We start from the raw sequence: 115,343 nt of genomic DNA, 5'->3' as shown, positions 1-115,343 counted from the left end.
GCCGAGCTTGCGTTCAAGTTCCTCACCACCGCGCTGAACAAGAAGAATGCCTTGGCCTTTGACATCAACAACTCACAGATAGCGGTGCGCACCGACGTCGCATCGGAATCGAGCTACCTTGCTGCGAATCCTTTCGTGAAGGACGTGTCAGAGTTGGTGAAGGTGACGCACTACCGCCCGGCTACCGCAGATTACCCAAGGATCTCGACGGCGGTCCAGGTAGCCACCGAGTCTGTCATCACTGGAAAGCAAAGCCCCGAGGACGCCGCGGCGGAGTATGACGCCACGGTTCGCAAACTTGTTGGCGATGACAAGGTCCTGGAGAGATGACATCAGAGAAATGACAGCTGGGAAATGACGATTCGCCGCTACCTGCGGCTGCTGCCGGTTGTTCCGTCCGTTCTCCTGCTCCTGTTCTTCCTCCTGGCCCCGGTTGCCTGGTCCTTCTACGCGTCGTTCACGGATGCCGCACTCTCAGGCCGGGCAGCCCGGGATCCGCACTGGGTGGGGCTGGACAACTATGTCCGGATGTTCAGTGATGACGCGTTTCCGCTGGCTGCTTGGCTGACCGTAGTTTTCGTCGCGGCATCGGCTGTGCTCGGCCAGAACGTGCTCGGCCTGCTCATCGCGCTGCTCATGACGCACTCGCGAAAGGCAGTTTCTTCGTGGGTGGGAACGGCGGTTGTGGCGGCCTGGGTACTCCCGGAGATCGTGGCTGCGTTCGCCGCTTACGCCTACTTCAACCGGGACGGCACGCTGAACCAGATGCTGGCCTTCTTTGGCGGGCAGGGGCTGGACTGGCTGTACACGTTCCCACTGGTCGCGATCATCCTGGCGAACACTTGGCGCGGAACGGCGTTTTCCATGCTCGTGTACAGGGCTGCCCTCGCGGATGTGCCACACGATATCTCGGAGGCTGCCCTGATGGATGGGGCGCATGGCTGGCAGCGTCTGGCATTCATCACATTGCCCATGATCAGGAGCAGCATTGCCACTAACTTGATGCTGATCACCCTTCAGACGTTGGCCGTGTTCACCCTTATTTGGGTGATGACGGCTGGCGGTCCGGCCAATGCGAGCACTACCTTGCCGGTGTTGGCCTATCAGGAGGCCTTCAAATTTGGGGATATTGGCTACGGCACTGCGGTTGCTTCGGTACTGATTTTGTTGGGAGTGGTCTTCGGCGCAGTGTATGTGCGCCTGCTCAGGGACCAGAGGCCGTGACGTCCAGGCTGCGGCTTGCGGCAGATATCGCTTTGGCCGTGATCGGGTTCTGCTTCGTGGCGCCTCTGCTGTGGTTGCTGCTGGCCGCCGTCGATCCTCAGGCCGGCTATCAGACCGCGCTGCCGTCGGCGCCATCGATGGAGAATTTTGGCGCGGTGTTCACGCCGGAGCTGTTGTTCCAGCCCCTGGCCAACAGTTTCCTTCTTTCAGCGGGAACAGCGGCCGTCAACCTGGTGGCAGCTGTCCTTGCTGCGTATCCGTTGTCCCGCTACCAATCGAGGTTCAACAAGCCGTTCATGTACTCCGTGCTGTTCGGGACGTCGTTGCCGGTGACGGCCATTATGGTGCCCGTCTATGGGTTGTTCGTCCAGCTTCAGTTGCTCGATTCCATGGTGGCAACCATTTTCTTCATGGCAACAACCACCCTGCCGATGGCCATCTGGATGATGAAGAACTTCATGGACTCCGTTCCCTTGGAACTGGAGGAGGCGGCATGGATGGACGGTGCCTCAAGCATGGCGGCCTTGCGCGCGGTGGTGCTGCCTCTCATGAGGCATGGCTTGGGCGTGGTGTTCATCTTCGTCTTCATACAGGCATGGGGAAACTTCTTCGTTCCCTTCATCCTGTTGCTCTCCACGGCCAAGCAACCAGCCGCGGTGTCCATCTTCAGCTTCTTTGGCCAGCATGGTGCCATAGCTTACGGACAGCTCGCGGCGTTTTCCATCCTGTACTCAGTGCCGGTGCTGTTGCTGTACGTGCTGGTATCCCGGAGCGTAGGCAGCTCCTTCGCGTTATCCGGCTCGGTGAAGGGTTAGTCGATGTCCTCGACTATTTCGCCGTAGGGTATCGACTCGTCCAGATGAGCCTGGTGTCCGGTGGGCCCCGTGTTGTAGGTAATCCGGACCCCGTGCCTCTGGTCTGCCGCGGACTGCAGCAGAACTGGACGAACGGCGTCGATGACGCGCTGGCTTTGGCCGTTGAGATACTGCTCGTAGCGGGCTGGTAGCTGATGCATGGCAAAAGAATAGACCTCAGAAGTCCACATGGGGAGGGCTCCCCATTGCCACGGTGTTCAGGGGAGGCTTGGATAGAGTCTCCGATGCAGGTCCTGGTGCGGTACGACGGGCTGCCTGCCTCAATGATTGACGCCAGCGAGGGGACCACGAGTGCTTCAGAACACAGCCGCAACGGGAATCGAGGCACGGGACACCGGAATCGAGGCACCGGAGCTGGCCCGTGCCCAGCAGCTCGTTGGCAGCATTATCTCCAGCTTCGAGATTAAGGTGGTTGGCCAGTCCAGGCTGCAGGAGACGCTGGTGATCGGCCTCCTGACCGGCGGACATGTCCTTTTGGAGAGCGTTCCGGGCCTGGCCAAGACCACGGCGGCCCAGGCACTCGCGGAATCGGTGAGTGCCGATTTTCGCCGAATCCAATGCACTCCGGACTTGTTGCCGAGCGATATCGCAGGCACCCAGATCTTTGACGCGGCCAAAGGCACCTTCATCACCCAACTCGGTCCTGTTCACGCCAACATAGTGTTGCTCGATGAAATCAACCGCTCCAGTGCCAAAACGCAGAGCGCCATGCTGGAAGCGATGCAGGAACGGCAGACGTCCATCGGCGGCGAGTCCTATCCTCTGCCTGAGCCTTTCCTTGTGCTGGCAACTCAAAACCCGATTGAGCAGGAAGGGACCTACCGCCTTCCGGAAGCACAGATGGATCGCTTCATGCTCAAGGACGTCCTGGACTATCCCAGTCCGGCGGAGGAAGCCGAGGTCATCCGGAGGATTGACGCCGGAGTGTTTCGGGCAGCGCAGAAGCCCCCGGCCGCCGCGTCACGTGATGACGTGGTCCAGGTCCAGGAACTCGTGAAGAGGATTTACCTTGATCCCGCCATCATCAGGTACATCGTTGGCTTGGCCTATGTGACGCGTCATGCCTCCCAGTACCTGGAACCCCGGTTGGCGGACCTCATCGAATTTGGCGCAAGCCCCCGGGCCAGTATTGCCTTCAGCCAGGCAGCCAGGGCGTTGGCACTGCTCAATGGGCGGGACCACGTCATCCCGGAGGACGTCAAGAAACTGGCCCACAGGATCCTGCGCCACAGAATAGTGCTGGGCTTCGACGCCGTGGTTGAAGGTGTTCCCGTGGAAACCATCATTGATGCAGTGCTCGCGTCCGTGCAAACGCCGTAGGGGGAGCCCCGTGCCGAGCCTCCTCAGACGCGTGAAGTCGAAGATGTTCATCTTCGCCCATCGTAGGACCCTCAGCCTGCTGGAAGGCGAATACGGTTCTGTCTTCAAGGGCCGCAGCCTCGACTTCGACGAATTGCGCTCGTACGTCCCCGGCGACGAAGTCAGGGACATTGATTGGAAAGCCACGGCCCGCCATGGATCGCCGCTGGTCAAACGCTATGTGGCCGTACGCCGTCATTCGGTGCTGCTGCTCGTGGACACAGGACGGAACATGGCAGCCCACGCTGCCTCCGGTGAATCCAAAAAGGACATTGCCATTGATGCTGCCGGCGTGCTGGGCTACCTCGCAAGCACGCACGGGGACGACGTCGGACTCCTGCACGGCTCGGCCGTCACCTCCCGCTACGTCCCGCCCCAGAGCGGTGAAGAGCACTTGGAGCGGCTGCTCCGGGAAATTGATGCGGGCATTTCCCTGGACGGACCGGCGAGCGCAATCACCGAGCAACTCCACTACGCGCTGAGGTTCTTGAAGGGCCGCCTGCTCATTGTGGTGCTCGCCGATGAGTTAATGCCCGACGCTCACACGCAAACGCTGCTCCGGCGCCTGCGGGCACGGCACGAAGTCCTTTGGCTGACCATCCTCGACGCCGAGTTGGCCAGGGAACCAGGGTACCCGGCGCCTACGCAGGAAGCCAGCATCGACGTCGGGAACGGGCACCGGATCCCGGCGCCCTTGGCGGGGAACAGTGAGGTTCGTGCCGCCTATACCCTCGCCATGCGCAAGCGCGGGGAGGAGCGCTGCACCATCTTCCGCCAGCTTGGGATTGCCGAGCAGGCGGTACACGCCACAGGCGATGTCCTGCCCGCGGTGTTCGCGCTCCTTGAGAAGCACCGCTCGGGCGCGAGGTCCGCAAAGGGCAGGTTGGTGCAGTCCGCGAGAGGCAACCCCCAGGGCGGCAACCGTGCAGAATGACGCCGGCTTCTACGCACCTCTTCAATACCACCAGTTGTGGCTGTGGCTGGGGCTGGTACTTCTGCTCCTCGTAGCATGCTGGTACGGATGGATCCTGCGGCCAGTCCGCAAAGCAACGCCACAGACACTGGCGGGCGCCCCCGTGGCGTCACGCGACCTGGAACCGCTGCGGGCCAGGTGCCTGTCAGCAATAGATACCCTCGAAAGAGAGGCCGACGCCGGCCGCATCCCCGCACGCGACGCCCACCAGCGACTCAGCCTCCTCGTGCGGGAATTCGCGGTTGCAGCCACAGGGCTTCCGGCCACCTCCATGACACTTGAGGAACTGCGCCTCAACGGGCTGGATCAGTTCGCCGTGGGCATCGCCGCGATCTATCCCAACGAATTCGCGCCCGTGGCCGCACATTCCGTACAGGACTCCGCAAATACTGCCCGCCAGGTGGTACAAGCGTGGAACTGACTTACTGGTGGATTCTTCCCCTCGCTGCCTTGGCACTGGTGATCGCCGCCAGAGAATTCATCCGCCGTCGACCGCAAATGGGCCGGCCCGTGGCGCACGGCGAGCGCCTCACCCATCTTCCCGAGTACCAACACGCACTACGGCGCTACAAGGCCACTTTGGTCCTGGCAGTTGCCGTGGGCGCGTTATTCCTCACGGCCACAGCAACAGCGGCGGCAAGACCCGCGCAGCGCACCACGGAGCGGCCCGAAATCCGGAACCGCGACATCGTCCTCTGCCTGGACGTTTCAGGATCCATGACCAGTACGGATGCTGCCATCGCCAACGTGTTCCAGCAACTTGCCCGGGAATTCGACGGCGAGCGCATCGGCATGGTGATCTTCGATAGCAGCAGTGTCCAACTGTTCCCGCTGACGGACGACTACGACTACGCCGCCGAACAGCTCACGGTAGCCCGGAAGGCCCTCGATAGCGGCGCAGGATCTTTCTTCGACGGGACATGGAATGGGGGAGGATCGTCCCTGATTGGCGATGGCCTGGCATCCTGCGTGCAAAGCTTCCCGGACGTTGAGTCCGGGTCCGGGTCCGGGAACGCCAAGCGCTCGCGGTCTGTTGTGCTGGCGACGGACAACTTCCTTTCCGGTGAACCCATCTTCACCTTGCAGCAGGCCGGCGAGTTGGCCCGGGGCAAGAACGTCAAGGTGTATGCGCTGAACCCAGGCGACTTCGACTACGGAGATCAAGCTGATCAGCCAGGCGCTCAACTCAGGGTGGTTGCCGAAGGAACTGGTGGCAGCTACTTCACCCTGGACAGTCCCGACGCAGTGCCCGGAATCGTCCACCGAGTGCAGGAAACCGAAGCCATCAGCTACCTGGCGGCTCCACAGATTGCCGTGGCCGACTCTCCGGCGCTACCGCTTGGGGTCGCGCTGCTCGCAGGCGTGGTAATGCTGATACTCGGATGGAGGTTGAGCCCGTGACCATTCTTCCGATCATCCCCTGGGGACTCCTTGCAGCCATAGGCATAGCAGTCATCGCCTTCACCGTGTGGGCGATCGTTCGCAGTCCCCAGACCAAAAGGAGGGTGCGGTTTACCGCCTTCCGGGGTGCCGCCGTCGTGCTTCTGGTCCTGGCCGCACTGCGTCCGGGATGGGCCGGCAGTGAGGCGAGGACCGCGGTGGCGGACCTTGACGTATTTTTCGTCGTCGATACCAGCACCAGCATGGCCGCAGAAGATTACAACGGCACGGGGACGCGCTTGTCAGGTGCCGCGAACGACGTGATGGCTATTGCCAAGGAACTGGCGGGAGCAAGGTTTTCCCTCATCACCTTCGACAATAAAGCGACCGTCCGCATGCCTTTGAGCCAGGACGCCACAGCGCTGCAGACAGCCATGACCACACTGCAGCCGCAAAACCCACGGTATGCCAACGGCAGCAGCGTTACCGGCGCGGGAACGTTGCTCAAGGACAGGCTCAAAGCTGCCAGGGAGCAGCATCCAGGGCGTCCAGCGTTGGTCTTCTACGCAGGCGACGGCGAGAACACAGCGGCCGCAGACCCAGCACCGATGCCGGTGGATGCGAACACCGTAAGTGGAGGAGCGGTGCTGGGTTACGGCACGGGGCAGGGTGGCCGGATGAAAGACCCTTCAGACACCGCAGGCGGGTACCTAAAGGACAAGAACGCCGGCAATAGCCAGGACGCCGTGTCCAGAATCGATGAAGGACAACTGAAAAACATCGCAGCTCAGCTCCATGCCCCGTACGTCCACCGAAGCGGGAACGAACCTACGGCTGACATGCTTGCCAAAGCCCAACCCGGCGCCCTTACGCCCACAGTGGACGATGGACCCGGCCGCGTGGAACTCTACTGGCTCTTGGCGCTCGCCGGATTCCTGCTGGCCGTTCATGAACCCCTCCGGCATTTCACGGCGCTACGGGAAGTGCGGGGTCAAAGTTGAGATCCGTCCAGCTGCGGTCTCTTGCCCTGTGGTCCATGCCGCCAGCCCTGCTGGCGCTCGCCGTGGCACTGAAACTCCTGAGTGTGGGCGCCTTGGGAGGGTATGCAGCACATACGTTTGGCACGGCCGATCCGGACGGTGCGGCCAGAGCCGCGTCCTGGCTGCAGGTGGCAAACTTGATCGAGCCGCACAAAGCCTACTTCGCATCCGGCGACGCCCACGTTCTGGCCGGCGACTTCACTGCGGCTCGGAAGGACTTCGAGGCGGCGTTGGATGCAGGCGCTGGCAAGGATGAATGCCAAGTGCGTGTCAACCTGGTGCTGAGCGTCGAGAAACTGGGGGATGCTGCCTTGGCTGCAGGCAATAGGCCAACGGCAGCTACGTTGTTTCGTGACGCGTTGGACGTCGTCCAGTCCTCGCCTGCTCAGTGTGGCGAAGAGGGTCCCGGAAATTCGGCGGGGGAAGGGCGGGCCCTGGATTCGGCTACCGACCGGCTTAAAGCCAAGATAGCTGCGGACTCCAAAGGAAGCGGCGAGGTGCAGGCCAAGGGTACGCTGCCCGATCAACAGCACGAGCAACTGCAAAAACTGGGGGAGACCGCGCAAGAGGCGCAACGGGAGCGGGCGGAAGGGCAGCAACGTGAGGAGTACCTGCGCGGCCCCGCGAATAACTCCGGCGTAGACAGGCCCTGGTGAGCCATTCGACGAACAAAGTTCGCAATTTCCTCGTCACGGATCGTAAAACTGCGTCTTAATTCGGTAGTCGAGTTGAACCGATCCTTGCCCACAACCTAGTGCCCCCATGTGGGCCTGACATTTGCACACGGAAAGCTTCATTTCAGGCGTACCAGTCGCGGCTGCGTCCTGCTGGAGTTCTTTCGTGTATCCCAAACTCAATTCATCGATCATGCAATCAATGGTTTCCTTGGATCCATTGGGTGTCGTTCGATGACGAACAGCCAAGGACGCAAATGTCGCCACCAAGCCTTGTTGACGTACATCCCAACCTCGCCGGAACGGCCCCCGTAGCACTTTCCTACGAACTGTTTCCCCCGCGTACTCCGGCCGCCGCAGAAACCCTGTGGACCACCATCCGTGAACTCGAAACCACCGAACCGGACTACGTCTCCGTGACGTACGGCGCAAGTGGGTCCAGCCGGGACACCGCAGTTGACCTCATCAACCGCCTCCTGCTCGAAACCACGCTTCGGCCCCTGGCCCACTTGACGTGTGTTGGCAACACGCCGGTTGAACTGGCGGAGATCATCGGTGAACTCCTGGACCACGGAGTCCGTGGCATCCTCGCACTGCGCGGGGACCTGCCCAAGGACGGAAGCCAACCCGCCAGTGGCTCACTCCGGTACGCCCAGGACCTTATTGAACTGATCCGCCGCGTGGAGCAGCGCCGTTCAGCACTTCTTTGCGCTGGCAAGATCGCTGTCGGAGTTGCCGCGTACCCCACAAAGCACCCTGAATCGCCAAGTGTGGGCCACGACGTCGAAGTCCTCCTTGCCAAGCAGCGTTTAGGCGCGGACTTCGCGATCACGCAAGTCTTCTTCCACGCAAACGAATACTCGGACCTCGTTGCACGTGCGCGTCGGGCCGGGGTCACCATCCCGATCATCCCCGGCGTCATGCCGCTGACCAGCCTCCGGCGCCTTAAGCGCCTCGGCGAGCTGGCCGGCGTCGACCCTTCCGTGGAACTCATGGCGCGCCTCGCTGCCGTGGACACTGAAGCAGAGCGCCGCAGGATCGGCGTGGCCGCTACGGTGGACCTCGCCAACGCGGCACTTGATGCCGGAGCACCCGGCATCCACTTGTACACCTTCAACGAGCACGCCCACGCGCTGGACGTGCTGGACAAATTGGCGCTTCCAAGGCCTGCCAGGCCTCTCAGCCGCGCCGTCCCCACGGCCCGTCGCCAGGAATTCGCCAGCTGAATCCGTCGCCGGACGCGTTCGGCACTGCGACACCATTTTCAAGAACATCACGTCATCAAGGAGCTTCTCCATGCCTGAAAACAACACCTCCGCCACTCCGTTCCCGGCAGCGTCCCTGCTCGGCTACCCGCGCATCGGCCGTCGCCGCGAGCTGAAGAAGGCCGTCGAAGCCTACTGGGCCGGCAAGATCGACGCCGCCGCCCTGGACGCCGCAGCCAAGGACATCCAGCTCACCATCGCCAAGCGCCTGCAGGAACTCGGCCTCACCGAAGCTGCCGCTGTACCGGGCACGTTCTCCTACTACGACCAGGTGCTGGACACCACTGCACACCTCGGCGCAATTCCGGCGCGCTTCGGCAAGCTCCTCAACGCCGAGGGCCAGCTGGACATCGACGGCTACTTCACCTTGGCACGCGGCAACAAGGAACAGCAGCCGCTGGAAATGACCAAGTGGTTCGACACCAACTACCACTACCTCGTTCCGGAAATCGGCCCGGAGACGGAGTTCACCCTCGCCTCCACCGCCAAGGTTGACGAGTTTGCCTTTGCTCTGGCCAACGGCATCGAGACCCGCCCTTACATCGTCGGCCCGGTCACCTACCTGCTGCTCTCCAAGGCATCGGACGACGCCCCCGCCGGTTTCGCACCGCTGTCCCGCCTTGAGGACATCCTTCCCGTCTACGTGCAGCTGCTTGAGAAGCTTGCAGCCGCCGGCGCCAGCTGGGTCCAGCTCGATGAGCCCGCGCTGGTTGTTGACCAGGACACCCCCGCCGCCGAAATCGAAGCAGCCGTTGCCCGTGCCTACGAAGTCCTCACCGCTGCCGCCAAGCGTCCGCAGATCCTCGTCTCCACCCCCTATGGTTCGCTCGATGGCCAGCTCGGGACGCTTGCCGCCACCAACATCGATGCCCTGCACATCGACGTCTTCAAGGGCGCAGTTCCGTCCGCAGCAGCCCTTGCCGGCCTCGGCAATAAGACCTTGGTTGCATGCGTTGTTGACGGCCACAACATCTGGCGCAACGACCTCGCCGTATCCGCCGCGAAGCTGGACGAGCTGAAGGCTGCTGTCGGCAAGCTCGCCGTCAGCACCTCCACGTCCACCCAGCACGTCCCGCACGACGTCGCCGAGGAGACGCTCCTTTCCGAACAGCTCCGCAGCTGGCTCGCTTTCTCCGACCAGAAGGCAGTGGAAGTCAAGACCCTCGCTTCCTACCTGGCAGACCCCGCGTCCGCGAAGGCTGCCATCGACGAAGCATCCGCCGTGATTGCTTCCCGTGCAACTGCTGAAGGTGTCCGCCGCGACGACCTACCTGAAGTGGTCCGTTGACTCCTTCCGCCTCGCGACCGCCGGCGCTGCCGACGCCACGCAGATCCACACGCACCTCTGCTACTCGGAGTTCGGCGTGATCATCGATGCCATCGACGGCCTCGACGCAGACGTCACCTCCATCGAAGCTGCACCCTCCCGCATGGAGGTCGTCCACGACCTCGAGTCCCACGGCTTTGGCCGCGGTGTTGGTCCGGGCGTCTACGACATCCACTCGCCGCGTGTTCCGGGTGAAGCTGAAGTCACCGAACTCCTGGCCGCCGCCGTCAAGCACGTTCCGTCCCGCCAGCTCTGGGTCAACCCGGACTGCGGCCTGAAGACCCGTGGCTACGCCGAGACCGAAGAGTCCCTGCGCAACCTCGTCAAGGCAACCCAGACAGTTCGCGCCACGCTGCCCGAAGCTGCCAAGTAAGTCAGCCTCCACAGACGACGGCGGCCGGTCACCGAAAGGTAACCGGCCGCCGTCGGGCGTTTAAGCTTCAGCCTTCACGATTCCCAAAGAATTTCGTCATCCACTACTCCGTCTTCGTCCGCCGCCACTACCAGCAGCTCATCGGTGAAGTGTGAGCCCAAGGTGAAGTCCAGGACGAAATAGCGCTCGGGCTGGCCGGGGTAGATGGCCACATGACCCAGCTTGAGGGCTTTGAGGAAGACATCGTTGGTGAGCTGGGACTTGTCCCGGACGCCGAATACCGATTCGAGCTGTTCTTCCTTGAGCTGGGAACTGTGGAAATGAAGGAACTGCTGGGGATTGGTGCCGTCCTGGTCCAGTTCGTCAGCGATCATCTCCCGGACCTGGTCAACCAGCTCCGGCAGGAAGCGCAAGCGGTAGTCCACCTTGTGCATGGCGGCCTCGTCGAAATGGTCATGCGCCGTGACGTTGAGGTCCAGCTCAAGCTGATTGCCGCCGAGTTCGTGTTTGGTCACGAAGCAATGTTCACGCCCGTGATTGAGCTCGATCTCCCCAAAATGTGTGCTCGCTACCTTGCCCATGTGATCAATCTAACCCCAACATCCGGCGGGTTCCAGCAATTGGGAAGAATTCACCTTCGACGCTGGGGACCCTTGACAGGCGCTTGTTTCAGGGGATGCAAACCGCTCTTTTCCGACGTGCCCCGGAGGGTGTCGGCAAGAAGTTGCGTGAAGAGTTGCACTTGCGCTGTGCGCTTTTCATTGATGAGCAGCGCGAACACGTTCCGCGCCAGCCGGATGTCAGGAACGTCAAGGACCACGACGCCGGGCGGCCGGTTGCGCAGCGCAAGCTCCGGTACCAGCGAGGCGCCCAGACCGGCTGCGGTCATCTCCAAACTCGCGTGGAAGTCGTCGCTGTAGGCCACGACCCGGGGGTGCAGGTTGCAGCTGGCGAACAGCCGCTCAATCACCAGGGCGTCGCTGGTGCCCGGGTGGTGCACGATCCACGGCATATCCGACAGATGCGCCGCCTCGATTTCGGCGTCCTCGCGGATCTTCCATGATGCCGGGAGCACCACGCGGAAGTCGTCATCGCCGATCCATTGGCGCTCCAGGGAATGCGGCCATGCCAATCCTGACTGGCCCACCTGGTACACCAAGGCGACGTCCAATTCTCCGCCACTGCGCAGCCCCTGGATGGTCTGTGCCGGCTCAGCGACTGATACACGCAGTTCTATGCCGAGTCCGTTCCATCGTTCATTCCGCAGGATGTCCGGCAGCACGTACGTGGCAAGGCTTGGGAAGATGCCTAGCCGCAACTCCTGGGCGGGTGCATCGTTTGTCCTTGACGCGGCGGCCATCAGCGCTTCGACGTCGGTAAGCACCTTTGACGCGTGCCGGGTCATGGTGATGGCGGCCTCGGTGGGAATCACGCTCCTCGCTGAACGCTGGAAGAGTTCGACGCCGGTGTCGCGTTCCAGCGCGGCCATCTGTTGGGAAACGGCGGACGCTGTGTAGCCGAGCTGCGCGGCTGCAGCGGCGAAGGAACCCAGCCGGGTGACCTCCAACAGGGTCCGAAGATGGAGAAGGTTGACCATCAGCTGTCCTTTTGCTCGTTTCTTCCTGCCAACACAGGGGAGTGGTCTCCCTTGAAGCATCAGGGAAACCGTACTCTGCCTTTGACCAACAGCAAATGTGGCTGTCGGGCTTGTGTTCGCCACGCCACATTTTCAAAGTGTCACGACACGCCGGAACCGGACGACACGCTGGAGATTAAATGTGGCTAAGTAGTCCACAGGGTGTGGATTTCATCTCTCACTTTGGCGGAATTACGGACATTTTGAGGCCCCTGCCCTGTGGACGAGCGGTGGATTGAATGACATACTTGTAATACATCATCTTGGGGTCCCGGCGAGGCGCTTGCACTACATGTAGTATCGGTTTACGGATTGAGCGGGAAACCAGCACAAGACTAAATAAGCGTGTTGGCTGCCACAGCAGCCTGCGGGCCGGTATCGGATTCAGTATTCAGTTCCGGTTGAGCCCGCCAGATACGAAGAGCGACAGACTTCAACTAAGGGGACAGGGATCATGACCGTTACGGTTTACACGAAGCCGGCCTGTGTTCAGTGCAACGCAACCTACCGGGCACTCGACAAGAAGGGCATTGCCTACCAGAGTGTCGACATCTCCCAGGACGCCGAGGCGCTGGAACGCCTCAAGGCGCTGGGTTACATGCAGGCTCCCGTCGTCGTGACCGAGCAGGACCATTGGTCTGGATTCCGCCCGGACAAGATCGAGGAACTGGCCCAGGCCGTTTCCTCCGTGGCCTAAGTTTTCTTTCGGACTTCGCCACCACAGCACGCAAGAATTCCTATGTAGTCGAGGTGACTCCCATGGCGCCGCTGGCAACGGCATCCGTGCGCAATGACACGGACACTGTGACCACCAGGAGTCACCTCATCTACTTTTCCTCGACATCCGAGAACACCAAGCGCTTTGTCCAGAAATTGGGCAGGGATGCAGCGCGCATCCCGCTCTATGCGCACGATGCCCCGCTTCAAGCACTTGAACCCTTCGTCCTTGTCCTGCCGACCTACGGTGGGACGAACGGCGAAGGTTCAGTGCCCAAGCAGGTCATCAGGTTTCTCAACAACCCACGGAACAGGGAACTGATCCGTGGCGTTATCGGTGCAGGAAACACCAACTTCGCGGACAACTATTGTGCAGCGGGAGACATCATCGCCGCCAAGTGCAAAGTGCCGCATCTCTATAGGTTTGAACTCATGGGGACGCCGGAAGACGTCGATCGGGTCAATCAAGGATTGGAAAAGTTTTGGACACTACTGTCGCAGAAACAGAAGTAACCGGGGGCGCTGTGGAAACGGCCAAGAAGCCGCTGCCGGAGGCCTATAAGGGCCTGGGCTATCACGAGCTCAACGCCATGCTGAACCTGTATGGCCCCAACGGCGAGATCCAGTTTGAAGCCGATCGTGAAGCCGCGCACCAGTACTTCCTGCAGCATGTGAACAACAACACCGTGTTCTTCCATGACCTGGAAGAGAAGCTCGACTACCTGGTGAAGAACCAGTACTACGAGCGCGAAACACTCGACCAGTACACGATGAACTTCATCCGCGAGCTCTTCAACCGTGCATACAAGAAGAAGTTCCGGTTCGAGACCTTCCTTGGCGCCTTCAAGTTCTACACGTCTTACACCTTGAAGACGTTTGACGGCAAGCGCTTCCTTGAGCGCTACGAAGACCGCGTCTGCATGGTTGCGCTGCACCTTGCCCGCGGTAACGAAGAACTGGCCAGCCGCCTCGTTGATGAAATCATCGATGGCCGCTTCCAGCCCGCAACCCCCACCTTCCTGAATGCTGGCAAGGCCCAGCGCGGTGAGCTGGTCTCCTGCTTCCTGCTCCGTATCGAAGACAACATGGAGTCGATTGCCCGCGCCATCAACTCCGCGCTCCAGCTCTCCAAGCGGGGTGGAGGCGTGGCCCTTTCGCTCACCAACATCCGCGAGCACGGCGCCCCGATCAAGCAGATAGAAAACCAGTCCTCCGGTGTCATCCCTGTGATGAAGCTCCTCGAAGACAGCTTCTCCTACGCCAACCAGCTTGGTGCCCGCCAAGGTGCAGGTGCCGTGTACTTGCACGCACACCACCCGGACATCTACCGCTTCCTGGACACCAAGCGCGAGAACGCCGACGAGAAGATCCGCATCAAGACGCTCTCCCTGGGTGTCGTGATCCCGGACATCACGTTCGAACTCGCCAAGAAGAACGAGGACATGTACCTCTTCTCCCCGTACGACGTCGAGCGCGTGTACGGAGTTCCCTTCTCTGACATTTCCGTCACGGAAAAGTACTACGAGATGGTTGACGATTCCCGGATCAAGAAGACCAAGATCAGCGCCCGGGAGTTCTTCCAGACCCTCGCGGAGATCCAGTTCGAGTCCGGCTACCCGTACATCATGTTCGAAGACACCGTGAACCGGGCCAACCCTATCGCCGGCAAGATCACCATGAGCAACCTCTGCTCGGAGATCCTGCAGGTTTCCTCGCCGTCCGTCTACGCCGAAGACCTGAGCTACGAGACCGTGGGTAAGGACATTTCCTGCAACCTCGGTTCGATGAACATCGCAAAGACCATGGATTCGCCGGACTTCGGCCTCTCGATCGAGACCTCCATCCGTGCCCTCAGCGCTGTGTCCGACATGTCCTACATCAACTCGGTGCCGTCGATTGCCCAGGGTAACGCCCAGAGCCACGCGATTGGCCTCGGCCAGATGAACCTCCACGGATACCTTGCCCGTGAGCACGTCCACTACGGTTCCGAAGAGGGCCTGGACTTCACCAACATCTACTTCTACACGGTGCTGTTCCACGCACTCCGCGCTTCGAACAAGCTGGCCATCGAGACCGGCCAGAAGTTCGGTGGCTTCGAGAAGTCGACGTACGCCAGCGGCGAGTTCTTCGACAAGTACACGGAGCAGGAATGGGTTCCGGAGACGGAACGTGTCCGCGAGCTCTTCGCCGGCCACCACATCCCCACGCAGGATGACTGGCGCGAGCTGAAGGCGTCCGTGATGGAGCACGGTATCTACAACCAGAACCTCCAGGCCGTTCCGCCCACCGGTTCCATCAGCTACATCAACAACTCGACGTCGTCGATCCACCCGGTGGCCGCCAAGATTGAAATCCGCAAGGAAGGCAAGATTGGCCGCGTCTACTACCCGGCTCCGTACCTGACCAACGACAACCTGGAGTACTACCAGGATGCGTACGAGATCGGCTACGAGAAGATCATCGACACCTACGCAGCTGCAACGCAGCACGTGGATCAGGGCCTGTCCCTGACGCTGTTCTTCAAGGACACCGCCACCACGCGTGATATCAACAAGGCGCAGATCTACGCATGGCGCAAGGGCATCAAGACCCTCTACTACATCCGTCTCCGCCAGCTCGCGCTGGAGGGCACGGAGGTGGAAGGCTGCGTTTCATGTGCGCTATGACGGTGGTGCTTTGAGTTGAAGGGAATTACGACGGCGACAGGCGGCTTGGTTTACGGCGTGCGGCTTCGGCGGGACGTTGAGTACCGCTACGTCGGCATAACGACCAAGACCGCCAGCCGTCGGTTCCATCAACATCTCAGAGTTGCCGCAGAAGGGCGTAAGACACCCTTCTATGACTGGGTGAGGAAACAGGATCCTGCAGATCTCATAGCCGACGAACTTGATTGGCTCGAAGGACTGGACCAGCTTGGCCAGGCTGAGATTGATTGGATTGCTTACCTAAGGAGCCAAGGGGATCGCCTCTTGAATCTCTCAGAGGGCGGGCTGGGTCCGATTGGCGTGGTGTGGACAGAAGAAATGCGGGAAGCCGCTCGACTTCGATCTACCGGGCGGAAGGGCCTGAGCCGATTCGGTGAGGAGAATCCCTTCTTTGGTAGCTCACACTCGCCGGAGCAGCGGGAAAAGTGGTCCGACGAACGAAGGGGCACGTTCGTCGGATCGGACAACCCAAACTTCGGGAAGTTCGGTCCGGACCACCCGGGGTTCGGTCACACCATGCCGCTTGAGTCGCGTATGGCACTTTCAGAAGCCTTCAGCGGCGCGGGCAATCCTAATTTCGGCAAGAAAGCCAGTGCCGAAACTCGTGCGAAAATGTCTGCTGTCAGGAAAGGCAGGCCAATGCCATCCAGCCGACGAAATGCGCACACCAGACATCACACGAACAAGGGCCTTGTGAACCCAACCTGCCAGCATTGCATCGACGATGCAGCGCAAGCGAAGCTCATGCGAGAAAGTGAAAACGACAATGACTGAGAAAGTGAAGCTCCTGACGCACGTCGAGGCCATCAACTGGAACAAGATCCAGGACGACAAGGACGTGGAAGTCTGGAACCGGCTGGTCAACAACTTCTGGCTGCCGGAGAAGGTGCCGCTGTCCAACGACGTCCAGTCGTGGCACACGTTGACGCCGGATGAGCAGCAGCTCACCATGCGCGTTTTTACTGGCCTCACCCTGCTGGACACCATCCAGGGCACGGTTGGTGCAGTTTCGTTGATCCCGGATGCGCTGACCCCGCACGAGGAGGCCGTGTACACAAACATCGCCTTCATGGAATCTGTCCACGCGAAGTCCTACTCGTCCATTTTCTCCACCCTGTGCTCCAGCAAGGAGATTGACGACGCTTTCCGCTGGTCCCTCGAAAACGAGAACCTGCAGAAGAAGGCTCAGATTGTCATGGACTACTACCAGGGCGACGACCCCCTGAAGCGCAAGGTGGCCTCCACGCTGCTGGAGAGCTTCCTGTTCTACTCGGGCTTCTACCTGCCCATGTACTGGTCCTCACGTGCCAAGCTCACGAACACGGCCGACCTCATCCGCCTCATCATTCGCGACGAGGCCGTGCACGGTTACTACATCGGCTACAAGTTCCAGAAGGGCCTGGAGAAGGTTTCCGAGGCCCGCAAGCAGGAAATCAAGGACTACACGTTCGAATTGCTCTTCGAGCTGTACGAAAACGAAGTCCAGTACACCCACGACCTCTACGACGGCGTCGGCCTGGCCGAGGACGTCAAGAAGTTCCTGCACTACAACGCCAACAAGGCCCTCATGAACCTCGGCTACGAGGCCATGTTCCCGGCTTCCGTCACCGACGTGAACCCGGCCATCCTGTCGGCACTCTCCCCGAACGCTGACGAGAACCACGACTTCTTCTCCGGCTCGGGCTCCTCCTACGTGATTGGGAAGGCTGTCAACACTGAGGATGAGGACTGGGAGTTCTAAGGGTTCTATTGCGGTACTGAGATCTGAGCTTAAATTCATCAAGTCCTGTCGTAGGGCGGACAAATGGGGGAATCTTGACAAGTAACGACGTAGTTCTTTTGGCCGACATGCTCGCTCGATCACGGGCGGAGACTACGGCGCTACTTAGCGAGTCAGAACATGAAACTTACTTCGCCGCCCAGCAATATCTTCGTCACTTTAACGCCACTCACGACGATTTGTTGTCGGGAATCGTAGACGGCACCCAAGACGGCGGCATTGATGCAATGTATGTTTTTGCCAATGGATTTTGCATCCGTGATGACACGCCTCTAAAAGGGCTTGGGCGGAATGCGCAGTTGGACTTGATTGTTCTTCAGGTGAAGAACACAAGAGGTTTCGGCGAAACTGCCATTGATAAGCTTGTGGTGAATCTTCCTCGCTTGCTTGATTTTGGTCGTGAAGAGTCCAAGCTTGCCAGGACTCTGAATCCCCGCGTAATAGAGATATCTCGTCGTTTTCTTAATGCTTATCGTGCTTTGGAGATGCCGACGCTCCGAATTATTACCTGTTATGTGGCCTTAAAAGCCGAACAGTTGCATCCGAACACGCTAGAAAAGTCGACTCTGATAGCCGATGTCTTGCGAGAATCTTTTGCATCTTGTAGCCCAACAATTGATTTCATTGATGCGGCTGCGTTGTCGGATATGGCTCGTGAGAAGCCGTCTATTACGCGATCAATAGCCTTGGCGGAGAATCCAATTTCGACCGACACCGCCGGTGGCTATATCGGAGTCGTTCGCCTTGATGAATATGAGAAGTTCATTACTGATGACAGCGGTAACCTTGATGCCTCACTTTTCGAAGCAAATGTCCGTGACTATGAGGGTGAGACTACAGTAAACCGCAGCATCCAAGCAACGCTGGAAAAGCAAGACGAAGATGTGGATTTCTGGTGGCTTAATAATGGTGTCACAATAGTCGCTAGCCGCGTCCAGCCTGCTAATAAGCTCCTTGAATTGGATTCTCCGCAAATTGTCAACGGGTTGCAGACTTCGCATGAAATCTATAAGCGGGGTCGAAATTCCATCGGTACAAATGAGAAACGTAGCGTGCTGGTCAAGGTCATCCAAGCTGCCGATGACAAGATTCGCGATAGAATTATTCGGGCGACGAATAGTCAAACAAGCCTAAGCCTCAGTTCTCTCCGGGCAACCGACAAGGTTCAGCGGCAGGTTGAGGAATATCTTCTCAAATACGGGTTGTACTATGAGCGACGGCGGCATTTACATAGGAACCGAGGTATTCGGGTTGATGATCTTGTTTCTATAGACCAAATGGGTCAGGCCCTCTTGGCAGGCCTTGTGCAAATGCCGCATTTAGCCAGGGGGCAGGTGAGTAAGGTATTCGAAGATGAGGTCTATGATCTTCTATTTGCTCCGACACACCCAATTGCTGCTTACTTGGTTGCAATCCGGTTGCAGAGGGATTGCGAGGCGTTTCTTCGAGCTGAACCATCTACGCGGGGGCAGGTTGAGGACTTCTGCTTCCATCTGACCATGTTGGCAACAATTGCCTCGACGAGGAAAAACCACCCTTCAGCTGCGGACATCGCCCAATTGGACGGGACGCCAAGTGAACGCGTTCTAGGGGACCTGCTGAAGATCGTCCGGGAAGAATTTGCCGAGGGTGCGCACCGAAAGCGGGAGGTCTTGTTCGACCGCGTTGCAAAAGACCCTGACGTAACAGACGCGCTGCTCGCTCGCGCCAAGAACTATTTGGCATCTAGCCCCCGGCAGTCGGTTGCCAGCTAAGCCAGGCACATAGGATCGCTTCGACCCCAAGTTCCTTGCCGCGTTCCTGAGAACAGGCATTGAGCCATCTCGACCATGTCCACGTCTTCATATCGGGGGAAGATATTCGCCATCGACGGGAGGTTCACCATGACTCAGCTGGGCAAGTTTGAAAGGTACTTGATCGAAGAGTTCTACGATGATTACCGGTCAGGAGACATGTCCCACGGGACGTTCACCAGGCGCGTGGCGTTCATCATGGGGAGCATGACCGCTGCTGCGGCGGCTATGACCTTGGTGGGCTGCACGGCGGACGAGGTGCCCAAGAATGGGGACCCAATGCCGACGCCCACGGCGTCAGCAAGTTCCGGAAACACCACCGCAGTGCCCAACGCCAAGAGTCCGCTGACAGTGCCGGAAGGGACGGCGGGCCTGGCAACAGCCACGGTGAAGTTCGATTCCGGAGGGACTGAAATCAGTGCGTACCTGGCCAGGCCCGAGAACGCTAAGCCGGGTCCGGCCGTCCTGATCTGTCACGAAAACCGCGGCCTTACGCCACACATTCAGGACGTCGCCCGGCGCTTCGCCAAGGAAGGCTACGCAGCTCTGGCGCTGGACCTCCTGAGCAGGGAGGGCGGCACGGCATCGATGGATCCGGACGCGGTCCCGGGCGCACTCACCAAGGCAGGTGCCCAGCGGCACGTGGGGGACTTCCAAGCAGCATTTGAGTATCTGAACGGCCAGAACTTCGTGGAAAAAGGCCGAATTGCCATGGTCGGCTTCTGTTTTGGCGGTGGCATCACCTGGCAGGCGGCCACGGAGATCCCTGGACTCAAGGCAACGTCAGCGTTTTACGGCCCGGCCCCCGACCTTGCGAAGGTCCAGACCATCAAACCCGCCGTTTTCGGTGTCTACGCTGAAAAAGACGCGCGGATCACCGGTTCCATGCCGCAGTTGAAGGAAGCCTTGGACGCGACGCGGGTCAAGCACCAACTCAAGGTGTACCCGGGCGTGGACCATGCATTCCACAACGACACAAGCGACCGTTACAACGAGGCTCAGGCTACGGCCGCCTGGAACGACACGTTGGCTTGGTTCAGGGACAACGTCTGAGGTCAATCCGGCAGGATGCGGGCCTTGCTGGCCAGCTCGGCCTCCAACGTCTCGATACTGGGCAGGCTGGCAACAAATTCGTCGGGCAAGGACTCGGCAAGGGAGGTCCTCCACTCCGCAATCCCCACCGGAGCGTTGAAGCCACGAAGGGCGTACTCGGCCACCACGCTGTTCTTCTCCTTGCACAGCAGCAGGCCGATGGTTGGTTTGTCGTCCGGGTGAGCCATGAGATCGTCAACGGCCGCCATGTACATGCCCAACTGGCCCAGGAACCCGGGCTCGAACTTCACTGCTTTTAGCTCAATGACCATGTAGCAGCGCAATTTCAAATGGTAGAAGAGCAGGTCCGCGAAGAACTCGTCGCCGGCGATCTCCAATCGCACCTGTTCACCAACAAACGCGAAGCCTTGACCCAGCTCCAACAGAAATTTCTCCACGTGTTGCACCAGTTGAAGCTCGAGTTCCCGCTCGCTCCGGCGGTCAGTCATGGCAAGGAAATCAAAGACATACGGATCCTTGGTGGCCTGCTGGGCGAGGTCTGAATCGGCAGGAATCATGGTGGTTTTGAAATTGGTGATCGCCTGCCCGGAACGCTCGTGCAAGCGGGTCTCGATCTGGTGCGTCAAGACGTTGCGCGACCATCCATGCTGGGCGGCTGCCGCTGCGTACCAGAGGCGGGTGGCGGCGTCGTCGAGCTTTTCCAACAGCGCGATCTGGTGGTACCACGGCAATGTTGCAAGCGGCGCTTGCAACATTGGAAAATCAGGCCAGGCCTGGGCAAAGCTCTTCATATACCGCAGGTTCCTGGGGGAGAAGCCCTTCGCTTCAGGGAAACGGCTCCGGATGTCGGCGGATAGACGAGTGACCACTTTGGCGCCCCAACCCTCTTGCGATTCGCGCTCGGCCAGTTGCCGGCCAATGCTCCAGTAGGAGTTGAGCAGCTCGCTGTTCGCTGCCGCAAGAGCGAGGGTGCGGCCTGTGCGGACCTGTTGCGCCACAGTGTTGAGCAGGGCGGGGTACCAGTCGGGCATCGATGTCGCAGCGGGGACTCCTGGGACGGACGCTGTGGCCTCGGTAGCGAGCTCTTGCGAAGGCATAATCTCTCCTGTCGATTGCTGTTGCCATCACGCTAGGTGAAGGCACTGACAGAATGGACGCGTGAGTGAAGCTGGTGAATTTGTGGACTTCACGCTGCAGCGTGAATCGTCGTGGGAGAAGGCCATGGAAGCCCGGCAGCGCCTGGGCGGCATGAAGGTCTACGGCGCATCGGTTGGCGCAGTGCGAGGAACAGTCCGGGATGCCCTCAAGCGGCACAAGAACCTTGACCATGACGACATCACAGCCCTGAGCTCGGAACTGTGGGGTGAAGCGGTCTTTGAACGGAGGCTAGCTGCAGTTGTGTTGCTGCAAACCAAGGTTGGGATCCTGATCAACACGGACCTTACCCGCATTGAGGGTTTCATCAGGCAGGCCGGCACGGAGGAACTGGCCGATCCTTTGGCGGTGGATGTGGTCAAGCCCCTGCTCGCCGGGCTTGAGGGACAGGCAAAGGAACGCGCTGAACGTGTTTTGGAACGCTGGTCGCGTGACACGGATCCGTGGCTACGCCGTGCCGCGCAACTCGCCACGGACAACTCGACCCCTTGATAAGGCCCAGCCACCGGCCTACCGTTTTCATCAACACATGCCAGGCGCCAATTCCGTGAATTGAGAGGCAGGTTGTTCGATGAAATCGCTGTGGTTGGACAGGGAATCCAGCTTCACGTCCGATGCAATCCCCGATGAAAAGCACTTTGACACGATTGTGGTGGGAGCAGGGCTCACCGGAATGGTGACGGCCCTGCTGTTATCCAGATCAGGTCAGCGTGTGGCAGTTTTGGAAGCACGGACCCTCGGCGCCGTTACCACCGGCAACACCACGGGGAAACTAAGCCTCCTGCAAGGAGGGGCACTCTCGGCGCTGCGTGGCCAGTACTCGCTGAAAGTGGTGCAAGCCTATGTGGAGGCGAATCGCACTGGTCAGGCTTGGCTGATGCGGTATATGGAAGAGCAGGGCATCCCGTTTCAGCGCCGGACGGCAGTCACGTTCGCAACTAGCGACGACGGCGGCCAGCGCCTGCGCAAGGAGGCTGCCGTTTCTCGGGACGCCGGCTTGGACGTGCATTTCAGCCGTGACCCCGGGCTGCCATTCCCGGTGGTTGAGGCACTGGAACTTGATGACCAGGCGCAGATCCATCCGATGGAAGTCCTGGAGACGCTCGCCAGGGATATCCGGGAGCACGGCGGAATAATTGTTGAGGATGTCCAGGTGCAGGATGTGGGTTCGGACCTGCCTGTGGCAGTATCCACCCGAAAGGGCGCCTTCACTGCGAATACGGTGGTCATAGCCACCGGCACGCCGATCCTGAACCGCGGGCTCTACTTCGCCAAACTGGAACCGAACCGCTCGTACGCTGCGGCTCTTCGGCTTCCAGACGCAACCCCGCCTCCAAGCGGAATGTACTTGAGCATTGATCCACCCACACGTTCCCAACGCACTCACCCAACGCCGGAGGGTGAGTTGTTGCTGGTAGGCGGATATGGGCATACCGGCGGCCGGGCAGTGTCCCCCAAGGCCCACTTGGATGACCTTCTCTCCTGGGCAAACCAACACTATCCGGGCGCGGAAGTCACCCATACGTGGTCTGCGCAGGACTACCGGCCAACCAACCTTATTCCCTTTTTTGGAAAGATGCCCAGGGGACACGGCCGGATCTTCTTCGGCACCGGCTACAACAAGTGGGGTATGAGCAACGGCGTTGCAGCTGCGTTATCGATTACTGCGGACATCCTGGGCGGCCAGTCTGATTGGGCCAGCGTCATACACCACCGGGTTACGTCGCCCCAGGGTGCTTTGGAAGCCGTTCGCCTCAATGCCGGCGTCGCCAAGCGTATGGTCGAAGACAAAGCCAAGGTCAGGAGCAATCCGGAGATCACGGACCAGACCCGTCCCCCGGAGGGGAGCGGCGTCGTCGGACTTTACAAGGGTGAGCCAGCCGCTGTGTCCACTGTTGATGGCAACGTCTGCATGGTGTCTGCCAGCTGCGCCCACTTGGGAGGCTTGCTGAGCTGGAACGACGCCGAGAAATCGTGGGATTGCCCTTTGCACGGCTCAAGGTTCGCTCCCGACGGCACGTACTTGGAAGGTCCTGCAACGCATAACCTGCAGAAGTCGCCACTCAAGAAGAAGGACAGTCAAGGAGCAGACTAAGCAAGCCGTTCGACGCGCCGCCGGGCCTGGTCCGCGGCGCGTCGTTGCTGTGTGGCGGCCCGGACGGCCAGCTTTTTCTGCGATTCAGCGGCTTCCGCGTCCCGGGTGATGCCGATCAGCTGAGCTTCGAGGGAAGCCAAACGCTTCTTGGCGTCGGCGATCTCCGCCTCGACGTCCGAGCGCCTGCCCGCGAATTCCTTGACAGCATCCCACGCCTTCGATGCAGCGTTTTCGGCCTCCCGGGCCTCCTGATCGGCTGCCTCAAACTCCTTGCGGGCCTCTTCCAAAGCGGCCTGGCGCTTGTGGGCCCTGCGTTCGGCCAGGGATGTTGCGGCCTCGGCAGGTGCTTTATCTTTCTGCTGCGGCTCTTGTTTCTTCTTGCTCTGCCGTGCTGGCCTGTCGTGCTGCGGTGCCGGCCTGGTTCCAGCGGGTGGCTTCAGTTCTGGCGGCTCTCCCGCCCCCAATATCTCATCGGGATTTGTTGCAGCGACGGCATCCGTCAGGTCCACGGACTCAAAGCCGCTCCCGCTTAGTCCGCGGACCAGCCGGCCTGTCGCCACCGCGGCTGAGGCGCCGGTGTCTGCCATTGCCGCGCGGAGAGTCTGCTCGACGTCGGCAACGCCGGCTGCGCTCAGCGGAGCTCCGAGCCGGGCCGCCAGGTCCTTGGCTGCGTGCACGGCCGAGGCCAGCTGGCCTTGCCGCTGCTGGCCAAGTCCACGGAAGGCCTCAGCGTCCCCCTCTTCTTGGGCAGTGCGCAGGGAAGCGCCAAAACGAACGACGCCGTCAATCACCTCGGGTTGGTGAACGGCCAGCATGTTGATGGCCCAGGCGCCGGCTGCGGGCTTGGGCAGGCTGCCGATTTCCTTCGCGAGTTCCTTGTGCCCTGCCTCCTTGGCTTTTCGCGCCAAGGCTGTCCGCTCGGACGTGAATTCACGCGGCAGCACGGCGTACAACTGTTGGGCGGCATCGCGGAGATCCATGGATTCATCCTAGGGGCGCTGTTGCCGACCTTGCCGCTTATCCTTGGGTACTGGTCCATCACACCCAAGGGCTTAGGGTAGCCTAAGTCACGTGGACCAGATCATGAGCTTGCCCTTTGGCGTCGCGCTTGCGGCGCTCTTCGCGATTGTCATGATCCGCGTCAATGTCACGTACTGGCTGGGCCGGGGAGCTGTTACCGGCTTCGCCCACACCCGCTTCGGCGATTCGCTCCAGCGGCCCAAAGCAGCTCAGGCCCAAGCCCTCATTCAGCGTTGGGGGCCGTACGCCGTCGTGCTCTCCTTCCTGACCGTCGGCCTGCAGACCGCGGTCAATCTGGCAGCCGGGGCAGCGCGGATGCCGTTGCGTCGTTACCTCCCCGCGGCAACCGTGGGCTCTGCTATCTGGGCGTTGCTGTATGCGACGATCGGCCTTGCCGCGCTTGAGGCGTGGCTGGCGGTAGCCGCGGCGTCGCCGGCTGGGGCCGGGCTGGCGGTGACGGTTGTGATCGCCGTGACGGTGTGGGTGACGGTGGCCCGGCGGCGTCGGGCGGCAGCCAAATCAGCGGATACAGTGGTCTGAGTTCTACTGCTGGATCGGCGAAAGGCTCGGGTTGACAACTTCACTACCGGAACTGGCGGAGGGCAACTTCTACTACGAATCGTTGGGTGAGGGTCGCTACCGCTCCACGATTCATGCCCAAGGTGCCTGGAATCCGCACGAACAACATATGGCTCCTGCCTCGGGCATCCTCGCTGATGCCCTGCTGAGGCATGAGCCCCGCGATGACGTCCGCATGGCGCGTATCAGCTACGAGATCCTAGGGCTGATCCCCGGAGGCGAGCTCCAGGTGACCACCTCAACTTTGAGGCCTGGACGGACCATCGAACTCATCCAGGCTGAGCTTTCCGCGGGTGGTCGCGTGGCCATCCGTGCCGCAGCGTGGCGCATGATCACCAGCGATACCAGCGCCGTGGCGGCGTCCGAAGACGAGGCCATGCCGGCCCCGGACGAATGCAAGCTGTGGGATGGTGCCAGTGTATGGCCCGGCGGCTACATCCGGTCCCTGGAAATGCGCATCGCCGAAGGCCACCGGCCGGGCTCGGGCAGGGTGTGGATCCGGACCATGCATCCTCTGACGGACAAGGAAGACAGCAGCGATCTTGCCCGCCTCATGGGCTTGGTCGACACCGCCAATGGCATCGCGGCACGGGTTCCGCCGGGGGAGAACAGCTACATCTTCCCCAATGTGGATCTGCAGATCCACATGTACCGTGCGCCGTCCGGAGAATGGCTCGGGCTGGATAACAAAGTTTCCTTCGGAGCCGACGGCATCGGCCTCACGTCCAGCGTGCTCCATGACATCAACGGACCGTTCGGCAGGGCCGAGCAGATCCTGACGCTGAGGAAGAGCTGATGAGCGAAGCACGGCTGGAACGCGACCGTGGCGCTTCCGCCCGCCATAACCTCACGGTCTATCGCCAGGAGGATTCCCTCGGTGCCGCAGGGGATCTTGATTTTGCGTTGGAGCTGCTGAAGCGGGCCCGTAGCGGGCAACTGGGCCCTACCCTTCGCTTGTACCGCCCGCAGCCAACAGTTGCGTTTGGCCAGCGCGATGCGAACCTCCCTGGCTTCAGCGCGGCCGAGGATGCTTGCCGGGAGCTCGGGTTCGAGCCCCTCGTGCGGAAAGCAGGCGGACGTGCGGCTGCGTATCACCAGGGCACGCTGGTGATCGACCACATAGAGCCGCACCCTGACGCTATTGTCCGTGCGAAAGCCCGCTTCGCGGAGTTCGGTGAGCTGTTGGCAGGTGCGCTCCGCAACGTCGGCGTCCATGCCGCCGTCGGGGAGATCCCGGGGGAGTATTGCCCCGGGGAGTTCAGCGTGCATGGGGAGGATGCGGAGTTTCCCGCCCATCGCATCAAGCTGATAGGGACTGCCCAGCGGGTTGTTTCCGGGGGGTGGCTGTTCAGCTCCGTGATTGTGGTGGAGAACTCCGGTCCTATCCGTGACGTCCTGACGGCGAGCTATGCGGCGTTGGGCCTCGAGTGGGATCCTGCCACCGCCGGTGCTGCAAATGACCTGCTGCCCCATCTGGACGTCAAGACTGTGGAGGACGCCGTGGTTGACGCTTACCGCGGCTACGCAGACGTGGTGGACGGCGACTTCCGGAGTCTCTTGGCGTAAGGGGGCCTTTGGTCCACCGTTGTTGAGCGTGCTGGGAGCCGGGTTTACGCTGAGGGGATCAGGAGCACAACCACACGAAACCTGGTGGAATGATGGGCCGGAAGAAGCACCCAGTTCAGGATACCGACGTAGACCTGAGCGTCAGCGAGCCCAAGCGGTCGGCCGCCGGTTTGCCCAGCCTCAGCGAAACCCTGCCCCATGCAATGGCCCACATGGGCCCTTCCCGCGCATGGAAGACGCTCACAGCCGTCAATCAAAAAGACGGTTTTGACTGCATGAGCTGTGCTTGGCCCGATCCGCCGGAACGCAAGGCTGCTGAATTCTGCGAAAACGGTGCCAAGGCCATCGGGTGGGAAGCCGAGCCCCTGAGGATCCCCACGGAGTTCTGGGCGGGGAACCCGCTGGCTTCGCTGGAATCCCGTTCCGAGTACTGGCTGGGGCAACAGGGCAGGTTGGTGGAGCCTGTATATAAGGCCGCAGGGGCGGACCACTATGCGCCCATCAGCTGGGAAGAGGCCTTCGGCATTATTGCGAACGAATTGAACACGCTTGATGATCCGAGTGAGGCCACGTTTTACACCAGTGGACGGACCAGCAACGAAGCAGCGTTCCTGTACCAACTTTTCGTCAGGGCTTTTGGGACCAACAACCTTCCCGATTGTTCCAACATGTGCCATGAGTCCACGGGCGTAGCAATGGGCGAAACCATCGGGGTGGGCAAATCGGCCATCACGTATACGGACTTCGCGAAATCGGATCTGATCATCATCATGGGGCAGAACCCGGGAACCTGCCATCCGCGGATGCTGACGGCGTTGGAGGAGGCCAAGCTCGCGGGTGCGTCCATTGTCGCTGTTAATCCGCTGCCTGAGGCCGGGCTTATTAACTTCCGGAACCCGCAGCGCGTTCGCGGCATCGTTGGTAAGGGAACCGACTTGGCGGACCAATTCCTGCAGATCCGGCTCGCCGGGGACATGGCACTGCTGCAGGCCCTTTCCAAGCGCGTCCTGGATGCCGAACGGGCGGCACCCGGTTCTGTCCTGGACCGCACATTCATTGATGAGCACTGCCAGGGGTTCGTTGGATTCGCCGCGCACCTGGCAACCTTGCAGGAGCGGGACGTTCTTGCCGCCACCGGCCTGCGCAGCACAGAAATCGATGAACTTGCTGACAGGTACATCCACGCGGACAAAGTCATCATCACGTGGGCCATGGGACTGACCCAGCACAAGAAGGCGGTTTCCACCATCAAGGAGATCATTAATCTCCTTCTGCTCCGCGGCAACATTGGAAAACCGGGGGCTGGACCCTCTCCAATCCGTGGACACAGCAATGTTCAGGGTGACCGCACCATGGGCATTTGGGAGAAAATGCCACCACGGTTCCTTGACGCCTTGCAGGATGAGTTTGGCTTTGACCCGCCACGAAAGGCCGGGGTTGATTCGGTGGACAGTATCCGTGGAATGCGGGACGGCAGGATCAAGGTGCTCATCGCGCTGGGCGGCAACCTGGTTCATGCGATTTCGGACACCTCGGTCGCCGAGCAGGCTGTTCGGAAGACCCGGCTCTCAGTTCAGATCTCCACCAAGCTGAACCGCTCACACGTGGTGGTTGGAGAGCAGGCATTGATCCTTCCTACTCTTGGCCGCACCGAAATCGACAGGCAGGACGGGATTGAGCAGTTTGTCACTGTAGAGGACACCGTATGTGCAGTGCACCGCTCCGCCGGGACGCTGGAGCCTATCGCTACGGATGTCCTCTCCGAGGTGGCGATCGTCAGCCGGCTGGCTGAGGCGGTTCTTGACCACAAAGTTCCGGTGGACTGGCCGGGCCTCAGGCGTAACTACGACACCATCCGTGACCACATCTCCCATGTGGTGCTTGGATTTGATGACTTCAATGCCCGCATCCGAGAGCGCGACGGCTTCGTCCTTCCGCACGGCCCCAGGGACTCGCGTACCTTCCCTACCCCCACAGGTAAAGCCGTGTTTTCGGTGAATGATCTGGAAACCATTGAAATACCGGCCGGACGACTGCTCCTTCAGACGGTGCGCTCCCATGACCAGTTCAACACGACCACTTACTCCATGAACGATCGTTACCGTGGCATCAAGAAGGGCCGCATGGTCTTGTTGGTGAATCCGGAGGACCTGGCTGGGTTGGGTTTCCAGGATGGTGCCTACGTGGATGTGCACAGCGAAGCCGACGACGGCGTCGACCGTGTGCTGCGGCAGTTGCGTTTAGTGGCGTACCCCAGTGCCAGGGGCTGCGCCACGGCCTATTACCCGGAGGCGAACGTGTTGGTCCCGTTGGATTCAACTGCGGAAGGCAGTAATACGCCGGTATCGAAGTCTGTGATTATCCGGCTGGAGCCGGCTGCCGCCCCGGTTTTCGAGGCGGCAGCGGGCCAGGGGCACAGGCCTTAGTGGCCGCGTGCGATCCACTCATCCAGATGTGGCAACTCTGCGCCGATCGTGGTGGAGTCTCCGTGACCTGTGAGAACTACCGTTTCCGGAGGCAGTGACAGGATCCGCGTACGGATGGAATCGATAATGGTGGGGAAATCGCTGTAGGAGCGTCCCGTAGCGCCGGGGCCGCCTTGGAAGAGTGTGTCTCCGCTGAAGAGTGTCCCCTCCGTAGGCAGGTAGAAGCACACCGAGCCGGGCGAGTGCCCCGGAGTGTGGATCGCTTTCAAGGTGGCGCCGGCAACCTTGAATTCCTCGCCGTCCACGATCGAGTCGTCAGGATCCACCTCGGGGAAGACCGCGCGCCACAGCATCCAGTCGTCCTGGTGCAGGTGGATGGGTGCCTTGACGAGTTCCCAGAATGCTCCGGCCGAGCTGATGTGGTCGTCATGGCCATGGGTCAGCAGGATGGCTTTTACTGTGCGCCCGTTCACTGCCTCCAGGACGGCTGCAGGGTTGTGGGCGGGGTCGATGACGATGCATTCGGTGTCGTCGCCAATGATCCAGACGTTGTTGTCAACGTCCCACGTCCCGCCGTCCAGGGAGAATGTCCCCGAGGTTACGACGCGATCGATAGTGATGGTGGATTCAGTCACAGCTCGACCACCGATCGCAGGACGGCTCCGTGGTGCATCTTGTCGAATGCCTCTTCAACTTGGTCGATGGTAATTCGTTCGGTGACGAAAGCATCGAGGTCCAGTTTGCCCTGCTTGTAGAGGTCCACGAGCATGGGGAAATCGCGTGAGGGCAGGCAGTCCCCGTACCAGGACGACTTGAGTGATCCACCGCGTCCGAAGACATCGAGGAGAGGCAGTTCAAGGGTCATTTCCGGTGTGGGAACGCCCACCAGGACGACCGTTCCTGCGAGGTCGCGGGCGTAGAAAGCCTGCTTGTAGGTTTCGGGACGTCCGACGGCGTCAATCACCACGTCTGCCCCGAAGCCGCCGGTGAGCGCACGGATTTCTTCCACGGGATCCCCGGCTGAGGAGTCGACGGTGTGTGTGGCACCCAGGTCCTTGGCGCGCTGAAGCTTCTTGGCGTCGATGTCGACGGCGATGATGGTGGTTGCGCCTGCGAGTGCGGCTCCGGCGATTGCTGCCACGCCGACGCCGCCGCAGCCAATGACGGCAACCGAATCGCCGCGTTTGACGCCGCCAGTGTTGAGGGCAGCGCCCAAGCCTGCCATGACGCCGCAGCCGAGCAGCCCTACGGCGGCGGCATCGGCGTCGGGGTCTACTTTGGTGCACTGCCCGGCGGCGACCAGGGTCTTTTCGATGAAGGCGCCGATTCCCAGTGCAGGCGAAAGCTCGGTGCCGTCTTCGAGTGTCATCTTTTGGGTGGCGTTATGCGTGTTGAAGCAGTACTGGGCCTGGCCGCGGTTGCAGGCGCGGCAGTTGCCGCAGACGGCACGCCAGTTGAGGACGACGCGGTCGCCCGGAGTGATGTCGGTGACGTCGGGGCCGACTGCGCTGACTACGCCGGTGGCTTCGTGGCCCAGCAGGAACGGGAAGTCGTCGCTGATGCCACCGAGCTTGTAGTGGAGGTCGGTGTGGCAAACACCGCTGGTAAGGATGTCGACGAGGGCTTCGCCGGGGCCGGGTTCGGGAACCAGGATTGTTTCGAGGGTGGCGGGTGCGCCTTTGGAACGCACGACGACACCTTTGACTGCATGGACCATTAATGTTCCCTTCGGACTCGCGGAGAGCGGGCCGGCTTAAGACAGCTGGGCCCGCTACGGATTCCCATTCTGTCTATCACAGGTGGCAGACAGTGCGGGGATTGTTCCGTGCGGACCCAGCGAGGCTTCAGGCGCAGCTTAGGCGGCGAGCCGGCTTTCAACTTCCGAAGCAGAAGGGTTGGTTGCTGCGGTTCCATCCGGGAAGAGGACGGTGGGGACGGTGCGGTTGCCTCCGTTGAGCTGCTCGACGAGTTCGGCCGTGCCATCCACTTCTTCGATGTTGATCTCGGTGTAGCCGATGCCTTTGGCGTCCAGCTGCTTCTTCAGGCGGTTGCAGTAGCCGCACCAGGTGGTCGAGAACATGGTGATGGTGCCGGAGTCGGGAGTGAAATCCACAGAGCTCTCCTCAGTTTGGGTCGTTTTCACGGGTGGTTCGTTGGTATCAACCGTAACCCGCAGCCCAATAATTCCCCTGAGGCCGGGAAGCGGGGTTACGTCACATTCCGGACTGGTGTGTCCTTGAACCACGCGGCAGACTGTTCCCATGTGTGGACGTTATGTAATGGCCCGTGCCGTGGGGGATCTGCTGGCCGACTTTGATGCCGAGCTTGAAAATGAGATCGCCCTCGAAAAATCGTGGAATGTGGCTCCAACGGATGCTGTTCCGATTGTGCTGGAAAGGCTCGTGGACGATGGATTGAAACGGCAGCTGCATGTTGCGCGCTGGGGGTTGGTTCCCTCATGGGCCAAAGATCCCAAAGGCGGCGCGCGCCTCATCAATGCCCGCAGTGAAACTCTCCTGGAGAAGCCGTCCTTCCGAAAGGCCGCCGTGGCCAGGCGATGCGCTGTTCCTGCCGATGGCTATTACGAGTGGAAGAAGGGCGAAGGCAAAAGCAAGCAGCCCTATTACGTGCATCCGGCAAACGGCGAAGGGCTGGTCTTCGCCGGCCTTTATGAGTGGTGGCGGGACCAGTCGATGTCCAATGACGACCCCGCCCGTTGGCTGCTGTCCATGTCCATCATCACGGCCGATACGCCCACGTCCGAATCGGCCCGTACACGGCGCAGCGCTTCCGTCTTTGACGAGCTGACCGCTTTGCATGACCGGGTTCCCCTGCCCATGAGCCGGGACACCATGGAAGCCTGGCTGGATCCACGGCAGGACGATGCGGCCGGTTTGGTGGACATGGTGCGCTCAAGGGCGCACGATGCCGCTGCTGACTGGACGCTCGACGCCGTCGGGGCAGCGGTCGGAAATGTCCGGAACAACTCACCGGAACTCATCGAACCGGTGGAGGGCCTTTTCTAGCTAGAGCGATTCCGTGACCGGCACGCCGGCCTGGAACTCGCGCCCGTCCGCCTCGCTGAAGGCTGTCATGACGTGGCCTTTACTCAGTCCATGTATGGCCGACATCGGGAAGTTTCCCGTGATCACGTTGCCGGAGTGTTCCACGCCCTTGATGTCGTAGTTTTCCTCGGCACTGAGTGAATGGTTGAAGGAGTAAAACGAGATCGCTTCTCCGTTCATGAACTCAATGCCCAGCCTGCGCTGGGAGGAATAGTCCTCGCTTGCGGCAACAAGGCCCACGACGTAGGCGCCGGAGCCCGGTATGTTGCCTTCGATTTCGAATCGAGCAACGAGGTTGTCATCGTCGGCGGAGATGCTGACCTGCTTCAGGAGTGCGTCATTGGTACTCATGCCACAATCCTGCTCTGTGGACCCGCCCGCGTCCACCCCTTTGCCCTCATCCCTCCAAGAGGCGGCGAACGTTGGCCGCAACGGTGGATCGGTCCATGTCCTGTCCGCGGCGGGCAGTCAGGAGGTGCATGGCCAACCCGTCACCGTAGTCCGATACCGCTTCAGCGCGGGCCCTTGCGTCAGTCATTCCCATGGAACCCAGCATCTGTTCAAGGGCTGAAAGCATTCTTTGGTGCCCGGCGGCCACAACGTCGGGCTGGTCCAAGGCAAAGGCGAATCGTGCCCTGGTCAGTTCAGCGTGGTTTTTTGCCAGCGCGAGCAGTGCCCCGGCGAGCTGTTCCGCCAGGACGGCTACCGACGTCGGGATTTCGGATCCGCCCTGCTGCTGCAGCAGGAGCGAATCGCGTTCTTCAACGCGGTCGACGGCGGCAGCTACCAAAGCGGCACGGTTGCGGAAGTAATTGGAAGTAGTTCCGACGGCGACGCCCGCTTCGGCGTCAACGGCCCGATGGGTGAGTCCCTTGAGGCCTTTGGCAGCCACCACGGCGAGGGCCGCGTCGGCAAGGCTGGTTCGTCTGTCCGGCATGGCGAAAGTCTAGCCTTTAACCTCCCAATTACTACAAATGTAGTAGTAGAGTGGCGGCATGAAAAAGGTGGATATCGTCGGTGGGGGCATAGCGGGCCTCGCCCTTGCAGGAACCCTTGATCCCAGCCAGTTCCACGTCACTGTGCACGAACAGCGGGCTGACCTCCCAGCGGTGGGAACAACCCTGGCCATGTGGCCCGAGGCCCAGGAAGCCCTGGCTTCGTTGGGCATCCTTGGCGCCATCCGGGAAAACAGCCCCCTCATCAAAGGCGGTGCACTCAGGAGCTCCGCAGGCACTCCGTGGATAAGCGTGGAGGGGCAGAACCTTGTGGGGGTCGCCAGGCATACGCTCCTGCGGTTCCTCGACTCCGCCGTGCCCCCGACGGTCCAGAGGCGAAACGGAAAGGTGGACGCGGTTCCAGGCGACTCCTACCTGGCAGTAGCGGCGGATGGGGTGCACAGCATGGTGCGGCGCTCCGTGTGGGGCCAGGGGTGTGCCGCCAAGCTGACCCCTTACCTCGCCGTTCGGGGCGTCATTCCAGAAGACCCGGGCAGCGAAAGCATAGGTGAGTACTGGGGGCGCGGGGATCTCTTTGGCATCGGCCCATCAAGCGGCGGAACCAACTGGTACGCGTCCTTCCGCAGCGGCATGGGACCTGAAGGAATCGACGTCGGCGACGCCCTTGATTTGGCACGACGCCGCTACTCCAAGCACGCGACGGGCATCCAGCATGTCCTGAATACGGCGACGCCCGAAACGTCATTGGCACAACGCATTTGGACCACCCCGCCGCTATGGCGCTATTCGCGGGGCAATGTTGTCCTCATCGGAGACGCGGCCCACGCCATGGCGCCCAACCTTGGGCGGGGCGCCTGCGAATCGCTGATAGACGCCGTCACCCTGGGAAAGCTGGTCAATACCATGCCCCTGGACCAGGCCCTCACTGCCTACAACCGTCAACGTGTGCTTCGGACCCAGCAATTCCGCCTCGGGTCATCCCTGATGATGCGCGTCGCGCTCGCAGAGAGTGCCCAACCCCTGCGTGACAAGTTGCTCGAACTTACTGCCAGGCGGAAGTCCAAGGCGTCCCCAGGGAGCAAAACTTCCCAGTAGGTTTTGTCGGGGGAGCGACGTAAACTGGATATATTCGAACATACATTCGAATAGCGATTTTGCTGATCCAGGGCGATGCCCCCAGGCAAGGAGTGTGGATATGGGGCTTTTCAGTGAGTCCGTGGACGTCATCTGCACGGAAACGGGAAGGCCACAAGCAATCCAGTGGAAAGGAATCCACTACGTCGTCACCAACGAACCCATCCGGTGGTACGAGCGGCGCCAATGGTGGGTGGAAGAAAGCAGGGCCCCTCTAGGAAGCGGCGCAGGCTTGGTAGACCACGAAATCTGGCGGGTCCAACTCCAGCGCCCACAGGATGAAGGGCAATCCGGCAAGGCCATAACCCTTGACCTCGTCCGGCATCTCGCCAGCGGCCGCTGGCGGCTCCTTCGCATCCACGACGCCGCACCGGCCCGGGCAGTCGAACCAGACGAAGCCGCCTGAACCTTGAACTTCACACACCTGCACGTCTCCACAGCCTTCAGCGCCCATTACGGCGTTTCCTGGCCAGACGAACTTGCCCAGTCCGCAGCAGCAGACGGCGCAACAGCTCTCGCCTGTACAGACAGGGACGGCTTGTACGGCATCATCAAACACCTCAAAGCATGCATGGACGCCGGCATCGACCCCATCATCGGAGTGGACCTCGCCATCTTCGACGACGACGGCGACCACCGCACCCAAGTTGCGGGCCGCGTCGTCGTACTCGCCCACGGCAACAACAACGGCGCCGGCTACCGCGCCCTCTGCCGCCTCGTCTCCGACGCCCATGCCCGCACCTCCGGCAAGGCCGGGGGAGTGGTGCCCGTCGCCGTAACAAGGGCAGAACTCGCATCGAGGACACTGGACCCAAAAACCCTCAAACCCGTGCTTACCGTCCTCATAGGACCAGACTCCGATGTGGGTCGTGCCATGGGAGGGCGGAAATATCTTCGGCCCCGGACACTCTTCAAACAATGGATTGACGCCATGCCGCCCGGGACTATCGTTGCCGAGGCCGTATCCCACCTGAGCGCCCCTGGAGAACCCCTCAGCACAGCCCACGCTGTGCGCATGCTCAAGCTCGCCCTTGAATACAACATCCCCGCCATCCTCAGCAACGCCGTTCGCTACTGCGCCCAGGATGGCGCCCCAACCGCGGACGTCCTGGACTCCGCCCGCACACTAAAATCCCTCCCCGAACTTTCCGCAGCCCCCCTGCTCCAGCCAGCAGGTCAACTACAACCAACAGGTCCACTACAACCAACAGGGCAGGGCTGGTTGAAGAACGCCCAACAAATGCTCCAACTCGGTAAAGAGATCATGGGCGCGGCAGGGCAAGGAGCAGCCGGGCTGAACAAACTGCTCTCCAACACAGAAGCGCTCGCCGATAAATGCCGCATCGATCCCATCCTGGACATGGGATGGAAGAAGCCCGTTGTCCCTGAAGCCTCCATCATTGGCATCGATCGTGACCCCATGGTGGAACTCATCCAACGGTGCGAGGCAGGAATCACCCGGCGCTTCCCAGGCATCAAAGGCGATGCGGAAGGGCAGATGCGCTCGCGGTTGGAACATGAGCTCGGAATCATCGGCAAGCTTGGTTTTGCCTCCTACTTCCTCACAGTGGCCGAAGTGTCCCGGATGATCATTGAAATGGGCGTCCGGGTGGCTGCCAGGGGCTCCGGGGCCTCGAGCTTGGTTAACTACCTGATCGACATCAGCCAAGTTGATCCGATCCGGCATGACCTCATTTTTGAACGATTCCTCTCGGGGCGCCGGTCAACCCTTCCTGATATTGACATCGACGTCGAAAGCGCCGAACGGCACAACGTCTACCGGAAGATCTTCGAGCGTTTCGGAGCGGAACGGGTGACCCTGATGAGTATGCAAAACGGTTACCGCGCCCGCGGTGCTGTCCGGGACGCCGGCATGGCTCTTGGCATGGACGAGGCTGAAATCGGCGAAATCGCCAAGCAGTTGTGGCGGTTCTCAGCCCGCAAATTCAGGGAAGCGTTGGTTGAAAAGCCTGAACTCCGTGAGTTTGCCGGGCGTGTGGAGTCTGGACGCGGAGGGCCGGGAGGCATGGAGGAAAACCAGCAGCTGGACCTGCTGGTGGATCTCACTGAAAGGTTGGATCGCCTTCCACGGCACATTTCCATGCACCCCTGCGGGGTGATCCTGGGGGACGCCACGCTCCTGGACAGAACACCGGTGCAGCCCAGCGGTTTGGGGCTACCCATGAGCCAGTTCGACAAACACGACATGGATCCCATGGGAATGCTCAAACTGGATGTCCTGGGTGTGCGGATGCAAAGTGCCATGGCGTTTGCGGTGCGGGAGGTTATCCGCCTGCACCCTTCCAAGGCAGAGGTAGTGGCGGCGGGCCGCCATCCTGTGGAGCCGGGAAGCACAGGTCCGGACTATATTGCGGAGGACGGGCGGATTGACCTCAATGCAGTGCCATTCGACGACGAGCCCACTTATGAGTTGATTCGCAGTACGCATACGTTGGGCTGTTTCCAGATTGAGTCTCCTGGCCAGCGTGAGCTGATTGGGAAGATGGCACCGCGGGAATTCAATGACCTCATTATCGATATTTCCTTGTTCCGGCCTGGGCCCATGAAGTCGGACATGGTCCGTCCGTTCCTGGAGCACCGGCATGGCTTCGCGCCTGAGGTGTACCCCCACCCGGACCTGAAGCCCGTCTTGCAGGAAACCCATGGCGTCACTGTTTTCCATGAGCAGATCCTGAAGACCTTCCACGTCATGACAGGGTGCGGTTTGGACAGGGCAGACGAGTTTCGCCGGGCCTTGGGTGACGAGATCCACGAACCGGAAGTGGAGAAGTACTTCCGCCGGGAAGCGATCAAGAGATACTCACCTGACGTCGTGGACAAAGTGTGGGGAACCCTCAAGGCCTTTGGCAGCTTTGGTTTCTGTAAAGCCCATGGAGCTGCCTTTGCAGTGCCCACCTATCAATCGGCGTGGCTGAAAACCCACCACCCTGAAGCGTTCCTGGCGGGGCTTTGGGAGCACGACCCCGGGATGTACCCCAAACGCCTGCTGGTTGCTGAGGCCCGCCGTTTGGGCATTCCCATCCTGCCCTTGGATATTAACCGCAGCCAGGCTGAATACAGGGTGGAAAGAATCCAGGAAGGCCAGGACTCCGGCAGGCTTGGCATTCGCTTGAGCCTGAACGGAATATACGGCCTCTCGGGAGCGGAGCTTAAGCGGATCGTGGCTGGGCAACCCTACGATTCCCTCGCCGACCTCAGGGCCAGGGCCAGGGTGAGCAAGCCGAATATCAAGAGGCTCGCTCAACTCGGGGCCTTCGACGCCCTGCACCGGGATGCTGGAGGAACAGCAAACCGCGCCGATTTGGTGCAGCACTTGCAGGCTCTCCAGACCAGTCCCTCCAAGAAGGCCAACGACGTCATTGAAGGGCAGTTATCCTTGCCCCTTGGTGATGTGGAGTTGCGGAATATTGCTGCTGGACTACCTGAGCCCAGCATGGTGGACAACGTGCGGGCAGAACTTGATCTCATGGCTGTGGATGTGAGCGAGCATCTCATGGAAAGCCATAGGCCATTGCTGGACAAGCTTGGTGTCACCACGGCGGATAAGCTCCTGGGTCTTCGCAACGGCACCGAGGTACTGGTGGCAGGCGTCCGGATCGCAACTCAGACACCTCCCATGCGTGGGGGGCGCCGCGTAGTGTTCATCAGCATCGACGACGGTACAGGCTGCGTGGACACAGTCTTCTTCCATGAAGCGCAGGAAGAATCGGGTCCGCTCCTGTTTGGTACCCGCCTGCTGCTGATTCGAGGAACCACGCGACGAACTGGTCCCAAGGGAATCAGCCTAAGCGCAAGCAAGGCCTGGGACCTTGGCCGCCCCGAGACCCTGCCGTACGCAGAAGTCCTGCCACCCGGCGTCGGGCTTCCTCCGGAATTCACCCACTCAGGGCCCCTTGACGGTATCTCCAGGAACCTTGCCATCACCGGCCTCGGAAGCTGATCCCGGGCGACCGGAAGCTGATTCCAGGCGACGGCGCGCTGCTTTGGCCGCCTTCGTCGAAACAGATACGATTGACGGTGGCTGGCTGTGGTCCCCGTACGCCACAAGCTATGAAGCCTTCACTATGAATAGGAGACACCCGTGTCAGATGCCCAACAGATCACCCTCATCGTCGATGGCGAAGAGACCAAGGTGACGGAAGGGACTACCGGCGCGGAACTCTTCTTTGAGCGCCGCGACGTCGTTGTTGCCCGTGTCAATGGTGTGCTGAAGGACCTTGACCAGGTCCTCACCGAGGGTGCGGACGTTGAAGGCGTCACCATCGAATCCCCTGACGGACTCAACGTTCTCCGCCACTCCACCGCACACGTCATGGCCCAGGCCGTGCAGCAGCTGCGGCCCAATGCCAAGCTTGGCATCGGCCCTTACATTACCGACGGTTTCTACTTCGACTTCGACGTCGCTGAGCCGTTCACGCCGGAAGACCTGCGCCAGCTGGAAAAGATGATGCAGAAGATCATCAACCAGAACCAGAAGTTCGTTCGCCGCGTGGTCACCGAAGACGAAGCCCGCGAAGCCATGGCTGGCGAGCCCTACAAGCTGGAGTTGTTGGGCAAGAAGAACGACGCCGCAGACGCCGGTGAAGGCGTGAACGTTGAAGTCGGTGCTGGCGACATCACTATTTACGACAATGTGGATCGCAAGAGCGGCGAAAGTGTCTGGTGCGACCTCTGCCGCGGACCGCACCTGCCCAACACCAAGATCATCTCCAACGCGTTCGCACTGACACGCTCGTCCTCCGCGTACTGGCTGGGCAACCAGAACAACCAGCAGTTGCAGCGAATCTACGGCACAGCATGGCCCACCAAGGAAGCCCTCAAGGCTTACCAGGAACGCATCGCTGAGGCAGAACGCCGCGACCACCGCAAGCTGGGTGTGGAGTTGGACCTGTTCTCGTTCCCGGACGAACTCGGCTCGGGCCTTCCTGTGTTCCACCCCAAGGGCGGCATTATCCGCAAGGCCATGGAGGACTACTCCCGCCAGCGCCACGTCGACGCCGGCTACGAGTTCGTCTACACCCCCCACATCACCAAGGGACACCTCTACGAGGTCTCGGGCCACCTTGACTGGTACAAGGACGGCATGTTCCCGGCGATGCAGGTGGATGCAGAGCTCAACGAAGACGGCACCGTGCGGAAGCCTGCGCAGGACTATTACCTGAAGCCGATGAACTGCCCCATGCACAACCTGATCTTCCGCTCACGTGGCCGGTCCTACCGCGAACTTCCGCTGCGCCTGTTCGAATTCGGTTCGGTTTACCGTTACGAGAAATCCGGCGTGGTGCACGGCCTGACCCGTGTCCGCGGCATGACACAGGACGACGCCCACATCTACTGCACCCGCGAGCAGATGAAGGACGAACTGACCACCACGCTGAACTTTGTCCTTGGCCTCCTGAAGGACTACGGGCTGGACGATTTCTACCTCGAACTCTCCACCAAGAACGAGGAAAAGTTCGTGGGTGACGACGCCGCCTGGGAGGAAGCAACCCGCACACTCGCCGAGGTTGGCGCAGCGTCCGGGCTGGACCTGGTACCGGACCCGGGTGGAGCAGCGTTCTATGGCCCGAAGATTTCCGTCCAGGCAAAGGACGCCCTCGGCAGGACCTGGCAGATGTCCACCATCCAGTTGGACTTCAACCTGCCTGAACGCTTCGAGCTGGAGTACCAGGCAGCGGATGGATCGCGCCAGCGTCCCGTCATGATCCACCGTGCCCTCTTCGGTTCGGTCGAACGATTCATGGGTGTTCTCACGGAGCACTACGCCGGCGCCTTCCCGGCGTGGCTATCTCCCGTCCAGGTGGTGGGCATCCCTGTCGCTGAGGCGTTCAACGACTACATGTTCGACGTCGTTGACCAGCTGAAGGCCGCGGGAATCCGTGCCGAGGTGGACATCTCCTCGGACCGTTTCCCGAAGAAGATCCGTACGGCCAGCAAGGACAAGATCCCGTTCGTCCTGATCGCCGGCGGTGAGGATGCAGAAGCAGGTGCTGTCTCGTTCCGCTTCCGCGATGGCAGCCAGGACAATGGCGTGCCCGTGGCAGAGGCGGTCCGCAGAATCGTGGACGCCGTCAAGAACCGCGAAAGCTGACGGAACGGACAATAGACGGTGCAGGAGAACACAGGCGCAGCAGCTGACCTTCCGGGCGACGCCGAAGTAACCGATGACTTCGGCCTGGCAGGTGTTCCGGACGCTTTTCAGCGCCTGTGGACTCCCCACCGCATGGCTTACATCAAGGGCGGGCAGGACCAGTTCAAGGACAAGGACGACTGCCCGTTCTGCGTAGGGCCCACCCGTAGCGATGAGGAGTCCCTCATCGTTTATCGTGGCAGGACCTGCTACGTAGTGCTCAATCTTTTCCCGTACAACCCGGGTCACTTGCTGATCTGCCCCTACCGCCATGTTCCGGACTACACGGACATCACAGTGGAGGAAACAGCGGAGTTCTCCGAGCTCACGCAGACAGCCATGCGCGTGCTGCGCAAGGTTTCCAACCCGAGCGGCTTCAACTTGGGCATGAACCAAGGCGTTACGGGTGGAGCAGGAATCGCCGCGCACTTGCACCAGCACGTTGTACCGCGCTGGGGTGGGGACGGAAACTTCTTCCCCATCATCGCCCAGACCAAGGCCATTACGCAGACACTCGACGAAGTCCGCAAACTGGTGGCCGAGGCCTGGCCGGGGGAGTCGAATGCTCAATAGGCATGCGCGTGGTTTCTTTACTTCCCTTTTCACACCCTTGGCGCGTTGGCTCCTCAAAGTCGGCATAAGTCCAGACGCAGTGACAGTTGCTGGTACAGCAGGAGTCATCCTGGGCGGACTGGTCCTGTATCCGCTGGGATACCTGTGGTGGGGTTCGGTGGGGGTGGCATTCTTCGCGTTCTCGGACGTCGTGGACGGCATTATGGCCCGCTTGCAGGGCCGGAGCGGGGGCTGGGGGAACTTCCTCGATTCCACCTTGGACCGCTTAGCGGACGGTGCCATCTTTGCAGGGTTGGCCATTTGGTTCTTCACCGGGGGTGAGGACGCTGCGATCGGTACTGCCGCTGTCATTTGCCTGGTACTGGGGATGGTGGTTTCCTATGCGCGAGCCAAGGCAGAATCACTGGGCTATCAGGCCAGCGTTGGCATTGCCGAACGTGCGGAGCGGTTGGCTTCCGTGCTTCTCATAGCCGGACTGACAGGGCTGGGACTTCCGGCGGTGGTGCTCTTCGCGACCCTGATCCTGCTCGCCCTCGCCAGTGTGGTCACTATCGTCCAAAGAATGGCGACGGTCCGCAAGCAGGCCATGGCCGAAGCCGAGGGAACTGGCATCTGACCAGAGCCCGGTAGCCGCAGTTGTGCAGGTGTCCTACCGTGGCCCTGTTCTTTGCCGCCTAAGGTGGTAATGAATGTACTGCCACCCGGCAACGTGCGACTACTATTACTAGTACTTGGTCACCTTGACCTGAAAATCCGGTGTGCGCTGATTGCGGTCGTGTGGCTGCGCGAGCCTCCGGCAAAAGGTCGTTTATCTACCCATAGGGGTTTTTGTGTCTACACCAGATGTAAGCAACGAAGCCGGTTCGTCCGCGAACAGCGTCACGGGCAGCAGCCGTGTCAAGCGGGGCATGGCGGAGATGCTCAAGGGCGGCGTCATCATGGACGTCGTTAACGTCGAGCAGGCCCGCATCGCCGAGGACGCCGGTGCCGTGGCGGTCATGGCGCTTGAGCGCGTGCCCGCCGATATCCGCGCCCAGGGCGGCGTGTCCCGGATGTCCGATCCCGACATGATCGATCAGATCATCGCTGCCGTGTCCATCCCGGTCATGGCCAAGGCCCGTATCGGCCACTTCGTCGAAGCCCAGGTCCTGCAGTCCCTCGGTGTCGACTACATCGACGAGTCCGAGGTCCTGACCCCGGCCGACTACGTCAACCACATCGACAAGTGGAACTTCACCGTTCCCTTCGTTTGTGGCGCCACCAACCTGGGTGAGGCGTTGCGCCGCATCAACGAGGGCGCGGCGATGATCCGTTCCAAGGGCGAAGCCGGTACCGGTGACGTTTCCAACGCCACGGGACACATGCGCAAGATCCGTGCCGAGATCGCCAAGCTCGCCGCCCTTCCCGAGGACGAGCTGTACGTTGCGGCCAAGGAACTGCAGGCCCCGTACGAGCTGGTCAAGGAAATCGCGGCCACGGGCAAGCTCCCGGTAGTGCTGTTCACCGCCGGTGGCATCGCCACCCCGGCCGATGCTGCGATGATGATGCAGCTCGGCGCCGACGGCGTGTTCGTCGGTTCCGGCATCTTCAAGTCCGGCAACCCCGCCGAGCGCGCTGCCGCCGTCGTGAAGGCCACCACGTTCTACGATGACCCCGACGTCATCGCCAAGGTCTCCCGCGGCCTGGGCGAAGCGATGGTCGGCATCAACGTCGACGAAATCCCGCAGCCCCACCGCCTCGCAGAGCGCGGCTGGTAACAGCAAAAGAAGAGCGCGGCTGGTAACAGCAAAAGAAGTATGCCGCCGGCCGGTCACCTCCTTCCGAGGTGGCCGGCCGGCGTCGTGTTCTACTCCAGTCCGCGCCGCTTCAGGAGCGGCTCGAGTTGGGCGTCCCTGCCGCGGAACGCCCGGAACGATTCCATCGGATCCTGGCTGTTTCCCCGGGCGAGCAGCTCGCGACGGAACCGCTCGCCGTTTGTGCGGGTCAGGCCGCCGTTTTCCTTGAACCACTCAACGGTGTCCGCGTCCAGGACCTCGCTCCAGATGTACGAGTAGTAGCCGGCAGCGTATCCGGCTCCGGCAAAGATGTGCTGGAAGTAGCCGGTGCGGTAGCGCGGCGGAATCAGCGGGTGTGCGATGCCGGCGGCGGCGAGGGCCTTGGCTTCAAAGGCAAGCACGTCCGCAGGGACGTCCTCCGCGGACAGCACGTGCCATGCCACATCCAGCAACGCTGCCCCCAGGTATTCCGTGGTGGCAAATCCCTCACCCCACAGCAGTGATTCGTTGATGTGGTCCACGATCTCCTGGGGAAGCGCCTCGCCTGTGGCGTAGTGGCGGGCGTAGTTCTTCAGTACTTCCGGCCACATGATCCACATCTCGTTGACCTGCGACGGGTATTCCACGAAGTCGCGAGGTACGGACGTCCCGGAGAACCGGGGATAAGTCACGTCCGAGAACAAGCCGTGCAATGCATGCCCGAATTCATGGAATAGCGTCCGGACCTCGTCCAGGGAGAGGAGTGCCGGCTCACCCGGTGCCGGCTTGGTGATGTTGAGGTTGTTGATCACCACGGCCTGTGTGCCAAGGAGCCGCGACTGTTCCACGAGCGAGTTCATCCAGGCTCCTCCGCGCTTGGATTCGCGGCTGTAATAGTCTCCAAGGAAGAGACCCAGGCTGCTGCCGTCATCGTTCCGGACCTCCCATACGCGGACGTCCTCGTGGTACCCGGCGAGGTCCAGCCGTTCATGGAACGTGATGCCGTAGAGCTGGCTCGCCGCGAAGAAGACACCCTCAGCCAAGACCGTTTCAAGGCTGAAATAGGGCCTGATGACCTGTTCGTCCACGTGGTACTTTTCCCGCCGAACCTGGGCGGAATAATAGGCCCAGTCCCAGGGCTCCAGCGAATGACCCGCGGATTCGGCCAAAGCCTGGGCCTCGGTTTGGGCATTTCCGAGCGCTGCAGGTGCCAACCGTGCCAGCATTGCCCGCACTGCCTCGAAGTCCGGGGCCGTTTGCTGGTCCACCACGAGCTCCGCGAAGTTTTGAAAGCCCAGCAGGCTCGCTTTCTCCGCACGTAAACGGACTGTTGCCGTCACCAGATCGCGGACGTCCAGGCTCCCGCCGTCGGTTCCCCGCGCGAGGGAGGCTTCAAACAGCCGACGCCGGATGGCCCGGTTTTCGAGCCAGGCGAGGGCGGGTTGGTTGCTTGGCTGGATCAACGTCAGGAGGTACCTGCCGTCGTGACCCCCGGCTTTGGCGGCCTCGGCAGCGCCTGCGATATCTTCGGCGGGCAAGCCAGCCAGGTCCGCGTCGTCGTCGAGGAGAAGTGATGCAGCCTTCATGGCCTCCTTGACGCGTTGGCCGAATTCGGTGCCCAGACGTGAGAGTTCGGCGTTGATTTTCCGGAGCCGCGCCTGTCCATTGTGGTCCAGTTGAACGCCGGACTGCCGAAACTCTTTGAGGTACTCCTGCACCAGACGGTCGGATTCGGCATCCAGGCCTGTGGTGTCAATGGCCGTGAAGCGCTCATACAAGCTTCGGTTCATATAGATGGCGTCTTGGTGTGCGGCAAACTTGGGCGACAACCCAGTCTCCAACTCCCTGATGGCCTCCGATGCATCGGCCGATACGAGTGTAAAGAACGCAGCCGCGGCACGGTTGAGCAAAAGCCCGCAGTGTTCCATGGCCAGGGCAGTGTTCTCGAAATTGGCCGGGGTGGGGTTCCCGGCAATCTGTTGGATCTCCTGGAGATGTTCGGCCAGTCCTGACTCGACGGCTTCGGCGTAGTCCTCAGTGGTGATTGCTTCAAAAGGTGGCAGCCCGAAAGGCAGGGGGCTGGGGCTCAACAGAGGATTGGTCATGAAGCGACTCTTTCACTTAAGAATCGTGTCCTCAAGAGTGGCTCGCCAGGATCCACTCCACTTGGCGCCGTAGGATTGCCGTTATGGGGTACATCACTTCTTCCGGGCGACGAATGGTCGGCCTGCTTGCGGCATCAGTATGTGCGTTGTCCTTGACGGCCTGTGGAGTCATCGCAGATAACGATTCCCGGGAGAAGAGCAGCGCCGCTACCGCTCCCGTGACTGCAACATCCACACCAACGCCGACGCCGACGCCTACCCCTGGCAAGGGACCCGCCTGTCCAGAGCTGCGCTGTACGTCCATCACTGTGACCGGCGACATGCTGGTCCATACACAGCTATGGCAGCAGGCCCGGGCCGATGCCGCCGCCGCAGGCCAGCCAGGGTACAACTTCGTACCGCTCCTCGAAGGCCAGCGCCGCTACATCCGGAACAGCGATCTCGCCATATGCCATCAGGAAACTCCTGTAGCCACTCCGGAGGGTCCGTTCTCCGCGTATCCTTCCTTCAATGTGCCGCCGCAGATCGTTACCGCCTCCAAGGACGTCGGGTACCAAGCCTGCACCACGGCCAGCAACCACACTATTGACCGGGGGACTGAAGGGTTGCTCCGGACGCTGGACGCATTGGATGCTGCCGGACTCAAGCACACTGGTTCGTACCGAACGGAAGCTGCATCACAGGAAATCCTGATGCTCAAGACCGACGCCGCCACGGTTGCGGTCATCGTTGGCACCTACGGTCACAACGGACAAATTCCGGAGTACCCGTGGCTTGTTGACGAGCTGGACCCCACGGCCATGATTGCGAAAGCCACCAAAGCCCGTGCCCTCGGGGCGGATATCGTCCTGGGCGTCATGCACGCCGGTGATGAGTATGCCAGCGAGGCCAATGCCCAGCAGCAGGAAGTCGCCCACGCGTTGGTGGACAGTGGCCAATTCACCATGGTCTACGGACACCACACGCACTCCGTGCTGCCGATCGAAAATTACAAGGGTACGTGGATTGTCTACGGACTGGGCAACGGAGTCACTGAATTGTCGCCCTGGTATGTGGTCAACAACGAGGGGCTGCTGGTCCGGGCCCAGTTCAGTCAGAATGCCGCTGGCGTTTGGGCTGCGTCCGATCTCGCGTGGGCGCCGTCTGTGATTGTTCGGGATCCCTACCGGTGGTGCTCGGTAGCCAGCGACGCACCGCAGGGAGTCTGCGCTTCGCCGGCAGCCGATGCAGAAACCCACGAGCGCACCAAAGCGGTGGTCGAGTCGATGGGCGCGGCAACTGCAGGCGCCCACGAGTTGCTGATTACCAAGGAAAAATAGCTTCTACCGGGGCCTGCGGGCGGCGTGTTCCCGCGCGAGGCGGGCATAGTCGTCGTCGGGCGTTCCAGGCACGAAGGTGCCGTATTTCCGTTCCACTGCCGTTCGGATCAGGAAGTCGGCTATCGCCGGATTCTTGGGCAGCAACGAACCATGCAGGTAACTGGCCACGACGTTGCGGTAGCGGGCGCCCTCGTGGCCGTCCTTGCTGTTGTTTCCTGCACCTTTGGTGACGGTCCCAAGGGGTTCGACGCCGGGGCCCAGCGTGGTCTGTCCGCTGTGGTTCTCGTAGCCCAGGACGTCCCCGAACTCCGGCGACTTGAGGGTCACGTTGCCGATAAGCCGTTCGTCGGTACCGTGGGTTTCGACGTCAAGAATGCCGATGCCCGGAATGACGGGGCCCGCGCTGGTCTTAAAGAACTTCCCGAATAGCTGGTAAAGGCCGCAAATGACCAGCATTGGCGCGCCATCATCCGCAAGGGCCCGCAAATGATCGGCGCGTGCCTGAAGATCATCCTGAATAACCAGCTGGCCGCTGTCCTGCCCGCCGCCACCCACGATGATGTCAATGTCGCCGGGAAACTCGTCGCCAACGTTGTATTCGAGCAGCTCCGGAGTGTAGCCATGCCACTTGATTCGTTGCTGGAGGACCAGGGCATTGCCCCAGTCGCCGTAAATGTTCATGTCCCGCGGGTACAGCTGGAGGACGCGGACGGTTCCTTTGGCGGGCTGTGCTTCCGAGGTCATGAGACCACCTCAACTATGGTGATTTTGGCCAGTTCGCGGCGGATCGCGAGCATGGCAGTGTAAGTGCAGAAAATCCGCTTGGGCTTGCCTCGCGAGCCGTCGATGAACGCGTGCAGGGCCGCAGTGATGTCGGTCTCGACCGTGCCGAAGCGAACCTCGTCGTATTGCAGGCGCAAGGCCATGTCGTAGGCGCGGACGCCGGTAAGGACCTCAACGCCATCTTCCCTCAGGGACTCGAAGTCAACGTCCCAAAGCCAGGACATGTCCCTGCCATCTGCATAATTATCGTTGATGGCGATCATGGTGGCGTATCCGCCGGCAGGGAAGGACTTAAGCCCGAGCCGGAATCCACTGGGATTCTTGACGAGCACAAGTTCCAACGGCTGGCCATCCACCGTGAGGCTTTCCCCGCGACCGAAAGCGGGAGCGACATCACCCAGGGCTTTGACCAGTTTGGGAGTGTCCACGGCCCCCGTGCCAAGGATGGCCCTGGCCAGGGAGAGGGCGGCCGCCGCGTTGAAGATGTTGTAGACGCCGCGCAGTTTCATGCCCGTGGTGACCGTTTCGCCGTCGAACTCGAAGTCGGCATCCTGCGCACCCACGCGGCGGAGCACGACGTCGGCGGCAGGGCCGTCGGATACCTCACCCGCGGTGCCGGGGGCCGGCGTATTCGGGGAAGACGGTCCGGTGGTGGCGGTTCGCATATCGTCGTCGTTGGGGAACGTGCTGCGGAGTGACTCATCCAGGCCGAAGTAACGGACGCTGGGATTGTGGACGGCCCCCGGAACGTTCAGGACGTTGGCAATGCGTGCCACGCGTGGGTCTTCACGGTTCAACACCACTGTATCCGTGGTCTTCAGTGCAATGTGTTCGAGCAAGCGGGCGGTCTTGTCGATCTCGCCGAACCGGTCAAGTTGGTCCCGAAGGACGTTCAGCAAGAGGCTGAAACGCGGTGGGACCTTGTTCACGAAGTGCACGGCGTGTGCTTCGTCGAGTTCGAGGATGGCGACATCGGCGTCGAGGCGGCCACGCCAGTCAACATCGCCGAGGAGGGACGCGGCTACGCCCCGGGTGAAGTTACTGCCGGTGCGGTTGGTGAAGACCTTCAGGCCTTGGCTTTCCAAGAGCTCGACTACCATCTTGGTGGTTGTGGTCTTCCCGTTAGTGCCGCTGACAACGGCCACGCCATGGGGAAGGCTGGACAGCGTTCTCTGCATGAAACCGGGATCGATTTTTTCGACCACCAAGCCGGGGAAAGCAGAGCCGCCACCCCGGAGCCGGGACAGTGTGCGGACCAGCTTGCCGAGGGGAACGCTGAAGGAAAACATGCTCTGTAATATATCCCAGTTAAGGCATGGAACTTGGCGTGGAAGCCCCTCCGGTTGGTCACCTCGCTTGTCCTCCGGAGGAGTTTGCCGGACCGGGCCACTATGATGGTCGAATGACCAACCCCCTTTCCGACGCTTCATCACGCGTGGGTGCAGGACTCCGGATCGGCGTACTGGCCCTCCAAGGCGACTTCCGCGAGCACATCCACGCCGTGGAAGCCGCAGGCGCCACGGGTGTGGGCATCCGTCGCCCCGCTGAGCTGGATGACGTTGACGGCCTCATTATCCCTGGTGGGGAGTCCACCACGATCGACAAACTCTCACGGATCTTCGAACTCGCCGATCCGCTCCGGAAACGCATCGCCGACGGCCTTCCCGTTTATGGCTCCTGTGCCGGCATGATTCTCCTTGCCGATGAGATTGCGGATCCCGCCACGGACCTGGACGGAAACCCGCAGCAGACCTTCGGTGGGCTGGACATCACCGTGCGCCGCAATGCCTTCGGCCGCCAGCGCGAGTCCTTTGAAACCGACCTTGATTTCAAAGGACTCGACTTCAGCGCAGGGGAGCAGGGCGTTGATCCGGTGCACGCAGTCTTCATCCGTGGACCTTGGGTTGAACGGGTTGGCCCCGGAGTTGAAGTCCTGGCCCAGGTTGATCCGGAGCATGCCAGCCACACCGCCACTTTGCACGGATTGGCTAGAATTGTTGCAGTGCGCTCCGGCCAGCTGCTGGCCACCTCTTTCCATCCGGAAGTGACAGGTGAGAAGCGCGTGCATGAACTCTTTATTCGAATGATCAGAGGAGAAGCGTAAAGCATGTCAGGCCACTCCAAATGGGCGACGACCAAGCACAAGAAAGCCATCATTGATAGCCGGCGTGCAAAGTCGTTCGCAAAGCTGATCAAGAACATCGAAGTTGCTGCCCGCATGGGCGGGCCGGACCTCGCCGGCAACCCTGGCCTGGAACTCGCTGTTACCAAGGCGAAGAAGACCTCGGTTCCCAACGACAACATCGACCGCGCCATCAAGCGTGGGGCCGGCCTCACGGGCGAAGTGGTCGATTACACCGAGATCATGTATGAAGCCCGTGGTCCCCAGGGCTCGGCGTTGTTGATCGAGTGCCTGACCGACAACAAGAACCGTGCGGCTTCAGAAGTTCGGCTCGCGATTTCCCGCAACGGTGGCACTATTGCCGACCCCGGCTCGGTTAGCTACCTCTTCACCCGCAAGGGCGTCGTGGTGCTGCCGAAGAACGGTCTGAGCGAGGACGACATCCTGATGGCCGTCCTGGACGCAGGCGCAGAAGAAGTCAAGGACAGCGGCGAGAACTGGGAAGTCCATTCCGAGCCCTCGGACCTGCAGGCCATCCGTGACGCCTTGAAGGATGCCGGCATCGAGTACGAATCCGATGAAGCTGAATTCGTGCCCTCCATGCAGGTGGACCTCGATATTGATGGTGCCAGGAAGTTCATGAAGCTCGTGGATGCGCTGGAAGACCTGGACGACGTCCAGAACGTCTACAGCAACGCCGACTTCAGCGAGGAAGTGCAGGCTGCCCTCGACGCCGACTAGGCGGGGCAGCACGTCTATTTTGACAACAAACAGGGAGGCCCGGACTTGACTCTTCGCGTATTGGGAGTCGATCCGGGCCTCACCCGTTGCGGCATCGGTGTGGTGGATATCGAGCGGAACCGGCGAGCCACCATGGTGGCTGTTGGTGTCGTCGGCACTTCCGCGGAGCTGACGCTGGACAAGCGGCTTTTGGTCATCGCACAGGCCATTGACGAGTGGCTCGATCTTCACGAGCCGGACGTCGTCGCCGTCGAGCGCGTTTTTTCGCAGATGAACGTCAGCACGGTGATGGGCGTGGCCCAAGCCTCTGGCGTTGTCATCGCAGCGGCCGCGCGTCGCGGTATCCCTGTTGCCTTGCACACGCCTTCTGAAGTCAAGGCGGCCGTGACCGGAAGCGGTACAGCCAATAAGGACGCGGTCACTAAATTGGTTACGAAAATTCTCCGGTTGGACGCTCCGCCAAAGCCGGCGGATGCGGCGGATGCCCTTGCCCTGGCGCTCACCCACGCATGGCGGGCGGGTAGCGGAATGGGTGCGCCTAATGCTTCCTCCGGCAAGGATTCGCTCACGCCGGCGCAACGTGCGTGGGCTGAAGCAGAAGCGAAAGCGCGCCGCGCACGCTGATTGTCGGTAGCCCTTGCTAGGGTATTCGTAGATATGTTCGGATAGTTTGCTAATCTCAGGAGCCGGGTCTTGATCAGTTTTCTCCGTGGAACAGTAGCCCACGTTGGCTTGTCGACCGCCGTGATCGACCTCAACGGTGCGGGAATGAGCGTCTTCGCTACTCCCCAGACCTTGAGCAACCTGAAAGTCGGCACTGAGGCGAAGCTCTTCACCTCCATGATCGTCCGTGAGGATTCCCTTACGTTGTTCGGTTTCGCCGATGACGATGAACGCGAGGTTTTCGATGTCCTGCTGAGCGTTAGCGGCGTCGGTCCACGTTTGGCTCTGGCCGTGCTTGCGGTGCACGAGCCCGAAGCGATCCGGGTTGCGGCGCACACCGGCGATGGCAAGGCGTTCACCAAAGTCCCTGGCATCGGGCCCAAGGTCGCTGGGCGGATAGTCCTTGAACTGGCCGGCAAGCTGGTCCCGCACGGCACGGGCACAGGAACAGCGCCTGCAGTCATCAATACAGTGGAATGGAAGCCCCAGGTGGTAGCTGCCATGACCAGTCTGGGGTGGTCCGAGAAGGACGCCGCGGGCAGTATCGACAAAGCAATGGCGGATTCACCCGAACTTGTTGACGCCGGTAATGTGGCGCAGATCCTCCGGGCTACTTTGCGCTGGTTGGGCCAGGACGGCGCGCGCGCCGGAAACCGTGTAGGCACCCGTGGCTGAGCAATCCCTCGTCGCCGGAGGGGAAGAGCCGGAGGAACGGGTCATTGAGGCCGCACTCAGGCCGAAGAACCTTCATGATTTTGTGGGCCAGCACCGTGTCCGCAAGCAGCTTTCCTTGGTGCTTGAAGCCTCGCGGATGCGGGGCCGGAGCGCTGACCACGTACTGCTCTCAGGGCCTCCCGGTCTGGGCAAGACGACTCTTGCCATGATCATTGCCGCAGAGATGAACGCACCATTGCGGATCAGCAGCGGACCAGCCATCCAGCATGCCGGCGACCTCGCGGCGATCCTCTCCTCGTTGTCCGAGGGCGAGGTGTTGTTCCTTGACGAAATCCACCGTATGTCCCGCCCGGCCGAAGAAATGCTCTACATGGCCATGGAAGACTTCCGCGTGGACATCGTGGTGGGCAAGGGTGCTGGCGCAACTGCGATTCCCCTTGAACTTCCACCCTTCACCCTCGTCGGTGCCACCACCCGCGCCGGCCTGCTGCCGGGCCCCTTGCGGGACCGCTTCGGTTTTACGGGGCACCTGGAGTTCTACTCCGTAGCCGAACTGGAACTCGTACTGCGCCGCTCGGCTGGATTGCTGGACCTGAAGGTCAACTCAGCCGGATTCACGGAGATTGCCGGACGATCCCGGGGCACGCCACGTATCGCAAACCGCTTGCTCCGCCGTGTCCGCGACTGGGCCCTTGTCCACGGAATCGAACAAATTGACGCGCGGTCGGCGTCTGCTGCCCTGGACATGTACGAGGTAGATGAACGGGGCCTGGACCGCCTCGACCGCTCGGTCCTTGAAGCATTGATTACCAAGTTCAACGGCGGACCCGTGGGTCTTTCAACTCTGGCCATCGCCGTGGGCGAAGAGCCGGAAACCGTCGAAACCGTTGCCGAACCATACTTGGTGCGCGAAGGACTGCTGGGGCGGACCCCTCGTGGCCGTATCGCCATGGCACCAGCTTGGACGCACCTTGGCTACGCTGTGCCGGCAGGTGTATTCGGCCAGGAGACCCTCGCGCTGTTTGACGAGGATGAAAACCACGCCGAAAGCGTAGATACCATCGGTTAACACGCTGTATTCAGCTTTTCCCACTAGACTGGTATGACGCTCGGCACGTTCGAGTCCTTGATCCATGCGCCCGCTTCGCTGTGAAGCGAGTTGCCGTGCGGGGGTTTACTCCCGTGACCGCAGGATCTGCCGGGGACGTTGCCGTGAACCAAAACGTAAGTACAGAACGGAACTTCCCTGTGGATCCAATGACCATATTGCTGTTCGTCATGCTTGGACTCTTTGTCTTCATGATGTTCCGCCGCAACAAGAAGACCCAGCAGCAGCAGGCTGAGATGCAGTCCAAGTTCGCTCCGGGCGTCGATGTCATGACCAGCTTCGGTCTCTTCGGGCGCATCGTGTCCATTGATGAAGCTGAGAACAAGGTCGTTATCGAGCTGTCTCCCGGGAACCAAGCTACGGTTCACCGCCAGGCGGTCACCAAGGTCGTCGAAAAGGCCGAAGAGGAAGCCCCGGTTGTGCCGGATGACGCTTCTTCGCTGACCGTTGCTGACGGTGAAACTCCCTCTGCGACCGAGACGCCGGAAGAAACCATCGCGCGCCTCAATAAAGAGGACAAGAAGGACAACTAGCACCGTCAGTCGCGGCAACACCGCGCAAGAACACTTCTACGGCAGCGGAAAGCCGCCGGCAGACGCTTACCAGTGTCCGCCGGCGGCTGTCCGGCGATAACAGGAAGATCGATAATGGCACGGACCGGCCCCAAAAACTCAGCCCGCAGGGTGCTGACTTGGCTTGGAGCAATATTCGTTGTACTCACCGCTGTTCTGGGTGGCGGAGTCATTTCCGGCCATGCCAGCTGGGCTCCCAAGCTTGCCTTGGACCTCGAAGGCGGAACGCAGATGATCCTGGCACCCCGGGTAGAGGGTTCCAGCGAGATCAGTGAGGAACAGCTCAACCAGGCAGTTGCCATCATCCGCCAGCGTGTGGACGGCTCCGGTGTTGCCGAAGCCGAGATCAGCACCCAGTCGGGGCGGAACGTGGTGGTGAGCCTCCCTGGAACTCCATCCAAGGAAACACGCGACCTCATCCAGGCGTCGGCGGACATGAACTTCCGCCCGGTGATCGCTGCGGCTGACCCCGCAGCCATCCCAGTCGAATCCCGCACGCCGGATGACCAACTGCCTAAGCCCACCGCGGATCCCACCAACGCGAGTGACACCAACTGGGTGACTCCGGAGCTTTATAAGGAATTCGAAGCGCTGGACTGCGTCAACCCTTCCACTGAGAAGCGGGAACGTTCTGATCCCGCGAAGCCTTTGGTGACGTGCGAGGCCGCTACTGACAAGACTCCCGCCATCAAGTACATTCTTGGGCCGGTTGAGGTCAAAGGCCAGGACATCAGTTCTTCCTCGTTCTCCCAGGTCCAAGGGGCGCAGGGATCCGTGACCAACTCCTGGGGCGTGAACATCACGTTCAACGCCGAGGCAACTGCCAAGTTCAAGGAAGTCACGGAGCGGCTCAACCAGTTCTACACAGCGTCACTTGCCCAGGGTGGCAACGACCCCAAGGCACAATTCGCCATTGTCCTCGATGACAAGGTCATCTCGGCACCGAGGTCCCTTGCGGTCATTACTGACGGAAAACCGCAGATCACGGGTAACTTCACCCAAGCCTCAGCGAAGGCCCTGTCCGACCAACTCCGCTATGGCGCTTTGCCGATCTCCTTCGAGATCCAGTCCCAGGAGCAGATCTCGGCCACGCTCGGTGGCGACCAGCTTCGTCTCGGCCTGTTGGCTGGCCTCATCGGCCTCTTGCTCGTGGTGGTGTACTCGCTCTTCCAGTACCGTGCCCTCGGCTTTGTCACCATCGCTTCCCTGGTGGTCGCCGGTGGTTTGACCTACCTTGCCATCGCGATTCTCGGTTGGACTGAAAACTATCGTCTTTCCCTTGCCGGTGTTGCTGGCCTGATCGTTGCCATCGGACAGACGGCCGACTCGTTCATTGTGTACTTCGAACGAATCCGCGATGAACTTCGTGAGGGCCGCGGACTCGTGTCCGCCGTCGAGAACGGCTGGAAGCGTGCCAAGCGGACCGTACTGGCCTCCAAAGCAGTCAATTTGCTGGCAGCCTTGGTCCTTTATTTCGTGGCTGTAGGCAATGTGCGCGGCTTCGCGTTCACCCTTGGCCTCACGGCTGTTGCCGACCTCATCGTGGTATTCATGTTCACGCACCCGATGCTGCAGGTCCTTGCCCGCACGAGGTTCTTTGGCGAAGGCCACCGGTTCTCCGGTTTGTCGCCTGATCGTCTGGGTGCTGTGCCGCTGTATCGGGGAGCAGGACGTCTTCGTACGCCCACCGAGAAGCCGGCCGTTGTCCGTGCACGCAATGCCGGTGCCGCAGCTGAAGCAGAACGCCGCATGACTATCGCCGAACGGCGCCTTGCCGAGAAGGGCCAGTTGACTGGTCCTTCCAACGGCACCAAGGAGGAGAAGTAATGACCACGAGCTTCGCAACCTTCGGCAACGAGCTATACACCGGCAAGCGCTCCTACAATTTTGTTGATTCCAAGAAGATCTGGTTCATCATTGCTGCTGTCGCTGTGGCCCTCTCCATCCTGATCCCGGTGTTGAAGGGCGGCTTCAACCTCGGCATCGAGTTCCGGGGCGGCTCGGAGTTCACTGTTTCCAACGTGAAGACCACTGACGCAGGCCTGGGCGAAAAGGCTGTCCACGACGTCGTATCCGGCGCCATTCCACGCGTTGCGAACGTGGCAGGCAACACCATGCGGATTCAGACGGATCAGCTGACCGATGACGAGACCAACCGCATCAAAGAGGGCCTGACCACCGCTTACGGTGTGACGGAGAACGAAGTGACGTCAAACTTTGTGGGTCCCACGTGGGGCCAGGATGTCACGCGCCAGGCACTTATTGGGCTCGCCGTGTTCGTCGGCCTCGCTGCCGTCCTCATGGCGTTGTATTTCAGGACCTGGAAGATGTCGCTATCTGCCCTGGTTGGCATGCTTGTCACCATGTTCACCACGGCGGGCGTCTACGCCCTGAGCGATTTCGAAGTGACGCCGTCGGCGATCATCGGATTCCTTACTGTCCTCAGCTACTCGCTGTACGACACCGTGGTGGTCTTCGACAAGATCCGCGAGAACACGGCAGATATTTCCACCTCCACGCGCCGGACTTTTGGTGAAGAGGTCAACCTTGCGGTCAACCAAACCCTGGTCCGTTCCATCAACACCATGATGGTTGCAGTCCTTCCGGTTGCTGCGATCCTCTTCATCGGGGCCGGACTGTTGGGCGCGGGTACCCTCCGGGACCTTTCCCTCGCGTTGTTCGTCGGAATCCTCATCGGAACGGCAGCTACCATCTTCATCGCGGCACCGCTCTACGCGTGGCTGCGCCAGAGCGAGCCGGACCTCGTGAAGCAGGCCAGGAAAGTCGCCCACCGCAGAGCCGAGGCCACTGTTTAGGCGATTTCCTATAGGGCGTTACGTCCAGGAGCCGGACCCCGCATGACCAGGGGTCCGGCTCTTTGACTTGCTGGGGTCGCCGTCATGTGCTGTCCGGTTGCGGAAGCATTCAGTTGCGGGAATAGACTGGAAGAATTAAATCGGTCGTGAGGGGTACTTCTGTGGAAGAACGTGCGACGTCGGCACCACCGGCGGGCGGGGAGGACAGTCACAGCGGTGTGACGGTTCCGGCAACAAGCGTGGCTGGACGGACCGCTGGTGCGGTTCCGGTCGATACTCCCGGCGTGCGTCCAACCTTTCCGGGGCGGCGGGAGCGTACGCGTTCCCGGCTGGCGCGACTGACCGGACGAGGGGTGGCGCCGTACTCGCCCATTCTGGAACCGCTCCTGCGAACCGTGCGGGCCAACAACCCCAAAGAAGACTTCGAACTGATTCAGCGCGCTTTCGCGGTGGCAGAGCGCAGCCACCAGGGCCAGAAGCGCAAGAGCGGTGATCCGTACATCACCCACCCCGTGGCGGTAGCCACCATCCTTGCTGAACTCGGTATGACAGGAACCACCCTGGCCGCCGCGTTGCTCCATGACACCGTGGAGGACACCCCTTACACGCTCAATGACCTCACCCGCGACTTCGGCCCGGAAGTGGCGATGCTCGTGGATGGCGTGACCAAGCTGGACAAGGTCAGCTTCGGCGAGGCAGCCCAATCGGAGACGGTCCGGAAGATGGTCGTGGCCATGGCCAAGGACATCCGGGTCCTGATGATCAAGCTTGCCGACCGGCTCCACAATGCCCGTACTTGGCGGTTCGTGTCGGCGGAATCGTCGTCCCGCAAGGCCCGCGAAACGCTGGAGATCTTCGCACCCCTGGCACATCGCCTGGGTATGAACACCATTAAGTGGGAGTTGGAGGATCTGTCTTTCGCGGCGCTCTACCCCAAGGTGTACGAGGAAATCGTCCGCATGGTGGGGGACCGCACCCCCGAACGCGAGAAGAGCCTAAGCGTCATCCGCAACCAGATTGCAGATGACCTTCGGACGGCACGCATCAAGGCGACCATCACCGGCCGGCCCAAGCACTACTACTCGATCTACCAGAAGATGATCGTCCGCGATAAGGACTTTGACGATATCAACGACCTCATGGGCGTTCGCGTCCTGGTTGATTCCGTGCGCGACTGTTACGCGGCACTGGGTACCTTGCACTCGCGTTGGAATCCGCTTCCCGGGCGGTTCAAAGATTACATCGCCATGCCGAAGTTCAACATGTACCAGTCCCTGCACACTACGGTGATCGGCCCGGGTGGAAAGCCCGTTGAAATCCAGATCCGCACGCATGAGATGCACCGCCGGGCCGAGTATGGCGTCGCGGCCCACTGGAAGTACAAGGATCAGCCCAACCGAACTGCGGTGGGCCCTGGCAGCCCACGCGACGGCGATATGGGTTGGCTGCGCTCCTTGGTGGACTGGCAACAGGAAACTTCGGACCCGGGCGAATTTCTTGATTCCCTGCGGTACGAAATCAACGCACGTGAAGTCTTTGTCTTCACGCCCAAGGGCGAAGTCATGGCCTTGCCCGCTGGATCGACGCCGGTGGACTTTGCGTACGCGGTCCACACGGAAGTGGGTCACCGGACTATCGGTGCCCGGGTCAACGGCAAACTCGTGCCGCTCAACAGCGAACTCAACCACGGCGACTGGGTGGAGATCTTCACGTCCAAGGCCGAGGGTGCGGGTCCAAGCCAGGACTGGCAACACTTCGTCAAATCGGCAAGGGCCCGGAACAAGATCCGCCAGTGGTTCACCAAGGAACGCCGTGAGGAAGCGATTGACCGCGGCAAGGACATGCTGACGCGGGCGATGCGCAAGCAAAACCTCCCACTGCAACGACTCATGAATCATGACGCGCTGTCTGCGGTCGCGGAGGACTTCCACTACGTTGACATTTCTGGTCTTTATGCCGGCGTGGGCGACGGCCACACGTCTGCCCAGTCCGTCATGGAGAAGCTCGTAGAGCACCTTGGTGGGCACGAGACCCCGGATGAGGACCTTGACGAGGTCAGCATCCCTACGCAGGTTGCCAAGTCCAAGTTTTCCGATTCCGGCGTCATTGTTCGCGGTGTGGGAGATGTTTGGGTCAAACTGGCCCGGTGCTGCACCCCCGTGCCCCCGGACCCCATCCTGGGGTTTGTCACCCGCGGTTCCGGCGTCTCTGTCCATAGGACCGATTGCACCAACGTGGCCGGGTTGCGTGACCAACCGGACAGGATCGTCGAGGTTGAGTGGGCACCAACGCAGTCCAGCGTCTTCCTGGTGGAAATCCAGGTGGAAGCGTTGGACAGGAAGTCACTCTTGTCCGACGTCACGCGTGTCTTGTCAGAAAACCATGTCAACATCCTTGCGGCCTCGGTGCACACCTCAAGCGACAGGGTGGCGATCTCCAAGTTTGCCTTCGAAATGGGTGACCCAAAGTATCTGCACCATGTCCTCAGTGCCGTGCGGCGCATCGACGGGGTTTTCGATGTCTACCGCACCACGGGTAACAGGCGCAGGAGCTAGTTCGGGGAAACGAGCCTCGCAAGCGTAGCGAGGGCACGCTTCTTGTGGGGAACCCGCGGTGCCGCCTCCACAGCAAGCGTGAGCAAGCGGAGCCTGATGCCGAGATCCTGGTGATCGAGAAGTCGACGCAGCGCCGGCAGGGCTTGATCCGACTCAACATGCAGGGCGATGTCCGCTGCTGTTCGCAACGGGCTGCTCACCAGCATGCCGCCAAGGCTCACAACATCCAGTTGGCCCAGGCGGACCTCATGGAGATTGCACCCCCGGGCGCCACGCACGCTGGAGATGCGATGCTTGGCGTCGACCAGGAGCGATAACCGCTCCGGAGGCTTGGCGCAGCCGTAGATCCAAGCTGCCGTAAGCCTTCCTGCGACCACTTTGGTCCGCATCCGGTCCGGGACCGCCAAGGAGGCTGCACGGGCGCGGAGGCGTGGCGTGACTGCAACACCAGGCGCCGCGTAACTCTTTCCGTACAAGGGAAGCAGGATGCCATCCAGCGCCATGCACTGCAATTCGGGCCACGTGAAGAGGCGGCTGGGTGCGAAGAGCTCGGGAAGAACGGGTTCCTGCAGGTGCGGGGCTGTGACGGGTGGGACCATTCGTTGATCATTGCGTGCCTGGGCCACAACAGTACAGGCCCCGCACCGGGTATGTGGATAACCGGTACAGGGCCTGCGGGGAAGTGTGGGCTCAGAACGAGCCCCAGGTTGGGTTAGGCGAGGTCGCTCGCCGAGCGCTGGATCTGGTCCAGCCATGCCTCACGTGCTTCAAGAGCCTCACGCGCAGCCTTGATACGGCGCTGGTCACCGGCCTTTTCGGCTTTCTCCAGGTCCTCCTTGAGCCCGGCGATAGCGGACTCAAGTTGCGACAAGGCACTGTTGGTGCGGGCCTTGGTCTCCGGGTTGCTCCGGCGCCACTTTTCTTCCTCGGCCTCTCGGACTGCGTCCTCCACCTTGCGCAGACCGGCCTCGATGCGGCCCATGTCCGCCCTGGGGACCTTACCGGCATCTTCCCAACGGTCGCGGATGGACTGCAAGGCCTTCTTCGTGGCGTTGAGATCGTTGATCGGCAGCAGCGCCTGGGCCTCGGCTACCAGCTGCTCCTTGACTGCGAGGTTGGCCGTGTACTCCTGGTCAATCTGCTCGTTTGCAGCCTGCCGGTTGCTGAAGAAGACATCCTGGGCGGCACGGAAACGGCCCCAGAGGGCGTCGTCATCTTTGCGACTGGCCCGCGGGGTGGCCTTCCACTGATCCATGAGCCTGCGGTATTCGCCGGCCGCGTAACCCCAGTCAGTGGAAGAGGAAAGTGCTTCAGCTTCCGCGATCAATGCTTCCTTGGCGACCTTGGCCGCAGAATTGTTGCTGTCCAGCTGCGAGAAGTAAGCGCGGCGGTGGCGATCGAACACAGTGCGCGCCGAGCGGAAGCGCTTCCACAGTGCGTCTTCGTTGCTCCGGCCCAGTCGGACTCCGCTCTTCTGCGCAGCCTTCCACGTCTCGAAGAGCTCGTTCATACGCGCACTGGACGTCTTCCACTGGATCTGGGCAGGATCCTGGCCAGCAATGGCCTCTGCCTCCGCCACAATGGCTTCGCGGGCGGCGAGCTCGCTGGCGCGGACCGCCTCATGGGCTGCTTTCTCGGACTTTTCCAGCTCGGTAATCTGCGCAGACAACGTGTCCAGACGTGCTTCAGCCGAACGGATATCGCCCACCATGTTGCGCTCTGCGAGCTGCTCGCGGAGGTGGGTCACGGTCTTCTGCATGTCCGTTGCCGGCGCCTTGGATTCCACGCGGTGTTCCAGCAGGACTACCTGGGCGATGATGTCGTCGAACTTCCGGGCGAAGTAGCCCAAGGCTTCGTCAGGGCTAACACCCGGGTATTGGCCAACGGCAATCTCTTCGCCATCCAACGTGAGGAAAACGTGACCGTCGCCTTCAGCGCGACCCCACTTGGCTGCCTCTGCGAGCGATGCTGCAGATACCGCGGGTGCAGCTGGAACGACGGCGGCAGGGGCCTTGGGGCGGGCCGCAAAGGCAGCGGGGGAAGGCGTGGGGCGCGATCCGCCAGGCTTGGCTTCTGCGGGTGTTTCTTCAGCCGCTGGGGCTTCGGTTACTGCCGGTGTTTCGGTTGCTGCCGGTGTTTCGTCGGCTGCAGCGGCGGGTGTTGGATCAGCCGCAAGTGCTGCCTCAGTCCCATTGGGGCTGTTTGCCTCGACTGCGTCTTGGTTGGCCACTACTGCTGTTTCGTCGGATTTCTGACTGTCTGTCACCGCTAAAAGTCTTTCGCTTGGAGGGACTGCTAAGGTAGTGCACCCCGTACCGGGGCCAAAGGCTGGTTACTTCAGAGAAAACGAGTCTATCGTGACAGGTGCCACAGGGGCGCCGTCGGTTGCATTTTCACCCGGTTTCAGGCCTGCTGCAGCGATCTTCGTGACTACGTCCAAACCACTTGTTACCTTGCCGACCACGGTGTAACCGCCGGCCGTGTCCGCGGGAATGGTGGTGTCCCTATAGACAATGAAGAACTGGTGACCATTGCCGTAGGCGTTGTTTCCGGAACGGGCAACGGCGATTGTTCCAGCCGGGTAGGTGTTGTCGGAGGGCGTGTTCTCAAGCGGGCCCCAACGGTAGTTGGGATCGTCTGCGCCGTCTTCGGACTTGGCGCCGCACTGCAGAAGGCCGAACGTCTCGGCGGTGGTCAGGCGGTGGCAGAAGGCCCCGTTGTAATAGCTGGAGTCGGTGAGGGATTTGATGACGGCCGCTGCCTGGGGCGCAGCAGTTCCGTTCAGTTCAACGCCTATAACACCGCTGTTCAAGGCGAGCTCGCCTGTGAAGGTTTTACCGGCTGCGGTGTCCGGGCTGGGAATGTCTGCGCTGTTTGACGCCGACGGTGAGGCCGAGGGGGACCTCAACCCAGCTTCGGCGGCGGCGAACTCTGCCTCGGTGGGGTTGGAACTGAAAACTGTCAATTGCAGCACGACTGCGAGAATCACGGCAGCAGCGCCCGCGCCGATGGCAATAGTGTTGTCGCGTTTGCGCCGCTTGCCCTGTTCCTGCCGCAGGGCACGCTTGGCTTCCATCTGCCGGATGCGTCGTCTCGCTTCGCGGTCATCCCGCGACCTTGTTGCCAAGAGTCCTCCTGATTGTGTCCACATTCGCCGGTTGCCCGCAGGGGCCGCGCATGCTGCATTAGATGTGCACGCGCGGAAAGCATAAACTGGCTGCCGCACATAGTTTATGCATGACCGGCTGGACGCCCGCCCCATAATCGCCGAAACGGCCTTTAAAGCTGCGGTGCTGATTCCTGAGTCAGCTTTCTTCGAGGAGATTTATCCACCATGGCACGTACCGCCTCCCTGTCCGGATTCCCCGAGTGGCTTCCCCAGGAGCGGTTGGTGGAGCTCCATGTGCTGGACACGCTCCGGAAGACGTTCGAACTGCATGGGTTCTCGTCCATTGAAACGCGTGCTGTTGAAACGGTCGGCCAGTTGCTGCGCAAAGGCGAAATCGACAAAGAGGTCTACGGGCTGAGCAGGCTGCAGGACGAGGAAGGCGAAGCTGCAACAAAGTCGGACAAGGCCGATCCCCACGCTTTGGCCTTGCACTTCGACCTCACTGTTCCCTTTGCGCGCTACGTCGTTGAAAATGCCGGCTATCTCGCTTTCCCGTTCCGCCGCTACCAGATCCAGAAGGTCTGGCGTGGGGAGCGCCCGCAGGAAGGCCGTGCGCGCGAATTCACCCAGGCAGATATAGATGTTGTGGGCGATGGCGAATTGCCGTTCCGCTATGACGTTGAAATCGCGCTGGTTATCGCCGAGGCGCTGAGCGCCCTCCCGATCCCGGACTTCCGTCTCCGGATCAACAACCGCAAGTTGGCTGAAGGCTTCTACCGCGGAATTGGCTTGACGGACACGGCAGGAGTCCTGCGCAGCATCGACAAGCTGGAAAAGATTGGTGCAGAAAAAGTCGCCGAACTGCTCAAGAGCGAGCTCGGCGCATCGGATGAGCAGGCTGCCCTTGCGCTCAAGCTTGCCAGCATCCGTACGGAGGACACCTCGTTCGTGGACCAGGTACGGTCACTGGGGGTGTCCGATGACCTCCTTGAGGAAGGACTGAGTGAGCTCCAGCAGGTCATTGAGGCTGCCGTCCAGCGCGCACCCGGCAAAGTGGTCGCCGACCTCAGCATCGCCCGCGGACTGGACTACTACACGGGAACCGTCGTCGAAACTGTCCTGGTAGGCCACGAACAACTTGGCTCCATCTGCTCGGGCGGTCGTTACGACGCCCTGGCCAGCAAGGGAAACCGGAAGTTCCCCGGCGTCGGGCTTTCCATCGGCGTCACGCGCCTGGTTTCGCGCATCCTCAGCCAGGAACTGGCAACTGCCTCGCGTTCGGTTCCGACGGCGGTCCTGGTCGCCTTGAACAACGACGACAGTTGGTCGGCGGCGCAGGACGTGGCCGCCCAGCTCCGCGGTCGCGGTATCGCTACCGAAGTGGCTGCCAAGGCTGAAAAGTTCGGCAAGCAGATCAAGTTCGCGGATCGTCGGGGAATCCCGTTTGTGTGGTTCACCGACGACGACGGCAAACACCAGGTCAAGGACATCCGCTCCGGCGAACAGGTGGATGCAGACCCCGCCAGCTGGTCACCGTCGGAGGAGGACCTGCATGTTCGGGTAACTACCGCCTGATAGAGGCCCGTGGCGGGAGCCGCGGCGGGTGCAGGTAAACTCGGACGGGATCGTCTTTGCAATGATCCCTTGAAAATTCATGTTGAAAGGAATGCTGTGCTGCGCACACATGACCTCGGATCACTTCGCTCCGAGCACATTGGACAAACCGTTACCCTGGCTGGCTGGGTGGGCCGCCGCCGTGATCACGGTGGCGTTGCATTCGTTGACCTTCGTGACGCTTCCGGTGTCGCCCAGGTGGTTGTCCGTGAGGAAGAGGTCTTCCACGGCCTGCGGAACGAATACGTCCTGCAGGTGACGGGCACCGTCAACAAGCGTCCTGAAGGCAATGAGAATCCTGCGTTGGCCACGGGCGAGATCGAGGTCATGGCGGACAAAGTCATCATCCTCAACACCTCGGACCCGCTGCCTTTCCAGATCGATGAGCACGTCGAAGTTGGAGAAGAAGCGCGCCTCAAGCATCGCTACCTTGACCTGCGCCGGCCCGGCCCGGCCCGCAACCTGCGCCTCCGTTCCGAGGCAAACCGTATCGCCCGCGAATTGCTGCACCAGCGCGGCTACGTCGAGATCGAGACACCCACGTTGACGCGTTCGACGCCGGAAGGCGCCCGCGACTTCGTCGTCCCCGCCCGGCTTGCCCCGGGTTCTTGGTACGCGCTGCCGCAGTCGCCGCAGCTTTTCAAGCAGCTGCTGCAGGTGGGCGGATTCGAAAAGTACTACCAGATCGCCCGCTGCTACCGTGACGAAGACTTCCGCGCAGACCGTCAGCCGGAGTTCACCCAGCTGGACATCGAGGCGAGCTTCGTTGACCAGGACGATGTCATTGAGCTCGGCGAAGCAATCGTGAAAGCCCTGTGGCAACTGATCGACGTCGAGGTCCCCACACCGATTCGCCGCATGACGTACCTGGACGCCATGGCAAAGTACGGTTCCGACAAGCCGGACCTTCGCTTCGGCCTGGAGCTGACCGAGTTGACGGAGTTCTTCAAGGACACCAACTTCGGCGTCTTCAAGGCACCGTACGTTGGCGCCGTCGTCATGCCCGGAGGCGCTTCGCAGGCGCGTCGTGCCCTGGACGCCTGGCAGGAATGGGCCAAGCAGCGTGGCGCCAAGGGGCTGGCCTACGTTCTTTATAAGGAAGATGGCGAACTCGCTGGCCCCGTGGCCAAGAACCTCACCGACGAAGAGCGGGCCGGCCTGGCCGACGCCGTCGGCGCCAAGCCGGGTGACTGCATTTTCTTCGCTGCTGGCGAGAAGTCCGCATCACGGGCACTCCTTGGCGCAGCACGTGTCGAGATTGGCCACCGCACGGGCCTGATCGATCCCAAGGACTGGGCGTTCGTATGGATCGTGGACGCACCGATGTTCGAGCCCGCTGCCGCGGCAGTTGCCTCTGGTGACGTTGCTGTGGGGGCTGGCCAGTGGACCGCCGTGCACCACGCCTTCACCTCTCCCAAGCCGGAGTTCCTTGACACCTTTGACAAGGATCCCGAGTCGGCGCTCTCTTACGCCTACGACATCGTATGCAATGGCAACGAAATCGGCGGCGGTTCCATCCGTATCCACGAGCGCGAAGTCCAGGAACGTGTCTTCCAGCTCATGGGCCTGGACAAGGAAGACGCCCAGACCAAGTTCGGCTTCCTGTTGGAGGGCTTCAAGTACGGCGCCCCACCGCACGGCGGCATCGCGCTTGGATGGGACCGTGTGGTGGCTTTGCTCGCCGGTGTCGAGTCGATCCGCGACGTCATCGCCTTCCCGAAGACCGGCAATGGCTTTGACCCGCTGACCGCCGCTCCTGCACCCATCACGGCACAGCAGCGAAAGGAAGCCGGCGTCGACTTCAAGCCGGAAACCAAGCCGGAAACCAAGTCCGAATAAGGCAATAGCCCAGGGCTCCCCACCGCAGTGGGGAGCCCTTGGTGTTCCCGCAGATGAAAGGTGCCGCAGGGTGTTGGACCAAGTGTTCCTGGAAACCCTCATGGATACTGCGTGGCCAGCAATGGAGCGTGAAGACGCAGGGGAGTGGGTGCTCCGCGCGTCCGGGGGAGTGACGCAGAGGGCAAACTCAGTGTGGCCGAGGAACGTGCCTGGCACGGACGGAACTCCAGACCTGGAGGAAACCGCAGACATAGCGCGGTCGGTTAGAGCGGCTTCGGATTGGTACAGGCAGCGGCGCCTCCCGCTCATTTTCCAAATATTCGATAATGTCCCAAGTGCCGGCCTCAACGCCGTTCTGGACCAGCAACGCTTCACCAGGCAGTCCGAAACGCTGATCATGGTCCGGGGCGTGGAAGCGTTGGGTGCCGGCTCCAGCGGCGTCGAATTCTCGGAAACACCCACGGAGGAATGGCTTCGCTTGTGGTGGTCAGTGGACGGGCGCGGTGGCGACGCGGAACTGGACGTAGCACGCACCATTCTTACCGGATGCGAGTCGTTGTACGCGTTGGTGAGGGACGACGACGGTGTCCCCGCCGCCGTCGGACGCCTCGCCCTGGTGGGCGGCTGGGGAGGTCTCTACTGTATGGCGACCTCGGCCAGCCACCGCAGACGGGGATACGGGACGATGGTGCTGGCAGCACTACTGGACCAGGGAGCGGCCCGAAATCTCCAGGGTTTTTGGCTGTTGGTCACTGCGTCCAACCACGGTGCGCAGGCTTTGTATTCGCGGGCTGGGTTCGTTGAACGCGGGAGTTATCTGTATCGGCAGGCACCTTTGAGGCGGGCGCCTGGAGGCTGCTGAGCCGCAGCAGTTACGGTGCTGGATCAGTGACCAGGATCCGGATGGAACATGCATCCGAAGCAGCCTTTGCAAGCGCGGCAGTCTTGGGTTCCTGCACGTCGAGGAAGGCAAGTTGGGTTTGGTTGGCCAGAGTCCGCATGGAGGGTTGCGCCAGGACCATGTCCACCAAGGCCCTGTCTCCGCCGGGAACGATGTACTCAACGCGGTGGCCGGCGAAGATTCGCGCTGCGTGTTCGGCCGCGGAGTCCACCAAGGCGTCCGCCTGGTTGGAGCGTCGCCGGGCATACCGTTGTTGGGATTGGCCGCCGGCCGACGTTCTGGACTGAACATAGCGGTTTCCGCTTTTGGATTCGAGGACGTTGCTGCCGCTTGCAACCGCAACGGCGAAACCGCCCCGGCGTACCAGCACGATGCCCAGGCCACGTTCTTGGCTGGCGAGTGAGGCAAGCCGCTCGATGTCGGTGGTGCCGCGGCCTGGCCGTCCATCGACCGGCCAGGGGGCCTTCAGCAGCGCAGAAGCTCCGTCACTTGCCCGGAGGAGGATTCCGGCGTCGCCGGTCGCTTCAGCGAGTGGACCGTGGCTCATCGCAAAGCGATCCACCCAACCGGACAGCCGTGATGCCGGGACAAAGGCGGTGCGGCTTGCGGCCTTCGGCTGTTGATGCTGGGCGGCGGATGCGCGGCGGTCCACTCGATGTCTCCTTTGCTGGAACTATGAGTAGCCTATCCATGTGGAAGATCTCTTTGGTGCCGGTGCAGACAACGACGACGAGTCGGAGGATTTGCCTGCCGCCGGGGGAGTCTCCGACGCCGGGTGGATGGCGTCCCAACGCAGCCCCCTTGCGGTGCGGATGCGGCCCCGGACCTTGGATGACGTGGTGGGCCAACAGCATCTGCTGGGTCACGGTTCCCCGCTCCGGCAACTTGCCGCTGGTGCAGAAGCCGCGGGGCCTGCCGGGCCGAGCTCCGTCATTCTTTGGGGGCCTCCGGGGACCGGAAAAACCACTTTGGCGCACGTCATTGCCCGCGGACCGGGGCGGAAATTCGTGGAATTGTCTGCCATCACCGCCGGTGTGAAGGATGTCCGCCGCGTGATGGACGAGGCTTTGACCGCTCGGGACCTCTATAAGAAGACCACCGTCCTTTTCCTTGACGAAATCCATCGTTTCAACAAGGCACAGCAGGATGCGCTGCTGCCTGGCGTTGAAAACCGGTGGGTGGTCCTGGTGGCTGCAACCACCGAGAACCCGTCGTTCTCGGTGGTGTCACCGCTACTTTCCCGCTCCCTCCTGTTGACGCTGAAGCCCCTGACGGACGACGACATCGCCGGGTTGTTGCAGCGGGCCGTTGCCGACGCCCGCGGCCTTGCCGGGAGGGTGGAACTCAGTCCGGAGGCGTTGGATCATTTGGTTCGGCTATCCGGAGGTGACGCCCGCAGGGCGCTGACTGCCCTGGAAGCTGCGGCCGGCGTCGCTTTCGGAGACAGCAACGCCGTATCGAACGCCGTCGAAGAGGAAGGCGACACCTCCGGGAGCAACGTCACCGACGACGGCGAGCCCGGACTCGCCGGCGACGGCGCCCCGGACGCTCCCGTGCTCGTGGAACTCAGGCACACCGAGCGTGCCCTTGACGCCGCTGCCGTCCGTTACGACCGGGCCGGCGACCAGCACTACGACGTCGCCAGTGCGTTCATCAAGTCCATCAGGGGCTCTGACGTTGATGCTTCCCTTCACTATCTGGCCCGGATGCTGGAGGCGGGGGAGGACCCGAGGTTCGTGGCGCGACGCATTGTCATCTCCGCTGCAGAAGACATCGGCATGGCGGATCCCACGGCGTTGCAAACAGCTGTGGCTGCGGCCCAGGCCGTTCAGTTGATCGGGATGCCCGAAGGCCGGATTGTCCTGGCTGAAGCTGTGGTCCACCTTGCCACCGCACCGAAGTCGAACGCGGCATACATGGGCCTGAACAAGGCCATTGCCGATGTCCGCGCGGGTTTCGGCGGCGGCATCCCCATGCATCTGCGCGACGCCCACTATCCGGGTGCCAAACAATTGGGACATGGCAAGAGCTACAAGTACGCGCATGACGAACCACATGGGGTGGCAACACAGCAGTACCCGCCGGATGACCTGGTGGGGAAGGACTACTACGAGCCAACCAACAACGGCGCCGAACGGGATATAGCCGCCAGGCTGGAACGGCTCCGCAAGATCATCCGGGGACAGTAGCGTGGTAGGATAGTTGCTTGTCTGGCATGGCCCGACGCACACTCCCCTTGAAAATTTCCTCAATGGTGCTGTGCGCCTTGGCTAGTAGCAAGAGGCAGCGGTTGGCCGATGCTCTCCCTGATGGAGGCCAGTAACACTGACACACCGCAGTAATTGGAAGGACACAAGTGGCTAACAACACTCGTGCTCGCCGTACCGCACGTCTGTCGCGTGCACTCGGCATTGCTCTGACCCCCAAGGCCGCCAAGTACATGGAGCGCCGCCCGTACGGCCCCGGCGAGCATGGCCGTGCCCGCAAGAAGCAGGACTCCGACTACGCCGTACGTCTGCGCGAAAAGCAGCGTCTGCGCGCCCAGTACGGCATCCGCGAAGCACAGATGACCCGTGCCTTCGAAGAAGCACGCCGCACCAAGGGCCTCACCGGTGAAAACCTGGTTGAGCTGCTCGAAATGCGTCTGGACGCCCTCGTGCTCCGTGCAGGCTTCGCCCGCACCATCGCACAGGCCCGCCAGCTGGTTGTGCACCGCCACATCATGGTTGACGGCATCCGCGTGGACCGCCCGTCCTTCCGCGTTGGCGAAGGCCAGCTCATCCACGTTCACAGCCGCTCCGAGGTCATGCCCCCGTTCCAGGTGGCAGCTGCTGGTGCCCACGTCCTGAACAACGTGCCGGCATACCTGGACGTCAAGATCGATGCCCTCCAGGCCCGCCTGGTTCGCCGCCCGAAGCGCTCCGAGGTCCCCGTGATCTGCGAAGAGCAGCTCGTCGTCGAATTCTACGCTCGCTAAATTCAAGCAGCGCATACAAGGAAGCCCGTGGCACACGCCGCGGGCTTCCTTTGTATGTAGGGTGCCGGTCCAATGTAGGGAAGGTACCGGCCTTTATGGATAAGGTACTGGCCTTTATGGATAAGGTACTGGGGGAGGCCTTGGCCGAAGCCGGATATCGGCCCGTGCCGGGCAGCGCAACAATCTAGGAGATGAATTCTATGTCTGGTGGCGACATCGCCGGCCTGATCGCAGCGGGAGTGTTTGCACTCCTGGTCCTGCTGTTGGCCGTGCCCATCTTGAAGCTCGGCGGCGTCTTTGACGAAGTGCGCACAACCATCCGATCCATCAGCGACGGGGCCACGCCCCTCATGGACGAAGTAACGGCGACGGTTTCCACTACCAACCAGCAACTGAAAAAAGTGGATGGCATCGCCTCCAACGTCTCCGACGCATCGGCGAACATTTCGGCGCTGTCCTCGCTGGTGGCGGCGACCGTTGGTTCACCGCTGATCAAGGTTGCAGCCTTCAGCTATGGTGTCCGTTCGGCCTTCGCCGGCCGTCGCGCCCCGTCCACCGGCCGCCGCAGCCGCTGAACCAATTGGAGACCAGGAATACATGAAAAGAATCGTTTGGATGGGCGTTGGGGTGGCCATTGGCGTTATCGCCTTCCGCAAGGTCACCGAAGCCAAGGCCAACATCGGCCCGGATGGCTTGAACCGTGCGGTTGGGCGCCTGGCTGACGGCTTGTTCGATTTCGCAGATGCAGTGCGCTCAGGCATGCATGAACGCGAAGAGGACTTGAGGGCCGCGCTGGGCATTAACAGCGCGGATATCAACACCAACGCCGCCCGGCGTTAGCGAACACGGTTCGCCCCAGAGCCCACAACAAGGCAGAATGGAAAGCTGCGGAACGGCAACAGCCGGTGCCGCGCACAACGTGTGCAGTGAATTGAGAAGGGTAAGTAATCAGCTAATGAAGTCGCAGGAGATCACCAAACGCTGGGTGGACTTTTTTGTCAGCAAGGGCCACACCGCCGTTCCCTCCGCGTCGCTCGTTTCCAGCGACCCGTCACTTCTCTTCACTGTGGCCGGCATGGTGCCGTTCATTCCTTACTTGACGGCCCGCGAAGAGCCTCCCTACACACGCGCCACGAGCGTCCAGAAGTGCATCCGCACCGGCGACATCGAGGAAGTCGGCAAGACGGCACGGCACGGCACGTTCTTCCAGATGTGCGGCAACTTCTCCTTCGGAGACTACTTCAAGGAAGATGCCATCAAGTTCGCTTTCGAACTGCTCACCAAGAGCGTTGACGACGGTGGCTACGGGCTTCCTGCCGAACGCCTGTGGGTGACGGTCTACGAGGAAGACGACGAAGCCAAGGAACTGTGGCTCAAGAACACAGGTATTCCAGCAGAACGCATCCAGCGCATGGGCAAGTCGGACAATTACTGGCACACGGGCCAGCCGGGCCCCGCAGGCCCCTGCTCGGAGATCTATTACGACCGCGGTCCCCAGTACGGCATTGAAGGCGGCCCCATCGCCGACGAAACGCGCTACATCGAAATCTGGAACCTTGTGTTCATGCAGTACCAGATCGAGAACGTGCGTTCCAAGGTGGACTTCGACATCGTGGGCGAACTGCCAAACAAGAACATTGACACTGGCCTGGGCATGGAACGTCTCGCGATGATCCTCCAGGGCGTTGAGAACATGTATGAGACAGACCAGGTCCGTCCTGTCATTGACAAGGCGGCCGAGCTGTCCGGCCGTGAATACACCTCTGCCGAGTCAGCAGATGACCCCCACCACACTGACGACGTCCGCATGCGCGTTGTTGCTGACCACATCCGCTCGGCCCTGATGCTCATTGCTGACGGCGTAGCGCCTTCGAATGAAGGCCGTGGCTATGTCCTGCGCCGGCTGATCCGCCGGGCCGTCCGTGCGATGCGCCTGCTCGGCGTTGAGAAGGCCTGCCTGCCGGACCTTCTTCCTGCATCCCGTGACGCGATGAAGGGTGTCTACCCGGTAGTAGAGACGGACTTCGCCCGCATCAGCCGTATCGCCTACGCCGAGGAAAAGGCGTTCCTGCGCACTATTGCTTCCGGTACGGCACGCCTGGAGGACGCAGTAGCCGAATCGAAGGCTGCCGGTGTTCCCTTGTCCGGCGCCGACGCCTTCGCGTTGCACGACACCTACGGCTTCCCCATTGACCTCACCTTGGAAATGGCTGAAGAAGCCGGCCTCAAAGTGGACGAAGCCGGCTTCCGCTCGCTCATGCTTGAACAGCGTCAGCGCGCACAGGCAGACGCCAAGGGCAAGAAGGGCGGCCACGCCGACCTCACCGCCTACCAGGAGATGCTGGGCCAGGGCGAGACCACGTTCACCGGTTATGACGAGCTTGAGGGCGAGTCCAAGGTCCGCGGCATCGTCAGCGGCGGCCAGCGGGTGGCACACGCCTCTACAGGCGACGAAATCGAAGTGGTCCTGAACGAGACGCCGTTCTACGCAGAAGCTGGTGGCCAGTCGGCCGATACCGGCCTGATCACTGGTGACGGATTCGTCGTCGAGGTTTTGGACGTCCAGCGCCCCATCAAGGGACTGAGCGTTCATAAGGCGATCGTCCGGGAAGGCGAGATCGCTACCGATGCGTTGGTGCGCGCCGCCGTCGACCGTGAACGGCGCCACGCAGCTGAGCAGGCGCACACTGGTACGCACATTGTGCATGCCGCGCTGCACCAGATCCTTGGCCCGGAAGCTACCCAGCGTGGTTCCTACAACAAAGCCGGCTACCTCCGCTTCGACTTCGCCTGGGGTGAGGGCTTGAGCCCTGCCACGCGATCGGAAATTGAAGAGGTTTCCAACATCGCCATCCGGAACAACTACCGGGTAGACACCAAGGTCATGGGATTGGCCGAAGCCAAGGCGCTGGGCGCAATGGCCCTGTTCGGCGAGAACTACGGCAGCGAAGTTCGCGTCGTAGAGATCGACGGCGCGTGGTCCCGCGAACTTTGTGGTGGCACGCACGTTTCCAATACCTCCCTTATCGGCAGCCTTTCCCTGTTGGGTGAGCAGTCCGTCGGCTCGGGAAACCGCCGCGTTGAAGCCTTCGTGGGCTTGGATGCCTTCCGCCACCTTGCCGCCGAACGCGCCCTGGTCACCGAGCTCACCGAACTGCTGAAGGTTCCTTCCGGTCAACTGGCCGACCGCATCTCCAGCACGTTGAACAAGCTCAAGGCGACAGAGAAGGAACTCGACCGCCTCCGCAAGGAGCAGCTGGCTGCAGCAGCAGCCAACTTGGTGGGTACCGCCAAGGACGCTGCCGGTGTGCGGGTTGTAGCCCACGACGCCGGCCAGGTGGGTGGAGCAGACGATCTCCGGAACCTCGCCCTCGACCTCCGCAACCGTCTTGGCTCCGAAGCCGCTACGGTGGCCGTTGCAGGTGTCAGCAATGATCGGCCTGTCATTCTGATTGCCACTAATGAGGCTGCCCGTGAAGCAGGGGTGAAGGCCGGAGCGTTGGTCCGCCTTGCCGCAGGCATCCTCGGTGGTGGCGGTGGTGGCAAGGACGATGTCGCCCAGGGCGGGGGCACCGACGCTGGGAAGGTCTCTGAGGCCCTCGCAGCGGTGGTGGATGCGATAGCCAAGCGTTAACCGGTGAATTCCAGAACGAGCAGCGGCGTCTACCCCCAAGGCATCAAGCTGGGGGTAGACGTCGGCACCGTCAGGGTTGGGCTTGCCATCTGCGACCCCGATGAAATCCTCGCCACGCCTTTCAAGACAGTGGTCCGCGACGCCAAGAAGAACTCCGATGTTCGCGTGGTGGTTAAACAGGCCATGGAAATGCGGGCGGTGCAGATTTTCGTGGGCCTTCCAAGGACCATGAAGGGTGAGGAACGCAGCTCTGCTCAGATGGCTACGGAGTACGCTGAACTGCTGGTGGGCGAGCTTTCCCGCGCAGGTTTGGACGTCCCAGTGAACCTCGTGGACGAGCGTCTTTCCACTGTTACGGCGCACCGCAACCTGCACGAAGCTGGCATGAGCAGCAGGAACCACCGTAAAGTGGTTGATCAGGTTGCCGCTGCTGGAATACTTCAGCACGCGATCGACATGCAAAAAGCCAGAGGAACGGACGTTGGCCGCCGCGTAAACGCACCGGCGCGGTCCGAATCACCCAGCAGTGCCCCAACGCTGCGGGCTTCCTCAGGCAGTGAACCAGATTCTTCTACGAGGGGACTGCAACTGTGAGCCCGGTCAACTACGACCCCTCCAGCGGAACCGCCGGCGGCGGCATGCCGCTGACCCGCAAGGAACTGCGGGCGCGGGAAAGATTCCTCGCCACCCAGAACCAGAACGTCGTACCCGTTCCGGAAGCGACGCCGGGGGAAGCGGCGCCTTCTGCTGATATTGAGCCGGAACTGCCCCGCCCGATTCCCGCTGTTCCCAAGCCAGCTGCCGCTCCAGAAGTCCCTGCTCCTGAAACCTCTGCTCCAAAACCCCCTGCGGCTGAAGTCTCTGCTCCTGAAACCCCAGCCCCTGAAACCCCAGCCCCTGAATCCGTGCGGGCGGATGCTGCTGCTCCGGTCCCGCCGGTTCCGGAGGCGTTGCCGACGGTTGCGGCGTCTGCTCCTGCCGAACATGCGGATCCTGTGCTTCCGGAAGTAGAGCACCATGAGGACGCACTCCCGGTCCCAGCGGTTGCGCACGCCTACGCCGGTCATGTCAACGAATCCCACGACTACGGCCTCCATGACGCCGCGGTCCACGTGGATGATCATGCATTTGCGGTGCATGACGACGCACACTACGACTACGAAGACCATGACGTGCATGAAGGTCATGAAGTCCACCACGAGCTTCATGACGACCACCACCACGCCCTCATCGCACCAGTAGAAGTCCCGGCGGCGTCCAAGGCCGCGGCCAAGAAGGCGCGCCGACGTCGTCGTATCCTTGCTTTGCTGATCACGCTGGGCGTCTTCGTCGCAGCGATCGCGATCGGCGCGCAATTCCTCAAGCCCCTCCTTGGCATGGACAAAGTCACCGATTATCCCGGCCCCGGGACAGGCTCAGTGAGCATCACGGTGCCCGAAGGTGCCGGCCCCAAAGCCGTGGCAACCGCCCTCGTGGAAAACCACGTCGTGGCAGATGCCGATGCCTTCGTCAAGGAATTCGTGGCCGACGGCGGGGAACTCTCGCCGGGTGAATTCACCTTCCGTACCGAAATGAAAAACTCCGACGCTGTTGCGGTCCTCGTCAACAAGGACGCCTCCAAGGTGATCTACTTTGCCCTGAGTGCGGGCCTTCGGATCAATGAGTCGTTGGAGGCAATCTCCAAGGGCTCCGATATTCCCATGGCCCAGCTCAACGGTTTCAACCAGGCGCCTGCACAATTCGGCGTCCCTGCGAAGGCGAAGAACCTTGAAGGTTTCCTTGCTCCCGGAGAGTACCGATTCCCCCTCGGGACCTCCGGTAAGGACATCATCCAGAAGCTTGTTTCCAGCACCCTGGATGAGCTGAAGGCGCAGGGAATTACCGATCCCGCCAAGCAGTACGACACCGTGACAATCGCGAGCATCGTCCAGGCTGAGGGCGGCCAGGCGGACTATGGGAACGTGGCCGGTGCGATCTATAACAGGCTCAAACCGAACAACACCGAGACCAACGGCCTCATCCAGTCCGATGCCACGGTCACCTATGGCCTGGGGAAGAAGTCCTTCCACCTCACGGACGAAGAGAAGGCCGATAAGTCCAACACCTATAACACGTACGCCAACCCGGGACTGCCTGCCGGTCCGATCGGTTCTCCGGGCAAGACGGCGATCGACGCGGCGGCAAAGCCGACGCAGAACGATTACCTGTACTGGGTGACCATTAACCTGGACACCAAGGAGACCAAGTTCTCCAAGACGCTGGCCGAACACAGCACCTACGTTGAGCAATACAACGCATGGTGCCAGGCGCACGCCGGACGGTGCGTGTGAGTCGTCGCGCCGCTGTCCTCGGGCACCCGATCTCACATTCGAAGTCCCCGGCGATGCACACTGCCGCCTATGCCAAGCTCGGTGTGGACATCGAATACTCGGCAATCGACCTCACCGTCGACAGGCTTCCGGCGTTCATGGACTCGCTCCGCGGGGACGAATCATGGTGCGGTCTGTCGGTAACCATGCCCTTGAAATCGGCCATGGTCAGGGAAGTTGACGACGTCCGTGGCGCTGGCGCCCAGTTAGGCGTTATCAACACTGTAGTCTTTGAGTACGACGGCGGTTCGGTCCGCCGCGTCGGTTACAACACCGATGTAGCGGGGATCGTGGAAGCAGTACGCTACGCGGGAATCGCTTCGGCCCCGCATGCTGCTGTTCTCGGCGGCGGAGGAACCTCCGCAGCTGCCATTGCTGCCGTACACGAGCTCGGAGCCGAGCATGTGGACGTTTTCGTCCGGGATGCCACCCGCGCTGCCGACGCCCAAGCCGCTGCGGCCGCCGTCGGCATATCCCTGAAGCTCCGCCCGCTGACTGAGGCAGCTACTGCCGTGGCCGGATCCGACCTTGTCATCTCCACCTTTCCGCCGCGGGCAGCCGATGTCCTTGCCGGGGAACTCGCAGCCCTGCCAGGTACAGGTGCGGGTGTCTTGCTGGACGTAGCCTACGATCCCTGGCCGAGCCGCCTCGCCGAGGTCTGGCACGGGCACGGGGGAGCGGTGGTTCCCGGGCTGGAGATGCTGATGTACCAAGCGGCGGAGCAGATCCGAAGGTTTAGTGGCTGTGACGTTGACGCCTCCGTCATAGATGTGATGTGCGACTCAGTTGGGCTTCCCCGGCGAGTGTTCTAGAGGCCTTACATGGCAGGATTGGTTATATGTTGCGTTGGTTGACTGCCGGTGAATCCCATGGTCCGGCTCTGATCGGAATTGTTGAAGGCGTGCCCGCCGGTGTTGAACTCACCAGCGGGCAAATCCGCGATGCCTTGGCGCGCCGCCGTCTGGGCTATGGACGTGGCGCCCGCATGAAGTTTGAACAGGATGAGGTCACGATCCTTGGCGGGGTACGTCATGGAATCACCCAAGGTGGTCCGGTTGCCATCCAGGTGGGCAACACGGAATGGCCAAAGTGGGAGCAGATTATGTCTGCTGATCCAGTGGACCCTGAAGTCCTTGCCGACCAGGCCCGTAACGCCCCGCTGACGCGTCCGCGTCCCGGGCACGCCGATTTCACCGGAATGCAGAAGTACGGCTTCGACGAAGCCCGCCCGGTCCTTGAGCGCGCCAGTGCCCGCGAAACCGCAACGCGTGTTGCTCTCGGTACCGTTGCTGCCCGGTTCCTTAAGCAATTGGGCGTCGAGTTGGTTAGCCACACCGTTTCCATCGCCAGCGTTACTGTTCCTGAAGGAAGGGCGTTGCCCCTGCCCAAGGACGTCATCGCCCTTGACGCAGATCCCCTGCGCTGCTTCGACCGCGAGACCTCGGACGCCATGGTCGCCGAGGTGGATGCCGCCCATAAGGAAGGCGAAACCCTGGGCGGAGTGGTTGAGGTCCTTGCTTACGGACTTCCCCCAGGATTGGGCAGCTATGTCCACTGGGACCGTCGCCTCGATTCACGCCTGGCCGCAGCGTTGATGGGTATTCAGGCCATCAAGGGCGTGGAGGTCGGTGACGGATTCCTCACTGCCGCCCGCCGCGGTTCGGCGGCCCATGACGAAATCCTCAAGGACGAGAACGGCAAAATCATCCGCCAGACCAACCGCGCCGGCGGCATTGAGGGTGGCATGAGCATCGGCGAGGTCCTGCGCGTCCGGGCAGCCATGAAGCCCATCGCCACCGTTCCGCGTGCCCTGCGCACCATTGATGTCACCACCGGTGAGCCGGCAAAGGCCCACCACCAACGTTCCGACGTCTGCGCAGTTCCTGCGGCAGGCGTTGTAGCCGAGGCCATGGTGGCCCTGGTCCTGGCGGAAGCCATGGTCGAGAAGTTCGGCGGTGACTCTGTGGCTGAGACCACGCGTAACCTGCAGAGCTACCTGGACAACATCCCGGCAACCCTGGACTCGGTCGGCCGGTAGTGGGCCACGCAATCCAGGACGGCTGCCCCGGCCGTCCCGTTGTCCTCGTGGGCCCCATGGCGGTTGGCAAGTCTGCGATCGGCCAACAGCTCGCACAGCAGCTCGGCGTTCCCTTCGTGGATACGGACGCCGTGGTGGTTGCGGCGCATGGCAGCATCGCGGACATTTTCGCGGGTCGGGGAGAACACGCCTTCCGTGAAATTGAGGCCAGGGCAGTGGCGAAGGCCATCGAAGCCGCCAAGCAACAGCAAACCGTGATTTCGCTCGGTGGCGGAGCTGTCCTGGACTCAGGAACCCAGCAATTGCTGGGGGAGTGCACCGTGGTTTACCTGGAATGCGATGCCTCGACCGTTGCCGACCGGATTGCGCGAAACACCGGACGGCCCTTGCTGCAGGGCGACGCAATGTCCCGTTGGGAAGCCCTGTTCGCCACCAGGCGTCCAGTGTATGAACGCCTTGCAGACATCGTCCTGGACGTCCGTTCGGGATCCGTGGCTGAAATCGGCCTCCAGTTGGAGGAGCGGCTGCGCCAGCATGCAGCCTTGAAAGAGGAAGTTGAAAAGTGAGCAACGAAGCAACTGTCATCAAGGTGACCGGCCAGTCAAGCGCTGAGAACTACGACGTCGTGGTGGGCCGTGGCCTCCTGGACTCCCTTCCTGGCAAACTTGGCGAGCGGGTTCGGCGAGTGCTCGTCATTCACCCGCGTGCCCTTCGCCTAACCGGCGACACTGTCCGCGATGAGCTCGAAGCTGCCGGCTTCACCGCCCTGACGGCCGAAATTCCGGATGCCGAAGAAGGCAAGCACATTCAGGTTGCCGCTTTCTGCTGGCAGGTACTGGGACAGAACGATTTCACGCGCTCGGACGCCATTGTGGCCGTGGGCGGCGGTGCGGTGACCGACCTTGCCGGATTTGTTGCGGCTACATGGCTGCGCGGAGTCAAGGTCATCCACATGCCCACCAGCCTGCTGGGTATGGTGGATGCCTCCGTTGGCGGCAAGACAGGCATCAACACTGCCGAAGGAAAGAACCTGGTGGGATCCTTCCATCCACCTGCGGCTGTACTGGCGGACCTCGATACCCTGAAGACTTTGCCCAAGAACGAGTTGATTTCCGGCATGGCAGAGGTCATCAAATGCGGCTTCATCGCCGATCCCGCCATCCTTGACCTTGTTGAAAAGAACACTGATGCTGTGATGGACCCGGAATCTGCCGTAGTTCGGGAGCTCATCGAGCGTGCCATCGCGGTCAAAGCCAACGTCGTCTCCCAGGACCTCAAGGAATCCGGCCTGCGCGAAATCCTGAACTATGGACACACCCTGGGCCATGCCATCGAGCTCGTGGAACGGTACTCCTGGCGCCACGGTGCGGCCGTTTCGGTTGGCATGATGTTCGCTGCTGAACTGTCGCGGAGCGTTGGACGACTCTCCGATGCCGATGCTGACCGGCACCGCACCATCCTAGAGAGCCTGGGCCTGCCCACCACGTACCGCAAGGACCGTTGGCAGGGCCTCCTGGATGGCATGCGCCGGGACAAGAAGTCCCGCGGCGACCTCCTCCGGTTCGTTGTCCTGGACGGCGTAGGCAAGCCCGGCATTCTGGATGTCCCTGACACCTCCCTGCTGTTTGCCGCCTACCAGGAGATTGCGTCATGATGACCGTCCTCAGAGAAGGCGTCAGCGATTGGCCAACCGCAGGGTTCCCGGGCGTGCGCATGAATCCGGATACCTTGCTGCCCGTCGTCGTCAACGAAGACGCACTGGAATCGGCCTTGGCGGCTTCGGAAGACCCTGCCGACCGCATCATGGCGCTGCTGCTGGAAAACCAGCCCAAGGAAGCGGCGGAATTGCTCGCCGAGGCCCGCTACAAGGATCCTGAATCTTTCAGGTTGCGGATTTTTGAAGCCGAAGTCCACCGGGCCACGAATCGCCTGGACCGTGCCATCCAACTGTTCCGCCAGTTGCTGCAGGAAGTCCAAGGCACCTCCAGGGAAGCGATCGTCCACCAATATTTGGGCCGTGCCTATTTCGTCAGTGGAAATGCGCTGGCAGCATCGGAAGAGTTCGCCAAGGCCCTGGACCTGAGGGTCGCCAAGGCTGCCGATGCCGCCCTGATTTACTCCTCCGCGGTGGCACTCCAGCGGGCCCGGGACGTGCTGGAACTCGCCTCCTGATCCAGGCTGGAACCAGGCGTAGGCAAGCCACTCCCCATTTGCCGGTAGAATGGTTCTTGGATTTTTGATAAATACGCGCTGGTGGGCCGTTTGGCATGCCGGCTTGGCATACACGGCTGGAAGCTAGAAACCTTAGCTAGAACCAGTGAGAGAAACCAGAGGATACGAGTGGCAACCACAAACGACATCAAGAACGGGACCGTACTGAAGCTCGAGGGCCAGCTCTGGAACATCATTGAGTTCCAGCACGTTAAGCCGGGCAAGGGTGGCGCTTTCGTTCGCACCAAGATGCGCAACGTTATGTCCGGCAAGGTGGTTGACAAGACCTTCAACGCCGGCCTGAAGATCGAGACCGCTACGGTTGACCGCCGTGACTACCAGTACCTGTACCAGGATGGCGAAGACTTCGTCTTCATGGACACCCAGGACTATGACCAAATCACCGTTTCCGGTGCCACGGTTGGCGATGCCACGAACTTCATGCTTGAGAACCAGATGGTGAACATCGCCATCCACGAAGGCACCCCGTTGTACATCGAGCTTCCCCCGAGCGTTGTCCTCGAAATCACCTACACCGAGCCGGGCCTCCAGGGCGACCGCTCCTCGGCAGGCACCAAGCCGGCAACCGTGGAAACCGGATACGAAATCCAGGTTCCGCTGTTCGTCGAGCAGGGCACCAAGGTCAAGGTAGACACCCGCGATGGCAGCTACCTGGGCCGGGTCAACGACTAGTGAGCGCACGCGGTAAAGCCCGTAGCAGGGCGCTCGAGGTACTTTTCGAGGCGGAGCAGCGCTCCGTATCGGCCTTTGATGCGCTAAAAGCGCGTCGGGAAAAGACGGATCTCGTCATTAACCCCTACACGGTGGAAATCGTTGAGGGTGTTGTCTCCATGCAGCCAACCATCGATGAGTTCCTGCAGACCTATGCCCAAGGTTGGACGCTGGAGCGGATGCCGTCGGTAGACCGCATCATCCTCCGCATTGGTGCTTGGGAACTTCTGTACAACGACGAAGTCCCTGACGGAGTGGCAGTCAGCGAAGCTGTGGCTCTCGCCAAGACGATGTCGACGGATGAATCTCCGGCCTTCATCAATGGTTTGCTCGGCCGGCTCCAGAAGCTCAAGCCGTCACTGCTCGCCTAGGCGTCGCTGGAGCTTGTTCAGCAAGAGGACCCGCGTCCACAGGAAACTGTGGGGCGGGTCCTCTTCTGTTTGCGTCTCAGTTCAGCACTGCCGCCCGGAGCGCAGGGATCTCGCGAAGATGGTCAAGTTCGTCCCGCTGGTGGACAGGCACATCGCGCCCGCTGAGGACGCGTTGGCGCGTGAACGCCAAAGCCGTGGCACCCTTGATGAATGCCCGCATCTGGGCTGCGCGACCACGCGAGGCTGCCCACCGCATTGCCTGCCGCCTTCCTGGTGAAGTTGCCAGCATTTCAACTTCGGCAGGCGTGAACCATCCGGCCCTGGCATATTCGAGGAGCCGCTGGCGCGTGAGTTTCCCTTCGGCAATCCGGAGGCAAATGATGCCGAGAGCCGCGATCAGAAAGATCGGCACCTGCACCACGAAGTAGTCCAGCAGGAAGTCCTGGCCCATGCTGTTCCACCGGTTATGCAGGAACATGGCCGGCAGGAGGCCAATGATGAACGCCAGCACGGCATAGCCTGAATGCCACTTCCGGGCGGCAAATCCCATGATCAGCCCGGTTGTTCCCGTGAAAATGGCGTGCGCGAAGGGTGACATGACGCCACGCAGGATAAAAATCCGGACCAGGTCCGTGCCAGGCTCCGATGAAGACGCGATCTCACGGCCGAAGTAGAGGATGTTCTCAGTGAAGGCGAATCCGGCGGCGATCGTAAAAGCGAAGACCACGCCATCCACGGGACCATCGAAGTACTTCCGTGCGGCAAGGATGAGTACCAACAGGCCAAGCGATTTGGTGAATTCCTCCACGATCGGAGCTTGGACCGTGGCCATGAAATACGTGAACGCTTCCTCGCTGGTGGTCGGAGCTGCCAGGGCGAAGAGCGGCTGGATCAACAGTGTTCCAGCGATCGAGACCGCAGCTCCCCATGTGAAAGCGAACCAGAGAAGCCTGTTGGGCTCCGGCTCCCAACGGTCAATGAGCCGTACTGTAAGCAGCACCACAGACAGCGGTACCAGAGATGCGATGAACCCGATCACGAAGCCTGTGACACCGGTATTGCCCAGGAGGAACGGAACCACCAGGAGAAGGCTTCCGAAGACCAAAACGCTGCCTACCAGGAGCAGGGGGAGCGTACCCGGCGACCGGCGCGCCCGGGTTACTTCAGGAGCAGCCCAGGTCTGCGGCGGAAGGGTTCCCGGGTTGCCAGGGGCCGGTTGGTAGTTTCCGGGCTGCACGCGTCCGATCCACGTCGGATTAGCGGCCGGTTCCAGGTATGGCCGCGGGTAGGGTTGGTGCCCGCCCGGATTCCCAGGGTGGTTGGTGCTCATGGCCTAGAGCCTATTCCACAGCTTGGGCTGTGAGCTTTAACTCACCGCCTCGACCGCTGCCCGGTGAGGCGGCAGGGCCCCGCTGTGGTAGTTTTGAAGGGCAAATATTCCTTTTTTAATTCCGTCCCGTGAGGCGGGGAAAGGGGAGACGAGCGAATGACTGAAGTCACTTCAGCGCAGGTTCCGTCGCGGGTTGTTCTCAACCAAGCGGACATCGACCGTGCGCTGACTCGTATCGCCCATGAGATCCTCGAAGCCAACAAAGGCTCCCAGGACCTGGTTCTATTGGGCATTCCCAGCCGCGGCTATCCATTGGCCGTGCGGCTCGCCAACAAGATCGCTGCAGCCGACCCAACGGTCAACGCAGAAACGATTGTTGGCCAACTCGATGTCACCATGTTCCGTGATGATCTCTCGCACCAGCCAACGCGTCCTCCGCACCACACGCGTCTGCCGTTGAGCGGCATCGACAACAAGGTTGTTGTCCTCATCGATGACGTCCTGTATTCCGGCCGCACCATCAGGGCAGCGCTTGATGCCTTGGTGGACCTTGGACGTCCCCGGATTGTCCGCCTGGCAGTCCTGGTAGACAGGGGCCACCGCGAGCTTCCCATCCGCGCGGACCATGTAGGCAAGAACCTGCCCACCTCCTCCGCAGAAAAGGTCCGCGTCCACCTCGAGGAAATCGACTCCGTAAACGGCGTCCCAGTCAACGAAGTAGTTATCGAGGCCGGCAAGTGAAGCACCTCCTCTCCACTGAGAACCTCAGCGCCTTCGATGCCATCCGGGTCCTGGACACTGCCGAGGAAATGTCCGCAGTCGGTGACCGCGAGGTCAAGAAGCTCCCGGCACTTCGTGGCCGCACGGTAGTCAACCTCTTCTTCGAGGACTCCACGCGTACCCGGATCTCTTTTGAGGCCGCAGCCAAGCGGCTTTCAGCCGATGTCATCAACTTCGCCGCCAAAGGATCTTCGGTGTCCAAGGGCGAGTCCCTGAAAGACACTGCCCAGACACTGGCCGCCATGGGAGCTGATGCGGTTGTGATCCGTCACTGGGCTTCCGGTGCTCCGCATCGGCTGGCTGCCACGGACTGGATCGACGCCGCAGTGATCAACGCCGGCGACGGCACGCACGAACACCCTACGCAGGCCCTGTTGGACGCGTTTACCATGCGCCGCCACTGGTCGCAGCTCAATGGAAATAGATCCACTGGGGCTGACCTCAAAGGCATGCGCGTGGCGATTGTGGGGGATGTGCTGCACTCCCGTGTTGCCCGCTCCAACGTTTGGTTGTTGCGTACCCTGGGCGCCGAGGTGACGTTGGTTGCGCCACCTACGCTGTTGCCGATCGGCGTCGAGCACTGGCCCTGCAAGGTCAGCTACAACCTGGACGAAACTCTGGAAGCAGGCGTCGACGCGATGATGATGCTGCGCGTCCAGGGTGAGCGCATGCACGCCTCGTTCTTCCCCTCCACACGTGAGTATTCACGGCGTTGGGGTTTCGATGACGCCCGGCTTCGGGCACTGGATGACCTGGGCATGAAGGACACCATCATCATGCACCCTGGCCCCATGAACCGCGGCCTGGAAATATCCTCCGCCGCCGCCGACTCGCCGCGCTCAACTGTGCTTGCACAGGTGCGGAACGGTGTTTCAGTGCGCATGGCAGCCCTTTACCTGTTGCTCTCCGGGGATTCCCGCGAAGCAACCGCCGCAACGGCAGTGACCACCCATGCTGTAAGCCAGCCCACCAAGGAGAGCAACTGATGGCCGAGAACACCTACCTGATCCGTGGGGCCGCCATTCTCGGCGGCGAAGCTGAAGACCTGTTGATCCGCGACGGCATCATTGCCGCCCGCGGCAAGGACCTCTCCGACGAGGACGCCACGGTCATCGACGGCAAGGGCCTCATTGCACTGCCCGGCATGGTGGACGTCCACACGCACTTGCGCGAGCCCGGCCGCGAAGACGCCGAAACGGTCGAGACCGGCACCCGCGCCGCAGCGTTGGGCGGCTTCACGGCTGTCCACGCCATGGCCAACAGCAACCCCGTGGCAGACACGGCAGGCGTGGTCGAGCAGGTCCACAGCCTGGGCCGCGCGTCCGGCTGGGTGGACGTGCGCCCCGTTGGGGCCGTAACGGTTGGCCTCGCCGGCGAGCAGCTCGCAGAGCTGGGTGCCATGGCGGACTCCCGTGCCCAGGTGCGTATGTTCTCCGACGACGGCATCTGCGTGCACGATCCCGTTCTAATGCGCCGCGCGCTGGAGTATGTGAAAGCGTTCGACGGCGTGGTGGCCCAGCACGCGCAGGAACCGCGCCTTACGGCCGGGGCACAGATGAACGAAGGCGCCGTTTCGGCAGTGCTCGGACTCACGGGCTGGCCTGCGGTCGCCGAAGAGAGCATCATTGCCCGCGACGTCCTGCTGACCCAGCACGTCGGTTCACGCCTGCACGTCTGCCACGTCTCCACTGCAGGATCCGTGGAAATCGTGCGCTGGGCCAAGGCCCGAGGCATCAACGTGACTGCCGAGGTCACCCCGCACCACCTGCTCCTCACGGACGAGCTGGTCCGCAGCTACGATCCCGTTTTCAAGGTGAACCCGCCGCTGCGCACGGACGCTGACGTTCAGGCGCTCCGCGAGGGCTTGGCAGACGGCACCATTGACGTCGTCGGCACGGACCACGCCCCCCACCCCAGCGAACACAAGGAATGCGAGTGGGCGCAGGCGGCAATGGGCATGACCGGCCTGGAAACGGCATTGTCCGTTGTCCAGGAGACCATGATCGAAACCGGCCTCATGACCTGGGCCGATTTCGCGAGGGTCACGTCGTTCACCCCCGCGGTCATTGGCCGCGTTGCTGACCAGGGCAGGCCGTTGGAAGAAGGCGAGCCGGCCAACGTCATCCTGGTGGACCCGGCTGCACGCTGGACGGTGGACCCCCATAAAATGGCTACCATGGGCCGCAATTCACCGTTCAAGGGCAAAGAGCTGCCCGGTTCCGTGGTGGCAACCTTCTTCAAGGGCCACCCCACGGTTCTCAACGGCAAGCTCAATACGCCGTACAGGTACGTCGAAAACTACCCCACCCCGGATTCCGCCGGGGCAGTCAGCGGTAGCTGATGAACAACCAGACTCTCACCGTGCTCATCACGGTGCCGTTGATCATCGTTGTCTTGATGATGATCTGGCTGGGGTGGCGGAGCCGCCTGAGGCGTCAAGCCGACGTCGAACGCCTCCCGGAGGTGCCGCAGCAACTGACGCCGGCCACGATCGTAGCCGAGGGCCAGTACGTTGCCACCACCACGGCAGGGGACTGGCTGGACCGGATTGCAGTGCAGGGCCTTGGGATCCGGACAAACGCGGAACTGAGTGTCCACGCCGAAGGCATCCTGTTCGACCGTTCAGGCGCCGGCCCGGTGTTCATCCCGCGCTCCGCAGTGGCTGACAGCCGCCAAGCCGCCGGAATGGCCGGGAAGTTCGTCGAGAAAGACGGACTCCTGGTCATCAGCTGGAAGCTGGGCGGCAGGGAACTGGATACCGGATTCCGGACCAGGCATGCAGCCGACAAAGAGCTCCTCCTCGAAGCCATCCAAGAATTGATCTCCGCAGCCCCTCAGGCAGATGCCGATAGTGGAAAGTAATAAAGTGACGGACAGTAAAGCAGCCACCACACCCGCCCCCTCAGCAGCAGTACTGGTGCTCGAAGACGGCCGCGTGTTCCGCGGCCGTAGCTACGGCGCCCAGGGAACGGCCCTCGGTGAGGCCGTCTTCGCCACCGGAATGACCGGCTATCAGGAGACCATCACCGATCCTTCTTACGCCCGCCAGCTTGTGGTGCAGACCGCACCCCATATCGGCAACACGGGCGTCAACAGCGAAGACGCTGAGTCCCGCCGCATCTGGGTCGCTGGCTACGTCGTTCGCGACGCCGCGCGCCGCCCTTCCAACTGGCGCTCGGAACGTTCCTTGGACGCCGAATTGGTAGAGCAGGGAATCGTTGGCATCCAGGGCGTTGACACCCGTGCCATCACCCGCCACCTCCGCGAACACAAGACCATGCGCGCAGGCATCTTCTCGGGCGAGGCTGCGCAGGCATCGGAGAAGGAGCTCCTGGACGCGGTCCTTGCAAGCGCCCCAATGGAAGGCGCAGCGCTGGCTGAAGAGGTCTCCATCGACGAGGCTTACGTCGTGGAGCCCAAGGACCACGGCTGGGAAGGAGAACCCCGGTTCTCCATTGCCGCCGTGGACCTCGGCATCAAAGCAATGACTCCGGTACGCTTCGCCGAGCGCGGCGTGCGTGTGCATGTCCTGCCGGCTACGTCCACGCTGGAGGACGTCAACGCGGTCAATCCGGACGGCTTCTTCATGTCCAACGGACCTGGCGATCCCGCTACCGCAGACCACCAGGTCTCACTGCTGCGCTCGGTGCTGGACGAGAAACTGCCCTACTTCGGGATCTGCTTCGGCAACCAGATCCTGGGCCGTGCGCTTGGCTTTGGAACCTACAAGCTCCGCTACGGTCACCGCGGCATCAACCAGCCCGTCATGGACCGCCGCACGGGCAAGGTTGAAATCACCTCGCAAAACCACGGCTTCGCCGTCGACGCACCGCTGAACGGCGCCACGGTGGCCCCTGAGGAGCGCTACGGCCGCGTGGAAGTCAGCCACGTCTCGTTGAACGACGACGTCGTGGAAGGCCTGGCGTGCCTGGACATCCCGGCGTTCTCGGTCCAGTACCACCCTGAAGCCGCTGCCGGCCCGCACGATGCCGCGTACCTCTTCGACCGCTTTATCGACCTCATGGCAGAAACGAAATCGGCCACAGCCGGCGCCGCCAACTCCACCGACTCCAAGACTGAGGACAAGAAGTAATGCCCAAACGTACAGATCTCAAGAGCGTCCTTGTCATCGGTTCCGGCCCGATCGTCATCGGCCAGGCGGCCGAGTTCGACTACTCCGGTACCCAGGCCCTTCGCGTCCTCAAGGAGGAGGGCCTGCGGGTCATCCTCGTGAACTCCAACCCGGCCACGATCATGACGGACCCCGAGTTTGCCGATGCCACCTACGTCGAGCCCATCACGCCCGAGGTTGTTGAGAAGATCATCGCCAAGGAACGTCCGGACGCCTTGCTGCCCACACTCGGTGGCCAGACCGCGTTGAACACGGCCATTGCGCTGGACAAGAACGGTGTTCTGGAGAAGTACAACGTCGAGCTCATCGGTGCGAACATCGCTGCCATTGAACTCGGCGAAGACCGTGAGAAGTTCAAGGGCGTCGTGGAGCGCTGTGGAGCCGAGTCGGCTCGCAGCCACATCATCCACACCATGGACGAGGCCTTCGCTGCGGCCGAAGACCTCGGCTACCCGATGGTCGTTCGCCCGTCCTTCACCATGGGTGGACTTGGCTCGGGCCTGGCGTACAACGAGGACGATCTCCGCAGGATCGTTGGCCAGGGCCTGCAGTACAGCCCCACCACAGAGGTCCTGCTCGAAGAGAGCATCCTCGGGTGGAAGGAATACGAGCTCGAGATGATGCGCGACAAGAACGACAACGTCGTTGTTGTTTGCTCCATCGAGAACTTCGATCCCGTAGGCGTCCACACCGGCGACTCCATCACTGTTGCCCCGGCCTTGACCCTTACGGACCGCGAGTACCAGAAGCTGCGCGATGTCTCCATCGCCGTCATCCGTGAAGTGGGCGTGGACACCGGTGGATGTAACATCCAGTTCGCCATCCACCCGGACACGGGGCGCGTTGTCGTGATCGAAATGAACCCGCGTGTTTCCCGGTCCTCCGCCCTTGCATCCAAGGCAACCGGTTTCGCCATTGCCAAGATCGCCACCAAGCTGTCCCTCGGCTACACCCTGGACGAGATCCCGAACGACATCACGCAGAAAACGCCGGCGTCGTTCGAGCCGACCCTGGACTACGTCGTGGTCAAGGTTCCGCGCTTCGCGTTCGAGAAGTTCCCGGCCGCGGACAACACGCTGACCACCACCATGAAGTCCGTTGGCGAAGCCATGGCCATGGGACGCAACTTCACCGAGGCCCTGCAGAAGGCCCTCCGCTCACTGGAGCAGAAGGGTTCCCAGCTGGACTTCAGCTCCGTGCCGGAGTACGAAGTGGCAGAACTGATCGAGAAGGCCAAGCGCCCCACTACGGACCGGCTGCACCAGGTACAGCGCGCCCTTCTGGGCGGCGCCAGCGTCGAAGACCTCTACGCAGCAACCAAGATCGATCCCTGGTTCCTGGACCAGCTCCAGCTGCTGAACGAAACCGCTCAGGAAATCCGTAAGGCTGGAGTGCTGACCGAGGACATGCTGCGCAACGCCAAGCGCCATGGTTTCTCAGACGAGCAGATCGGTGCCCTGACCCACAACAACGAGGCAGTTGTCCGCGGCGTCCGCCAGGCGCTGGGCATCCGTCCGGTCTACAAGACGGTGGACACCTGCGCTGCTGAGTTCGCCGCATACACGCCGTACCACTACTCGAGCTATGACGAGGAAGACGAAGTCGGCCTGCACGCCAAGCCGTCCGTGATCATCCTGGGTTCCGGGCCCAACCGCATCGGTCAAGGCATCGAGTTCGATTACTCCTGCGTTCACGCTTCCATGGCCCTTCGCAAGGCGGGGTATGAGACCGTCATGGTCAACTGCAACCCCGAGACCGTCTCCACGGACTACGATGTCTCCACCCGCCTGTACTTCGAACCGCTGACACTTGAGGACGTCCTTGAGGTCATCGCGGCCGAGGAACGTACTGGTGGAGTCATGGGTGTCTTCGTCCAGCTGGGCGGTCAGACCCCGCTTAAGCTCGCACAGCAGCTTGCCGACGCCGGCGTGCCGATCCTGGGCACCTCGCCTGAAGCAATTGACCTCGCAGAGCACCGTGGCGCGTTCGCCCGCGTCCTGGACGAGGCCGGCCTGACTTCTCCGAAGAACGGCACGGCTGTGTCCTTTGAGGATGCCAAGAAGATCGCCGACGAAATCGGGTACCCGGTCCTGGTCCGTCCGTCCTACGTCCTGGGCGGCCGCGGCATGGAGATTGTCTACGACGAAGCCAACCTGTCCCGATACATCGCCAACGCCACGGAAATCACCCCGGACCACCCGGTGCTGATCGACCGCTTCCTCGAAGACGCCGTCGAAATTGACGTCGACGCCCTCTTCGACGGCACCGACATGTACCTCGGTGGCATCATGGAGCACATTGAAGAGGCCGGCATCCACTCCGGAGACTCTGCTTGCGTCCTCCCTCCGATCACGCTCGGCAACAACGTGATCGAGCGCGTGCGCACAGCCACACGCGCCATTGCCGAAGGAGTTGGCGTGCGCGGCCTCATCAACATCCAGTTCGCGCTGGCCTCTGACGTTCTCTACGTCCTGGAAGCCAACCCGCGTGCCTCCCGCACGGTGCCGTTCGTTTCCAAAGCGACCGGCGTGCAGATGGCGAAGGCCGCGGCGCTGATCGGTACTGGTGTCACCATCAACCAGCTCCGCAGCGCTTACAAGATGCTGCCGGAAACCGGTGACGGATCCACCCTGCCCCTGGATGCCCCGGTCGCCGTCAAGGAAGCCGTACTGCCGTTCAGCCGCTTCCGGACCCCCGAGGGCAAGGTTGTCGATTCCCTGCTCGGCCCGGAAATGCGGTCCACTGGTGAAGTGATGGGTATCGACAAGCACTTCGACACCGCCTTCGCCAAGAGCCAGGCAGCCGCCAACAACGCACTTCCCACCGAAGGCAAGATCTTCGTCTCCGTGGCCAACCGGGACAAGCGCTCGGTGATCATGGGTGTCAAGCGCCTCTCGGACCTCGGTTTCGAGATTGTCTCCACGGGTGGCACGGCAGACGTGCTCCGCCGCAACGGCATCCAGGCCACTCCGGTCCGCAAGGTAGCCGAGGGCAGCAGTGCTGAAGGTGAAGGGACCATCGCAGACCTCGTCATTGCCGGCGAGATCGACATGGTGTTCAACACCCCGTCCGGCGGGGAAGCCCGCAGCGACGGCTACGAACTCCGCGCAGCCGCTACATCCATTGGCATTCCCTGCATCACCACGGTGGCTGAATTCAACGCAGCCGTGCAGGCAATCGAGGCACTGCGCACCTACGAATGGTCGGTCACCAGCTTGCAGGAGCACGCAGCCAACCTGAGCGCATCACAGGCCGCCGTCAATGCCTGACTCTCTTGAGGCGAACAAGGCCCAGGACGCACAGCAGCCGGTCCGGGAGTCCTTTGGCTCCCGGCTGGCCGCCGCGATGGCCGCCCGTGGTCCGCTTTGCGTCGGAATCGATCCCCACCCGCAGCTGCTGGCTAGCTGGGGACTGAACGACGACGTCGCCGGGCTGGAGCGTTTTTCGCTCAGCGTGGTGGAGGCCGTGGCTTCCCTCGCTGCCGCAGTGAAGCCGCAAGTGGCACTGTACGAACGTCACGGCTCGGCGGGCATGGCTGTCCTGGAGCGAACGTTGGCCGCAGCTGCTGATGCGGATGTGCTCAGCATCGCTGACGCCAAGAGGGGTGATATTGGTTCCACCATGGCCGCGTACGCAGATGCGTGGTTACGCGACGGTTCGGCCCTGGCAGCGGACTCAGTGACCCTGAGTCCTTACTTGGGCTTTGAGTCCTTGCGTCCGGCCCTGGATCTCGCTGCGCAGAATGGCAGGGGAGTGTTCGTTCTGGCGTTGACCTCCAATCCTGAAGGAAAATCTGTCCAGCACGTCGGCGGAAGCAATTCCGTCGCCCGGGGGATCGTCGATGCGGCTGCAGCCGAGAACCAGCGGTACGGGGGAGTCCTGGGTTCAGTAGGACTTGTTGTCGGCGCCACCATTGGTTCTGCGCTTGAGGATCTGGATATTGACCTCGGCCCGGTCCGCGGAGCGATCCTGGCCCCGGGCCTGGGTGCTCAGGGTGCCACTCCTGCGGACCTCCGGGCCACTTTCGGGGCCGCTTATCCCACGGTGCTTGCCACCTCAAGCCGTGGCATCCTGGCCGCCGGTCCTACGACGGCAGCGCTGCGGGCAGCTACCCAGGAAACGCTGGACGGCCTGCGGGCGGAATGATGCCGGCAGGCCGTTGCGCAACCCGGCGCCTCCCGGTAGGTTCAGGATCAGTTCGCGTGACGTGAATCACAAATCCGATCCGACAGGGGTTTGGCCGTGGGTTTGAAAGAGCTGACACCGCAGGAGCGTTCCGACGCTTTGGATAAGGCTGCAAAGGCGCGCGCTGTTCGCGCCGCAGCCAAAGAGCGGCTCAAACGTGGCGAAGTGAGCATCGCTGAGCTGATCTCTTCAGGCACCACGGACGAAGCCATTGCGCGCATGCGCGTGGTGGAGTTGCTGGAAGCGCTCCCAGGCATAGGACCTGTACGTGCGGCCGGGATCATGGCGGACATAGGCATCGCTGGTTCCCGGCGCATCAGGGGCTTGGGAATTCACCAGGCCCGGGCGCTGGTAGATTTTATGGATACCCAGCAAAGCGTTTGACGCATCTCCCCGAAGGAATCCGTGAGCAAGAAACCTGGACTGACTGTCCTCGCAGGCCCAACTGCTGTTGGCAAGGGAACCGTATCCACCTACATCAGGGACAACTATCCAGAGGTTTGGCTTTCCGTCTCGGCCACCACCCGCCCTGCGCGTCCAGGTGAGAAGGACGGGGTTCACTACTTCTTCAAATCCGCAGAAGAGTTTGACTCTCTGGTGGCTGATGGCGAACTCCTGGAGTGGGCAGTGGTCCACGGACAGAACCGGTACGGCACGCTCCGGAGTACTGTGAATGATGCTATTGCGGAGGGGAAATCGGTACTGCTCGAGATCGACCTCCAAGGCGCACGCCAGGTAAAAGCTGCCGTGCCGGATGCCAAGTTCGTCTTCCTGGCCCCGCCCAGCTGGGAAGAAATGGTGCGTCGGCTTGTGGGTCGCGGCACCGAAACTGCCGAGGAACAGCAGCGCAGGCTGGAAACCGCTAAACTGGAACTTGCTGCTGAACCGGAGTTTGACCACACCGTCATCAATGACGACGTTCGCCGGGCAGCGGACGAGCTTGTTTCACTCATGGGGCTAACCCCGCACGAGCGCTAAGCGCTTGCACTTGTCGGCCCGCTAGAATTTGGAGATTTCGTGTCCACGAACCTTGAAGGCATCATCAACCCGCCGATCGATTCGCTGCTTGAGGCTGCCGATTCCAAGTACGGCCTGGTGATCTTCGGCGCCAAGCGTGCCCGCCAGATCAACGCCTACTACGCCCAGCTGCACGAGGGCCTCTTCGAGTATGTCGGTCCGTTGGTAGACACCAAGCTGAACGAGAAGTCGCTCTCGATCGCCCTTCGCGAGATCAACGAAGGCCTGCTGGTTTCCACGCCGATCGAGCCCGCAGAATAACAACTGACTGCCTGTTGACGGAGGTCACGTGCGCATAGTCCTCGGAGTCGGGGGAGGGATCGCAGCCTACAAGGTTGCATCGCTCCTCCGGCTTTTTGCTGAAGCCGGGCACCAAGTGACGGTGATCCCAACGGAAGCAGCCACCCGTTTTGTCGGCGTGGCTACATGGGAGGCGCTCTCCGGGAATCCGGTCAGCAACAGCGTCTTTGACGATGTCGAGAAAATCAACCACGTCCGGCTGGGCCACGAGGCTGACTTGATCGTCGTCGCACCTGCTACCGCGGATCTCCTTGCGAAAGCAGCCACGGGCCAAGCCGGTGACCTCCTGACCAACACTCTGCTGATGGCCCACGGGCCGGTGCTCTTTGCTCCGGCGATGCACACGGAAATGTGGCAGCACGCGGCAACCCAAGCCAATGTGGAAACCTTGCGGAGTCGTGGCGTAACAGTCCTGGAGCCTGCCAGTGGCCGCCTGACAGGAGCCGATTCAGGCCCCGGCCGTTTGCCCGAACCCGAAGCAATCTTCACTGCCGCCATGGCGTTGGCCGAGGCCGCCACGGAAGTGGACGCGCCCGAGGCTGTACCCGCGGCACATGCTTCCCTCGCTGGCCGTACGGTGACGATTTCGGCGGGCGGTACCAGGGAAGCGTTGGACCCCGTGCGTTTCCTCGGTAACCGGTCGTCGGGAAAGCAGGGCGCGGCACTGGCTGCGGCTGCGTTGGCTGCCGGTGCCACCGTCCGTTTCCTTGCCGCACATATGGACGTCGAGCCGCCTGCCGGCGTCGAGCTCGTCCGCGTTGAATCAGCCTTGGAGCTGCGTGAGGCGGCGATGAAAGCGGCGGTCGATTCCGACGTCGTCATCATGGCCGCCGCTGTGGCAGATTTCCGGCCGGCTGAGGTTTCGGACACCAAGATCAAAAAGGTCGACGGCGAGGACGCGCCGTTGGTGCGCCTGGTTCGAAACCCGGACATCCTGCATGAGCTGGTCGAACGGCGCAACGCCGAGGGTGGCCGCCAACTGATCGTGGGTTTTGCGGCCGAAACGGGCGATGCCCAAGGCGATGTGTTGGAGCATGCCACTGCCAAACTCAAGCGCAAGGGCTGCGACCTCCTGGTGGTCAACCACGTGGGGGTGGGCCGTGTCTTCGGCCAGGACGATAACTCGGTGGTGATCCTTTCCGGGCACGGCGCCGAACCGCAGTCTGCGTCCGGATCCAAGTCTGATGTCGCCGCGGCCGTTGTAGATCGGGTGGGCGCCGAATTGACCAGGGTTTTTCCGGCCCCGTAACGCCCAGGGGCGTGGCCTCCGCCCCGAAATTCTTAGCATAGGGACACACGGCAGATGCCGCCGCCCCGCAACACAGTAAGGTGGTCGAGTGACTTTACCGCTGCACCATGAACACCATGGCACCCCGTCCAAGCTCCGGCTCTTCACTTCAGAGTCGGTCACTGAAGGGCACCCGGACAAGATCTGCGACCAAATCAGCGACGCCATCCTGGATGCGCTGCTGGCTGCCGATCCTGAGTCCCGCGTTGCAGTCGAGACCATGGCCACCACTGGCCTGGTGCACGTGGCCGGTGAGGTAACCACTGACGCCTACGTCGAGATACCGCAGATTGTCCGGGAGACTATTCTTGGCATCGGCTACGATTCTTCCGCCAATGGTTTCGACGGTGCCCGCTGCGGCGTCTCGGTCTCGATCGGGCAGCAGTCCAACGATATCGCCGGGGGCGTCTTCAACTCGCTGGAAGCGCGCGAAGGACGCCAGGAGGACGACTACGATCTCCAAGGCGCGGGCGATCAGGGCATCATGTTCGGTTATGCAAGCGATGAGACCGCTTCGTACATGCCAACACCCATCTGGCTTGCCCACCGTTTGTCCGAGCGGCTCACGGAAGTCCGCAAGAGCGGCGAACTTGCCTATCTTCGTCCTGACGGCAAAACCCAGGTAACGGTAGGGTACGACGGCGACCGCCCGGTTTCGGTTGAAACGGTGGTGATTTCCAGCCAGCACGCTGAAGAAGCAAGCCTGGACCAACTGCGCGCCGATCTCGCGAGCCACGTCATCGATCCCGTTCTGGCAACATCCAACCTGGATATCTCCCACGTGGCCAATATCCTGAACCCCGCGGGGGCCTTTGTGATTGGTGGCCCGGTTGGCGATGCGGGCCTGACCGGTCGCAAGATTATCGTCGATACCTACGGCGGATTCTCCCGGCACGGCGGAGGAGCCTTCTCCGGCAAGGACCCGTCCAAGGTTGATCGCTCGGCTGCATACGCTATGCGCTGGGTTGCCAAGAACGTTGTCGCGGCAGGGCTGGCAAAGCGCGCGGAGATCCAGATTGCGTACGCCATTGGCCAGGCACGTCCGGTGGGAACCTACGTGGAGACTTTCGGTACGGAGACCGTTGACCCGGCCCGCATCAGCGAGGCCATCAACGAGCTCTTCGATCTCCGTCCCCGCGCCATCATCGACGCTTTGGACCTCAAGCGTCCCATTTACACGAAGACTGCGGCGCACGGCCATTTCGGCCGCGACGAGCCCGACTTCACGTGGGAGCGCCTGGACCGCGTGGCGGACCTGAAGGAATTCTTCAACGCCTGATCTCCTCGATGATCGGCCGGTGCCGGCCCTGGGTTTACTGCTTTGTCGGTGGTCCATGATTGGCTGGAGCCAGAGAGATGCCCGCAGTGGGTTTCCCCCACTGCGGGCATCCTTTGTTTAGCCTGCGCGGGAAGCCCCGTGACAAAGAGTTGGAGGTAGAGAGCATGGCGGGAAATGAAGCCCAGCCCTCCCTGCTTCAACCTTCTTTGCTTCAAGGATTCCCGGACAAGGCTCCTGTCAGCGGACCTCCGCTGGCGGCAGAGAATCCGGTGGCCCGTGTGGTGCTGGAATCCTCCCTGCCCCACTTGGACAGGCCCTTTGATTACAGCGTGCCCGCTGAGTTGGCTGATTCCGCCGTTCCCGGCGTCCGCGTGAAAGTGAAGTTCAACGGACAGGAGCTTAACGGGTATGTGCTGGCACGCGCCGACACTTCGGATGCCGGCCACGCGCTCACTGCGCTTCACAAGGTGGTCTCGCCGTTGCCGGTCCTTACTCCAGAGATCGCGGAGTTGGCTGGAACGGTAGCTGCGCGTTACGCCGGAACCTTGAGCGACGTCCTGCGTACCGCCGTTCCCCCACGGGTTGCCAAAGTGGAGAAAGAGTTGCTGTCTGGCGAAGCAGGGCACGGGCAAGAACCGCAGACCCCAGCAAACGTGCCGGACGCCCATGCTTGGGGCTCCTACTCCAACGGTGCGCCATACCTGCATCACCTGGCCGGTGGGGGTTCTCCCAAGGCCGTCCTCACCGCGTTGCAGGGATTCGGCCCCGACGGTTGGCCTTCGCTGGTTGCCTCCGCTGTGGCGTCAGTCCGGGCTTCCGGCCGTGGTGCAGTGGTTGTCGTCCCGGATTACAGGGACCTTGGACAGCTGGAGGCGGCACTGGCAAAAGTCCTCCCAGCGGGTGACGTTGCACGGCTGGCGGCTGATGACGGTCAAACGCCCCGCTACAGAAATTTCCTCCGGGTCCTGAGTGGCGAGGCTCGCGTAGCCATCGGCACGCGATCTGCCGCCTACGCGCCGGTCCGGGAGCTGGGCCTCGTGGTCTGCTGGGACGACGGCGACGACCTCCATATCGATCAGCGCGCTCCCTATGCGCACACTCGGGAAGTCCTGCTCCTGCGGGCCGAGCAGGAGAACGCAGCCTGCCTGATGGCATCCCATAGTCGCAGCACCGAGCTCCAGCGCCTGGTTGAAATGCAGTGGGCTGTGCCGATCGAAGCGCCCCGAACCGTCATTCGCTCCACGGTGCCGCGTGTACTCAACACCGCTGACAGCTTTGAGCAGGAACGCGATCCGCTGGCCCGGATTGCACGTTTGCCCGGAGCGGCGTGGCGCGCGGCGAAGGAAGGCCTCGAACATGGCCCGGTCCTGGTGCAAGTTGCACGCGCCGGCTATGCACCCTCCTTGGTGTGCGAAACGTGCCGGGAGCTGGCCCGCTGCAACGCTTGCCAAGGACCTTTGGCCATCTCCAGCAGTTCCGCCCTGCCGATATGCCGCTGGTGCTCCACGCCGGCGCCGCGGTGGCGCTGTAACCATTGCAACGGCACCCACTTGCGCCGGGGCGCGACTGGAGCCGTGCGAACGGCAGAGGAACTAGGGCGGGCTTTTCCCGGAAAGACGGTGATCACCTCTTCCGGGGAGAACATCAAAGCCACGGTGCCAGACGCTCCGGCGTTGGTGGTGGCTACGGTGGGTGCCGAACCCGTGGCTCCCCAGGGATACGCTGCGGCGCTGCTCCTGGACGGCAATTCACTGCTCCGCCGGGAGAACCTGCGGGCCGGTGAGGACACCGTCCGGCGGTGGTTCAACGCTGCGGCGCTGGTGCGACCCTCCAACCAGGGGGGACTGGTAGTCATCACGGCGGACGACACAACTGCCACCGGAGCGCTGCTGCGCTGGGACGCACCAGGCTACGCGTCGCGTGAATTGGCACTGCGGAAGGAGCTTCAGCTTCCCCCGGCAGTGCGAGTGGCTTCCGTGACCGGGCCAAGGGCCGACGTCGCGCATTTTTCCGATGCTTTCGAGGCAGGCGCCAAACTGAGGTCCGGTACAAGGCTTCGCCTCGCCGGTCCAGCGCCCGTTCAGTTGGCCTCCAGCGGTCCCCAAGGCTCTGGAGGCGAGGCCGAGGCAGATGTCCGCATTCTGTATTTCATTCCTTATGCCGATGCCGCGGACGCCACTCGTGCCATGCGTGCCGTCAAAGCAGCGAATGCGGCAAAGCGTACAGGCGGCCCGGTTCAGCTACGGCTGGATGGCGTGGACGTCCTCTAGCCTTTGGCCACCCGTTGAGGGCTGCCACACCTAGCGCTTGCGAAGCGCAACCACCTCTTCTGCGGCAGCCAGCAGTTGCCGGGCGGATTCGTCCCAGTTGAAGTCTCCAGCACGTTCAACGGACCTGCGCGAACGTTCCTGCCACAACCTGTCATCGCCCAAGGCCGTGACGGCCGCGGCGAAGTCCGTGGGCGACTCGGGATCGACGTAGCTGACGGCGTCGCCGCCTACTTCCCGGAAGATCGGGATGTCGCTGGCGATGACAGGGGTCCCAAGCGACATCGCTTCCACCAACGGCAAACCATATCCCTCGGCCCGGGACAAGCTGATGAGTGCCGTTGCCCTGGTCAGGAGCCCCTCATACTCGGCGTCGGTCACACCGTTGTGGAACTGGACCTTTGCCCCATGGGGGACCAAGGCTTCGAGTTCTGCCCGGCGCTGGGGCGTGATGCGGCTCAGCAAGTGCAGTGTGTACTCCGGCAGGCCGGCCATTCCGCGAATCATGGTTTCCACGTTCTTGTACGGCATGAAAGAACCCATGTACAGCAGGGTTTTATCCGCGCCGGCCGCAGGATCGCGGGGCGTTTGACCGGGCTGCGGGGCATTGCCCACGATTCGCACCGGACGGCGGGTCAAAGTGAACTTCGCCATCAAGGCCTCTGTGGTCCTGCTGATGGTTGCCACGATGTCGGCCCGGTTCAGGAGTACGCGCTGGGGCCAGTACGCCTTATGGTAAAGCCGCCACAGGAAGCGCACTGGAGCTGGAAGGAACCCCGGGGGAGCGGGGTGTTCGTAGTAGATGAGGTCGTGAAGCGTAAGGATCAGGCCGTACTTCCGGCCCAGGGTGCCCATGGTCTGCATCGGGCACACTACGACGTCGGCGCCCAGCGGGTTGACTTTACGGGCCACGAACAGCTCAAGCGGGGATAACGGGCTGTTGATCATCACATAGGGGACGTCCGGAAGCAATGCGAGTTGCCGTTTGTCGTTGATGAGCATGGTGACATCCGCGATTTTGGATGTTGCTGCAATGAGGCTTGAACCGTAGCGGCTGATGCCATCGTGGTGGTCCGTCTTGGTGAAGCGGGCATCGATGACAATTTTCACGCGGGGTGTTCCTCCAGGAATGTGCGGATAGCTGCGGCAGCCGGGGCCGGAGTCTCGTAATGGATCAAATGCCCGACGTCGGGAATCACTTCCAGCGTGGCCTCCGGAAGGCGCTCCATCAGTTTGTGCTGGTTGGGCAACGTGGCGATCTCGTCTTTTTCGCCGGCGATCAGCAGTACGGGGAGCCGTAGCTCCTCGGCGACGTCTGCCACAGTGCCCGACACGGATGCCTTGAAGGATTCGAGCAAGCTCCTCCGGTCCGCGAAAGCGCTGAAGTAGGCATCGTGCTGGCCGTGGATGAAGCGTCGCAGGTTTTTGTCTTTGGTCTTGGCCATGGTGATACTCATGACCCGGACGATGGCACGGTTGCGCAGGAGGGCAAGTCCAAAGCGCTTGGGGAGCTTGGCGGATACCTGGTAGTAGAACACCGCTAGCTTGGTCATGATCCCTTTGGGACCTTCCAACGCAGGCGCGGCGATGGGGTTGATCAGGATCAGCGGATAAATGGTACCGGGATTCCGGGCCGCAAAATGGCTGGCGACGATGGAGCCAAACGAGTGGCCGAGAAGCACTGTTTTGGGGCCCAGGTCCAGGGCAGCCATGAAACCGGAGATGAAATGGCCGTAGCGCTCGACGCTGTGTTGGCCGTCAAGGAAGGGTTCTGAACTGCCAAACGCCGGGAGGTCCGGCATGATGATCCGCATGTCCGGAAGCTGGTCCGCTACCCGGAGCAATCCATGGTGGTCACCCCGAAAACCGTGAATGACCAAGATGGTACGCGTATGTTGGGTGGGTTTGACGGGTTCGTACGTCCAATACGCTACATTGCTGCCGTCGACGTCTACATCGGAGGCGATGGTCCGCCCTGGCAGGGATTTGCTAAAGAATTCAACAGGGGCCTCTGCACCTTCAGGGGTGTGCGCGGTGTCCACTTTTTCCATTCGGCCGTTCCTAGTTCACGTTGTCCGGGTGCGAGCCCGTGCGGTGGTGGCGTTCAAGAGCGGCCATGCCGTCCATATCTGCCGCCTCCAGTTCGAAGTCGAAAACGGCAAAGTTCTCCTTGATCCGCCCAGCGGAGCTGGCTTTCGGAATGACGAGGTTTCCGAGCTGGAGATGCCACCGGAGGATGATTTGGGCCGGTGTCCTGCCGTACTTTTCAGCCAAATCCACGATCGCGGGGTCGGCAAGAACCTGTCCCCGGCCCAGCGGGCTCCATGCTTCGGTACGGATCCCAAGTTGTTCGTGAAGTGTCCGAAGCCTGGGCTGCTGAAGCCAGGGGTGCAGCTCGATCTGATTGACGGCCGGAACCACTTCGGCTTTCTGCATGAGTTCTTCCAAGTGCCCCGGCTGGAAATTCGAGACCCCGATGGCCCGCACTTTGCCTTCCCGGTACAGGGTCTCCATGGCTTTATAGGTCTCTACGAACAGTCCTCGGCCGGCACAAGGCCAGTGGATGAGGTAAAGGTCCACGTAGTCCAGTCCAAGGTTGGCCATGGATGAATCGAAGGCACGGAGCGTGGAGTCGTAGCCGTGGTCGTCATTCCAGACCTTGGTGGTAACAAACACGTCTTCCCTGGCCAAGGCGTGCACGGATTCTCCGGAACCACCCGTGCCGAGGTTTGCCTCGTTGGCATCTCCGATCGCACCACCGATTGCGCGGCCTACGCCCACTTCATTTCGGTACATGGCCGCGGTATCGAAGCGCCGGTACCCTTCGCCGAGGGCAGTGCTCACCAAAGTCTCAGCTTCTTTTGGCGGCACTTTATAGAGTCCGAATCCCAAGCGGTCAATCATCACGCCATTGTTCAAGGTCAGCCGGGCCGGGAATCTCATATCAACGACTCTACCCATTTCGCGGCGGAATGCCTCAGGACTGGCCACTGAAACTCACCAAGCGGCGCGCCGAGGCTTCATCGAGGATGAGATCCGTGGCAAGCCCTGCTGCCAAGGCGCCCTGCAGGCCGTTGATTTTGGAGGCGCCGGACACGACGCAAATCCGGCGCCGCACCTGCCGTAGCTGTTCATGGCTTGGGCCAGTGGACCGTTCGTTCAGGGTAATGCCGTCAGATGATCCATCACTGCGGAAGAAGACGGTGGCAACGTCGCCCACCACGTCGTCGGCAGCCAACATGCTGAGGTCTTGTTCGTCGAGGTATCCGCCGGCGTACACATGGCTTGGATAGTCCGAATCAACGGATCCAACGCCGAAAATAGCGATGCTCATGCGCGCCTGCAGATCCAGGATGCGTTGAACGCTGCGCTCATTCCACATGGCCGTCTTGGTAGCGGCGTGATCGAAAAACGCTGGGACGGGAAATTGTTCCACCCGCGCTCCGTAGGCGCTGCCAAAGCGTCGCATGATGTCGCTCGCGTACGTGATGCCTGTTGTCTGCATGTTCCCGGCGCCATTGAGTTGGACCACGATCGTGTCATGCGTGACTTTTCGGGTCAGGTGCCGGCTCACGGCGCTGAGTGTGGCGCCCCAGGCAATGCCGATGATGGCATTGGAATCCACCAGGGGTCCTATGGTCCGCGCTGCCTGCATGGCCACGCGGTCAAGCGTTTCCGCCTCGTTCAAGGTGTCCAGCACCGGCACCACGTGGACGTCCACCTTGAATTTGTTGCGAATTTGGCTCTCCAACTCGGGAGCGGTGTCAAAAGGGCTGCGGATCTGGACCTGGACCAGACCTGTTTCCCGGGCGGAAGACAGGAGCCTGGAGACCGTAGAGCGTGAGGTCCTGAGCTCCCGCGCGATCGCATCCATGGTGAGGTCCTGCAGGTAGTACATCTGTGCGGCCCGGAGGGCATCCGAGTGACGTGAGCGTCCCATCTCATTTCCTTACTGCACGTTTGTGCAAATAGCTTGACTCCATTTTCCACCTTCGCCAGATTAGTGGTGAAAGGTGCAGCGACGGTCCAACGCCGCGCACAAACCAAGCCCAAGGGAGCAGTTTTGGGACACAACAGGATTTCCGGTACCTCCTCTGATGCGCATCGGCGTGAATCTGTTACCGCCCTGCGGGAGCGGCCTTCGGCGAAGGTGCTCATCATCGGTGGCGGTATCAACGGCGTAGGAACCTTCCGGGACCTTGCCCTGCAGGGCATTGATGTTGCCCTCGTGGAGCGTGGGGACTATTGCCAAGGCGCCAGCGGTGCCTCGTCGCACATGATCCATGGCGGCATCCGATACCTGGAGAACGGTGAGTTCCGCCTTGTTCAGGAATCAGTGGTGGAGCGCAACAGGCTCCTCCGGATCGCCCCGCACTACGTCAAGCCGCTACAAACCACCATTCCCATCTTCAGCACCTTCTCGGGCGTCCTGTCCGCTCCCATGCGTTTCCTGACCCACAAGCAGGGCAAGCCGAAGGAACGGGGCGCCTTCCTCATCAAGCTCGGCCTGAGCATGTACGACTTCTTCTCCCGTGACGGTGGGAGCGTCCCCCGGCACCAGTTCCGCGGCAAGGACAAGGCTTTGGCTGAGCTACCCAAGCTGCATCCTGGAATCAAATATGCGGCAACCTACTTTGACGCGTCCGTGCACAACCCTGAGCGGCTCACCCTGGACGTGCTGCAGGATGGCGAGAAGGCGGGGCGCGGTGGGGGACTGCCGGGCGGGACGGCCCGTGCCAGCAACTACGTGTCACTGGTTTCCATGGGTACAGACGGAGTGCGGCTCCGTGACGAATTGAGCGGCAAGGAGTTCGACTTCCAGGCCGACGTCATCGTTAACACCACTGGCGCGTGGGTTGACCTGACCAACCAGGCCATGGGAGCCGCCAGCCAGTTCATGGGCGGCACCAAGGGTTCGCACATCGTGCTGGACCACCCGGAACTGCTGGCCGCCTGCAATGGCCGCGAGATCTTCTTCGAACACACAGATGGCCGCATCGTTCTTATTTACCCGATGGGGGACCGGGTGTTGGTGGGCACCACGGACGTTGACGCCGACATGTCGGAAGACGCCGTCTGCACCGAATCCGAAATCGACTACTTCTTCGACCTGATCGGCCACGTCTTCCCCACCATCAAGGTGGACCGTGGCCAGATCGTGTACAGCTTCGCTGGTGTCCGCCCCCTGCCGCGCCACGACGCCACGCAGCCTGGATTCGTCTCACGGGATTACAGGATCGAACGCAGCGTCCGATCCCGTGAGGGTGCCATGGCTACGCCAGGCGGCAAGGACGTCGTCGTACTCAGCTTGGTGGGTGGCAAATGGACCACCTTCCGGGCGCTTGCCGAACACATGACCAACGACGTTCTCCGCGAATTGGGCCAGGAACGGAAGGTTTCGACGGCGAAACTCGCCATCGGCGGTGGCGCCGGCTTCCCTGCCACGGAACAAGGCGAACAGGAGTGGATCAAGAAGCACATGGGGCCGGGGCTGGACGCCGATCGCGTGGCTGGTCTCCTGACCCGGTATGGGACACGGGCAGAAGCAGTCATCGATTACTTGAACGCCGGACATGACCAGGCACTTCGGTCCACCCGGGAACTCAGTGTTCGTGAACTGGCTTTCATGGCTGAGCACGAGCAGATCGGACATCTGGTGGATGTCCTCATTCGGCGGACCTCGCTCGCGTTCCGCGGCCTGGTGACCGGCGAGTTGCTGAATGAAATCGCCGCAGCGTTGGCTGAACCGCTCGGTTGGGATGCCACCGTCCGTGAGGCAGAAATCCGCCACGCCCAGGAAGTCCTGCAGAGGTTCCACAAGGTTGACGTGCACAGTCTCGTAGCCTGAGGCCGACTGCACAAAATGCTTTACCGTCCCACTCTGCTGCAGGGACGGAAACGGGGTAGGTGGGCCCTTTGGGGCCTCACCACACCGGGATGGTTGCGGAAAACGGAACTATCCCCACAGCCTCTTCAACCCGCGAGGAGGCTGACAACAGAAAAATGAGGAGTCAAAGATGTCTCTTGGAATAGTTTTCCTTTCCGAAGTATTCGGAACCATGATGCTGACCCTGCTGGGTTGTGGCGTCGTGGCAAACGTTGCGCTCAAAGGCACCAAGGGCAACAACGGTGGTTTCTTGATGGTGACGTGGGGCTGGGGTATTGCGGTCTTCGCGGGCGTTTTCGTGGCCGCAAAGTCCGGTGCGCACCTGAACCCTGCTGTTACCCTGGGCCTGCTTGTTAAGGGAAGCAAGGAATACGCGCCCGATGTCAGCGTGGACTTCGCCTCCACGCTGACGTACTTCGGCGGCGAACTGCTCGGCGCTTTCCTGGGCGCCGTTGTTTGCTGGCTCGCGTACAAGCAGCACTTCGATGAAGAGCCCCTGGCAGCCAACAAGCTGGGAACGTTCTCCACAGGCCCGGCCATCCGTTCAACCCCATGGAACCTCATCACCGAGATCATCGGCACGTTCGTTCTGGTCTTCGTCATCCTGACCCTCGGCGGCACTCCCTCGGGACTGGGCCCGTTGGCGGTAGCGCTGCTCGTGGTCGGTATCGGTGTCTCCATCGGCGGCCCCACGGGTTACGCCATCAACCCGGCACGTGACCTCGGACCCCGCATCGCCCACGCCGTGCTTCCCATCAAGGGCAAGGGTTCCAGTGACTGGGCCTACTCGTGGATCCCTGTCGTCGGGCCCCTGGTCGGCGGTACGCTGGCAGGCCTCATGGCCAACATCGTTCCAGGGATCATGCCGTCCGTCGCCGGCTAGCTCCACACCTCTGAAGCGGGCAATCCGCCCTACCCGATCAAAAACCGCAGATAACCACTGAGACAAGGACGTCACCATGAATCAATACGTCATCGCCATCGACCAGGGCACCACCAGCTCCCGCGCCATCGTCTTTGACCACACGGGCAACATTGTGTCAACGGGACAGATGGAACACGAGCAGATTTTCCCGCAGGCAGGTTGGGTCGAGCACAACCCCGCCGAGATCTGGAACAACACCCGGGAGGTCATTGGTTCCGCCCTGTCCAAGGCGAACCTGACGCGGCACGATATTGCCGCCGTCGGAATCACCAACCAGCGTGAAACCGCCGTGGTCTGGGACAAAAACACGGGCGAGGCCGTTTACAACGCCATCGTCTGGCAGGACACCCGGACCCAGCCGATTGTGGACGAGCTTGCCAGGGACGGTGGACCTGAGCGCTTCAAACAGAAGGTAGGCCTGCCGCTGGCTACCTACTTCTCAGGCACCAAGATCAAATGGATCCTGGACAACGTCGATGGCGCCCGCGAACGCGCTGAAGCGGGCGACCTGTTGTTTGGCAACACTGACGCCTGGGTTCTCTGGAACCTGACCGGCGGAGTCGACGGCGGCGTGCATGTCACCGACGTTACCAACGCGTCCCGCACTTTGTTCATGGACCTTGAGACGCTGCAATGGGACCAGGAAATCCTGGACATCTTCGGTGTTCCGGCCTCCATGATGCCCGCCATCAAGTCCTCCTCGGAGGTCTACGGTCACGTCCACACCTCCCAGCTGCTTCGCGAAGTTCCCGTGGCCGGTATCCTGGGCGACCAGCAGGCTGCAACATTTGGTCAAGCCGCGTTCCAAGCAGGTGAAGCGAAGAATACCTACGGCACGGGTTGCTTCCTGATCTTTAACACCGGCGAGGAAATCGTTCACTCCAAGAACGGTCTGCTCACCACCCTGGGATACAAGTTGGGCGACGACAAGCCGCACTACGCCCTGGAAGGTTCCATCGCCGTCACCGGTTCCCTGATTCAGTGGCTCCGCGACAACCTCGGCATGATCAGTTCCGCTCCAGAGGTCGAGGAACTCGCAGCGGCGGTCAAGGACAACGGCGGCGTCTACATCGTCCCCGCGTTCTCCGGCTTGTTCGCTCCGTACTGGAGGGCTGACGCTCGAGGCGCAATCGTGGGCCTCACCCGCTTCGCCAACAAGGGCCACATTGCACGTGCTGCCCTTGAGGCGACTGCGTTCCAGACCCGCGAGGTACTCGATGCCGTCAACGCGGACTCGGGTGTTCCCCTCACCGAACTGAAGGTCGACGGCGGCATGGTCGCCAACGAGGCACTCATGCAGTTCCAGGCTGACATCCTCGGCGTGCCGGTAGTCCGCCCGAAGGTGGTTGAAACCACGGCCCTGGGCGCCGCGTACGCTGCAGGCCTGGCTGTCGGATTCTGGAAGGACCTGGGCGAACTCAGCGCCAACTGGGGCGAGGACAAGCGCTGGGAGCCGCAGATGCCCGCCGAAGAGCAGGAGCGCCAGCTGCGACTCTGGAAGAAGGCCGTTACCAAGTCCATGGACTGGGTCGACGAAGATGTGAAGTAGTCTGACCTGACGTTGACGGCAGCCGCGCCTGCCCCGCCCGCTTCGCGGTGCCCACCACACCCGGGGCGAGGCGCGGCTGCCGTCAACTCAACCATCAGCTCTGTAAGCCGCTCGATGCGACCTGGGAGTTTGATCGTGCGCTATTGTAGATCTATGCGTGCGATCCTTCTGCTTAGCTAGCCGCCCGGCAATCAACAGCCGAGCGGCCGCCCCTCCATTGTCGAGGGGCTTTTGTGTGTCCGGGGCTTACCTGGAGCGCAGCAGGAGGCAAAACCGCCATCGAAGAACAGAAGAGGGCAGCAGTGAGCGTTCAGCCGGAGACAGAGACCGGAACAGCACAGACAGCCGCAGCTGGAGCGCCTGAAGAAGGCGTCTACAGCTTCGCCGCGATGGAAGCCAAGTGGCCGCAGGTCTGGGAAGACCTCAAGGTGTTCACCCCGCTTGACGACGGTTCGCGGGAACGCCGCTACGTGTTGGACATGTTCCCCTACCCCTCCGGCGACCTCCACATGGGGCACGCCGAAGCGTTCGCCATGGGCGACGTCGTAGCGCGCTACCTGCGCCAGAAGGGCTACGATGTCCTGCACCCCATCGGTTGGGACTCCTTCGGCCTCCCCGCTGAGAATGCGGCCATTAAGCGCAACGCCCACCCCAGCGAGTGGACCTACGCCAACATCGATACCCAGGCCGCCTCGTTCAAGCGCTACGCCATTTCGGCTGACTGGTCCCGGCGCCTGCACACGTCCGACCCCGAGTACTACCGGTGGACCCAGTGGCTGTTCAAGCGCTTCTACGAGCGTGGCTTGGCGTACCGCAAGGACTCGCCCGTCAACTGGTGCCCCAAGGACCTCACCGTCCTCGCGAACGAGCAGGTCGTCAACGGTGCATGTGAGCGCTGTGGCACGGCTGTCACCAAGAAGTCGCTGAACCAGTGGTACTTCAAGATCACCGAGTACGCCGATCGCCTGCTCGAGGACATGGACCAGCTCCAGGGCCATTGGCCCGAGCGAGTGCTGGCCATGCAGCGGAACTGGATTGGCCGCTCCGAGGGCGCCCACGTCCGCTTTGTCATCGAGGCCACCCAGGACCGGGCCGAGCGCGAAGTCACCGTCTTCACCACGCGCCCGGACACCCTCTACGGGGCAACGTTCTTTGTGGTTGCTGCGGATGCGCATTTGGCCCTGGACCTCGTCACTCCTGAACAGCATGACGAACTCATGGCTTACCGGGAAAAGGTCAAGGCCCTCTCCGAGATCGAGCGCCAGTCCACAGAGCGCGAGAAGACGGGTGTCTTTACCGGACGCTACGCGATCAATCCGCTGAACGGTGAGAAGCTTCCTGTGTGGGCAGCTGACTACGTTCTGGCCGACTACGGCACCGGAGCCATCATGGCTGTTCCGGCGCACGACCAGCGCGACCTCGATTTCGCCAAGGCGTTTGACCTGCCCGTCCGCGCCGTACTGGATACCGGCGAGGAAGACCCCGCCGAGACCGGCGTTGCCACTGCCGGCGAAGGAAAGCTCAAGAACTCCGGCGACTTGGATGGACTGTCCAAGTCCGAGGGCATCCCGGCCGCAATCGAGATCCTGGAGAAGTTGGGTACCGGCGAGAAGTTCGTCAACTTCCGGCTCCGCGACTGGCTGCTCAGCCGCCAGCGCTTCTGGGGCACGCCCATCCCGATCATTCACTGCGCCGAATGCGGCGAAGTGCCCGTACCCGACGACCAATTGCCCGTGAAGCTGCCCGAAGACCTGCGCGGCGAGGCACTGGCGCCGAAGGGCACCTCCCCGCTGGCCGCCGCCGTCGAATGGGTCAACGTCGAGTGCCCCAACTGCGGCCGGGCAGCGCAGCGCGACACGGACACCATGGATACGTTCGTGGATTCTTCCTGGTACTTCCTGCGGTTCGTCTCGCCCCACTACACCGAGGGCCCGTTTGATCCGGCGAAGATTAATGACTGGATGCCCGTGGGGCAGTACGTAGGCGGCGTGGAGCACGCCATCCTGCACCTGCTCTACGCCCGGTTCTTTACCAAGGTCATCAAGGACATCGGCCTGATCGAGGCCAGCGAGCCCTTTAGCGCACTGCTCAACCAGGGTCAGGTGCTCAATGGGGGCAAGGCCATGAGCAAGTCCCTTGGCAATGGTGTGGACCTTGGCGAGCAGTTGGACAAGTTCGGCGTCGACGCCGTTCGCCTGACCATGGTCTTCGCCTCGCCCCCTGAGGACGATGTTGACTGGGCAGACGTCTCGCCGTCTGGTTCGGCCAAGTTCCTGGCCCGTGCCTGGCGCCTCGGCCAGGACGTCATCAGCGAACCCGGAGCTGATGCCATCGCCGGTGACCGCGCACTGCGCACGGTAACCCACAAGACCATCGCTGATGCCGCCGAACTGTTGGACAACAACAAATTCAATGTCGTGGTGGCACGCCTCATGGAGTTGGTCAACGCTACGCGTAAGACCATCGACTCCGGAGCCGGTGGAGCAGACCCTGCCGTGCGTGAGGCCGTTGAGGCCGTTGCTGTGATCTTGAGCCTTTTCGCCCCTTACACGGCAGAGGATCTCTGGAACACCCTGGGACACCCCGCCTCCGTGGCCAACGCCGGCTGGCCGAAGCACGACGACGCCCTGCTCGTCCAGGACACCGTCACCGCCGTTGTCCAGGTCCAGGGCAAGGTCCGCGACCGGTTGGAAGTATCGCCGGACATCAGCGAGGACGAACTCCGTGAACTGGCACTGGCATCCGAAAATGTCCAGCGTGCCATGGATGGCCGTGGCATCCGCACCGTGATCGTGCGGGCGCCTAAACTGGTGAACATCGTCCCCGCCTAACCAGGCATAACGGACTTTGCGGCCGCCGGCATTGTGCCGGCGGCCGGTCACCATTGTTGGAGGTTGCGTGCCCGAGCGAGAACCACCCGCCTGGATGTGGCTCAAGGAACGGCTGTCCCGCCTCCGGCAGCCCGCGCTCCCGGTTCCCATTGCCGATGAGGCGCTTCCCGCCGTCGTAAAGACCGCCGTGGTGACGGATTCGGCAGCGGCCTTACCAGCCGACTGGGTTGCGGCCTTTGCCGCGGACGGCCGTCTTGCCGTGGTTCCCATGCCAGTCATGGTGGGGAGCGAGATCTACGGTGAAGGCGAAGACGACATCACCGAGACGTTGGCCGTTGCCTTGGCGTCGGGTGCATCCGTAAAGACATCCCGACCCTCACCCGGCCAGTTTGAACAGGCTTACCGTGCCGCCCAGAACCGAGGGTTCGAAGCTGTGGTGTCCATCCATATTTCCTCCGAATTGTCCGGAACCGCCGATGCCGCGCGTCTTGCTGCAGCCCGGGTCGGTATCCCGGTGGAGGTACTGGACTCACGCACCGTCGGAATGGCGCAAGGTATGGGAGTGCAGAGCGCCGTAGTTGCCGCGGCCGCAGGCCTGCCCGCTGATGAAGTTCGCGCTTTTGCGGAAAAGCGCATGGAACGTACCAAGGTCTACTTCTACGTTCCGAGCCTGGAACAGCTCAGGCGCGGGGGACGCATTGGAGCGGCGGCATCGCTGCTGGGGACGGTGCTGGCCATTAAGCCAATACTTGCGGTCGACGGCGGCAGGATCGTTCCGTTGGAAAAGGTCCGCTCCGCTGTGCGCGCTATAGCCCGGCTTGAGGAGATCGTGGCGGCTGATGTCGCTTCCAGACCTGCTGGTCAGCAACGGTTGGCGGTTCATCATTTTGGTAACCAGCTTGAGGCCGAAGCATTGGCCGCACGCCTTCGGGAGAAATGCCCGGACTGTCCGCCCGCCCAGATCAGCGCCCTTCCCGCCGTCCTCGCGGCGCACGCAGGTTTGGGAGTCCTTGCGGTCATCGTGGGGGAGAGCAGCACGCCCACTTGAGCTTATCCACATAGACTAAGTGGCCCACTGCGCTCCCGTCGCGTCCTTCGTAGGCTCGATTCATGCCACGCTGGAATCGGGATGCGTCCCCAGACGTCGCAGCGCTGGCCGCCAGACGGCGGCTTGCGGTGGGACTGAACCCTTCAGGCGATCCCGCTCCCTTGCTTGCCATGCCTCTGTTGGAAGAGCCCCCGCCGGAGGCTTCGGTTTCGGACCCCCTCTACGCCCAAGAGACGGTGGCGGCGCGGCTTCGGTGGCGGACGTCCTGGAGGGTGGCTGTTGCGGTTTCCGTTGTTGGTGCCGCCTGTGCAGCGTGGTTCCTTTTCCAGGCGGCTAACGGACAACCCACTACCGAGCCCCTGAGCCAGTCGCTATCGGCCGACGGAACGGTGTCCGAAGGCGGCGAGCCTGATTCGACCCGCCCCCCGGCCCAGCCACAAGACACGAAGATGCTCCTGGTCCACGTTGCCGGCGCGGTACAGAAACCCGGTGTCGTTTCGCTTCCTGAAGGAAGCCGGGTCTTTCAGGCGATTGATGCTGCAGGCGGGGCAACCGCCAGTGCTGATGTAAATGGACTCAACCTCGCGGAAGTAGTCACCGACGGGGCAAAGATCCGTGTTCCGGCTGCGGGAGAGGCGGCGCAGGAAACGGGGACCGGGAACGGCACAGGTGGGTCGGCGGAAACCCAGGTCAGCCCGGGATCCGGAGGCGCCAAGGTCAATATCAACACTGCTTCTGTGGAAGAACTCGGGACACTGCCCAGGGTTGGTCCGGTGATGGCTCAACGCATCATAGACTGGCGCAAGGAACACGGAGCGTTTGCCTCGGTGGAAGAGTTGGACGCCATTGATGGCATCGGACCCAAGCTCATGGAGTCGCTCCAGGATTTGGTGACGGTGCAGGGTGGCTGAGGATTCAGAGGGAAATCCCTTGCTGAGGCGTCTGGATCTCCGTCTGGTCCCTGCCGTGCTTGTCACCTGGGCCGCTGCCCTTGCCTGTGGTGTTCTCGCCGCTGGCTGGTCCGCCACTATTGGCATAGTCCTTGCCTGTGTTGGCAGCGCCCTGCTGCTTTATTCCCGCCTGCGTGCAACGACGGCGTCACGGGCCAGGACAGTTCCGGCTACTCTCGCCCTGGCCTGTGTGCTGGGTGCTGTGGCCGCTGGGCATTGTGCTTTTGCTGCCGGAGAACGAGACCAAGGTCCCCTCGCGGCCGTCGTCGGCACCCAGGCCGGTGTGGTCATTAAGGTGCGGGTCACGGGCAGCCCTTCAGAGGCGCCCCAACCCGGGCATTCCGGCGGTACACGATGGTCGGTTCCGGCCAGCTTGGTGGACCTTACGTCCGGAGGGAACGTCATTCGAGATTCTGCCTCCCTTGTGGTCATGGGGGACGATGCGTGGCGGGACGTTCGCCCGGGACAGCTATTGAGAACAACCGGCACCCTCAAGGAGATCCGGCCCGGACAATCCGAAGCCGCGGTTCTCACAGCCACCACCAGGCCGGTGGTGATGGGTTCGGTCTTCGACCTGCAAGACTCGGCCGCAAAGCTCCGCGAGCACTTACGCGATGCGGCAGGTTGGTTGCCTCCCGATGCTGCGGGTCTGCTGCCAGGCATGGTGACTGGCGACACCAGCGAGCTTCCGGAGAGCCTGGAAGCTGACATGAAGACAACCGGAATGGTGCATCTGACGGCTGTGAGTGGGGCGAACTGCAGCCTCATATTGGGCGGCTTCATCCTGGTTGCGAGGATCCTGAGACTGGCTCGTCCTTTCGCCGCCGCTTTCGCGGGGTGTGGGCTGGCTGCGTTTGTAGTGCTGGTGGGACCGGAGCCCAGCGTCCTGCGGGCAGCGGTCATGGGATTTGTCGGGATGGCTGCGTTGACGGGCGGGTTGCGGGGGAGGCCGCTGACTTTCCTATGTTTGGCCACGGTTGTACTTCTTCTGCTGGATCCGACCCTTGCCACCAGCTTTGGTTTCCTCCTCTCGGTCCTGGCCACGCTGGGCATCGTGTTGCTCGCCAGCCGTATCGCGTCGTGGTTTCCTGACGCCATTCCCCGGTGGTTGGCGGTGGGGGTGTCAGTGCCATTGTCTGCGCAAGTGCTGTGTGGACCGGTGATCGTGGCACTCCAGCCCCAGTTTTCGCCGTACGCGCTCATTGCCAACGTGATTGCCGGGCCCCTCGTGGCTCCTGTGACAATTCTGGGGAGCCTTGCCGTGCCGCTGTCCGCGATCCATCCTTGGGCGGCGGCGCTTCCGACTGCGCTGGCGGGTGCCAGCGCGATTGGTGTGGCGGGCGTAGCGCGGTTCTTTGCCGGATTACCGGGCGCGGCACTCCCGTGGGCCGAAGGTCCGGCAGGCATCGTTGCCATGGCCGTTTCCTCGGCAGTCACCATGCTCATTGTCTGGACATCCCTGCAACCAAGCGGTGTGCTCCGGTGGATCGTGGTCCTTCACCACCGCTTGATTGTTGTGTTGGGACGGCTGGATCGACGCCGCTAGCGTGGCATATCGGGCGTCCCCGCCGCCAAGGCATGGCAGACTTGAAGTCTGCAAAAAAACCTCCGGAAGGAACCATCTGTGGCTGCTGCCCAAAACACCCGGGCCAAGAGCGTCGCTGCGAACAACGTCAGTTGGCGGGATGCGACGCCGGCCGCCGTGGTGTTGATCACGGGTCCGGAGGAGTACCTCGGTATCCGGGCCATGGACCGCATCAGATCCCATGTTCGGACGGCGACGCCGGATGTTGAACTGAGCAGGCTGAACGCGGGTTCCTACGAGGCGGGTTCGCTTGCGATGACGGTGACCCCATCTCTGTTCGGCGAGGGAAAGCTCATCGAAGTAGAGGGCTTGGAAGCCATGAATGATGCGTTCCTGGCTGACTCTTTGTCCTACGTGTCCCATCCGGAGCAGGATGTGGTTTTGGTCCTGCGCCACGCCGGTGGTGTCCGGGGGAAAAAATTGCTGGACGCCGTGAAATCCGCTGGATGGCCCGTGATCGATTGCCAGCCCCTTAAGAAGGAAGCGGACAAAACTGCGTTTGTTGTCTCGGAATTCAAAGCCGGAGGTCGCAGGATTGAAGGCGAAGCCGTCCAGGCCCTCGTCAATGCGGTGGGAGCCAATTTGTCCGAGCTTGCGGCCGCTTGCAATCAGTTGATCGCGGACGCTACAACGGCGGTGGATGCAGCCACCGTGGAAAAGTACTACGGCGGACGCGTGGAGGCCACTGCATTCAAGGTGGCCGATGCTGCCATGGCTGGCAACGGACCAGTGGCTTTGTCCACGCTGCGGCATGCCCTCTCCACTGGGGTTGATCCTGTTCCCTTGGTAGCCGCCTTGGCGGCAAAACTGCGAACTCTGGCCAAAGTTGCTGGAGCGCATGGCTCGTCGGCTCACATCGCGAAGAGCCTGGGCATGCAGCCTTGGCTCGTGGAGCAGGCGCAGCGGGACGTCCGCCGATGGACCCCGGAGGGCCTCATCCGCTCCATCCAGGTTATCGCCGAGGCTGACGCCCAGGTCAAAGGCCTATCCCGTGATCCCGTGTATGCCGTGGAACACGCGGTCACAGTTATTGCCACGTCCGCACGGCGGGGTTAAACCCAAGAGGCCGGCACCCATGGGGTGCCGGCCTCTTGATCAGCTCAGTCGAACTGGAAAAACCTTAGAGTGCGTTGACCTTCTTGGAGATCGCCGACTTGCGGTTTGCAGCGTTGTTCTTGTGAATAACGCCCTTGCTGACAGCCTTGTCCAGCTTGCGGCTGGCAGCAACAAGTGCAGTTGCAGCAGCATCCTTGTCAGCAGACTCAACGGCGGTGGCAACGGCGCGGATGGCCGTCTTCAGCTCGGACTTGACGGCGTTGTTACGCAGACGAGCCTTCTCGTTGGTGAGGATGCGCTTCTTCTGGGACTTGATATTAGCCACGTATGAACTCTCTTTTTAATGCGGAAATGGTCTAGAGGGTTTTCAGGTTGGCCATCGACTGAGCGGCGTGGGGATGCCTATGGCAGCCAACCATGAGTGGCCGTCGACCTGCACGGACACACAGCTATAAAGGATAGCAGAAAGCTGATTAGGGTGGCGACCAAGGCATTAAGTCCAGCCGTGTCGCTCCTTCAGGGCCTGCGAAACCTCTTGGAACTGCGGTTTGCCGAGTACCGCGCCTTCGCGCCGCACCGCCTTGGGATTGAGGCGGATCACCCGATCCAGCTTCACTTCACTGGGACGGCCTTGCCGGTCCCATGGGCCGGCTCCGATGTCAACGTAATCGCCGGCCCGGGTCCCGTTGTCGTGGTCCTTTGACGTCAGCATGAGGCCCAGTAGCCAGGCCCCGTCTCTTCCAACCAGCAGCACGGGCCGGTCCTTGCCCCGCGAGTAGTCCTCTTCAAAGGGAACCCAGCTCCAAACAATTTCACCAGGGTCCGGCTGGCCGTCCGGTTTGGGTGAGTAGTACAGCTTTGCTGCGCCAACGAAGTCGCCGGGGTAAGCGCCCTGTTGATGTCCGACGGCGGGTTGCCGGGTTCGCTGCCCAGAGAGACCACCGGTCGCCGAGTTCCTGGTACTGCTGCCGCCGAGCGCCTTGAGGGATCGAAGGATGAGTTTGCCCAGTGGGCGCAAGTCCAAAGCCATGCGGACAACGCTACCGCGATGGCTGGCCAAGCCAAGGTGCCAGGAGGTTCATCGAGTCCGGCAGGCGTTTCATCAAGTCCGGAAGGAATGTACGGCGAACGGCTTGTTCATGGGAGACTAGAGGATCAGATACGCGGCGTGTCCCGGCTGGCCACTGCCAGCCGGTGGGTTTGCCGTGTGAGTGTCGACAGTAAGGATCCTGCGTGTCTCCCATGGCCCGCACCGCACCGGTGCCCGCCGCAACAGATCCGGCCATCATCCGGAACTTCTGCATCATTGCCCACATCGACCACGGTAAGTCCACCCTGGCCGACCGCATGCTGCAGTACACCGGCGTCGTTCAACAACGCGACATGAAGGCCCAGTATCTGGACCGTATGGATATCGAACGTGAGCGCGGCATCACCATCAAGTCCCAGGCAGTGCGTATGCCGTGGGAACTCGATGGCACCAGCTACGCCCTGAACATGATCGATACTCCTGGCCACGTCGACTTCACCTATGAAGTATCGCGCTCCCTGGCAGCCTGTGAAGGCGCTGTGCTCCTGGTTGATGCAGCACAGGGCATCGAAGCCCAGACGCTTGCCAACCTCTACCTGGCGATGGAGAACAACCTCACCATCATCCCGGTACTCAACAAGATCGACCTTCCGGCTGCCCAGCCTGAAAAGTATGCGGCAGAACTGGCCAACCTGATTGGTGGAGACCCGGAAGACGTCCTCAAGGTTTCAGGCAAGACCGGAGTAGGCGTGGAAGCGTTGCTGGACAAAATCGTCCGCGACCTCCCGGCCCCCGTTGGCAATCCCGATGCTCCGGCCCGTGCCATGATCTTCGACTCTGTCTATGACACCTACCGCGGCGTGGTCACATATGTTCGTGTGGTGGATGGCATGCTGCATCCGCGGGAACGTATCCAGATGATGTCAACACGTGCCACGCACGAGCTCCTCGAGATCGGCGTCAGTTCCCCGGAACCCACACCGTCCAAGGGCCTTGGCGTCGGTGAAGTGGGATACCTCATCACCGGCGTGAAGGATGTTCGCCAGTCCAAGGTGGGTGATACCGTAACCAACCTCGCCAAGCCGGCATCGGAGTCGCTCAGCGGCTACGCCGACGCGAAGCCCATGGTGTTCTCGGGTCTGTACCCGCTTGATGGAACTGACTACCCTGTCCTCCGCGATGCCCTCGAGAAACTGATGCTTAACGACGCCGCCCTGGTCTACGAGCCCGAGACGTCCGCTGCCCTGGGCTTTGGCTTCCGCGTCGGCTTCCTGGGTTTGCTGCACCTGGAAATCACCCGTGAGCGCCTCGAGCGCGAGTACAACCTCGACCTCATCTCCACAGCTCCCAACGTGGAGTACGAGGTCACGCTGGAGGACAAGAAGGTTGTCCATGTGACCAACCCCAGTGAGTACCCCACGGGCAAGATCGCCGAGGTCCGCGAGCCCATGGTGTCCGCTACGATCCTGGCGCCCAACGAGTTCGTTGGATCCATCATGGAGCTCTGCCAGAGCCGCCGTGGCCAGATGCGTGGCATGGACTACTTGTCCGAAGACCGCGTAGAGCTGCGCTACTGGATCCCGTTGGCCGAAATTGTATTCGATTTCTTCGACCTCCTTAAGTCCAAGACGCGCGGCTACGCATCCTTGGACTGGAAAGCCGACGGCGAACAGGTTGCCGACCTCGTAAAGGTGGACATCCTTCTGCAGGGTGAGCAAGTGGATGCTTTCAGTGCCATCACCCACCGGGACAAGGCCTACGCCTACGGTGTCATGATGACCGGCAAGCTGCGCGAGCTCATCCCGCGTCAACAGTTTGAGGTGCCCATCCAGGCGGCCATCGGATCGCGCATTATTGCCCGCGAAAGCATCCGGGCCATCCGCAAGGACGTTCTTGCCAAGTGCTACGGCGGTGACATCACCCGTAAGCGCAAACTGCTTGAGAAGCAGAAGGAAGGCAAGAAGCGCATGAAGATGGTTGGTCGCGTTGAAGTGCCTCAGGA

At 61.7% G+C, this 115,343-nt stretch carries 104 protein-coding genes and 1 pseudogene (2 of these 105 running past the window's edge); 81 read left to right on the top strand and 24 right to left on the bottom strand.

Going from position 1 to position 115,343, the window contains the following annotated elements; genetic code table 11:
• The 3 genes in view from LDN75_RS15005 to LDN75_RS14995 are tightly spaced (at most 24 nt apart) and all read left to right on the top strand, a layout consistent with a single transcriptional unit that may run on beyond the window.
• Window positions 1–330, top strand: partial view of an extracellular solute-binding protein gene (locus LDN75_RS15005; RefSeq protein WP_223933102.1) — the 3' end only. 1,014 nt of this gene lie to the left of the window's left edge; 330 of the gene's 1,344 nt are visible here — the last part of the coding sequence; its start codon lies off the left edge, out of view; the stop codon is at window positions 328–330.
• Between the two features lie 24 nt (window positions 331–354).
• Window positions 355–1,224 carry a sugar ABC transporter permease gene (locus tag LDN75_RS15000; protein WP_223933100.1) on the top strand — a complete coding sequence of 290 codons (870 nt, stop codon included), beginning with the start codon at window positions 355–357 and terminating at the stop codon, window positions 1,222–1,224.
• Window positions 1,221–2,039: a carbohydrate ABC transporter permease gene (locus LDN75_RS14995; RefSeq protein ID WP_223933098.1), complete on the top strand. Its 819-nt coding sequence runs from the start codon at window positions 1,221–1,223 to the stop codon at window positions 2,037–2,039. Before LDN75_RS15000 ends, LDN75_RS14995 begins: the two co-directional genes overlap by 4 nt.
• Here LDN75_RS14995 and LDN75_RS14990 read toward each other — a convergent pair.
• Window positions 2,036–2,269: a hypothetical protein gene (locus LDN75_RS14990; protein ID WP_223933096.1), complete on the bottom strand. Its 234-nt coding sequence runs from the start codon at window positions 2,267–2,269 to the stop codon at window positions 2,036–2,038. The genes LDN75_RS14995 and LDN75_RS14990 overlap by 4 nt on opposite strands.
• 121 nt (window positions 2,270–2,390) lie before the next feature.
• Here LDN75_RS14990 and LDN75_RS14985 point away from each other — a divergent pair, with 121 nt between their 5' ends.
• From LDN75_RS14985 to LDN75_RS14950, 8 genes and pseudogenes are all read left to right on the top strand, one after another.
• A complete protein-coding gene (locus LDN75_RS14985; protein ID WP_223933094.1) occupies window positions 2,391–3,419 on the top strand; it encodes an AAA family ATPase in 1,029 nt (342 codons plus the stop codon).
• 10 nt (window positions 3,420–3,429) lie between these two features.
• The gene (locus LDN75_RS14980; RefSeq protein ID WP_223933092.1) at window positions 3,430–4,392 is read left to right on the top strand and encodes a DUF58 domain-containing protein; all 963 of its coding nucleotides are present in this window, start codon (window positions 3,430–3,432) and stop codon (window positions 4,390–4,392) included.
• Window positions 4,382–4,852, top strand: coding sequence for a hypothetical protein (locus LDN75_RS14975; RefSeq protein WP_223933090.1), 471 nt, complete (start codon window positions 4,382–4,384; stop codon window positions 4,850–4,852). The genes LDN75_RS14980 and LDN75_RS14975 overlap by 11 nt, the downstream gene beginning before the upstream one ends.
• Complete coding sequence (locus LDN75_RS14970) at window positions 4,843–5,832, top strand: VWA domain-containing protein (protein WP_223933089.1); 990 nt, start codon at window positions 4,843–4,845, stop codon at window positions 5,830–5,832. The genes LDN75_RS14975 and LDN75_RS14970 overlap by 10 nt, the downstream gene beginning before the upstream one ends.
• Window positions 5,829–6,812, top strand: coding sequence for a VWA domain-containing protein (locus LDN75_RS14965; RefSeq protein ID WP_223933087.1), 984 nt, complete (start codon window positions 5,829–5,831; stop codon window positions 6,810–6,812). The genes LDN75_RS14970 and LDN75_RS14965 overlap by 4 nt, the downstream gene beginning before the upstream one ends.
• Window positions 6,809–7,507: a hypothetical protein gene (locus LDN75_RS14960; RefSeq protein ID WP_223933085.1), complete on the top strand. Its 699-nt coding sequence runs from the start codon at window positions 6,809–6,811 to the stop codon at window positions 7,505–7,507. The genes LDN75_RS14965 and LDN75_RS14960 overlap by 4 nt, the downstream gene beginning before the upstream one ends.
• Before the next feature lie 275 nt (window positions 7,508–7,782).
• Entirely contained in the window at window positions 7,783–8,751 is a 969-nt protein-coding gene (locus tag LDN75_RS14955) for a methylenetetrahydrofolate reductase (protein WP_223933083.1), read from the top strand.
• Window positions 8,752–8,821: 70 nt separating this feature from the next.
• A pseudogene (locus tag LDN75_RS14950) lies at window positions 8,822–10,490 on the top strand (hypothetical protein).
• A gap of 74 nt (window positions 10,491–10,564) precedes the next feature.
• Here LDN75_RS14950 and LDN75_RS14945 read toward each other — a convergent pair.
• Together LDN75_RS14945 and LDN75_RS14940 are read right to left on the bottom strand one after the other, a co-directional pair.
• A complete protein-coding gene (locus LDN75_RS14945; protein WP_223933081.1) occupies window positions 10,565–11,071 on the bottom strand; it encodes a DUF2004 domain-containing protein in 507 nt (168 codons plus the stop codon).
• Window positions 11,072–11,121: 50 nt separating this feature from the next.
• Complete coding sequence (locus LDN75_RS14940; protein ID WP_223933079.1) at window positions 11,122–12,087, bottom strand: LysR family transcriptional regulator; 966 nt, start codon at window positions 12,085–12,087, stop codon at window positions 11,122–11,124.
• 493 nt (window positions 12,088–12,580) lie between these two features.
• On the opposite strand from LDN75_RS14940, the gene nrdH reads away from it, so the two are divergent.
• The 7 genes from nrdH to LDN75_RS14905 all read left to right on the top strand — a co-directional run bounded on the left by nrdH (window position 12,581) and on the right by LDN75_RS14905 (window position 20,174).
• Window positions 12,581–12,823 (top strand): glutaredoxin-like protein NrdH, encoded by a 243-nt coding sequence (nrdH, locus tag LDN75_RS14935; RefSeq protein WP_011775022.1) that lies wholly within the window; start codon window positions 12,581–12,583, stop codon window positions 12,821–12,823.
• Window positions 12,824–12,885: 62 nt separating this feature from the next.
• Entirely contained in the window at window positions 12,886–13,356 is a 471-nt protein-coding gene (gene nrdI, locus LDN75_RS14930) for a class Ib ribonucleoside-diphosphate reductase assembly flavoprotein NrdI (protein WP_223933077.1), read from the top strand.
• 32 nt (window positions 13,357–13,388) lie between these two features.
• Window positions 13,389–15,509: a class 1b ribonucleoside-diphosphate reductase subunit alpha gene (gene nrdE, locus LDN75_RS14925; protein WP_223937593.1), complete on the top strand. Its 2,121-nt coding sequence runs from the start codon at window positions 13,389–13,391 to the stop codon at window positions 15,507–15,509.
• 15 nt (window positions 15,510–15,524) lie between these two features.
• Complete coding sequence (locus LDN75_RS14920) at window positions 15,525–16,322, top strand: NUMOD3 domain-containing DNA-binding protein (RefSeq protein WP_223933075.1); 798 nt, start codon at window positions 15,525–15,527, stop codon at window positions 16,320–16,322.
• Window positions 16,315–17,289, top strand: a complete 975-nt coding sequence (nrdF, locus tag LDN75_RS14915; RefSeq protein ID WP_223933073.1) for a class 1b ribonucleoside-diphosphate reductase subunit beta — start codon at window positions 16,315–16,317, stop codon at window positions 17,287–17,289. The genes LDN75_RS14920 and nrdF overlap by 8 nt, the downstream gene beginning before the upstream one ends.
• A 74-nt stretch (window positions 17,290–17,363) precedes the next feature.
• A complete protein-coding gene (locus LDN75_RS14910; RefSeq protein ID WP_223933071.1) occupies window positions 17,364–19,082 on the top strand; it encodes an AIPR family protein in 1,719 nt (572 codons plus the stop codon).
• A gap of 129 nt (window positions 19,083–19,211) precedes the next feature.
• Complete coding sequence (locus tag LDN75_RS14905) at window positions 19,212–20,174, top strand: dienelactone hydrolase family protein (protein ID WP_223933069.1); 963 nt, start codon at window positions 19,212–19,214, stop codon at window positions 20,172–20,174.
• Between the two features lie 2 nt (window positions 20,175–20,176).
• Here the strand turns inward: LDN75_RS14905 and LDN75_RS14900 are convergent, their stop codons facing one another.
• The gene (locus LDN75_RS14900) at window positions 20,177–21,271 is read right to left on the bottom strand and encodes a PDDEXK nuclease domain-containing protein (protein WP_223933067.1); all 1,095 of its coding nucleotides are present in this window, start codon (window positions 21,269–21,271) and stop codon (window positions 20,177–20,179) included.
• Between the two features lie 61 nt (window positions 21,272–21,332).
• On the opposite strand from LDN75_RS14900, the gene LDN75_RS14895 reads away from it, so the two are divergent.
• Both LDN75_RS14895 and LDN75_RS14890 read left to right on the top strand, forming a co-directional pair.
• The gene (locus LDN75_RS14895; RefSeq protein WP_223933065.1) at window positions 21,333–21,821 is read left to right on the top strand and encodes a DNA alkylation repair protein; all 489 of its coding nucleotides are present in this window, start codon (window positions 21,333–21,335) and stop codon (window positions 21,819–21,821) included.
• A 79-nt stretch (window positions 21,822–21,900) separates the two neighbouring features.
• Entirely contained in the window at window positions 21,901–23,424 is a 1,524-nt protein-coding gene (locus tag LDN75_RS14890; RefSeq protein WP_223933063.1) for an FAD-dependent oxidoreductase, read from the top strand.
• Here LDN75_RS14890 and LDN75_RS14885 read toward each other — a convergent pair.
• Window positions 23,421–24,404 (bottom strand): hypothetical protein, encoded by a 984-nt coding sequence (locus LDN75_RS14885; RefSeq protein WP_223933061.1) that lies wholly within the window; start codon window positions 24,402–24,404, stop codon window positions 23,421–23,423. The two genes, LDN75_RS14890 and LDN75_RS14885, sit on opposite strands and share 4 nt — an antisense overlap.
• 91 nt (window positions 24,405–24,495) lie before the next feature.
• Here LDN75_RS14885 and LDN75_RS14880 point away from each other — a divergent pair, with 91 nt between their 5' ends.
• The 4 genes from LDN75_RS14880 to LDN75_RS14865 all read left to right on the top strand — a co-directional run bounded on the left by LDN75_RS14880 (window position 24,496) and on the right by LDN75_RS14865 (window position 29,015).
• Window positions 24,496–24,984 carry a VTT domain-containing protein gene (locus LDN75_RS14880; protein WP_346347142.1) on the top strand — a complete coding sequence of 163 codons (489 nt, stop codon included), beginning with the start codon at window positions 24,496–24,498 and terminating at the stop codon, window positions 24,982–24,984.
• Window positions 24,985–25,015: 31 nt separating this feature from the next.
• Entirely contained in the window at window positions 25,016–25,819 is an 804-nt protein-coding gene (locus LDN75_RS14875; RefSeq protein WP_223933057.1) for a thioesterase family protein, read from the top strand.
• A complete protein-coding gene (locus tag LDN75_RS14870) occupies window positions 25,819–26,589 on the top strand; it encodes a lipoate--protein ligase family protein (RefSeq protein WP_223933055.1) in 771 nt (256 codons plus the stop codon). Before LDN75_RS14875 ends, LDN75_RS14870 begins: the two co-directional genes overlap by 1 nt.
• A gap of 92 nt (window positions 26,590–26,681) precedes the next feature.
• Entirely contained in the window at window positions 26,682–29,015 is a 2,334-nt protein-coding gene (locus tag LDN75_RS14865) for an FdhF/YdeP family oxidoreductase (protein WP_223937592.1), read from the top strand.
• Here the strand turns inward: LDN75_RS14865 and LDN75_RS14860 are convergent.
• The 3 genes from LDN75_RS14860 to LDN75_RS14850 all read right to left on the bottom strand — a co-directional run bounded on the left by LDN75_RS14860 (window position 29,012) and on the right by LDN75_RS14850 (window position 31,128).
• Window positions 29,012–29,650, bottom strand: coding sequence for an MBL fold metallo-hydrolase (locus LDN75_RS14860; RefSeq protein WP_223933052.1), 639 nt, complete (start codon window positions 29,648–29,650; stop codon window positions 29,012–29,014). The two genes, LDN75_RS14865 and LDN75_RS14860, sit on opposite strands and share 4 nt — an antisense overlap.
• Complete coding sequence (locus LDN75_RS14855) at window positions 29,647–30,732, bottom strand: S-(hydroxymethyl)mycothiol dehydrogenase (protein ID WP_223933050.1); 1,086 nt, start codon at window positions 30,730–30,732, stop codon at window positions 29,647–29,649. Before LDN75_RS14855 ends, LDN75_RS14860 begins: the two co-directional genes overlap by 4 nt.
• Before the next feature lie 138 nt (window positions 30,733–30,870).
• A complete protein-coding gene (locus LDN75_RS14850) occupies window positions 30,871–31,128 on the bottom strand; it encodes a mycoredoxin (protein WP_018777778.1) in 258 nt (85 codons plus the stop codon).
• 166 nt (window positions 31,129–31,294) lie between these two features.
• Here LDN75_RS14850 and LDN75_RS14845 point away from each other — a divergent pair, with 166 nt between their 5' ends.
• Window positions 31,295–32,041 carry an SOS response-associated peptidase gene (locus tag LDN75_RS14845; protein ID WP_263422397.1) on the top strand — a complete coding sequence of 249 codons (747 nt, stop codon included), beginning with the start codon at window positions 31,295–31,297 and terminating at the stop codon, window positions 32,039–32,041.
• On the opposite strand, the gene LDN75_RS14840 is transcribed toward LDN75_RS14845, so the two are convergent.
• Window positions 32,042–32,431 (bottom strand): hypothetical protein, encoded by a 390-nt coding sequence (locus LDN75_RS14840; RefSeq protein WP_223933046.1) that lies wholly within the window; start codon window positions 32,429–32,431, stop codon window positions 32,042–32,044.
• A gap of 46 nt (window positions 32,432–32,477) precedes the next feature.
• Complete coding sequence (locus LDN75_RS14835; protein WP_223933044.1) at window positions 32,478–33,017, bottom strand: TetR family transcriptional regulator; 540 nt, start codon at window positions 33,015–33,017, stop codon at window positions 32,478–32,480.
• Between the two features lie 58 nt (window positions 33,018–33,075).
• Here LDN75_RS14835 and LDN75_RS14830 point away from each other — a divergent pair, with 58 nt between their 5' ends.
• The 7 genes from LDN75_RS14830 to pdxS all read left to right on the top strand — a co-directional run bounded on the left by LDN75_RS14830 (window position 33,076) and on the right by pdxS (window position 42,651).
• The gene (locus LDN75_RS14830; protein ID WP_223933043.1) at window positions 33,076–34,131 is read left to right on the top strand and encodes an FAD-dependent monooxygenase; all 1,056 of its coding nucleotides are present in this window, start codon (window positions 33,076–33,078) and stop codon (window positions 34,129–34,131) included.
• A 100-nt stretch (window positions 34,132–34,231) separates the two neighbouring features.
• Window positions 34,232–34,576: a DUF6504 family protein gene (locus LDN75_RS14825; protein ID WP_223933041.1), complete on the top strand. Its 345-nt coding sequence runs from the start codon at window positions 34,232–34,234 to the stop codon at window positions 34,574–34,576.
• Window positions 34,577–34,579: 3 nt separating this feature from the next.
• On the top strand, window positions 34,580–38,131 hold the full coding sequence (dnaE, locus tag LDN75_RS14820; RefSeq protein ID WP_223933039.1) for a DNA polymerase III subunit alpha: 3,552 nt from the start codon (window positions 34,580–34,582) through the stop codon (window positions 38,129–38,131).
• A gap of 141 nt (window positions 38,132–38,272) precedes the next feature.
• Window positions 38,273–40,282 carry a threonine--tRNA ligase gene (thrS, locus tag LDN75_RS14815; RefSeq protein WP_223933038.1) on the top strand — a complete coding sequence of 670 codons (2,010 nt, stop codon included), beginning with the start codon at window positions 38,273–38,275 and terminating at the stop codon, window positions 40,280–40,282.
• 18 nt (window positions 40,283–40,300) lie between these two features.
• Window positions 40,301–40,894, top strand: coding sequence for an HIT domain-containing protein (locus LDN75_RS14810; protein WP_216925531.1), 594 nt, complete (start codon window positions 40,301–40,303; stop codon window positions 40,892–40,894).
• Window positions 40,884–41,510 carry a phosphatidylinositol phosphate synthase gene (gene pgsA / locus LDN75_RS14805; RefSeq protein ID WP_223933037.1) on the top strand — a complete coding sequence of 209 codons (627 nt, stop codon included), beginning with the start codon at window positions 40,884–40,886 and terminating at the stop codon, window positions 41,508–41,510. The genes LDN75_RS14810 and pgsA overlap by 11 nt, the downstream gene beginning before the upstream one ends.
• Window positions 41,511–41,724: 214 nt before the next feature.
• Complete coding sequence (pdxS, locus tag LDN75_RS14800; RefSeq protein WP_211712266.1) at window positions 41,725–42,651, top strand: pyridoxal 5'-phosphate synthase lyase subunit PdxS; 927 nt, start codon at window positions 41,725–41,727, stop codon at window positions 42,649–42,651.
• A gap of 89 nt (window positions 42,652–42,740) precedes the next feature.
• On the opposite strand, the gene LDN75_RS14795 is transcribed toward pdxS, so the two are convergent.
• Window positions 42,741–44,753, bottom strand: a complete 2,013-nt coding sequence (locus tag LDN75_RS14795) for a M3 family metallopeptidase (RefSeq protein WP_223933036.1) — start codon at window positions 44,751–44,753, stop codon at window positions 42,741–42,743.
• A gap of 83 nt (window positions 44,754–44,836) precedes the next feature.
• On the opposite strand from LDN75_RS14795, the gene LDN75_RS14790 reads away from it, so the two are divergent.
• Entirely contained in the window at window positions 44,837–46,072 is a 1,236-nt protein-coding gene (locus tag LDN75_RS14790; protein ID WP_223933035.1) for a CapA family protein, read from the top strand.
• A 3-nt stretch (window positions 46,073–46,075) separates the two neighbouring features.
• Here the strand turns inward: LDN75_RS14790 and LDN75_RS14785 are convergent, their stop codons facing one another.
• Both LDN75_RS14785 and LDN75_RS14780 read right to left on the bottom strand, forming a co-directional pair.
• Window positions 46,076–46,816, bottom strand: coding sequence for a glutamine amidotransferase (locus tag LDN75_RS14785; RefSeq protein ID WP_223933034.1), 741 nt, complete (start codon window positions 46,814–46,816; stop codon window positions 46,076–46,078).
• On the bottom strand, window positions 46,813–48,144 hold the full coding sequence (locus tag LDN75_RS14780) for a Mur ligase family protein (protein WP_223933033.1): 1,332 nt from the start codon (window positions 48,142–48,144) through the stop codon (window positions 46,813–46,815). The genes LDN75_RS14785 and LDN75_RS14780 overlap by 4 nt, the downstream gene beginning before the upstream one ends.
• A gap of 113 nt (window positions 48,145–48,257) precedes the next feature.
• On the opposite strand from LDN75_RS14780, the gene pdxT reads away from it, so the two are divergent.
• From pdxT to LDN75_RS14735, 9 genes are all read left to right on the top strand, one after another.
• Window positions 48,258–48,959, top strand: a complete 702-nt coding sequence (pdxT, locus tag LDN75_RS14775) for a pyridoxal 5'-phosphate synthase glutaminase subunit PdxT (RefSeq protein ID WP_223933032.1) — start codon at window positions 48,258–48,260, stop codon at window positions 48,957–48,959.
• Between the two features lie 3 nt (window positions 48,960–48,962).
• Window positions 48,963–49,718 carry a YebC/PmpR family DNA-binding transcriptional regulator gene (locus tag LDN75_RS14770; protein ID WP_216925538.1) on the top strand — a complete coding sequence of 252 codons (756 nt, stop codon included), beginning with the start codon at window positions 48,963–48,965 and terminating at the stop codon, window positions 49,716–49,718.
• Window positions 49,719–49,763: 45 nt separating this feature from the next.
• Complete coding sequence (ruvC, locus tag LDN75_RS14765; protein WP_223933031.1) at window positions 49,764–50,342, top strand: crossover junction endodeoxyribonuclease RuvC; 579 nt, start codon at window positions 49,764–49,766, stop codon at window positions 50,340–50,342.
• Window positions 50,343–50,411: 69 nt separating this feature from the next.
• Window positions 50,412–51,056, top strand: a complete 645-nt coding sequence (ruvA, locus tag LDN75_RS14760; RefSeq protein ID WP_223933030.1) for a Holliday junction branch migration protein RuvA — start codon at window positions 50,412–50,414, stop codon at window positions 51,054–51,056.
• The gene (gene ruvB / locus LDN75_RS14755) at window positions 51,049–52,125 is read left to right on the top strand and encodes a Holliday junction branch migration DNA helicase RuvB (RefSeq protein WP_223933029.1); all 1,077 of its coding nucleotides are present in this window, start codon (window positions 51,049–51,051) and stop codon (window positions 52,123–52,125) included. Before ruvA ends, ruvB begins: the two co-directional genes overlap by 8 nt.
• 188 nt (window positions 52,126–52,313) lie before the next feature.
• Window positions 52,314–52,697: a preprotein translocase subunit YajC gene (yajC, locus tag LDN75_RS14750; RefSeq protein ID WP_223937591.1), complete on the top strand. Its 384-nt coding sequence runs from the start codon at window positions 52,314–52,316 to the stop codon at window positions 52,695–52,697.
• A gap of 114 nt (window positions 52,698–52,811) precedes the next feature.
• Complete coding sequence (gene secD, locus LDN75_RS14745) at window positions 52,812–54,563, top strand: protein translocase subunit SecD (protein WP_223933028.1); 1,752 nt, start codon at window positions 52,812–52,814, stop codon at window positions 54,561–54,563.
• Window positions 54,563–55,552 carry a protein translocase subunit SecF gene (secF, locus tag LDN75_RS14740; RefSeq protein ID WP_223933027.1) on the top strand — a complete coding sequence of 330 codons (990 nt, stop codon included), beginning with the start codon at window positions 54,563–54,565 and terminating at the stop codon, window positions 55,550–55,552. Before secD ends, secF begins: the two co-directional genes overlap by 1 nt.
• A 161-nt stretch (window positions 55,553–55,713) precedes the next feature.
• Complete coding sequence (locus LDN75_RS14735; protein ID WP_223937590.1) at window positions 55,714–58,107, top strand: bifunctional (p)ppGpp synthetase/guanosine-3',5'-bis(diphosphate) 3'-pyrophosphohydrolase; 2,394 nt, start codon at window positions 55,714–55,716, stop codon at window positions 58,105–58,107.
• Here the strand turns inward: LDN75_RS14735 and LDN75_RS14730 are convergent.
• The 3 genes from LDN75_RS14730 to LDN75_RS14720 all read right to left on the bottom strand — a co-directional run bounded on the left by LDN75_RS14730 (window position 58,104) and on the right by LDN75_RS14720 (window position 61,234).
• Window positions 58,104–58,706, bottom strand: coding sequence for a hypothetical protein (locus LDN75_RS14730; protein WP_223933026.1), 603 nt, complete (start codon window positions 58,704–58,706; stop codon window positions 58,104–58,106). The two genes, LDN75_RS14735 and LDN75_RS14730, sit on opposite strands and share 4 nt — an antisense overlap.
• A gap of 113 nt (window positions 58,707–58,819) precedes the next feature.
• The gene (locus tag LDN75_RS14725) at window positions 58,820–60,373 is read right to left on the bottom strand and encodes a DUF349 domain-containing protein (RefSeq protein WP_223933025.1); all 1,554 of its coding nucleotides are present in this window, start codon (window positions 60,371–60,373) and stop codon (window positions 58,820–58,822) included.
• Window positions 60,374–60,439: 66 nt separating this feature from the next.
• On the bottom strand, window positions 60,440–61,234 hold the full coding sequence (locus LDN75_RS14720) for a peptidylprolyl isomerase (protein WP_223933024.1): 795 nt from the start codon (window positions 61,232–61,234) through the stop codon (window positions 60,440–60,442).
• 207 nt (window positions 61,235–61,441) lie between these two features.
• Here LDN75_RS14720 and hisS point away from each other — a divergent pair, with 207 nt between their 5' ends.
• The 3 genes from hisS (at window position 61,442) to LDN75_RS14705 (ending at window position 65,531) form a co-directional block, all read left to right on the top strand.
• Window positions 61,442–62,791, top strand: coding sequence for a histidine--tRNA ligase (gene hisS / locus LDN75_RS14715; RefSeq protein WP_223933023.1), 1,350 nt, complete (start codon window positions 61,442–61,444; stop codon window positions 62,789–62,791).
• Between the two features lie 96 nt (window positions 62,792–62,887).
• A complete protein-coding gene (gene aspS, locus LDN75_RS14710; protein WP_223933022.1) occupies window positions 62,888–64,669 on the top strand; it encodes an aspartate--tRNA ligase in 1,782 nt (593 codons plus the stop codon).
• A 70-nt stretch (window positions 64,670–64,739) separates the two neighbouring features.
• The gene (locus tag LDN75_RS14705) at window positions 64,740–65,531 is read left to right on the top strand and encodes a GNAT family N-acetyltransferase (RefSeq protein WP_223933021.1); all 792 of its coding nucleotides are present in this window, start codon (window positions 64,740–64,742) and stop codon (window positions 65,529–65,531) included.
• Window positions 65,532–65,541: 10 nt separating this feature from the next.
• Here LDN75_RS14705 and LDN75_RS14700 read toward each other — a convergent pair whose 3' ends face one another.
• A complete protein-coding gene (locus LDN75_RS14700) occupies window positions 65,542–66,222 on the bottom strand; it encodes an acVLRF1 family peptidyl-tRNA hydrolase (RefSeq protein WP_223933020.1) in 681 nt (226 codons plus the stop codon).
• 40 nt (window positions 66,223–66,262) lie between these two features.
• Here LDN75_RS14700 and LDN75_RS14695 point away from each other — a divergent pair, with 40 nt between their 5' ends.
• The 14 genes from LDN75_RS14695 to nusB all read left to right on the top strand — a co-directional run bounded on the left by LDN75_RS14695 (window position 66,263) and on the right by nusB (window position 79,902).
• Entirely contained in the window at window positions 66,263–67,759 is a 1,497-nt protein-coding gene (locus LDN75_RS14695; RefSeq protein WP_223933019.1) for a replication-associated recombination protein A, read from the top strand.
• A gap of 167 nt (window positions 67,760–67,926) precedes the next feature.
• The gene (rpsD, locus tag LDN75_RS14690) at window positions 67,927–68,547 is read left to right on the top strand and encodes a 30S ribosomal protein S4 (protein ID WP_011774968.1); all 621 of its coding nucleotides are present in this window, start codon (window positions 67,927–67,929) and stop codon (window positions 68,545–68,547) included.
• 200 nt (window positions 68,548–68,747) lie between these two features.
• Complete coding sequence (locus LDN75_RS14685) at window positions 68,748–69,122, top strand: DUF948 domain-containing protein (RefSeq protein WP_223933018.1); 375 nt, start codon at window positions 68,748–68,750, stop codon at window positions 69,120–69,122.
• Window positions 69,123–69,144: 22 nt separating this feature from the next.
• Window positions 69,145–69,387 carry a DUF6167 family protein gene (locus LDN75_RS14680; RefSeq protein WP_223933017.1) on the top strand — a complete coding sequence of 81 codons (243 nt, stop codon included), beginning with the start codon at window positions 69,145–69,147 and terminating at the stop codon, window positions 69,385–69,387.
• A gap of 115 nt (window positions 69,388–69,502) precedes the next feature.
• Window positions 69,503–72,181: an alanine--tRNA ligase gene (gene alaS / locus LDN75_RS14675; protein ID WP_223933016.1), complete on the top strand. Its 2,679-nt coding sequence runs from the start codon at window positions 69,503–69,505 to the stop codon at window positions 72,179–72,181.
• A 3-nt stretch (window positions 72,182–72,184) separates the two neighbouring features.
• Complete coding sequence (gene ruvX, locus LDN75_RS14670; RefSeq protein WP_223933015.1) at window positions 72,185–72,775, top strand: Holliday junction resolvase RuvX; 591 nt, start codon at window positions 72,185–72,187, stop codon at window positions 72,773–72,775.
• Window positions 72,772–74,511: an endolytic transglycosylase MltG gene (gene mltG / locus LDN75_RS14665; RefSeq protein ID WP_223933014.1), complete on the top strand. Its 1,740-nt coding sequence runs from the start codon at window positions 72,772–72,774 to the stop codon at window positions 74,509–74,511. The genes ruvX and mltG overlap by 4 nt, the downstream gene beginning before the upstream one ends.
• A complete protein-coding gene (locus LDN75_RS14660; RefSeq protein WP_223937589.1) occupies window positions 74,508–75,362 on the top strand; it encodes a shikimate dehydrogenase in 855 nt (284 codons plus the stop codon). The genes mltG and LDN75_RS14660 overlap by 4 nt, the downstream gene beginning before the upstream one ends.
• Before the next feature lie 26 nt (window positions 75,363–75,388).
• Window positions 75,389–76,588, top strand: coding sequence for a chorismate synthase (gene aroC, locus LDN75_RS14655; RefSeq protein WP_223933013.1), 1,200 nt, complete (start codon window positions 75,389–75,391; stop codon window positions 76,586–76,588).
• Between the two features lie 56 nt (window positions 76,589–76,644).
• A complete protein-coding gene (locus LDN75_RS14650) occupies window positions 76,645–77,154 on the top strand; it encodes a shikimate kinase (RefSeq protein ID WP_263422396.1) in 510 nt (169 codons plus the stop codon).
• Window positions 77,151–78,242, top strand: coding sequence for a 3-dehydroquinate synthase (gene aroB / locus LDN75_RS14645; RefSeq protein ID WP_223933011.1), 1,092 nt, complete (start codon window positions 77,151–77,153; stop codon window positions 78,240–78,242). The genes LDN75_RS14650 and aroB overlap by 4 nt, the downstream gene beginning before the upstream one ends.
• Window positions 78,239–78,760, top strand: a complete 522-nt coding sequence (locus LDN75_RS14640; protein ID WP_223933010.1) for a tetratricopeptide repeat protein — start codon at window positions 78,239–78,241, stop codon at window positions 78,758–78,760. The genes aroB and LDN75_RS14640 overlap by 4 nt, the downstream gene beginning before the upstream one ends.
• Window positions 78,761–78,928: 168 nt before the next feature.
• Window positions 78,929–79,492, top strand: coding sequence for an elongation factor P (gene efp, locus LDN75_RS14635; RefSeq protein ID WP_011774957.1), 564 nt, complete (start codon window positions 78,929–78,931; stop codon window positions 79,490–79,492).
• Window positions 79,492–79,902 carry a transcription antitermination factor NusB gene (gene nusB, locus LDN75_RS14630; RefSeq protein WP_223933009.1) on the top strand — a complete coding sequence of 137 codons (411 nt, stop codon included), beginning with the start codon at window positions 79,492–79,494 and terminating at the stop codon, window positions 79,900–79,902. The genes efp and nusB overlap by 1 nt, the downstream gene beginning before the upstream one ends.
• A 76-nt stretch (window positions 79,903–79,978) precedes the next feature.
• Here nusB and LDN75_RS14625 read toward each other — a convergent pair whose 3' ends face one another.
• Window positions 79,979–81,232: a PrsW family intramembrane metalloprotease gene (locus tag LDN75_RS14625; protein WP_223933008.1), complete on the bottom strand. Its 1,254-nt coding sequence runs from the start codon at window positions 81,230–81,232 to the stop codon at window positions 79,979–79,981.
• Window positions 81,233–81,388: 156 nt separating this feature from the next.
• On the opposite strand from LDN75_RS14625, the gene pyrR reads away from it, so the two are divergent.
• The 13 genes from pyrR (at window position 81,389) to LDN75_RS14560 (ending at window position 96,483) form a co-directional block, all read left to right on the top strand.
• Window positions 81,389–81,973, top strand: coding sequence for a bifunctional pyr operon transcriptional regulator/uracil phosphoribosyltransferase PyrR (gene pyrR / locus LDN75_RS14620; RefSeq protein WP_223933007.1), 585 nt, complete (start codon window positions 81,389–81,391; stop codon window positions 81,971–81,973).
• Window positions 81,970–82,998, top strand: a complete 1,029-nt coding sequence (locus LDN75_RS14615) for an aspartate carbamoyltransferase catalytic subunit (protein WP_223933006.1) — start codon at window positions 81,970–81,972, stop codon at window positions 82,996–82,998. Before pyrR ends, LDN75_RS14615 begins: the two co-directional genes overlap by 4 nt.
• Entirely contained in the window at window positions 82,998–84,353 is a 1,356-nt protein-coding gene (locus LDN75_RS14610; RefSeq protein ID WP_223933005.1) for a dihydroorotase, read from the top strand. The genes LDN75_RS14615 and LDN75_RS14610 overlap by 1 nt, the downstream gene beginning before the upstream one ends.
• On the top strand, window positions 84,353–84,874 hold the full coding sequence (locus tag LDN75_RS14605; protein ID WP_223933004.1) for a hypothetical protein: 522 nt from the start codon (window positions 84,353–84,355) through the stop codon (window positions 84,872–84,874). Before LDN75_RS14610 ends, LDN75_RS14605 begins: the two co-directional genes overlap by 1 nt.
• Complete coding sequence (gene carA, locus LDN75_RS14600; RefSeq protein WP_223933003.1) at window positions 84,855–86,105, top strand: glutamine-hydrolyzing carbamoyl-phosphate synthase small subunit; 1,251 nt, start codon at window positions 84,855–84,857, stop codon at window positions 86,103–86,105. Before LDN75_RS14605 ends, carA begins: the two co-directional genes overlap by 20 nt.
• Window positions 86,105–89,413 (top strand): carbamoyl-phosphate synthase large subunit, encoded by a 3,309-nt coding sequence (carB, locus tag LDN75_RS14595; protein WP_223933002.1) that lies wholly within the window; start codon window positions 86,105–86,107, stop codon window positions 89,411–89,413. The genes carA and carB overlap by 1 nt, the downstream gene beginning before the upstream one ends.
• A complete protein-coding gene (gene pyrF, locus LDN75_RS14590) occupies window positions 89,406–90,290 on the top strand; it encodes an orotidine-5'-phosphate decarboxylase (RefSeq protein ID WP_223933001.1) in 885 nt (294 codons plus the stop codon). The genes carB and pyrF overlap by 8 nt, the downstream gene beginning before the upstream one ends.
• A 96-nt stretch (window positions 90,291–90,386) precedes the next feature.
• Window positions 90,387–90,713, top strand: a complete 327-nt coding sequence (gene mihF / locus LDN75_RS14585; protein ID WP_223933000.1) for an integration host factor, actinobacterial type — start codon at window positions 90,387–90,389, stop codon at window positions 90,711–90,713.
• A gap of 21 nt (window positions 90,714–90,734) precedes the next feature.
• Window positions 90,735–91,307, top strand: coding sequence for a guanylate kinase (gene gmk, locus LDN75_RS14580; RefSeq protein ID WP_223932999.1), 573 nt, complete (start codon window positions 90,735–90,737; stop codon window positions 91,305–91,307).
• A gap of 39 nt (window positions 91,308–91,346) precedes the next feature.
• Entirely contained in the window at window positions 91,347–91,607 is a 261-nt protein-coding gene (gene rpoZ / locus LDN75_RS14575) for a DNA-directed RNA polymerase subunit omega (RefSeq protein WP_017197559.1), read from the top strand.
• Between the two features lie 28 nt (window positions 91,608–91,635).
• A complete protein-coding gene (coaBC, locus tag LDN75_RS14570) occupies window positions 91,636–92,895 on the top strand; it encodes a bifunctional phosphopantothenoylcysteine decarboxylase/phosphopantothenate--cysteine ligase CoaBC (RefSeq protein ID WP_223932998.1) in 1,260 nt (419 codons plus the stop codon).
• A gap of 88 nt (window positions 92,896–92,983) precedes the next feature.
• Window positions 92,984–94,213 (top strand): methionine adenosyltransferase, encoded by a 1,230-nt coding sequence (gene metK / locus LDN75_RS14565; protein WP_223932997.1) that lies wholly within the window; start codon window positions 92,984–92,986, stop codon window positions 94,211–94,213.
• 164 nt (window positions 94,214–94,377) lie between these two features.
• Window positions 94,378–96,483 carry a primosomal protein N' gene (locus tag LDN75_RS14560; RefSeq protein ID WP_223932996.1) on the top strand — a complete coding sequence of 702 codons (2,106 nt, stop codon included), beginning with the start codon at window positions 94,378–94,380 and terminating at the stop codon, window positions 96,481–96,483.
• Window positions 96,484–96,513: 30 nt separating this feature from the next.
• Here the strand turns inward: LDN75_RS14560 and LDN75_RS14555 are convergent, their stop codons facing one another.
• Genes LDN75_RS14555 through LDN75_RS14540 form a run of 4 tightly spaced genes read right to left on the bottom strand, consistent with a single transcriptional unit; the run spans window position 96,514 to window position 100,420 of the window.
• Window positions 96,514–97,590: a glycosyltransferase family 1 protein gene (locus LDN75_RS14555; protein WP_223932995.1), complete on the bottom strand. Its 1,077-nt coding sequence runs from the start codon at window positions 97,588–97,590 to the stop codon at window positions 96,514–96,516.
• Entirely contained in the window at window positions 97,587–98,531 is a 945-nt protein-coding gene (locus LDN75_RS14550) for an alpha/beta hydrolase (RefSeq protein WP_223932994.1), read from the bottom strand. The genes LDN75_RS14555 and LDN75_RS14550 overlap by 4 nt, the downstream gene beginning before the upstream one ends.
• 10 nt (window positions 98,532–98,541) lie before the next feature.
• Window positions 98,542–99,423, bottom strand: a complete 882-nt coding sequence (locus LDN75_RS14545) for an aldo/keto reductase (RefSeq protein ID WP_223932993.1) — start codon at window positions 99,421–99,423, stop codon at window positions 98,542–98,544.
• Between the two features lie 34 nt (window positions 99,424–99,457).
• On the bottom strand, window positions 99,458–100,420 hold the full coding sequence (locus LDN75_RS14540) for a sugar-binding domain-containing protein (protein ID WP_223932992.1): 963 nt from the start codon (window positions 100,418–100,420) through the stop codon (window positions 99,458–99,460).
• 123 nt (window positions 100,421–100,543) lie between these two features.
• Between LDN75_RS14540 and LDN75_RS14535 the strand changes: the two genes are divergently transcribed.
• The 8 genes from LDN75_RS14535 to holA all read left to right on the top strand — a co-directional run bounded on the left by LDN75_RS14535 (window position 100,544) and on the right by holA (window position 112,311).
• Window positions 100,544–102,328: a glycerol-3-phosphate dehydrogenase/oxidase gene (locus LDN75_RS14535; RefSeq protein WP_223937588.1), complete on the top strand. Its 1,785-nt coding sequence runs from the start codon at window positions 100,544–100,546 to the stop codon at window positions 102,326–102,328.
• Window positions 102,329–102,497: 169 nt separating this feature from the next.
• On the top strand, window positions 102,498–103,250 hold the full coding sequence (locus LDN75_RS14530) for an MIP/aquaporin family protein (RefSeq protein ID WP_223932991.1): 753 nt from the start codon (window positions 102,498–102,500) through the stop codon (window positions 103,248–103,250).
• A gap of 76 nt (window positions 103,251–103,326) precedes the next feature.
• Window positions 103,327–104,841, top strand: coding sequence for a glycerol kinase GlpK (gene glpK, locus LDN75_RS14525; RefSeq protein WP_223932990.1), 1,515 nt, complete (start codon window positions 103,327–103,329; stop codon window positions 104,839–104,841).
• 302 nt (window positions 104,842–105,143) lie between these two features.
• On the top strand, window positions 105,144–107,672 hold the full coding sequence (leuS, locus tag LDN75_RS14520; protein ID WP_223932989.1) for a leucine--tRNA ligase: 2,529 nt from the start codon (window positions 105,144–105,146) through the stop codon (window positions 107,670–107,672).
• Window positions 107,673–107,688: 16 nt separating this feature from the next.
• A complete protein-coding gene (locus LDN75_RS14515) occupies window positions 107,689–108,720 on the top strand; it encodes a DegV family protein (protein ID WP_223932988.1) in 1,032 nt (343 codons plus the stop codon).
• 62 nt (window positions 108,721–108,782) lie between these two features.
• On the top strand, window positions 108,783–109,631 hold the full coding sequence (locus LDN75_RS14510; RefSeq protein WP_223932987.1) for a helix-hairpin-helix domain-containing protein: 849 nt from the start codon (window positions 108,783–108,785) through the stop codon (window positions 109,629–109,631).
• Window positions 109,624–111,216 (top strand): ComEC/Rec2 family competence protein, encoded by a 1,593-nt coding sequence (locus LDN75_RS14505; protein WP_223932986.1) that lies wholly within the window; start codon window positions 109,624–109,626, stop codon window positions 111,214–111,216. The genes LDN75_RS14510 and LDN75_RS14505 overlap by 8 nt, the downstream gene beginning before the upstream one ends.
• Before the next feature lie 78 nt (window positions 111,217–111,294).
• Entirely contained in the window at window positions 111,295–112,311 is a 1,017-nt protein-coding gene (holA, locus tag LDN75_RS14500) for a DNA polymerase III subunit delta (protein ID WP_223932985.1), read from the top strand.
• Window positions 112,312–112,375: 64 nt separating this feature from the next.
• Here holA and rpsT read toward each other — a convergent pair whose 3' ends face one another.
• Both rpsT and LDN75_RS14490 read right to left on the bottom strand, forming a co-directional pair.
• Window positions 112,376–112,636 carry a 30S ribosomal protein S20 gene (gene rpsT, locus LDN75_RS14495; RefSeq protein WP_223932984.1) on the bottom strand — a complete coding sequence of 87 codons (261 nt, stop codon included), beginning with the start codon at window positions 112,634–112,636 and terminating at the stop codon, window positions 112,376–112,378.
• A gap of 168 nt (window positions 112,637–112,804) precedes the next feature.
• On the bottom strand, window positions 112,805–113,341 hold the full coding sequence (locus LDN75_RS14490) for a type II toxin-antitoxin system PemK/MazF family toxin (RefSeq protein WP_223932983.1): 537 nt from the start codon (window positions 113,339–113,341) through the stop codon (window positions 112,805–112,807).
• Window positions 113,342–113,544: 203 nt separating this feature from the next.
• Here LDN75_RS14490 and lepA point away from each other — a divergent pair, with 203 nt between their 5' ends.
• Window positions 113,545–115,343: the 5' portion of a translation elongation factor 4 gene (lepA, locus tag LDN75_RS14485; RefSeq protein ID WP_216925590.1), read on the top strand. Its footprint extends 55 nt past the window's final position; the window shows 1,799 of its 1,854 coding nt (coding positions 1–1,799); the start codon lies at window positions 113,545–113,547; the stop codon falls past the right edge of the window.

The sequence above is a fragment of the Arthrobacter sp. StoSoilB5 genome (assembly GCF_019977235.1).
In the GTDB taxonomy this organism is placed as follows: domain Bacteria; phylum Actinomycetota; class Actinomycetes; order Actinomycetales; family Micrococcaceae; genus Arthrobacter.
The sequence above is the reverse complement of the archived record's forward strand: the minus strand, read 5'-3'. Positions and strand labels throughout refer to the sequence as shown.

What these genes read in the sequence shown, in the direction of transcription:
- LDN75_RS15000 (WP_223933100.1), top strand. Translation starts at nt 355, where the DNA reads ATGACGATTCGCCGCTACCTGCGGCTGCTGCCGGTTGTTCCGTCCGTT.
- LDN75_RS14990 (WP_223933096.1), bottom strand. Translation starts at nt 2,269, where the DNA reads ATGTGGACTTCTGAGGTCTATTCTTTTGCCATGCATCAGCTACCAGCC.
- LDN75_RS14955 (WP_223933083.1), top strand. Translation starts at nt 7,783, where the DNA reads ATGTCGCCACCAAGCCTTGTTGACGTACATCCCAACCTCGCCGGAACG.
- LDN75_RS14945 (WP_223933081.1), bottom strand. Translation starts at nt 11,071, where the DNA reads ATGGGCAAGGTAGCGAGCACACATTTTGGGGAGATCGAGCTCAATCAC.
- LDN75_RS14940 (WP_223933079.1), bottom strand. Translation starts at nt 12,087, where the DNA reads ATGGTCAACCTTCTCCATCTTCGGACCCTGTTGGAGGTCACCCGGCTG.
- nrdH (WP_011775022.1), top strand. Translation starts at nt 12,581, where the DNA reads ATGACCGTTACGGTTTACACGAAGCCGGCCTGTGTTCAGTGCAACGCA.
- nrdI (WP_223933077.1), top strand. Translation starts at nt 12,886, where the DNA reads ATGGCGCCGCTGGCAACGGCATCCGTGCGCAATGACACGGACACTGTG.
- nrdF (WP_223933073.1), top strand. Translation starts at nt 16,315, where the DNA reads ATGACTGAGAAAGTGAAGCTCCTGACGCACGTCGAGGCCATCAACTGG.
- LDN75_RS14905 (WP_223933069.1), top strand. Translation starts at nt 19,212, where the DNA reads ATGACTCAGCTGGGCAAGTTTGAAAGGTACTTGATCGAAGAGTTCTAC.
- LDN75_RS14900 (WP_223933067.1), bottom strand. Translation starts at nt 21,271, where the DNA reads ATGCCTTCGCAAGAGCTCGCTACCGAGGCCACAGCGTCCGTCCCAGGA.
- LDN75_RS14890 (WP_223933063.1), top strand. Translation starts at nt 21,901, where the DNA reads ATGAAATCGCTGTGGTTGGACAGGGAATCCAGCTTCACGTCCGATGCA.
- LDN75_RS14885 (WP_223933061.1), bottom strand. Translation starts at nt 24,404, where the DNA reads ATGGATCTCCGCGATGCCGCCCAACAGTTGTACGCCGTGCTGCCGCGT.
- LDN75_RS14870 (WP_223933055.1), top strand. Translation starts at nt 25,819, where the DNA reads ATGAGCGAAGCACGGCTGGAACGCGACCGTGGCGCTTCCGCCCGCCAT.
- LDN75_RS14865 (WP_223937592.1), top strand. Translation starts at nt 26,682, where the DNA reads ATGGGCCGGAAGAAGCACCCAGTTCAGGATACCGACGTAGACCTGAGC.
- LDN75_RS14855 (WP_223933050.1), bottom strand. Translation starts at nt 30,732, where the DNA reads ATGGTCCATGCAGTCAAAGGTGTCGTCGTGCGTTCCAAAGGCGCACCC.
- LDN75_RS14845 (WP_263422397.1), top strand. Translation starts at nt 31,295, where the DNA reads ATGGCCCGTGCCGTGGGGGATCTGCTGGCCGACTTTGATGCCGAGCTT.
- LDN75_RS14840 (WP_223933046.1), bottom strand. Translation starts at nt 32,431, where the DNA reads ATGAGTACCAATGACGCACTCCTGAAGCAGGTCAGCATCTCCGCCGAC.
- LDN75_RS14835 (WP_223933044.1), bottom strand. Translation starts at nt 33,017, where the DNA reads ATGCCGGACAGACGAACCAGCCTTGCCGACGCGGCCCTCGCCGTGGTG.
- LDN75_RS14830 (WP_223933043.1), top strand. Translation starts at nt 33,076, where the DNA reads ATGAAAAAGGTGGATATCGTCGGTGGGGGCATAGCGGGCCTCGCCCTT.
- LDN75_RS14825 (WP_223933041.1), top strand. Translation starts at nt 34,232, where the DNA reads ATGGGGCTTTTCAGTGAGTCCGTGGACGTCATCTGCACGGAAACGGGA.
- pgsA (WP_223933037.1), top strand. Translation starts at nt 40,884, where the DNA reads ATGCTCAATAGGCATGCGCGTGGTTTCTTTACTTCCCTTTTCACACCC.
- LDN75_RS14795 (WP_223933036.1), bottom strand. Translation starts at nt 44,753, where the DNA reads ATGACCAATCCTCTGTTGAGCCCCAGCCCCCTGCCTTTCGGGCTGCCA.
- LDN75_RS14790 (WP_223933035.1), top strand. Translation starts at nt 44,837, where the DNA reads ATGGGGTACATCACTTCTTCCGGGCGACGAATGGTCGGCCTGCTTGCG.
- LDN75_RS14785 (WP_223933034.1), bottom strand. Translation starts at nt 46,816, where the DNA reads ATGACCTCGGAAGCACAGCCCGCCAAAGGAACCGTCCGCGTCCTCCAG.
- LDN75_RS14780 (WP_223933033.1), bottom strand. Translation starts at nt 48,144, where the DNA reads ATGTTTTCCTTCAGCGTTCCCCTCGGCAAGCTGGTCCGCACACTGTCC.
- pdxT (WP_223933032.1), top strand. Translation starts at nt 48,258, where the DNA reads ATGACCAACCCCCTTTCCGACGCTTCATCACGCGTGGGTGCAGGACTC.
- LDN75_RS14770 (WP_216925538.1), top strand. Translation starts at nt 48,963, where the DNA reads ATGTCAGGCCACTCCAAATGGGCGACGACCAAGCACAAGAAAGCCATC.
- yajC (WP_223937591.1), top strand. Translation starts at nt 52,314, where the DNA reads ATGACCATATTGCTGTTCGTCATGCTTGGACTCTTTGTCTTCATGATG.
- secD (WP_223933028.1), top strand. Translation starts at nt 52,812, where the DNA reads ATGGCACGGACCGGCCCCAAAAACTCAGCCCGCAGGGTGCTGACTTGG.
- secF (WP_223933027.1), top strand. Translation starts at nt 54,563, where the DNA reads ATGACCACGAGCTTCGCAACCTTCGGCAACGAGCTATACACCGGCAAG.
- LDN75_RS14730 (WP_223933026.1), bottom strand. Translation starts at nt 58,706, where the DNA reads ATGGTCCCACCCGTCACAGCCCCGCACCTGCAGGAACCCGTTCTTCCC.
- hisS (WP_223933023.1), top strand. Translation starts at nt 61,442, where the DNA reads ATGGCACGTACCGCCTCCCTGTCCGGATTCCCCGAGTGGCTTCCCCAG.
- LDN75_RS14685 (WP_223933018.1), top strand. Translation starts at nt 68,748, where the DNA reads ATGTCTGGTGGCGACATCGCCGGCCTGATCGCAGCGGGAGTGTTTGCA.
- LDN75_RS14680 (WP_223933017.1), top strand. Translation starts at nt 69,145, where the DNA reads ATGAAAAGAATCGTTTGGATGGGCGTTGGGGTGGCCATTGGCGTTATC.
- alaS (WP_223933016.1), top strand. Translation starts at nt 69,503, where the DNA reads ATGAAGTCGCAGGAGATCACCAAACGCTGGGTGGACTTTTTTGTCAGC.
- aroC (WP_223933013.1), top strand. Translation starts at nt 75,389, where the DNA reads ATGTTGCGTTGGTTGACTGCCGGTGAATCCCATGGTCCGGCTCTGATC.
- LDN75_RS14650 (WP_263422396.1), top strand. Translation starts at nt 76,645, where the DNA reads ATGGCGGTTGGCAAGTCTGCGATCGGCCAACAGCTCGCACAGCAGCTC.
- LDN75_RS14640 (WP_223933010.1), top strand. Translation starts at nt 78,239, where the DNA reads ATGATGACCGTCCTCAGAGAAGGCGTCAGCGATTGGCCAACCGCAGGG.
- LDN75_RS14625 (WP_223933008.1), bottom strand. Translation starts at nt 81,232, where the DNA reads ATGAGCACCAACCACCCTGGGAATCCGGGCGGGCACCAACCCTACCCG.
- pyrR (WP_223933007.1), top strand. Translation starts at nt 81,389, where the DNA reads ATGACTGAAGTCACTTCAGCGCAGGTTCCGTCGCGGGTTGTTCTCAAC.
- LDN75_RS14610 (WP_223933005.1), top strand. Translation starts at nt 82,998, where the DNA reads ATGGCCGAGAACACCTACCTGATCCGTGGGGCCGCCATTCTCGGCGGC.
- LDN75_RS14605 (WP_223933004.1), top strand. Translation starts at nt 84,353, where the DNA reads ATGAACAACCAGACTCTCACCGTGCTCATCACGGTGCCGTTGATCATC.
- carA (WP_223933003.1), top strand. Translation starts at nt 84,855, where the DNA reads ATGCCGATAGTGGAAAGTAATAAAGTGACGGACAGTAAAGCAGCCACC.
- carB (WP_223933002.1), top strand. Translation starts at nt 86,105, where the DNA reads ATGCCCAAACGTACAGATCTCAAGAGCGTCCTTGTCATCGGTTCCGGC.
- pyrF (WP_223933001.1), top strand. Translation starts at nt 89,406, where the DNA reads ATGCCTGACTCTCTTGAGGCGAACAAGGCCCAGGACGCACAGCAGCCG.
- LDN75_RS14560 (WP_223932996.1), top strand. Translation starts at nt 94,378, where the DNA reads ATGGCGGGAAATGAAGCCCAGCCCTCCCTGCTTCAACCTTCTTTGCTT.
- LDN75_RS14550 (WP_223932994.1), bottom strand. Translation starts at nt 98,531, where the DNA reads ATGGAAAAAGTGGACACCGCGCACACCCCTGAAGGTGCAGAGGCCCCT.
- LDN75_RS14545 (WP_223932993.1), bottom strand. Translation starts at nt 99,423, where the DNA reads ATGAGATTCCCGGCCCGGCTGACCTTGAACAATGGCGTGATGATTGAC.
- LDN75_RS14540 (WP_223932992.1), bottom strand. Translation starts at nt 100,420, where the DNA reads ATGGGACGCTCACGTCACTCGGATGCCCTCCGGGCCGCACAGATGTAC.
- LDN75_RS14530 (WP_223932991.1), top strand. Translation starts at nt 102,498, where the DNA reads ATGTCTCTTGGAATAGTTTTCCTTTCCGAAGTATTCGGAACCATGATG.
- glpK (WP_223932990.1), top strand. Translation starts at nt 103,327, where the DNA reads ATGAATCAATACGTCATCGCCATCGACCAGGGCACCACCAGCTCCCGC.
- LDN75_RS14510 (WP_223932987.1), top strand. Translation starts at nt 108,783, where the DNA reads ATGCCACGCTGGAATCGGGATGCGTCCCCAGACGTCGCAGCGCTGGCC.
- LDN75_RS14490 (WP_223932983.1), bottom strand. Translation starts at nt 113,341, where the DNA reads ATGGCTTTGGACTTGCGCCCACTGGGCAAACTCATCCTTCGATCCCTC.